The organism is Ruegeria sp. YTSC192, from assembly GCF_059609705.1.
In genome coordinates this window covers 57,672-172,238 of record NZ_JBXWMG010000010.1, presented here as the reverse complement: position 1 = coordinate 172,238, position 114,567 = coordinate 57,672, and the positions used below count along the sequence as shown (strand labels likewise).

The following is a 114,567-nucleotide window of genomic DNA, read 5'->3' as shown; positions in this document are numbered from 1 at the left end:
GGCAAAATTTTGTTTCGGCAACAAAGCGCCCAAAATTTGAATTTTATTTCCCCAATTGGATAAATAAGGATCATTTTGACTGACTTAATAGCCGGCAATCATGAAGAAATCATAACTGAACCTGAGTGTTTTCAATTACTAAAGACATTTCTCGCATTTAGTCAGGGAGCCAAGATACACTCTGGCCTCGGTCAGCGGAATTCAGCGGCGAAAGCCCAAAAAGCTGGCGAAAGTGTGCCGGATAGATCACAAAAAAGCCATACACAACAGGATTCGTGCTTTCCGCATCCAAAGTACACAGGGATTCTCATTTGTTGGAAGGGCATCGCCAACTTGTTCGCGTGTTTGACGAAGGGGATGTGTCGCAAACCCTGGGGTCTTGTTGACGAACTTGCGTGATTTGAGGTTTGTGCTGGTCGGAAAATTTCGAACACGATATTAGAGCATGATCTCGTCAAAGGGCTGTCATTTCCCCAAGGATGCAGTTTTGTACGCTGTTTACATCTTTCTGCGGTACACGGTGTCCAATCGTGAGGCGTTGTTTCAGAACTCTGATCGTTCAGGATTCACATCTGGTATCCATGCGCTTGGACGGGGAAGATGAGCAAGCCCACACTTGCCCGGTCCCGATTTCCCCAATCCGCAAGAATGGTCGGCCATGGAAATAAGACTGCCCGGCTGCGCAGGTCAGAAACGAAACCCTGCGCGCGTCCGGACACTATTCGCTGAGATCGCAGGATGGATGTATCCAGTATGTCGCTGACTTTGGTCGTTCCAAATATTTGCGACATATCCGTGAACCCCGCCAATGTCTGGCGAGGTTCATTAGTGTTAGACTTCCCGTCTAGATGACGCGTTGAAACCCGTCACGCTTGTTTCAGGGATCAGTCTTCTACTTTCCCGGTCCATGCCGTGCGATCAATGTCCAGATCGGGGAAATTTTCGGGATTCAGAACGGGGCGTTCAACACCTGCTGCAAGTTGTTTGCGGAAATCTTGCAGAATGCGAAGACACGTCGGTAGCAGCATCATGATCACGATAAGGTTCACCAGAGCCAGCAGCCCCATCGCGGGATCCGAGAACGCGAACACCGATGTCGCACCTGGCGCGGTCGCTCCAAGGAAAACAATACCCATGATGGCAATGCGCAGAACGTTGATCGCCATTGGGTGTTTCGTGATCACGGTCAACGCGTTTTCGCCCAGATAGTAGTTGTAGATGATCGAGCTGAAAGCGAAGAGTAGAATGATAAACGTCAGGAAGTATTGGGCCCATTCGCCAAGGTGGCTTACCAGCGATTGCTGGGTCAGGACGACACCATCGATATCTGCGCCGGGCTGATACACGTCGCTCAGCAGGATGACCAATGCGGTACAAGTACAGATGATGATCGTGTCAATAAAGACCGAGAACGATTGGGTGATGCCCTGACTGATCGGGTGACGCACGTCCGCAGTCGCGGCCACGTTCGGCGCCGAACCCAGACCGGCTTCGTTCGAAAACAGACCGCGACGCAGGCCATTTGCGATAGCCGCGCCCATGCCGCCACCGACTGCTTCTTCCCAGCCGAACGCGTTGGCAATGATCGAGGCGAAGACACCTGGTACGTCAGCGATGTTGATCAGGATGATCACAACAGCCATCAGAAGGTAGGCCAGTGCCATGACGGGAATGACCACATCCGCGACCTTGGCGATCCGGTGAATACCACCAAAAACTACAAAGCCAGCAATCACTGTGAGCACTGCGCCAGTGACGAAACGGCTAAGACCAAGGCTTTCTTCAGCCGCGCCCGCAACCGTGTTGCCTTGGAACGCGTTGAAACCGATGGCGAAGGATGCGATCAGGCAGATTGCATATACAACGGCCAGCCATCGGTACTGTTCCCCTAATCCGTGGATGATGGAGCGCGCAGGCCCGCCACGGAAATCTCCGTTTTCTTGACGACGTTTGTAAAGCTGCGCCAACGAGCATTCGACCAGGCTGGTTGCCATGCCGACAATGGCAATGGCCCACATCCAGAACACCGCGCCCGGGCCACCAAGCGTAATGGCAACCGCGACCCCGGCGATGTTGCCACCACCTACACGACCACCGACGGAAACCAACAGCGCCTGGCGCGCCGAGATGGCATTTGGATCTGCGCTTTGGTTGCCTGAAGACAACACGCGGAACATGCGTTTGAAGAACTGAAACTGAACGAAACCGGTCAGCAAAGTGATGAAGACGCCAAAGATGACAAGAATTGGTACCAGCGACCAACCCCATGTCAGGTCATTGACCGCGCCAAACAGGCTGTCAAAAATTCCCATGTTTCTTTTTTCCCTGTTAGTGAAGACCATGTGCTGTGGATATCGGGCTGATCGCTCCACCGCATCAGGTCTGGTAGCACTGGCCTCACGTTCGACTCAATTTGGTGAGGTGTTGCAACCAGTTGCAAAAAGGTCTTGCATGAGCGCCATGTAGCGCCACATTATCGTCAGGTGTTGATCGAAATATCCGGTGTTTTTCGGATTTGTTGATCCGAAATATAAGGGGCAGGTTGAATATGGCGGAAGATTTCCAACGGAACCTGAGGTTGCTAACGAACCATTTCAAGTCTGTGGCTGAGGTCTGTCGCCAGTTGGAGATCAATCGTTCTCAGTTCAACAAATACCTCAACGGTGCATCCCGACCTTCGCAACATGCCCTTGCGAAAATCTGCGATTTCTTTGGTGTTGAAGAAGGCGAGATATTACTTCCGCATGACGATTTTGCCGAAATGGTCCGGTTGCGCCGCGATGCCAATGTCGGCCCACTGGCCTATTCTGCCTATCTGGAACAGCTGGCGAAACGCTCTCGCAATGATTTGTCCCGATATGATGGTTTCTACCATGAGTATTCTTACACCATGACATACCCGGGACTGATCCTGCGAACGCTTGTCAGGCTGTCGACAGAAGGAGGTGTCACGCGCTATTCGCGCATCGAAAACATGGCGATCAAGGGCCGCGGTACCGCCCGGATGCATGGTCGCTACAACGGGCTGGCGTTTTACCTGAACGACCGTATTTTTCAGGTCGATTTCGATGCAATCACGGGCGAAGAAATCAGCCAGACGATCCTTTATCCCAACTTCAAGAATCGCCACAACAGGTTACCCGGACTGAAGCTTGGTGTATCGACCAGCAGTTCCAGAGAGCCCCTTTGTGCGCGCGTTCTTTATTGTTTTCTGGGACGAGAAATCAACATCAAAGAAGCGCTAAAGGCGTGTGCTGTTTTTGAACCCGACGACCCGGACATTGATCAATCAATCGAGCTGATGGTGAGAAACACAATGAGCATTGAAGATTCACACTTTCGAGTAATGAGTGACCTGTAAGATCCTTCTCATATCGGGGAACGGCTACTTGGCGCAGCACCGTTTGGAAAATAGGGCGTGCAGGCCTTTGTCGCGGGGATGAGGCGTGACGCCCTGATCGCACTGTGGTCATCAATGGCGCGATGAACGGGGCAGCTTTTGACACTTAAATCGAGACGCAACTGGCCCTGTTGCTTGATCCCGGAACCGTCGTCATCCTCGACAATCTGTCCACACACAAAAGCCAGCGTTACGAAATTCAAGAAATCCGCAGGCAGTATGGTTTGATGAAAAATGGGTAAAGGGACGTCAGCAGGCCCTGATACTGTCCATTTCCATGCGCACTGGACGCGCGGGAAATGAAAACGGATAAAGCGTAGCAAGTGTATCCGGGAATTGTGCTTTGGGTCTTTTCCGGTTCACCTGTGCGACAGCGGCAGTGAAGGAAGCCAACTATGCCCAGTAACGTAGAACCGAGCATCCGCCAGCTCAAAGCGCTTGAGGCGGTTGCTCGTACCGGCAGTTTCACGGCCGCGGCAGAAGAGTTGGGCGTTTCTCAACCTACAGTTTCCAACCTGATCGTCGCCCTGGAACGCCAAACCGAATGTCGCTTCTTGCGGCGGGGCAATAAGGGCATTGAAACCACTAAAATGTTCGAAGAGCTGCGCCCGCAGATCAAGGCGCTGCTGGCGTTGAAATCCGAGGTCGATCTGGCAATTGGCGAGCGGAAGGACCTCAAGTCGGGCAGCTTCTGGGTCGGATATTCAACCCATCAGATTGCCATGCCTCCGATTGCCAGATTCATCCAGACCCACCCCGGTGTCACACTGAATGCGCGTGCCATGGCCAGCCTCGACCTGCTGCCTTTGTTGCGCACCGGTGATCTGGATGTTGCCTTTGTCACCGCGCGCGAACCGTTGGAGGCGATGCATTGCCAAAAGGTCGCCTCGTTCCGGATCGGCATCGTCGCCCAAAGCAAAGGCGCGTTGCGGGACGTCGATACCCTTACTTGGGCAGAGGTCGCAAAGCTGCGATTGATACAGCGTGAGCCGAATGCGGGCACGCGCCAGCTGTTTGAACGCGCGGCCTTGGGGGCGGGGATCACGCCGGACACCATTCTGGGCCTCGGTTCCTGGGGGTCGATAACCTCACTGGTCCGGGCTGGCGTGGGCCAGGGGGTAGGTTTCGAATCAGAGTTGGTGGCCGCTGACACGGACCTGAAATTCATCCCAATTGACGATGAAAAACTGGGCGCTCATCAGTTTTTGGTTTCGATGCCTGCGATGGCAGCGTCGGCCACTGTCCGGCAATTCTATGAAATTACACAAGAAACACTGGCAAGTGTAACCGAATAGGAGGGTCATAGTTTAAAGCTATAGACCCCCACCCATTATTAAACTGTTACAATAGCGCCTTAAGCGGATCGTCGAACTTACCTGGAGGTTATCATGACGATCCGTCATATCCTGATGTCCACTGCCGCGACGATGATTGCGGTTCCCGCGCTGGCAAGTTGCCCGGTCGCCACCGTAGCTGACCCAATGGGGTTGGAGCCCGCGTTCCCACAGCAGCTGGAACTGGCCGAGCTGCAATCGGCCGCATCCTGCACTCTGGAATTCTCGGAAAACCCCGCGATTGCCGAACTGAACGGCAAGATCCTTGGCAACGCAGACCTGGCCGCAGTTGCAGACCGTCTGCCAGCCGAGCCTCTGGTCGTGATGCCCTATGAGGGCATCGGCCAGTATGGCGGTGCAATCACCGGAATCTCGAAAGCGACCGAGTCGGGCACGTCGGACCTGCTGTCCGTGCGCCACGTGAACTTTGTGCGCTATGCGGATGACCTGCAGACGGTTGTTCCCAATGTCGCCAAGGCATGGGATTGGAACGAAGACAAAACCGTTCTGACGATTACGCTGCGTGAAGGGCACAAATGGTCTGACGGTGAACCCTTCACCGCCGAAGACGTTGCCTTCTGGTACAATGACCTGTTGCTGAACACAGATATTCTGGAAAAAACCCCGGATCGCTGGCTGTTCGCAGGCGAGCCGATCAAGGTTGAGGCGGTTGACGACGTGACCGTTCGCATGACCTTCCCGGTGCCGACGCCGGGCATTCTGAACCGTTTTGCCGTTGACTATGGCCAGCCGTTCCAGCCCAAGCATTTCCTGGGCCAGTTCATGCCCAAATACAACGAAAACGCCGATGCGCTGGCGCAGGAATACGGTTTCGCCAACGGTGCCGAAGCGGTTGATTTCTACTACGGCGGCTCAGATTGGAAAGACGTTCCATCGCCGCTGCTGAAAGACGCCGACAAAGCCGCTGCCATCGGCCGTGCGGTCGTGCCGACCCTGGAAAGCCACATCGTTGTGGAAGAGACCTCGGAAGGTCGCAAACTGGTCGCGAACCCCTATTTCCACCAGGTCGACACCGCGGGTAACCAGCTGCCCTATATCAACGAAATCGTTGAGAGCTATGTCAGCGACAAGGAGGTTCAGAACCTCAAGGTCATGAACGGAGAGGTCGTCTGGAAACAGCAGGCAGTCTTCCTGGAAGACTTCCCTCTGCTGAAAGAGAACGAAGCCAAGGGCGGCTACACGATCCAGTTCGCGCCGACCCTGGGTGAAAACGTGTTCTTCTCGTTCAACCGCACCCATAACGACGAGGTGCTGCGCGAAATCTTCAACGATGTGCGCTTTAACCGTGCCATGTCGCTGGCGATGAACCGCGATGAAATCAACGAGATCGTCTATCTGGGTCAGGGCACACCGATGCAGGGTGTTCCGGCCGAGCCCAAGACCGTGTCGTTCATTTCGGATGACGTGCTGAACAAGGACATCGCCTATGATGTCGAAGGCGCCAAGGCCCTTCTGGCCGAAATGGGCCTGAGCGACAGCGACGGCGACGGCACGTTGGAGCGCCCGGACGGCAAGCCTCTGGTCATTCGCTTGGTCTATTCCTCGCAGGGTGTGCCGGTGAAAATGATGGAGCTGGTGCGGGATTACTGGACCGCCGTGGGCGTGCGCGTTGACCTGAAAGAGGTCACCTCGGACGAATACCGCGCCTCGGGCAACAACAACGATCTGGACCTGACGACCTGGAAGTATGACGGCAACGCCGGCCCAACCATCTCGCAGGACACCACTGTTTTCGTGCCGCCCTTTGGTGACTTCTTCAACCCGGGCACCGGTGCCAAATGGGCCACATGGAAACAAACCGACGGTGCTGAAGGCGTTGAGCCTCCGGCCGATATCCAGAAACTGTGGGAGCTGAGCGAACAGTTCATCCAGGTTGAGTTCGGCTCGGACGCCAGCAACGAAATCGGTGCTGAAATCGTCAAAATCCACACTGACAACATGCTGAAGATCGGCACCGTCGGTGACATCGTTGCCCCCTTCCTGTGGCGCAGCGATCTGCAGAACGTCAAACCCATCAAGTCGAAAACCTACGACTTCTACTGGACCTACCCCTACCGCCCCTCGCAGTGGTGGCTGGAACAGTAACCCCCATACGGGTTTGACACTTTCCTCCGGGGCGTTTGCAGCAGACGCCCCGGAGTTTGCAGTCCAAGCTGTAGTTTCAGGACAGACGCATGCTCAGATTCACCGCCGAACGACTAGTCGGAATGGCCATCACGATGCTTCTGGTGTCGATGATGGTTTTCCTGATCATGGAAATTCCGCCCGGAGACTACGCCGACCGTTACGCGTTCCGGAAATACTCGGGCACCGGGGTCAATGTAACCGAGGCCGATGTGCAAGCCATCCGTCAGGAGCTGGGTTTGGACAAGCCCATGTTGCTTAGGTATTTTGACTGGATCGGCGGTATCGTTCTGCGCTGGGATTTCGGGCAGGCATTTGCCTTTGAAACCTCGGTCACCAAGGTGATCGGTGACAAGGTCTGGCTGACCGCAGGCATCCTGTTCGCGACGCTCATCCTGACCTATCTGATCTCGATCCCGGTTGGGATCTACGCGGCCGTGCGGCGCGGTTCGGCCATTGACTACGGTCTGGCGATTTTCTCGTATCTGGGCCTCGCGCTGCCGAACTTTCTGCTGGCGCTGGTCATGCTGTATTTCGCCAACCGCTGGTTCGGGGCGGATATCGGCGGCTTGTTCTCGGCCCAGTATCAGGACGCCCCGTGGAGCGCGGCCAAAGTCTGGGACATGATCAAACACCTGTGGTTGCCTGCGGTGGTTCTGGCCTGGTCGGCGGTGGCCTACCAAATCCAAACCGTGCGCGCGACCATGTCGGATGAGCTGAACAAGCTGTCCGTCACAGCAGCCCGCGCGCGCGGCGTGCCCGAGCGGAAGCTGCTGATCAAATACCCGGCCCGGCTGGCGATCAACCCGGTCGTTTCGACCATAGGATTTGACGTGAACCGGATCTTTTCCGAGCTGCCGATCGTGGCCGTGGTTCTGGGCCTGACCGAACTGGGTGAGCTGCTGCTGAAAGCGTATCTCGATCTCGACATGAACGTGGCAGGCGCGATCCTGTTGATGCTGACCTTTGCCATCGTCTTCATGAATTTCCTTTCCGATCTGCTGTTGGCGTGGCTGGACCCGCGCATCAAGCTGGGGGCGTGACATGACAGATATGACCGATCCTGAAATGACCCCGGCCCAGCAACGGGCTGCGGAAAAAGAACGGCAGCGGCTTCTGAAATACTATTCGGCCTCGCAATGGACCCTGATCTGGTGGCGCTTCAAAAAGCACCGCGCGGCGATGTATGCCTCGATCGTGCTGGGACTGATGGCACTGGCCGGTTTGTTCGCCGAGATCGTGGCCCCCTATGGCCCGGTCACGCGCGATACTTCTTATATCGAGGGCCCGCCGCAGATGCCCCGCTTCTGTGACGGTAATGGCTGCTCTGTCGTGCCCTTTATCAACGGCACCAAGACCGAGCGTGATCCGGTGACCCTGCGGGCCATCTCGGTGCCTGATCCCGAGGTGCGCAATTACCTGGGGTTGTTCGTCAAAGGCGATGCGGTCAAGGTTCTGGGCTTTATCCCGACCGAACGCCACCTGATCGGCTTGCAGAACCCAGAGGCAAAGATCCATTTCTGGGGCACGGATGATCTGGGGCGGGATGTGTTCTCACGCACCATTTATGCAACGCGGACCTCGCTGTCGATCGGTGTGATCGGGGTGCTGATCTCCTTTGTGTTGGCGCTGATCATCGGCGGGATTGCTGGGTATTTCAGCGGCCTCATCGACAATGTCATCCAACGCGTCACCGAGGTGATCCGCGTTGTGCCCATCATCCCGCTCTACATGGGTCTGGCCGCCGCCATGCCCAAGGAGTGGTCGACCACGCAGGTCTATTTCGCGATGACACTGATCCTTGGCCTCTTTGGCTGGCCGACATTGGCGCGGCGCATCCGGTCGCAGCTTTTGTCGATCCGGAATGAGGACTACGTGGTCGCGGCCCGACTGGCCGGCGCGCGCCCCAAGCGCATTATCGGTCAACACATGCTGCCTAGCTTCACCAGCTTTATCATCGTCGATCTGGTGATCTCGTTCCCTTACATGATCCTGTCGGAAACTGCGCTGTCTTTCGTTGGTCTGGGCTTGCGCCCGCCGTCGGTCTCGTGGGGTGTTCTGCTGCAACAGGCGCAATCGGTGCGCGCGATCGAGCAAACCCCATGGCTGTTCATTCCCGCCGTGTTCGTGGTGGTGGCTGTTCTGGCCTTCACAGTGATCGGTGACGGGCTGCGTGACGCGGCTGACCCCTACGCGGAGGCGAAGTGATGGCAAACATCCTGGACGTCAAAAACCTGACCCTGTCTTTCCGCACCGACGAAGGGCTGATCCAGCCGGTTCGCGATGTCTCGTTCTCGCTTGAGAAGGGCAAGACGCTGGGCATCGTGGGCGAAAGTGGCTCGGGCAAATCCGTGTCGACCAAGGCGGTCATGCAACTGCTGCCCGGCATTGCCAGCATCGATCAGGGGTCCGAGATCAACTACGTCATGAAAGACGGCAAATCCGTCGATCTGGCCAAGGTTCGCCCCCATGACCCGCGGATGGGCGTGATCCGCGGCGGCGAGATCGGGATGATCTTTCAGGAACCGATGGCCAGCTTTTCGCCGATCTACAGCATCGGCAACCAGATCATGGAGGCGATTCAGCTGCATCGCGGGCTGAACAAGCGGCAGGCGCGCGAGCTGGCGATAGAGATGCTGGACAAGGTGGGCATCACCAACCCCTCCGCCCGTGTGGATCAGTTCCCGCATGAGATGTCGGGTGGCATGCGCCAGCGCGCCATGATCGCGCTGGCCCTCTCGGCGGGTCCGCAGCTTCTGATCGCGGATGAGCCGACGACCGCTCTGGACGTGACGATTCAGGCGCAGGTTCTGCAACTGATGCGTGACCTGCAGTCCGAACTGGGCATGAGCATGATTTTCATCACCCACGACTTGGGCGTGGTGGCCCAAGTCGCGGATGACATTGCGGTGATGTACAAAGGTGAGATTGTCGAGCGCGGCACCGTGCGCGAGGTCATCAACAACCCGCAGCAGGCCTATACCCAGCGCTTGCTGGATGCGGTTCCGCGTTTGGACAAGGTCGTTCCGCCCGCGCCGCTGAAAAAGAGCAAAAAGCTGATCGACGTCAACAATCTGGGCGTCGAATTCGAAGTCCGGAAAAAGAAGCTTTTCCGGACCGAGGTCGAAAAAGTGCGCGCGGTTAGTGACATCACTTTCGACATCCTCAAGGGTGAGACGGTTGGTCTGGTCGGCGAAAGCGGGTCAGGCAAAACCACGGTTGGTCGCGCGATGCTACGCGCTATTGATCCCAGCGAAGGCGAGGTGATCTTTCACCGCAAGAAAAAGGGAGATATCGACCTTGCCCACGCGTCCGAGGCTGAGTTGCGCGCCGTACGCAGCAAGATGAACATGGCGTTTCATGAAGGCCCGGTACAGTTGCACAACCTTGGTGGCAACCTGCTGCGCACCTTCCGCCCGGAAATGAGCCTTGTTTTTCAGGACCCGTATTCCTCGCTGAACCCGCGCATGACGGTGCGGGATATCATCGCCGAACCGCTGGTGGCTTCGGGCCTGATGACGGACCGGGACCAGATCGACAAGCGGGTGCGCGAGATCGCGGCGCGATGCAAGATCGACCTGGAGCATCTGCGCCGCTTCCCGCATGCGTTCTCCGGCGGCCAGCGGCAGCGGATTTGTATCGCGCGCGCGCTGGTGTCCAAACCCAAGTTTGTTGTCTGCGATGAATGTGTTTCGGCGCTGGATGTGTCGATTCAGGCTGAAATCGTCGCGCTTTTGAAGGACGTGCAGGCCGAGCTTGGTGTCAGTTTCCTGTTCATCGCGCATGATCTGGCTGTGGTCGCGCAGATATCGCATCGGGTGGCGGTGATGTACCGGGGGCGGTTCATGGAATATGGCCCGACCGACAAGATCTTTTTTAACCCGCAACACCCATACACCAAGGCGTTGCTAACCGCGGTACCGCATCCCGACCCTGATGCTGAATTCAAGCCGATCCGTTTTGACGGGAACATGATCCATCCCGTTGCCTCCTCTGGTCCGGATGGGGTGTCGCTGCATGTTCCGGATCGGCCCTCGGATGAGCCAATCCAACTGGTCGAAGTGGATGAAGGGCATTTCGTTGCCTGTCATCTGGAACAGCACCCGGCCACGGAAAGGACCAAGTCGCTGGAATCCGCTTAACCAGCAAAAAACACCCTTGCAGGGGGCAATGGAAAACTGTCGCCGGACCATGGCTCGAAACGGTGTTGTCTCGTTAACCCACGATCCACATAGAGATCCTGGTTTTCGGATTTCAAGCGGCCTGTGTGGCAGCATTCCAAGCGTCAAATGCCTCGAGACGGTGATATCGGATTGATTGGGCGGATCGGCGGCAAGCGGGGACGCTGAAGCAATTGGGGATGGTTGAATGGAACGCCACGAACTGCTGCAATCCACCCGGACGACCCTGACCCTGCCGCAGGTTTCGCGCGACGAGTGGCCCGAACTTGATGACCCAACGCCGGACGGTTTCATAAGACACATCGATCCCGCGCTGCAGCAGCGCCTCTTCTACTTCGCGCAGGCTCAGATTGAAGCGTACGTACAGCCACACCGCGTGCGCGATAATCTGAGGAGGAAACCGGTGGCGCTTGTAGCAGATCGATGATGACTTCATCGATGTCACCTACGTCCAATCAAGGCTATGAACAACCGAACGACGGTTAATGTGACAACACCCCGAGCGCCGGAACAAAGCCACTGCGACGAGGTTTTTTGCCCACGCGCTTGAGGTGAAGGGTCTACCGCGCAAGATCGTCATCGACAAACGCGGCGCAAACAACGCTGGCATCAAGGCCATTGACAAAATGCCAAAGGGTTTTGGCTGCTTGATCCTGATCGAGACAGCTAGGCGCAAATACCTCAATAACATCATGGAACAAGATCACAGGTTCATCAAAAGGCGAACCCGTCCGATGCTTGGCTTCAAGTCTTTTATCTCGGCTGCAGCAACTCTCGCGGGGATCGAAGTCGCGCACATGATCCGCAAGGGGCAACTCACACCCGGACTCTGTCCGTTCCAACAATTCGCTAGGCTAGCTTGTAAACGCTGGTGCGATCACTGAAGTGGTTCGCCTGATTGAAATCTTTGCAGCGGAACCCGTTTTCTATCACCGTTATCACATCGTCTGGTCGATAAAGTATCGTTACAAAGTGCTGACCGGTGCGTTGCGGTTTCGGGTGTGTGACATCTGCCGTCACGTCTGTCGCGAGAACAAGGTCGGCATCTTGCGCGGGGTGCTGGTTCTGGGGCAGGGGGTACTTCTAAACCACCAACGGTGCGATCACTGAAGACATCGTACTTCAGAACCCGGAAGATCATATCGCTGATCCTACCGGCGCCAGCCGGTAGTCGTTCAGTACATCTATCAAACCCCTTTGGAGAAAAGTCAACGGCCTGAAGCCACGATGGGCGCGCCTTCAGGCCGTTGAAAGGAAACTCGCGGTTCGAGGAGGTTACCGCGAGTTTGGGGAGTGTTACTTCACGCGGCCGCGAACATGTCCTTGTATTGGTCGCGCAAAATATTCTTTTGAACCTTGCCCATTGTGTTGCGGGGCAGTTCATCCAACAGGATCAGCTTGCGCGGATGTTTGAATCGAGCAAGGCTGCCGCGTACGGCTTCCATCATGGCATCCATGTCAGGCGATTGACCCGGTTCGGCGATGATCACGCCCAACACAGTTTCACCAAAATCGGGATGAGGTACGCCGATGACAGCGCTTTCGACCACGCCGGGCTGATCGTCCAGAACCAGTTCAATCTCTTTGGGATAGATGTTGTAACCGCCCGAGATGATCAGGTCCTTGTTGCGGCCAACGATATGAACATAGCCATCTTCGTCGATACGACCCAGATCGCCGGTGATGAAGAACCCGTTTTCGCGCAACTCAGCTGCGGTCTTTTCGGGCATCTGCCAGTAACCCTTGAACACGTTGGGCCCGCGCACTTCGATCTCGCCAATTTCGCCTTGGGGCAGGGCGTTGCCGTCTGAATCGCAGATCTGCAATTCGACCCCGGGTAAAGGAAAGCCCACGGTCCCCGCCCGGCGGTCGCCGTCATAGGGGTTCGAGGTGTTCATGTTGGTTTCGGTCATGCCATAACGTTCGAGGATCCGGTGGCCGGTCCGCTCTTCGAACTGCACATGGGTTTCCGCCAGCAGCGGGGCCGAGCCCGAGACGAACAGGCGCATATGGGCGGCCAGATCCTTGGTGAACCGGTCATCGTCCAGCAGGCGGGTATAGAATGTCGGAACACCCATCATGGTCGTGGCGTTCGGCATCCGGCCAATGATCTCGTCAAGATCGAATTTGGGCATGAAGACGATGCTGCTGCCCGCCGCCAACGAGACGTTGGTCGCAACAAACAGACCATGCGTGTGGAAAATCGGCAGCGCGTGCAACAGCACGTCATCGGACGTAAAACACCATTCCTTGACCAGCGCCTGTGCGTTCGACAGCAGGTTGTTCTGGGTCAGCATCGCGCCTTTCGACCGGCCCGTGGTGCCCGAAGTATAAAGGAAGGCCGCCAGGTCATCGCCGTCACGGTCGACTGTGTCAAAGCCGGCAGGCATGGTCGCGGCCTGATCCATCAGGCTGCCGCTGCCATCAGCGTTCAACGTTTCCACCCTGGCGCCCAATTGCGCACCAACCGGAGCCAGCTTGTCTTCGCTTCTGCTGTCGCAGACGATCAGTGAGGCACCGCTGTTTTCGATGAAGTAGGTCAGCTCATCCACCGTATAGGCGGTATTGAGCGGCAGGAACACCAGACCAGCTTGCGCGCAAGCGGCGTACAGCGCCAGTGCTTCGGGCGATTTCTCGATCTGGGCCGCCACGCGATCACCGGGTTTCAGACCCAGCTGGGCGGTCACATGGGCGATCTGCGCAGCGGTGCTCAGGAAATCCTGATGGGTAATCGTTGTACCGTTCAGCAGGTGCAAAAAAGGTGTATCTTTACCGGCATGAGCGCCGAACAAGCCGTCATAGAGAGGGTTAGCCATGAGGTTTACCTTTCTTGTGTCGTGGTGAGAGAGGCAGATGCAGCGAGAGACTTGGCCTCGGGCGATGCGATCACCTCGCGGGTATTGGCGAATTGCTCGTGGTTTTGCGAGACGCGAGACAGGTCATACAGGTAGTTGACCATGGTGCCGCCGGACTGGGCGCGGCCCTTGTCTGACGTATCGGCATCCGCGTGAACCGCGTGAACCAACGCACCGTTGCCCAGATGGAATCGGGCGACCGGATCAAACGGCATCTTGCCCCGGCTCTTGGCGTTCAGCAGGTAATGCGCCGCCAGCGCCTTCATCTGGTCTGGTTGTTCGACATCCCATTCGAGGCCCTCTTGGGCGAGCCATTTGGTCAGGCCCGGGATGGGCGAAAGGGTGACGAAGGTCTTCAGCCCGGTCAATTCGGCTGCCAGGTCCGAAGCCACCTGTTTGATCAGCGAGTTGCCGAACGAGATGCTGGCCAGGCCCGCCTGACAGTTGGAGATAGAGTAGAATACCGCTGTGTCGGCCTGATCTTCCGGCATCGGATCGCGGTCTTCTGCGAGCAGCGCCTGAACCGAACCCGGAATGCCACTGTTCAGTGCGACTTCGACAAAGATCAGCGGTTCATCCGGCATCGAGGGGTGAAAGAATGCGAAACAGCGTCGGTCTGTGGGTTCCAGCCTGCGGCGAAGATCGTCCCAACTGTCGATGGCATGCACCGCCTCATAGGCGATGATCTTTTCCAGAATATGCGCCGGGCTTTCCCAGTTGATCGGACGCAGGACCAGAAAGCCCCGGTTGAACCAACTTGCGAACAGGTGCCGGAAATCCAGATCCAGCGCCTGCAGCTCGGGCTCTTTACCGCCTAACCGCAGCAGGTCGGCGCGCATTTGTACCAACGCGCCAGTGGCGCCAGGCACCCGGTTCAACCGGCGGATCATCTCCTGCCGGGCCGGTTCCACCGCAGCCGCAAAGCTGCGATAGGTCGCTTTCGAGGGGTCGCGCTCGTATTCGTCAAGCGACGACCGAACCGCCTCGGGGTCGATATTCATCGCTGTGGCGAGATAGCGGAAGAACTCCAGCTTTTCGTCGTCGTCCAGAGTGACGAACCGGGTCAGGATTTCCTCGGCCAGAGCCAGCCCCGAAGTCTCGCCCGCGGATCCAACCAGCGCGTCGGCCAGTTCGGTCAGCGGGCGGCCATCCAGGGCCGCCGCGCCCGGGCGGCGGTAACGCCGCTCGAACACGGTGGACAGAAGATCCGCGAGCAGGGTCATACCGCCGCTCCCATCACCAGGTCAGGCAACCAGGTGGCCAGACCGGGGAACAGGCACAGCAGGACAATCGCGATCACCATGCAGGCCACGAAGGGCAGCGAACCGGTCAGGATGGTCTTCAGCGAAATGTCAGGCGCGATGCCGTTGATCACATAGAGGTTCAGACCAACCGGAGGTGAGATCAGGCCAATCTCCATGTTGATGGTCAGCACAACCGCAAACCAGATCGGGTCAAAACCAGCAGTGGTGATGATCGGCAGCAGGATTGGTGCAGCCATCAGGATCACCGCAACGGGCGGCAGGAAGAACCCGGCGATCAGCAGGAACACGTTGACCGCACCCATCAGAACCCAGCGGTTCACATCCAGCGTACCGATCCATTCGGCAATCGCCTGGGTGATGAATAGCGAGCTGAGCATGTACGAGAACACACCGGCGGCGGCGATGATGAACAGGATCATCACGCTTTCCTTGGTGCTGTCGCGCAGCACGACCCAGATGTCCTTGGGGTTCCACAGCTTGTAGATGATCATCGCGATTAGCAGACACAGCAACGCACCAACAGCGGCCGTTTCCGACGGCGTGGCGATGCCGCCATACATGGCATAGAGAACGCCCAGAATGATACCGAGGAAGGGCAGCACGCGCGGCAGGATCTCGAACCGTTCGGCCCAGGTGTAGCTGCCGGAACCCAGACGGGTCGCGTCACCGGATTTCCAAGTGGAATACAGCGACCAGGCCATGAACAGACCCACCAGCATCAGGCCCGGGATCACACCGGCCAAGAACAGGCGGCCAATCGAGGTCTCGGTGGCGATACCATAGACGATCATGGTGACCGATGGTGGGATCAGGATGCCCAGCGTACCACCGGCAGCGATCGAACCTGCGGCAACACCGTCGGGATAGCCGCGCTTGCGCATCTCGGGGATGCCCATCTTGCCGATGGCGGCACAGGTTGCGGGCGACGAACCGGACATGGCGGCAAACAGCGCACATGCACCAAGGTTCGAGACAACCAGACCGCCCGGAACGCGGGTCAGCCAGCGTTCAAGTGCTTCGTATAGGTCGGCCCCCGCCCTGGTCGAGGCGATGGAGGACCCCATGATGATAAACATCGGGATCGAGAGAAGGGCAAAGTTATCGAGTTTTCCGAACAGAATCTCGGGCATCAGTTCAAGTGAACGCGGGCCGTCAAAGATGATCAGGAACCCGGCGGAAACGATCAGCAGACCGATGGCCACGGACACGCCCGAGAACAGAACGAGGATGGTGGCGATGGCGACAATGGCGCCGAGCAGAAGGGGATCCATCAGCTTTACTCCAGACCAAAAGGTTTATCGATGCCCAGAAGGACAGCGACGAGGTCGGCAATCAGCTGAAGCAGCAGCAGTCCAAAGCCGACCGGAATTGACAGGTAGGGTATCCAAAGACGCACGCCCCAAACGGTGTCGGATTTCCAGCCGCGTTCCCACGCGAAGTGCCAGTATTCGTAACCGTAAAACAGCATGACCGAGACGATGACGATGGACAGAACCGCAGTCACGATCGCCATGAAGAACCGGGGTCGCGGTGCTAGTGAAAGCGGGATCAGGTCGACATTCACATGGCCGCGCAGGCGCTGCACGTAAGGCAAACCAACCAGCGTGGCGGCGATGACAAGATAGATGACCGCTTCGGTTTGCCAGATGGTCGATTGGTTCAGAACGAAGCGCACGACGATCATCTGGCAGGTGATGGCGACAGCGGCGACGATCATTCCTGCGGAACACCAGCCCGCCAGAGTTGAAAGCGCAGCGACAAAGCGAAGAAAGGGGTTGTTGCCTGTGTGGGAAGCAACGGCAGAGCTATGACCGGCCATTTGCGCCTCCTTTGGTTGAGATGCAATTAAGTCTGAAGATCAGAGAGTATCAGAACGGAGATCAGATGCCGGGCGGCGGCAAGGCCGCCCAGCAAGAGAGGGTCACTCGACCGCCAGAGCCTTGTCCAGCAGGTCCTGACCATCAGGAACCTCTTCCACGAAGGCCTTGTAGGATGTTTCCATCGCCAGCGCGCGCCAGGCTTCGAAGTCTTCCGCGCTCATCTCAGCAATCTCGACGCCGGCCTCTTCAAACACTTTGGCCGAGTTGGCGTCCTGTTTCTTGGCCTCTTCCAGGTAGAAGGCCTGGGCCTTTTCCGATGCAGCCAACAGGGCGGCCTGCTGATCTTCGTTCAGACCATCAAAGGTGGATTTGTTCATCAGCAGCGGCTGATACATGAACCACAGCGCTACGTCGCCTGCAGGGGTATAGCAGGAAACCTGCTCGTAAATGCGGTAGCTGACGAAGGACGAAGACGACGTGTTCGCCGCTTGCAGAACACCTGTCTGCATCGCGTTGTAGATTTCCGACGATGCCATGGATGCGATCGACGCATCAGCACCGGCCAGCATCTGTTCAAACGACTTGCCCGCCGCACGGGTTTGCAGACCTGTTACGTCTTCAGGGCTGGTGATGCACTTGTCCTTACCGGCAAAGCCACCGGCCAGATAGCCGTGAACCAGTACCATCACATCGTCATCGGCCATTTTGGCTTCAAGCGCTTCCATGAAAGGCGAGTCGGCCAGACGCGCGGCGTGATCGTGGTTTTTCACCAGACCGGGCATCAGCGTCAGGTTATAAGCAGGTTGCTGACCACCAGCATAGCTGAGCGGCAGAACCGTCATGTCCAGCTGACCACGGCTAAGCGGCTTGTACTGCTCGCGCGGTTTGAACAGAGATTTCGAACCGAAGATCTTGATGTCCAGATCAACATCAGCGGCGGCGACTTCATCGGCGACCATCTGGGCAACCTGGTGACGGATGTCCTTGTTCGACCACTGATGCGACAGGCGCAGTTCCTCTGCGCTTGCCAGTGTACCTGCGGATGCAAGCGCTACGGCAGCGACTGCTGTCTTGAGAATAGCTTTCATTTCTTCCTCCCGTTTTAAAACCCGGATGAGCCGGGGCTGACGGAAGCATAGGGCAGCAATGTTTTTCTAGTCAAGATTTTTGTATACAAGATCAGAAATCTTGAGCTTCCAAATTTTTCTGTGTAGAACAATACCCCATGGACCAACGCCTCGCTGACACTATTGCTCAAGACCTGGAAGAGCTGATTTTTGACGGCACGTTTTCTGACGGTGACCGTTTGGATGAAATCAAGCTGGCCGAACAATTTGGCGTCTCACGGACGCCGCTTCGGGAAGCATTTCAGAGGCTTGCCTTATCTGGTTTGGTCGATCTAATTCCGCGCCGCGGTGCTTTTGTCAGACAGCCAGGCCCGGTTGAACTGATGGAGATGTTCGAAGTCATGGCCGAGATCGAAGCCGTCTGCGGCAGGCTTGCTGCCTTACGTATTTCTGATCAGGCGCTGAAAGATCTCATCGACGCAAATACCAAGTGCCAAATGGCCGTCGATGCCGGTAACCCGGACAAATACTATCTTGAAAACGAGCGCTTTCACCGAATCATCTATAGGCAGTCTGGCAACTCATTCCTGGAGCAAGAAGCATCCAGACTTCACCGAAGACTGAAGCCATTCCGCAGGCAACAATTGCGGTTTCGTGGGCGCATGTCACAGTCAATGTCTGAGCATGAAGATATCCTTCGAGCTCTCGATAAGGGCGATCCGGAAGAAACGGCGAACGCGCTTCGAGCACATGTTGCAGTACAGGGTGAGAAATTTCACAACCTGATGGCGACGCTCAAAGAATATAGCTGAAAAGCCCACAAACATCGCAACGCGGGACCAGTAGAAGTTTGTTTTTTGCGGTCCTGTCTCGTTTCGAATACCTTTGCTTCGCTTACATCCGCGATCAAATAGCCGCTATTTGCGAAAACCCCATCCTCAGAACCTGATCGTTGACTCATCCTCATGGGGGGGATAGGGATTGCGATCATGGAACACACTCACGCAACTCATCCGGCTATTGTGGCCCGCCTCAAGAGGGCCGAAGGGCATCTGAGCAAAGTTATCTCTATGCTGGAACACCAAAAGCCTTGCACTGAAATCGCTCAGCAACTGCATGCGGTTGAAAAGGCTATCACAAATGCCAAACGTGTTCTTATCCATGAGCACATCGATCATTGTCTGACGGGCGAAGGATCACCTGATGAGGCGATCGAAGATCTGAAAGCAATAAGCAAGTACTTGTGATCCGATGCTTTCTGTTCTGTCAAACCGTACATATCGTCATCTGTTCTTTGCTCAGGTCGTTGCCTTGTCAGGCACCGGGTTGGCAACCGTCGCACTTGGTCTGCTTGCCTATGACCTTGCCGGGGGTTCGGCCGCTCTGGTGCTGGGAACGGCCCTGACCATCAAGATGGTGGCCTATGTTACTGTAGCGCCGATTGCGGCAGCCTTCACAGACCGGATTGATCGGCGCAAGATGCTGGTGGCCTTGGACCTTGTGCGCGCAGCCGTCGCGGTGGCCTTGCCCTTTGTCTCGGAAATCTGGCAGGTCTATGTTTTGATTTTTGTGCTGCAATCTGCGTCCGCAGGATTCACTCCGACATTTCAGGCGACAATTCCCGATGTACTGACGGATGAAGAGGACTATACCAAGGCTTTATCGTTGTCGCGGCTGGCTTTTGACTTGGAAAGCCTGCTAAGCCCGATGCTGGCCGCGGTATTACTGACTTTCATGAGCTTCAACAATCTGTTTTGGGGCACAGGCATGGGGTTCGTCGCCTCTGCCATTTTGGTCGTCTCGGTATTTCTGCCTTCGCCTAAGCCATCCAGGCCGCGAGGCATCTATGATCGCACTACACGTGGTGTGCGGCTGTATCTAAAAACGCCCAGATTGCGTGGGTTACTGGCCATAAACTGGGTTGTGTCCGCGACCGCCGCGATGGTCATCGTCAACACTATTGTTATTGTTCGCAGCGACCTCGGGCTTTCGGAAAGTGCAGTTGCGCTGGTGCTTGCCGCATTTGGGGCCGGGTCAATGCTGACAGCGATTGCAATGCCACGGTTGCTGAAAAGATACAGCGACCACAAGGTTATGCTGTCTGGCGCTGGACTCAACATTGCGGCTTTGGCGCTTTTGGCTTTGAGCATGTTTGCCGTGCCATTGAGCATGACGACGCTCATGATCGGCTGGTTCGTGGTCGGGTCCGGTTATTCCGCGATGCTGACCCCTTCGGGGCGTCTGCTCACTCGGTCTGCGCATCCCGAGGATCGACCCGCAGTCTTTGCCGCACAGTTTACCGTGTCCCATGCCTGCTGGCTGATCTTTTATCCTCTTGCGGGCTGGTTGATGACAACTTTCGGAACCGAAGTGACTTTGATCGGATTGATGGCCTTGGCCTGCGCGGGATTGCTGGCGGCATTCCGCCTCTGGCCGATTGATGATGGTAAGCCCATCGCCCATGATCATCCTGACCTACCCGCCGACCATCCGCACTTGAAAGGTGATGCGCCACATCAGCACGCGATTATCATCGATGATCTGCATCCGACGATGCCGAATGCAAATGCAACGGAAAGGTGTTCGTAGTTTGCAATTTCAACGGGTTCTCAAAAAAGAATAGACATAATGGCTTTTTGCGTAATGATGAAAGGCGTGTGTTGAGTGAAAGCTTGATCTTCGACTGGTTTGTCCCGAATGTGACAAGCATACTTATACTCAGCGATCCGGAATGGAAGCAAAATTGGGTGCAAGACAAAGAAAGCAAAGGTCCAGATATCGCAACGCGCTGCGAACGTTTTTTGTCATGTCGCGCGCGGTCTTGGTCGTTTTGTTTCTTGGCGGCCTGACAGTCTCGTTCGCTGGTAGCGCGCATATCCACACTGTACCGATTGCCGATGCTGGAAAGGACAGTACTGCCAATCCACCCAAGCCCAGTGGGCTAGGTGCGCAATTTGCATCCCGTCATATGCCACATATTTCTAAAGCAGGTACACCGGATGACATGAGCGACCAGCCTGCCAAATTGCCGTTGACGCATAGCATCACGCACATCCATGAGGTGCCGGTCATGGCAGCGTCCGTCGCGATCGCCTTTGTGGATGCGCCGCAGACAGTTGCGGTCTTTGCGCAGCAACGGTCTCAGGTTTTCGATCTGACCACGGATATATTCCACCCTCCCAAACTGGGGTGATAAGGGACCGGTCCGCCTTCTGACTGGACAGATATGTACAGTGCTGCCTGGACTCGGCAGTTCTGCCTCAATCCCTAATCACATCTCAAAAGCGCGGCACTGTAACGCCGGGCTTCCCGACCCGACAGTTTGGAGACTTGATATGACAACCCTTACCCGCCGCGCCGCTTTGCTAAGCGCTGCCGCCCTGACCCTTTTGCCCAGCGTGACCTTTGCAGATGGCCATCAGGTTCTGAAAATCGCCATCGTTCAGGAAGCAGGCGATCTGGATCTGCTGACCAATGTCTCGGCGCTCAGCACCTACAGCCTCGTGTTTGATGCGCTGGTCCACTATGGCCCCAACGGCGAATTGCAGCCCGGCCTTGCCACGGAATGGAGCGAATCCGACGATGGCAAGACCCTGACCTTCAAGCTGCGCGAAGGCGTCAAGTTCAGCGACGGCACCGATTTCGATGCCGAGGTCGCGAAATGGAATCTGGAACGCTGGATGGGCAAGGACGACTTCAGCTGGATCGGCGTGTCCGACGCAATGGAATCGATTGAAACTGATGGCTCGCACGGCCTGATCATCCGCCTGAAGCGCCCCGTGCCGGTGGCGCTGCTGGAACTGACCATCGTGCGCCCTGTGCGCTTCCTATCGCCCAATGCGGCGGATGCAGATGGTAATCAGACCGCGCCCGTAGGCACTGGTCCGTGGATGGTGGTCGAAAACGATAACGCAGGCACAAAGCTGGTCCCGAACCCGCACTACTGGGGCGATGCGCCGGGCTTTGAGGCGGTCGAGCTGAAGGTGGTCCCGGATGAGCTGTCGCGCTCGAACGGGTTGCGCGCAGGCGATCTGGACGTGATCGGTGGTGACTGGGTATCGCCCCTGTCGCCGCGCCGCGCGCGTGCAATGGAAAAGGCGGGCGACGCCACGGTCGTAGCCGAACAGGGCACCACCGGCGTGTCACTGACCTTCTCACCGAAATCCTCCAAGCTACAGGACGCGCGGGTGCGCAAGGCGATCTCGGATTCGATCGACCGCAATGCCATCGTGGCGGTGCTGTACGAAGGCTTCGCCGACCCGATCAACAACGTCTTCCCCGGCGTGATTCCAGAAAGCGGCACACTCAATGAGGTGCCAACCCGCAACATCGATGGCGCCAAGGCCCTGCTGACCGAGGCTGGATGGGAACAATCCGGCGGAGGGTGGACCAAGGATGGCGAGGCCCTGGAACTGGAACTGATGGTATCGGAAGAAGCGCTGCCCGGATCCCGTCGTCTGGCTGAAATGGTGCAAGGCATGATCTCGGAAAGCGGCATCAAGGTCACGGTGTCTTCGGTCGACAACGCCACCATCCACGACCGTCGCCCGACCTTTGACTATGACCTGACCTTCATGGCCACCTTCGGCGCGCCTTATGACCCGCACGGCACTTTAGGCAACCTCTTCTTGTCCAGCGTAGATAGCGGCCCGGACGGTAAATTCTACGCCCACCCCGATCTGGACCCGCTGGTTCTGGCAGGTTTGGAAACCAGTGGCGACGAGCGCGCGGTAGCGATGCAGGCGATCCACAACTGGCTCTATGAAAACACCGCCGTCGCGCCGCTGGTCGCGCCGCAACGGCTGTGGGCGCATTCGGCACGGGTTCAGGACTTTGCCCTGCCTGCCACCGACTACGACATTCCCGGCCAGGGCCTGTCGCTGAACTGATCCGGGTCAGGAGACGCATGAGATGCTAAAGCTGTTCACACGGCGTACGGCGCTGGCCATCGGGATGATCCTGGCCGCGTCAGCGCTGACATTCGCCATCATTGCCGCCGCACCCGGCAATGTCGCCGCCCTGATGGCGGAACGCGTCGCCGGCCCCTCGGCGTCGGCGGAACTGGTGGCGCAGATCGAGGATGAGCTGGGTCTGAACGACCCGCTGCCCGTCCGCTATGTCCGGTGGCTGGGCGATGCCCTGACCGGCGATCTGGGCATCTCGTTGCGGTCCGGAAAACCAATCGGGCAGGAGTTCGCTGAACGCCTGCCAGTGACCGCCACCCTGCTGATCTGGGGTGGCGTGATCGCCTTTTTCCTGTCGCTTCTGGTCGGGCTTGCGGGCGCGATCAGCAATGGCGGCTGGGTCGACAGGCTGCTCAGGGCGTTTTCGCTGCTGGCGGCCTCGACCCCGAATTTCTTCGTCGCGGCGCTGCTGGTGATCCTGTTCTCGGTCACGCTGGGCTGGCTACCGGCCTTTGGCGGTGCGGGTGTGCTGGGCTGGATCATGCCCTGCCTGACCATTGCGCTGTTTCCAGGCGCAGTGCTCAGCCGGGTGGTGCGTGTAGGCCTGCAAGAGGTGATGGCCCGCCCCTTCGCCACCACCGGTTTCGCCAAGGGCTATGGCCGTTCAGGTGTGCTGCTGCGCGAGGCGCTGCCCAATATCGCGGTGCCGTATCTGACCACTTTCGGGGCGCAGTTCACGTTGATGATCATCGGCTCCATCGTGGTCGAAACGGTCTTTGCCCTCAAAGGCGTCGGCGCGTTCTTCATCGAGGCGATCCGGTTCCGCGATTTCGTCTCGATGCAGGCGATCCTGCTGACCTTCATCGTGTTCTTCGTGTTCGTGAACCTATTCGTCGATCTGCTGTGCATGCTGATCGACCCCCGCATTCGGAGGCAGAAGAATGCGTAACCTGAAAAAATGGCCCTGGCTGGTGGTCACACCGGTCGTCCTGTTCATCCTGATTGCCATCTTCGCCCCGTGGATCAGCCCCTATGATCCCACCGCGCAGAACTATGGCGCGATCCTGCAAGGCCCCAGTGCTGCCCATTGGCTGGGCACCGACTATCTGGGCCGCGATATGCTCAGCCGTCTGATCAATGGCGCGCGGGTGTCGCTGTTTGCCATGTCGATGGTGCTGGCCTCGGCGCTGCTGATCGGCGTGGTGATCGGGTCTTTCGCGGGATACGTCGGCGGGAAGGTCGAGCTGGTGCTGATCAGTGCCATCGACATCGTGTTGTCGCTGCCCAGCCTGATCGTGGCACTGGCCTTTATTGGCATCTTCGGTGCCGGTTACTGGTCGATGATTGCGGCACTGACCATGGCGTGGTGGGCCAACTATGCCCGTATGAGCCGCGCCGTTGTCGCCTCGGAACTACATCAACCGTATATCGAAGCCGCCCGGATCATGGGCGCGGGCCATGTGCGCATCTTCTCGCGCCATATCCTGCCGCATGTTTTGGCGCTGGTGGTGGTCTATGCCTCGGCCGATGCGGGTGCTTTGGTGCTGGCGATTGCCACGCTGTCCTTTCTGGGGCTTGGGGTCGAACCGCCGACGCCGGAATGGGGTCAGATGCTGGTTGATGGCATGAGCTATCTTGAGGAATACCCCCGCCTTGTGATTGCGCCGGGTCTGGCACTGACCATGGTTGTGGTCAGTTTCAATCTGTTGGGTGAGCATTTCGCGCTGCAAAAGGTGCCGCGCGCGCTGAACCCGCGCCGCTTGCGTAAACTGCAGCGAAAGCGCCACACGGAAGAGGCGGACATTCAAACGCAGGAGGCCAAGGTATGACGCAACCTGTCTTTGAAATCGAAGATCTGGTGATCGACCTTTATACCGAACAGGTTTCAGTCCGTGCCGTCGATACCGTCTCACTCTCGGTCATGCCGGGTGAGATTCTGGCTATTGTCGGCGAAAGTGGCTCGGGCAAGACGGTGATGACGCTGGGGCCGCTGGGTTTGTTGCCCGAAGGTGTGTCGGTCGATGTTCGCGGCAAGGCCATCTGCAGTGGACAATCCCTGCTGGGCCAGTCCGACCGGGCGCTGGCCGATCTGCGAGGTCGCAATTTCGGCGTTGTATTTCAGGACCCGATTTCGGCCCTGAACCCAATGCAGAAGATCGGCCCCCAGTTGATGCGGCAAGCGATGCGGCTGCAGGGCGTGGACAAGGCCAAGGGGCGTGAGATCGCGCTGGGCCTGCTGCACCGTACCGGCATACCCGATCCCGAGGATCGCTATCACCGCTATCCGCACGAGATGTCGGGCGGCATGTTGCAACGCGCGATGATCGCGCTGGCACTGGCAGGCAATCCCAAGGTCCTGATCGCGGATGAGCCGACAACAGCGCTGGACGCCACGGTTCAGGCGCAGATATTGGAACTGATCAAGGACATCCAGCGACAGGAGGATATCGCCGTTGTGCTGATTACCCATGACATCGGCGTTGTCGCCTCGGTCGCGGACCGGGTTGCGGTGCTATATGCGGGTCGCGTGGTCGAAAGCGGCACTGTCGCTCAGGTGCTGACCGCGCCGGTACATCCTTACACCCAGGGCTTGCTGGCCTCGGTCCCCGACCTGCGCACGGACAGCAAAGAAGTGTCCGAGGGCATCCCCGGATCGCCACCTGATCAGTCACGACTGCGCACCGGCTGCCCGTTCGATATGCGCTGTACGCGCACGCTGCCGGTTTGTGCCACCCGCCGTCCGGCACTGATCCCGGTGCCCGGGGATGACTCCCATAACACGGCCTGCCACGCGGCGCAGGCGGAACTGGAAAGGGCCTGAGATGGAAACGCAAAACGCAATCGAGGTCCGTGACCTGAAAGTGCATTTTCCCGGCAGCGGCCCGGACCGAATGGTCCGCGCGGTCGACGGCGTTGACCTGACCGTCGAACGTGGTGCCTTTCACGCCATCGTCGGTGAATCCGGCTGTGGCAAGACTACGCTGGCGCGGGCAATGGTCGGCTTGCAACCGGCCACGTCCGGTTCGGTGCGTATTCTTGGACAGGATCTGGCCGATGGCCTGCGCGATCGCAAGGCGCTGGCGAAACGGATGCAATTCGTGTTCCAGAACCCTCTGGGCGCACTTAGCCGTCGGCAAACCATCTATCAGTCGCTTGAGGAGCCCCTGTCGATCCACGGCGTTGGCCGCACGGACCGGCAGCAGCGCATCGCAAGGCTGATGGATCTGGTGGGTCTGCCTGCCTCAGCCGGCGAGCGTCTGCCTCGTTCGCTTTCGGGCGGGCAACGGCAGCGCGTGGCAATTGCCCGCGCGCTGATGCTGGAGCCCGAGATCCTGATCTGTGATGAGCCGCTCTCGGCGCTGGACGTGTCGATTCAGGCGCAGATCGGCAAGCTGTTCGTGACCCTGCAGCAGGAACTGGGACTGACCGTGGTGATGATCTCGCATGATCTGGCGGTGGTGCGCGAGATGTGCAGCGACGTCACGGTTATGTATCTGGGCCGCGTAATGGAGATGGGTGCGACCGAAACCCTGTTCGGCGACGCGCAGCATCCCTATACGCAGGCGCTGCTGTCTTCAGTTCCGTCACCTGATCCGCGGATCGAGGCAACGCGGCAACGCATCGTGTTGCAGGGCGATCCGCCCAGCCCGATGGACCCGCCACCCGGATGCCGGTTCCAGACCCGTTGTCACCGGGCGCAGGATCGCTGTCGGAAGGACAGCCCAGTTCTCGAGGAGCGGGGCGAGAACCAAGCGGTGGCATGCCATTTTCCGGGGCCGGTTGGGACGCTTGAAACGACTTGATGGAAATTTGGGGCCTGCAAACCTTGCTCGTCGAGTGACGACGGATTGCAGGCCCGGTATTTGGTTCGAAGATCAGGCCGCGAACAGGTTCTGTTTTAGGTGCTGGTCCAGCTCTGAATCGCTTTCGATCAGCGCACGGATGGCTGGGCGAGCCAAAACGCGTTGGCGGTAGGCTTCGAGGCTGGGATAGGCGGTGTGATCCACCTGCGCGTAACCCGACAGCACGAAGAACCATGTCAGATAGGCATCTGCCGCTGAAAACCTGTCGCCCAGCAGATAATCCTGCCCGGTCAACTGGTCCTCCAGAACCTTGAAGCGTAGCGGGGCCAGTCCGCGCACGCGGTCTTTCACCTCGGCAGTAGCTTCCTGATAAAACACGATGCGGAACAGGCCTTTGTGCAATTCGGTGGCACAGAAGGCCAGCCAGCGCAGCATCTGGAAATAGACCGGGTTGTTGGGATCAATGCGAAAGCCGTCATCTTGCGATTGCGCCTGAATCCAGGCGATCACAGTCGATGTTTCGGTCAGCTTGCTGCCATCGGGCAAGGTCAGGACCGATACCTGCCCCAGCGGGTTGACGTCATACAGGGAACCACCGGCAGCGATGTCCTTGGTGGCGAGGTTCAGGGGTTCGATCTCAAGATCCACTCCGCCTTCGGCTGCGGCGAAACGTGCAGCCAAGGAACAGGTGAGGGGGGCGTGGTAGAGTTTTGCCATTGTGGTCTTGTCCTTTCGAAATCAGGCCGCAGTCAGATATTCGCTGGTCGTGGTCACCTTGGCATACGCGAAGGACAAGGCCGACATATACGCCTTGTGCACCTGTTCCGCCGCGACCACCTCGCCGTTGAACTCCAGATCGCGAGATGAGCACGCGTCTTCGACCACCGTAACGTTCAGACCGATATCCGCGGCGTTTCTGGCGGCGGCGTCGATGCACATATGGCTCATGTCGCCCGCGATTGTCACATCCGTCACATCGTGCTTTTCCAGCAGTGACTGCAAATCGGTATCGCGAAACGCGTTCACGTAGTGCTTGAGCACCTTGTGCTCACCCTCTTGCGGAGCGACTGATGGGTGGATTTCTGCGCCCGGCGTGTCGGGTGCAAAGAAGGGCGGGTTTTCACTCTGAAACTCGTGATGCACATGTACGATCATCTGGTTGGCAGCGCGGGCCTGTTCCAACAGATGCGCGGCGTTTTCGGCGCTTTGCTCGATCTGGTGCAGTTCCCATTTGCCGCCGGGAAAGTAATCGTTCTGGACATCGATCAGGATCAGCGCAGATTTGGACATTTTGGTCTCCGGGATTTGGGTGTGTTCGATGCTTATCTAGCGTGGACCCCACAGCAGTTTGATTGGCGCATCAGACATAAAATATGTTAGATCGGACAAATGGAAACATCCGACAGAACTCTTCGGATTGGTATTGCAGCCTATCCAAACGCACAAAGCGCGGCCATATACGGTTTGCAGGACTTGTTCAGCGTGGCCAACCGGTTGCAGCAGCAACAGGCAGATCACCCCAACCCGGTCGAGACCGAGATTGTACGCAGCTTTGGCGGCCCTGGAGAGAGGTTGCAGGCGTTAATCCTGCCTCCTGCCCTTGTCGAGAGACCCCAAGGCAAAGCCGAGCAGCAGTTGGTCAACTGGGTGCGGCATCACCACGGGCAAGGCACGCTGATCTGTTCGATCTGCGCCGGGGCTTTTCCGCTGGCGGCGTCGGGTCTGCTAGACGGTCGTCAGGCCACGACCCATTGGGCACTGGCCACGGAATTCGAAAACCGGTTCCCGGATGTGATCCTGCAGGCGGATCGGTTGGTGATTGACGATGGCGATGTGATCACCGCAGGCGGGGTAATGGCCTGGACCGATCTGGGGTTGCGCTTGATCGCGCGGTTTATGGGGCCGTCGCTGATGCTTGAAGTCGCCCGTTTTTTCCTGATCGACCCTGGCGAGCGCGCGCAGAGTTTTTACAGCTCGTTCTCTCCTGACCTGTCGCATGGGGATGGCGCGATCCTGCGGGCCCAGCATTGGCTGCAGGCCAACTATGTCTCGTCTGTTTCTGTGCCTGAAATGGCCCGTGCGGCAGGGCTGGAGCCGCGCACTTTCGGGCGGCGTTTTCAAGCCGCCACTGGTTTCAGCCCATCAGAATATCTGCAGCACCTTCGTATCGCCAAGGCGCGTGAACGATTGGAACTGTCACAAAGCAGCGTCGAATCTATTGCTCGCAATGTTGGCTATCTGGATATCTCGGCCTTTCGCCGGATATTCATCAAAGTTGTCGGGCTGTCACCAGGTGAATATCGTAAACGTTTCGCTCCGGCTGTACCCTGATACCGGAGCGCGCAAACAACCCCTTTGCATTTTGCACCGTTTTTCCAACCCGCAACAAAATTCAATGTCAGCGGGAACCGGCGGAGTCTTGCGCCGGGGGGTTGCGCTGTGACGCTTAATGGCGCTAGTTGGTGAGACCAGAGCAAAGAAACACAGGCGGGATACCGCCTTCTATAGGGGCAGTTATGTATATCCCGACGGGCAGACAACTGGCTGAATGGATCAGGCACGTGTTTTTCGCGATGCTTGTCCTTTGCCTGCTGGTCTGGTCTTTGGCCCCATCCTACAAACATTCCGCAAGCTATCTTCAGGGCGTTTCTGAGCGCAATCAGATGCTCAGCGATCACGGTCATTCCCACGGCGATGAACTGGATGATTACTGGATTTGGCATGGCCACAGTCACGATGTGGCTGATCACGATCACAGTTCCGCCATCCTGGTTCTGACATCTAACGCGCAGCCGATCACAGGTTTCCGGCTGCCGGAAGCGCTTGAGCCTTTTTCGACCCCCCCGAACCCGATTTACAGACTAGACCGACCTCCGCGCGTGTGATCGTACCCGCTGTTGCGGGACCTAACGATCAAATCACAATTTAGCGGAGAAACTCTCATGCAATCCCTTCAGAGGGCCCGGTTCAGGATGGCCATGCGCCAGTCTCTGACGCTGTGCGCTCTTGTCTTTGCGGCGCTTGCCTACAGCGCATCTTATGCCGCAGCCCATAACGTCACCGCCGGCGACGCCGGTTACATTCAGCAGATCTGGGGCGTCAAACTGATCCCCTTTGCCTATCTGGGCGCCAAACACATGGTGACAGGATATGACCATATCCTGTTTCTGTTCGGTGTCGTGTTCTTCCTGTACCGGGCAAAACACGTCGCGACCTATGTCAGCATCTTTGCCGTTGGACACTCCACGACAATGCTGCTGGGTGTGTATTTCGGTTGGAACGTCAACGCCTATATCGTGGACGCAATCATCGGTCTGTCCGTTGTCTACAAGGCGCTGGACAATCTTGGCGCCTATCAGCGCTGGTTCGGTTTCCAACCGAATACCAAACTGGCCACGCTGATCTTCGGCTTCTTCCATGGCCTTGGCTTGGCGACCAAGATTCTGGACTACGATATCCCGCAAGACGGGCTGTTGCCCAACCTTCTGGCCTTCAATGTCGGAGTCGAAATCGGCCAGTTCATGGCCCTTGCCCTGATCCTGATCTTCATGGGGTTCTGGCGCAAATCCAAATTCTTCTGGAAACACGCCTATGGCGTCAACGTCGCGATGATGGCGGCAGGTTTCGTGCTGATCGGATATCAGCTGACCGGCCTCATTGTCTCAACCTGATTATACGGAGATTACCATGTACAATTCTGAGAAACCAAAGCCCGAAGAACTGCCAAGCTCGGCTCAACTGATCAAGTCGACCATCATCGCGGCTATTGCCGCTGTGGTCATTTTGGTCACCATTGTTTTGCCCGCTGAATATGGCATCGACCCTACCCGGGTCGGTGGTGTTCTGGGCCTGACCGAGATGGGTGAGATCAAGACCGAACTGGCCGAAGAAGCCGAACGTGACGCGCAGGCTGCAGAAGAAGAGCAATCCAGCTTGCTGCAAGAAATCCTTGGGACGTTTGTCGGCGCAGCCTATGCTCAGGAAAGCTCTGGGTCCTGGACCGATGAGTTTTCGTTCACTCTGACGCCGGGCGAAGGCATCGAATGGAAGTTGGTCATGAACGAAGGCGCCGTGGCAGAGTTTGACTGGGTTGCCGAAGGTGGCCGGGTGAATTTCGACCTGCATGGCGACAATGCCAACAAATCGATCAGCTATGAAAAAGGTCGTGGCAAAACCGATGCTCAGGGCACTCTGGTTGCAGCCTTCACCGGCAATCACGGTTGGTTTTGGCGCAACCGAGACAAGCAGGATATTACGGTTACCGTAAAACTGCGTGGCGACTATAGCGAAATCAAACAGACCTACTAAACGAATTGCGCCCCGGCCAGTCTCTGGCTCGGGGCGCAAGAGATCACATTTTCAGGTGATATTGGCATGCACCGCGAGCAAACTGGCTCAGGCAATTGCAATTGTGTGAAGTTCTTTAGACTGAATGCTCACCATCTAAAGTCAAGATGGGTCGCGTGGTGAATTTCGGGCAGTTTTCTCAATGCCGCAGGCGCGCGGCAGGCGAAGGCTCCACCACCTTTAAACCACAGTTGGACGCAAAACTGACCTGCTCGTTGCTCCAAGCGTAAACAACAGCCACGGTTTTGCCTGCGCGCGTGTCCTGCACTTCAATTATCGGTTCGCCTTTTCTTGCGCGATCGGTTTGTTGCTGTTTCGACATCTGCATTCCTCGGTGTTTGTCAAACCCGACCGCCACAAGCGGGTGTTGCGGGGGCGCGCTATCCACCGTTCCACTTTTCCGCTCCGCTCAATGATCTAAACGACATTAACCTAAGATATGAGAGCCGCAAGCAAAGACATTCTTTGAGGTCCTTCAATTGTCTAACTTCTGTATATCAAAGAATGCGATTTTTTGACGAAATGTGTGCGCCCGATTGGCTTTGTCGTAGCTAAGACTTGGAGGTGCCGTAGAAATGAGGGCTGAAATATGGATGGCAATCGCACCCAGGAAACAAAGTTCGAAGTTGGTTTGAACTATACAGACAATGGGCGCCCGGTTTTCCATGGCACCCCTTTTGTTGAAGCCACCGCGCCAATGAACAGAAATGCGCTATGGATGCGTTGGGGCGACTATGTCGTTGTCGATGCGTATTCGAATATGGTGGACGAAGTGCGGGCGATCCGCGAGCGAGTGGCAATGGGGGATATGTCTCCGCTGGCCAAATATCGCATTTCGGGCAAGGATGCCGAAGCGTATCTTGATGGTCTCATACCGCGCTCGATCGCTAAGCTCCAGAATGATCAGATCTACTATGCGCCCTGGTGCACGGAAGAAGGTTTTGTGATCGGCGACGGATTGATTATCCGCGAAGATGATAACACGTTTCTGATTTCTGCTGATCCCGGCCTAAATTGGTGGACTAGCAATATCAAAGGTCGTGCGGTTGAAATCAGTGACGAAACCGACAGTTTTGGCATTCTGACACTTCAAGGTCCAAAGTCGCGTGAAACCGTGCAGGCTGCCGCTGACGAAGAGTTTTCAGAGCTGCCATTCTCGCGCCTTGGATGGGTGACGATTGCAGGGCACAACGTCCGGATCATTCGCCAGGGATTTACTGGCGAGCATGGTTACGAAATCTGGGTTCCGCGTGCCTGCGGTCTTGACGTATGGAATGCCATCGCTGAGGCGGGTGCTCAGTTCGATATTCTGCCTGCCGGTGCCTGGGCTTTGGACTTGGCACGGATTGAGGCCGGGCTTTTGATCGTAGGTTATGACTACACCAGCGCCGGTCCGGATGGGGGCGCGGCTGGGGTTTTCGCGGCACAGAGCATGCGCGCGACGCCGTTTGACTTGGGCTTGGGTCGATTGGTCGACTTCAATTCGGGTGAGTTCGTTGGCAAAGAAGCGTTGCAGGAGATTGCGGATCGCGGAGATCACATGCATCTTGTCGGCTTGGAAATTGATTGGAAGGCACTGGAGTCGACCGAACCTGGTCATCTTCGTCGCGTACGCTGGTATCCGGCCAACCTGACGATGGATGGGGCGGAGGCGGGCTATGCAACCAGTGTTACATGGTCGCCCACGGCGGGTAAAATGATCGGCTTCGGGCACATGAAGAAAAACTATACGGAACCGGGAACACAGCTGTCTATCGCCCTTGGCGGCTCCGGCGAAGGCACACAGGTTACCGCAACTGTAATCGACCTGCCATTTCACAAACTGAAACGTTCTTCCTGACCCACCCCAGAGCGCCGCGACACCGATCTCGTTAGATCGTGTCGCGGTGCTTGTCAGTCTGTGATTGATGCCTCAAAGTATGGCATGCGTATACCTCCGGTTAATCTAGGTGACGACAACACGTTCGGCCGCATTCTCTATGAAGAAGGCGGTAGTTATGGTCCGGTGTTCGGGCCGTATTTGGCGTTTCTTTATGTTCAGAAGGGGCAGGGCCAGATCCTTGTAGACGGCAATACGATTGACCTTAAAGAGGGTGAGTGCGCACTTACATTGTCTTCTCATTCGTATTCTTATTCCGCAACTCCCACCCAGCGTTCATTGATATTTTGGTCTGACTGCAGAATTCCAGATAACAGTCACTTATGGAATGACTTGCGCTCGGGGCCGACCAAGCTGAGGGCTTCGGTTACGATCCGAGCGCTTCTGGAGACTGGTGCAGACCTTCATTCGACAGAAGATGCCGACGCTATGCATTTGTCCGAGGCAATAACCCGGGCATTATTGCAGGCATATTTTTTTGAGGCTGGTACTCGAACAGCTGATGTCAGGATACCCGCCGTCATTCAGGCCGCACAACGAAGGCTATCGGAAAGTCTGGCCGAGCAGGTGACAATCACGGATATCGCCAGTGAACTTGGCATTACACCACAATACCTGGTTGCTGCGTTCAAAAAATCTTATGGTAAGACACCTGCTGAATACCTTTGGAAACTACGCTTAAATCATGGTTCGCTATTGTTGAGACGAACCAATCTGAGTGTTGCTGAAATCGCTTATCAGTCAGGTTTCAAGAATCCTTTCCATTTTTCACGCAAATTCAAAGAGTGGAAGGGTGTCAGCCCAACGGAAGCTCGCAAATCTCATCTGCGCAGGAAAATAGAAGCGAGTTGAAACCTGTTGTCAGGCGCTAGAGATAGTTAATTGTGGATATGCATGCTGAAATTTCAGGCATGGTGCGTTCAAGGGCAGCCCGGAATAATGATCATGGATGCCTGACGGATTGACGCGCATAGATAGCAGAAACGCGCGACGATCTTGGCAGCCACGGACGTGCCGGAAATCCGTTTCAGTATTCGGTGGCACTTAGGGAGGAAGCTAGAATGACAATGGTGAATTGGTTAAAAACAACCTGTGTCGCGGGCCTGACAGTTCTTGGGACCGTGCAAATTACTTCCGCTCAATCACCGGATGAGGTCAGAATCGCGGTGATCGTTGACAGCACTCCGGACGTCGGCTGGGTTAAGACCATGCAGGATGCAATGACTGCGTTGAGCGAAGAGAATGACCTTGGGACCAAGATTACTTGGGATATGACCGACCCGATTTGGGGGGACGATGCTGAACAAGCCATCCGGTTTTACGCCGAAGGCGGCGAGCATGATATCATCTGGGCCCACAGCGTTTATTCGGATCAGATCAAGAACGTTATCGGAGATTTTCCGGACTTGATGTTCGTATCAACCGGATCGGGTAACTATAAGACAGCCGACAACCACTATCAGATCTACAAGCGCCTGCATGAACCGGCCTATCTGCTTGGCGTATTGGGTGGGCACACCACCGATTCCGGGGTTATGGGGATCGTCGGAACATTCACCGCCGAAGACGTCAACGATCAGGTGAATGCATTCTTTGCAGGTGCCAAAACCGTTCGCGATGACATTCAACCGCGCGCATCCTTCATCAATTCCTGGTTTGATAATGCCTTGGCGGCGGAACATGCTGAGGTTCATATCTCGGCCGGTGCGGATGTGATGTATATGCTGACCGACAATTACCGCCCGTGCGAGCAGAACAATCTGATGTGTTTCTCAAATATTCACGATGTGAACGCCATGTCGCCGTCGAGCATCGCATCCAGTTCCCTGGCGAACTGGGAGCCTGACGTTGAATGGGCAGTCGGTGAATGGATTCGTGTGCAAGATGGCGGAACCTATGAGGCGAGTGACGAGCCGCTCTGGTTTGGCCTGGCCGACGGTGGAGCAGACATTGCACCGTATCACGAGTTCGAGTCCAAGATTCCTGATGATGTGAAGGCTGCTGTCGCTGCCGTGCGCGACTCGATCATTTCGGGTGAAACTGTTGTCGAAATCGACTCGTCCGAGTTGCAGTAGGTCCGGCACGTTACAGTCTGGATAGATCAGGAATACCGCCGATGACCGAGCTGCTCAGAGTCGAGGGTCTGACCAAACGATTTGGCCCCGTAACAGCAAATGACAGCGTGAACCTGGTGGTTGAAGCTGGTGAAATCCACTGTTTGTTCGGTGAAAATGGTGCAGGCAAGTCGACTCTTTCGGCTTGCCTGTATGGCATGCTTCAAGCCGATAGCGGCAATATCCGTTTCAAGGGCAAGGACGTTGCGTTGACCTCGCCTTCGGATGCCTTGGAGCTTGGGATTGGAATGGTCCATCAGCATTTCGTGCTGGTTGATACCTTTACAATTCTTGAGAACATACTTGTTGGTGCGCCGGGCGTAAGTACGGCGGCGGATCAGAACAACGCCAGAACACGAATACTGGAACTGTGCGGTGAATGCGGGATTCAGCTGGACCTAAACAAGCAGATTCGCGATCTTTCGGTTGGCGAAAAGCAGTGGGTCGAAATCCTGAAGGCCCTGTTTCTTGGCGCCGAACTGCTGATCCTTGACGAACCGACAGCGGTTCTGACCCCGCAACAATCGGATGTTCTGTTCGAGGTCATGCACCGTATGCGCGCGCGCGGTCTGTCGATCATCCTGATCAGCCACAAGATGCGCGAAGTTATGCAATCCGACATGGTCACGGTTCTGCGGCGTGGCAAGGTTGTCCGCAGCTTGCCAACCGCTGAAACCAGTGCCGATGAACTGGTTGCGTTGATGGTTGGCCACAAGGTGTTACAGATCGCAGCAGCCGATGACAGAGAAATCGGTGAACCGGTTCTGGAACTGTCAGAGATATCGGCAGTTGATGAATGGGGAGACCCCGCGCTGCGGAACATTTCGCTGACCGTATCGGAAGGCGAAATCCTTGGAATCGCCGGTGTTGCGGGCAATGGCCAAAAGCAATTGTTCGAATTGTTGCTGGGTGTATTGCCCCGAACCGCAGGTCGGTATCGGCTGAACGGTGAAGAGATAACCGACCCATCGCCGCGCGAGATGCTGGATCACGGCGTTGGCTTTATCCCCGACGATCGGTTCCGCGAAGGATTGGTTCCGACCTTCGGGCTGGGGGAAAATATGATCCTGGGGTGGCAGCGCTCGCCGCTCTATCTCAACGGGCCGTTTATTGACAAGCGTCGCATGGGCGAACTGGCCCAGGAAGCGATAGACGATTATGCCATCGCGACAGCATCAGGACAGCAGCCGGTTGGGCAGTTGTCAGGCGGAAATGCACAACGGGTCATACTCGCGCGCGAGTTTCTGCATTCCCGCAAACTGGTTCTGGCAAATCAGCCGACGCGCGGATTGGACGTGGCTGCTGCAGAATTTGTCTACAGTCGGATTCTGGACAAGCAGAAAGAAGGCAGCGCGGTTGTTCTGGCCTCGGAAGAGCTGGACGACCTGATCCGCCTTTGCGACCGGATCACGGTTTTCTATCGGGGCAGGATCGTCGGTACCGTGGATGCGCGCAAAACCAACCTTGTTGAACTGGGATTGCTTATGGCGGGCCAGGAACCAACGGCGGCAGGAGTCCCGAATTGAAAGCCTTGCAAAAACGAACACAGCCGGATTTGCGGTGGACCATCTTCTGCTATGGCGCGGCGCTTGCGCTGTCGCTGATCGTATCAGCACTTATCCTGCTGGGTTCTGGCGGAAATCCGGCCGAGGCTTTTTCTGCCTTGTTCGTAGGTGCCTTCGGTAGCGCGCGCGCGCTTTATGGCACTCTGGCAGAGGCGACGCCGATCTTTCTGATTGGTGTCGGATCTGCAATCGCGTTCCGTGCTGAAATTTGGAACATCGGGCAAGAAGGACAGGTGGTTGCAGGGGCGTTGCTGGCGTACTGGATCAGCCTGAGCCTGGGTGATGCGCCACTTTGGCTGACTGTCCCCATTTTGGCCGTTGCAGGTGTTGTGGCGGGCGGATCTCTGGCTGCGATTTCCGCGTGGCTTCGGTTGCGATTTGATATCAATGAAATCGTCTCGACCGTGATGATCACCTACATCATCTACAACCTCATGAACTATCTGCTGGACGGTGGTCCGTGGATGGAGCGTGACACAACAGTCGCCTACCGCCGCACCGGGCCGTTGCCGGAATCACTGGAATGGCCAGTCTTGCTGAGTTCGGGATCGAACCACGTGCATATCGGGCTGATTATCGCGATTGCAGTGGCTGTTTGGGTATCGGTCCTTATGCGGCGTACGCCGCTGGGGTTCGAAATCCGGGCGACTGCAGAAAACCGGACTGCTGCAATCTTTCGTGGCATCAATGTCAACCGCGTGACGGTCGTCGTATTGGCCCTGTCTGGCGCGTGCATCGGGTTGGCCGGTGTCGGTGAGTTGTTCGGAACCGCCCATCGCCTGACGACAGATACGTTCTTTGGTCTTGGCAGCACAGGTATTGTTGTTGCCATGGTCGGCGGTCTGCGTCCGGGCGGGATATTCCTGGCCTCGCTTTTCTTCGGCGGCATGAAGAACGGTGCGCTGTTCATGCGGTTCAAAACCGGTACGCCTTCGGGCATGGCCTCGGTCATTGAGGGGTTAGTGCTGCTCATGTTCCTGATAGCAGCGGTTGCCGTGCACTATCAAATCAAACGGGGGCGCACCGATGGCTGAACTTTTTAGCGTTGCGCTTTTCGTCAGCATGTTGTCAGCGATGTTCCGCATCGCAACGCCCCTCATATTGTCGGCAATGGGAGAATTGATCACGCAGCGCAGCGGGATCTGGAACCTGTCGGTCGAGGGTATGATGCTGCTTGGCGCATTCATGGGGTTCGTCGGTGCCAGCGCGACCGGCAGTGCCTGGCTGGGGGTTCTGATTGCGATGATCGTCTGCGCCATCGTCGGACAGATCACCACGTTGCTGACGGTGATCCTGAAGACGGAACAATTCATGGCTGGTATCGCGCTGAACATCGTGATCGCCGGTTTGGTGTTCTTTTGGTTCCAAAGCTATACACCCAAGGCAGGTGCGGCGAATTTTGTCGGCTTTGAACCGCTTGATCTCGGTTTTCTGTCGGATATCCCCGTATTGGGTGAAATCCTGTTTTCCCATCGTCTTCTCAGCTATCTGGCTTTTGTTCTGCCCTTTGTTGCGTGGTATTTCCTGTATCGTACACGCACCGGTCTTGAATTTCGCTGCGTTGGAGAAAACCCCAAGGCGTTGGACGTCAAAGGGTTGAACGTCAGTATTCGTCAGGCGCTGGCCGTCATGATAGGCAGCGTGATGACAGGGCTGGGCGGCGCTTTCCTGATGCTTGGGTATTCCGAGAAATTCGTGCCTGAGCTTATCGCCGGACGTGGCTGGCTGGTGGTCGTGGTGATCATCGCGGGCAACTGGATGCCGTTCCGAACTGTAGGGGCCATCCTGGTATTTGCCTTTCTGGAGGCATTGGCAATCCACGCTCAGGTTGTTGATATATCCGTACCCAGCCAATTGTTCCTGGCCTTGCCGTATTTTGCGTCGCTGGTCATGCTGGCGGTGTTCAGATCAAAGTCGCATGAACCCGCATCACTGGGTAGGCCGTATCATCGCGAGTGAGGCAACAGCAGGATAGGTCCCGTTGCACAGAACACTGGCACGTCTTGTGGAGTAGACGCCCGAAGTTGTGGCAACCTGTTGAACAGTGGTCACAAGAGCCAAACCCGGCAGCGACAGCCAAACGAATGAGGTCGCAGCATGTATCGCGTTAGATTATTTGCAGTCCGCCATTCACGCGGTTTCGAGCGGGTTTATCGCTGGGTTGAGGCCTGCCTCGTGGCGCTCGATCCGCTATTCCAACGGATAGGGTACAAGCGCGTAGAGCGACCCGTTGCCATAATCGAAATGCTCAGCAAGTCTTTCCTGTTCGATTGCAAGATGTGCGGGCAGTGCGCGTTGTCATCGACAGGGATGTCCTGCCCGATGAACTGCCCCAAAACTCTGCGCAACGGTCCTTGCGGAGGCGTTCGTCCCGGTGGGTACTGCGAGGTCAAACCTGAAATGAAATGCGTCTGGGTCTGCGCGTGGGATGGGGCCTCACGTATGAAACATGGTGACCAGATCGAGATCGTACTTCCGCCCGTTGATCATTCGTTGAAAGGGTCGTCTTCGTGGCTGCGGGTGTCGCGAGAAAAGGCCGCCAACCTGCGCGAGGCGGGCGAGGCGCGGCGGTCGATCATCGCCAAGGCCTTTGGTTCGGCACGCAGCAAGGAACCGGCCACCGCACCTTTGGCACCAGAACCCGGCACCGACGGGAAGCCCAAGTCATGACCCTCGGTGAGAAAACGCCATTTGCCGCTTACCCCGATCTGCCGGACGGGCTGGTTTCAGGCAGTCGGCTGGAACGGGCGCTCAAAGCGGGCAAATTTGCCATCACGGCCGAGCTTAACCCGCCCGACAGCGCCGACCCCGAAGATGTCTATCGCGCGGCCCAGCCGCTGAGCGAGGTATCGGACGCGATTAACGCCACCGACGCTTCAGGGGCGAATTGCCATATGTCGTCCATCGGGATTTCCGCGCTGCTTACTCAGGCTGGCTATGAGGCGGTCTATCAGATCTCCTGCCGTGACAGAAACCGCATCGCGATTCAGGGTGATGTGCTTGGGGCCGCCGCTTTGGGCGTCAGGAATGTCCTGTGCCTGACAGGTGACGATGTCAGCGCCGGGGATCAGCCCGGTGCGAAGCCCGTGTTTGATCTGGATTCGATTTCACTGCTGCGCACATTGCGGACAATGCGCGAGGATGGCGTATTTCTTTCGGGTCGGAAAATCTCAAAACCGCCCCGGCTGTTCATCGGTGCAGCCGAAAACCCCTGTCTGGAGCCGCTGGAGTGGCGTCCCGATCGGCTGGCCAAGAAAGTCGCTGCTGGTGCCGATTTCATCCAGACCAACTACATTTTCGACATCCCCCGGTTCAGGGCGTTTATGGGCCGGGTCAGAGATATGGGGCTGGATCAGAAGATCTTTATCCTGGCGGGTGTCGGGCCGCTGGCTTCGGCGCGGGCGGCACGCTGGATGCGGACCAATGTGCCGGGCATTCATATTCCGGACGCTGTGATCGATCGTATCGAAGCTGCAGCGGATCAGTCGCTTGAAGGGCTAAGGACATGTATCGAACTGATCGAGGAAATTCGCGACATCCCCGGCATATCCGGCATCCACATCATGGCTTACCGCCGCGAGCATCTGGTGTCACAGATCATCAGGGAAAGTGGCCTGCTGGAGCGGCGGTCGCGCGACCGCCTTTCACGTAAAAAGCCAAAGCAAAAGACTTAGGCGATATCGTCATACTCAAATCAAAAAGGGTAACCCATGCAATCCGCGAAAAATCCTCTGAACCAAATAGACCACGAACCGATGATGTTGCGCGCAATAGAACTGGCGGCAAGCGCACGCGCCAAGGGCAACAAACCATTTGGGGCGCTCTTAGCAGATATGGATGGTAACATTTTGCTGGAGGCCGAAAACACCGAATTCACCGAGAATGATTTTTCCTGTCATGCGGAAACCAATTTGCTCAGCATGGCCAGTCGCAAATACAGCGTCGAAGAACTGAGCGACAAGATTATGTATGCAAGCTGCGAGCCTTGTGCGATGTGTGCGGGCGCTGCGTTTTTTGTCGGGATCAGCAATGTGGTCTTTGGCCTGTCTGCCGATGGGCTGGCCGAATTGTGGGAGAACGAAAATTCCAATCCGCGTGTTCTGGACATGTCCTGCCGTCAGGTTTTTGACACCGCGTTGAATCACCCGATCAATGTCGTGGGGCCGATCATGGAAGACGCCGCCGCGGCCCCTCATGTCGGCTACAAAATTCCGTGGAAATAACGGCGTCAGGGTCGCTTGGTGTGCCAATCCGTTCTGGATTGATACAAGTGGCCCAACGCCAGAACCTCACTATCACGACCAAATTTGCCGACAATCTGATGACCAATCGGCAAACCATCGGATGAAAATCCGCTGGGCAGGCTCAGCGCCGGATGGCCGGTCAGATTGAAGCCGCAGGTGTAGGGGATCAGACTGCCCAGTTCCTCAGCCGGATCGAAACTTGCCAGCTCCATTGCGACGCGGGGTGTTGTTGGTGTCAGCAGGAATTCTGCGCCGCAATCGGTCAGCGCCGCGTCAACCGCCTTTCGCAGATTACCGCGCAGGTTCACAGCGGCTGCAAGTGCGTTCTGATCGGGTATCAGGTTCGCTTCGAGCATATCGGCGATGGCCGGGAAGTATTGCGCGCGGTATTTGGCCAGACAGTCCCGGTGAGCCGCCGCCAGTTCGGTCGCGAAAAAAGTCACAACTGCGCCGATGGCCTCACAAATCAAAGGGATTTCCACGGCAACCACACGGGCACCGGCGCTACGATATTCGGCGCATACGGCGTTAAAAGCAGCAGCAATATCTGGCTCCAGCGCGTAGACTTCATTCAGGCCGGCAACGGTTTCAGGCCCCAGAACCGCCAATGTGACGCCATCGACATCCGGCAGCATCAACGGTTTCAGCTCTGGAAACGCTGCCCAAAGTGTGCGCGGATCATCTGCGTCAGGTCCCGAAATCACGTCAAATACGGCGCTCAGGTCTTGCACGTCGCGCGCGACGATACCGACATTGTCAATCGAAGGTGCGGTGGCTTTGCGGAACACACCCGCTGTGCTGATCCGTCCGGCTGATGGTTTGAAACCCGTTGTCCCGGTCATTGCTGCCGGAATGCGCACTGAACCGGCGGCGTCGGTTCCCAACGCAAATCGTGCGGATCCGACGGCAACTGAAACTCCGGCACCTGCGCTGGAGCCGCCGGGGTAGCGAGCGAAATCCCATGGGTTGCGCGTGGGCGGCTCATCCGCGCCGCAAGTCAGTTCATGGGATATTTGTGTGCCCACCAGTACGGCACCTGCCTCGCGTAGACGGCGCAGAACGGCGGCATCTTCATCCGGTACTCTGCCGGCAAAGACGGGCGATCCGCCTGAGGTCGCTACACCCGCTACGTCGAAAACTTCCTTAATCCCGAATGGCCAACCATGAATGGGGGACCTGGGGGCTTCTTTGCCCAACCGGTTTGCGTCGGCGCGCGCGTCTTGGACCAACAGTTGCTTGTAGGCGTGGACATTGACCTCTGACCGGTCAATGGCTGCAAAGACCTGCATGATCTGGTCGCTGGCGCTGTCAGGCACGGGTTCCTCCGCGCATTGTGGCCGAGGCACCGCCATCCACCCGCAGCATGACACCGGCGCAACGTTCGGCCTTGTCAGACAGCAACAGCATCACCGCATCGGCGATATCCGCATTATTGTTGTGCCGACCTGAAGGAGCAGGACCCCAACGGCTGTCGTTCTCGCGGTGGTGTTCATACCCTTTGATGGTGGATTGCACGCCCGGATGGGTCGCGCCGGGGCAAATAGCGTTTACGCGCACGCCATGCATAACGGCTTCGGCGGCCAGGGCTTCGGACATGCTCAGAAGTCCCGCTTTCGAAATCGAGTAGGCCGGAAGGTGATGGATACCCACCAGCGCACTGTCCGAGACGACGTGAAAAATATTACCGTGGCCGCGTTCTTTCATGCCTTCATAATATGCGCGGGAATACCGGAAGACAGATGTCAGATTAACCTCCATCACCTCACGCAGGGCTGCATCTGGTGTTCGGGCCAGAGGTTCTTCAAAAACAATTGCGGCGCAAGAGACAAAAAGATCGGGTGCTCCGCCAAACTGGTCCAGAGTGCGGGCAATGGCGAAGTCTTGGGCTTTGCGGTCCTTGGCGTCGGCCTGAATGAACCGCGCACCGGTTGCCTCGGCCACTTCGGCGCCTCGCGTGGTATCGCGGCCGGTGAATATCACTTGCCATCCGTCGTCGGCCAATGCTGTTACAACTGCCCGGCCCGAGCCTGAGGTGCCGCCAGTCACGAATGCGGTTTTTTGGGTGGTATCACTCATCCCTGATGCACCTTGTTCGCCCTGAGCGCTGCGCGCAACCCGCCATCGACCGTCAACGCCGCACCCGTCAAGGACGGGCCTCCATCCAGCAGGAATTCCACACAATTTGCGATGTCATCGGCTTCGGTCAATTGGCCCGAAGGTGGTACAAACGGATCGCCAAGCTCGCGCATTTGAGGGGTGACTGCGATATTTTGCATACCATCTGCCAAATCGCCGGGGCAGATCGTGTTTGCGGTGACACCGCGCGGGCCGCCTTCGACCGCAAGCATGTTGGTCATCCAGTGCACACCGCGCTTGGCAACCGAATATGCGCCCAGCTCAAACTCGGGCCGCAGGGCCGTTCCCGAGGCGATAGTGACGATTGCACCACCATCGTCTTTGGACAATTCCCACATTGCCGCCCGTGCAATACGGATTGGCGAGATCAGGTTGTTTTCCAGAACCGCATCCCAGGCTTCGTCCGTGGTTTCCGAGATCCGAGCCACATGCAGCAAACCGCCTGCCAGAACAAGCCCGTCGAGACCATTCAGGATTGACACCGATTGCCCGACAATGTGTTCCGCCGCGCCGGGTGTCAGGTAGTCGCAACCATAGAAAACTGCACCGGTTTCCTTCGCAATTGCGTCACCGGTTTCTGAATTTCGCCCGTTGAAAACCACGACGTCGCCTCGACCGGTCAGGCGCTTGACAACCGCCTGACCGATACGAGAAGTGCCACCGATAACAAGAATCCGCTTTGACATGGGAGAGAGCGTCAGGCGGGCTTTGCCATGGATGGCAAAACCCGGATCGACCCATCGCCGGCCAGTTCCGGGTTTTTCTTGCGCCAGTCTTCGCGCGGGTTCTCGGCCCGCCAGAGATCGACATATTCGGACTGCTTCATGAAGGTGACGTTTTCCATTTCGCTCGCCTTCTGCAACAGGCGTTCCAGCACGCGGATACGCGCGCCACGCGCGATGGATTGCGGATGGACAGTCAAATTGAATACGCCGCCCGGACAGTTTTCCGCTGCATAATCCAGTTCGCCATACCACATCTCTTCTGCATGCGCCGGCGATTTAAGGCCCGGAATCTCGCCCCAGGCGAATTCAAACATGGGCACGTCATCCATGATCCACGCAACCGGAATGCCTACAATGTCGGTCAGTTCACCAAACTGGAATGGCTGGTCCTTCGTCCATGTGTCGCCCTTTCGGACATAAACCGGCAAGTGGTCGGTTGCCATGCGGCTGCCGTCAAATTCGAACCCGAACTCGTCGATCAGATCGACCGTGTCAGTGCTCATGTTCCAGGCAGGCGACACATGCCCGCGTGGGCGTACGCCAACAACATGATCCAGCGCCTCAAGCCCACGCTCGATGATCAGACGCTGTTCGTGCTTTGTGAAATCCCGGACATCCTCGTGCATCCAGCCATGCCATGCGAATTCGTGGCCGCGATCCCGGATTTCCTTGATCAGATTGGGATACGCCAGCGCAGTATGGCCCGGCACCAGAAATGTTGATTTGATGTTGAAACGGTCGAGGATGTCCAGAACGCGGCGGCAGCCCGTCACATCCATTTCGCCGCGTGACAGCATCGAAGGGTTGTTGGTGTGAAACGACGAGATCCAGAGCGACATCGCGTCCAGACCGATGGTCATGCAATAGGTGAGTTGCGGTAGCTTGCTCATGATTGCGTCCTGCTGAATTTCGAACGATCAAATCCTTTGGGTTCATGCACTTCGCACAGGTGGGTCACGTTGCCTTCGGGGTCATAGAAAGAACGGAACCGATACCACATGCCGGGGAAGTCCCTTTCGGGTGCTTTTTCCAGAAACGCGCCCGCGCCATAGTGCATCATCTTGTCAGCCCATTGCACATTGTGCTTGTCCAACTCGGCGATGGCTTCGTCGATGTTCTCGACATGGATCGCGAAGCTGTGCACGCCCGCCGGATCGTTCACATAGTTGCCGGTGCGCTGGTGCGGGTCGCGTGGTGCGTCCGGGACACTCAGCAGTACCAGATCCGTGTCACCGCACATGAACATGGCCCAACCTTTTTCGGGCTCGTACCCATGCGGATGCAACGGCAAGCCCAGCACATTTTTGTAGAAATCCACCATCGCCGGAAAGTCTTTCACGACGATGTCCATATTATCGAGCCGCAACGGTTTCAGCATTTGGTTCAGTCCCTCAGTGGAATGGCAACGGAAGGCATAGGTGCGCCGGTGGCCCCAAAGATTTTCATCGGGAAGCCCATGAACGCGAATTCGTACATTTTCTCGGCTGCGATTTCTTCCATGTTGACCACTTCGATGATCTGGGCACCTGCTGTGGCGAACATGTAGCAATGCACTGGCGCGTACTGGCCGTGGTAAGGCTGCGGTTCGAGGCCGATATTGTCTCCGGCCAGACACATGGATCCGCATTCCTCTAGCAGGTATTTCGCTGCTGGAACGCCGATCCCGGGTGAGCCTGCCAGGTAGTCGATATTTGGCCACATCCGCATTCTGCCGGTTCGGATCAGAACCACATCACCTTTGCGGAACCGAACGCCTTGTTTCAAAGCCGTGTCGCGAATATCTTTAGGCGTTATCTCATAGTGGTCCGGAAGAATATCCACGCCCATCGCACCGGCGACATCCAGCAGCACGCCCCGCGCGATGATCGGCGGATAGCGGTCAGATCCGCCCTTGGTCCAGACCATCGACCCCAGATGTTCATCCTGGGTCCAGCCGTTCCACTGCTTGCCCCAATAGCCCATGTGATTGAGCGTATCGATATGCGTGCCGCAATGGGTATACATCGAGATCGCGTCGCCGGAGTAGCTGTATTCCTTGTGAATCTCGCCACTGTACCCGGAACGGCCATGGGCGATTTCCCCCTTAGGCGTATGGGTCATCCAAATCGAAAACGGTGGATCTCCGGCCTCGGTCCAGGACGGCATCGAAGATTCGTAGACCACATTCAGGTCAAACACTTTGCGGCCATCCATACGGGCGATGATATTGGCGACGGATTCCGGTGTGATCCAGTTCAGCCGCCCGATCTCGTCCGCGGGTCCCCAGGGGCTTTTCGAAACCTTGTGCCCGCCTTTATCCAACAGGGGTTCCGGCTGAAGCTCATGTTTGATTTTTTCCAGTTCTTCTTTCGATAAACCGCACATTTTGAATGTGCCGTCTTCGTCAAAGTGATCGTGATCGTGATGACCAGGTTGACCGTCAGTAGGCTGATGGTTGTTACACATGTGCGCTTCTCCCGGCTGAAAACATGTTTTGCCGCAAGACTGAGAGCTTAAGAAGTATATGTCAAAGACGCGAATACTATGTATCTCAAAAGGAATTACTTATGGCAGAATCCGTGCAACGAGATTGGTTGACGCTGGGACGCCGGAGAGTTTGGGCGGTTGTTTTCGAAAAGGTCTAACGTTGCCTCTGGAGTGGTGTTTCGTGAATAAATCACTCCCATACCTATAACAGTTAACTTATGCATAGTAAGTAATTCTGGTATTTGACAAATACCAATTCGCTCTGAGTATTCTCGGGCGTACGTGTAGAAATTCGGCAAAAGTACTGGATAGGTTCTAGGGTGGAGAGCACAGTCGCAAATACTACGAAAGCCCTGGCATCACCCATCGCCGCTCGACGTTCTTTCTCTTGGTTTGCCGGAGTTTGCCTGAACCTCGCTGATCGAACACCTTACCGGGCCTTCGGGCCGATTTGATATTCGGAGACGTTAACAGACATGACGGTTTTCCTACCCGATACGCTTGATGACGCGTTGTCTGTACTACAGAAACATCCTTCAGCAGATGTTTTGGCCGGTGGCACGGATTTGATGACCGAACTGAACTATCGTCATCGAAAGATGACGTCAGTGCTTAGTTTGCGCAATCTGGGCGAACTGCGTGAATGGTCGTGTGACGATCAAACCCTGACAATAGGGGCCAACGTCAAATATTCCGAGATTATGACATCGGGTATTGCAGAATTGGCCCCGGCTCTGGCGCAGGCTGCGCGCACCGTCGGGTCACCCCAGATCCGCAATACCGGCACGCTTGGGGGCAACCTTGCGACAGCCTCGCCTGCGGGCGATACGTTGCCGGTGCTATACGCTTTGGAGGCGAGCGTAACGGTAAAAAGCGTGTCGGGCGAACGGACCCTACCGGTGTCTGACTTTATCACGGGCGTCAAACGCAACGCGCTGCAGCTGGGTGAAATGATCGTGTCCGTCACGCTTCCGGTTGCGAAAGGGCGGCAGGAATTCCTCAAGATCGGCAAGCGCAATGCCATGGTTATTGCCGTTTGTAATCTGGCACTGATCGTGGACGAAGACGCCCGCAAAATGGCCTGCGCCCTTGGCGCCGTCGGTCCAAAGATCATCCGGTGCACCGAAGCTGAAACCTACATCAATGATCAGATCGACTGGTCGAGCGGTACGCTGGTTGATCGCAGCGCCGTTGCAAGATTTGCCGAGCTTTGCAGTGCGGCAGCCCGACCGATCGATGATCATCGTTCGACGGCGGATTACCGCAAACACGCTATTCAGGTGCTGGCAAAACGTGCGCTGGATCGGGTGATCTGAGGATGGGAACAATGGAAATCAAAGACACATATGTACTGAACGTCAACGGCGTCAGTCATGAGGTGCAGACCGATTGGCTGGGCGAAAGCCTTCTTTACGTGTTACGAGAGAAACTTGATCTGTGGGGCACCAAAAACGCCTGTGAGCAGGGTGAATGCGGGTCTTGTTCGGTCATGATTGATGGCAAGCTAACCTGTTCTTGCCTGGAGTTGGCAGCGGCGGCTACAGGGACCCGAATTGAAACGGTCGAGGGCGTTGCAGATGGCGATGCCTTGTCGGACGTACAGCAGGCAATGGTGGATGCTGGCGCGGTGCAATGCGGGTTTTGTACGCCCGGGTTGGTTGTTGCGATCACGGATCTGCTGGACCGGAACGCCGCACCCAGTCGATTGGAAATCCACGAAGCCCTGTCAGGTAATTTGTGCCGCTGCACCGGGTATGGACGGATCGAGGATGCAGTTGTGAAAGTGGCTGAAAACCGGGCGGTGCAGGCATGAACAGCAAGCTGGGACACAGTGAGCTTGGCGTCGGCGCATCGCTGATCCGCCCCGATGCCGTCGACAAGGTTACGGGTGATTTCGAATATTCCTCGGACCTTAATCATCCCGATATGCTGTGGGGGGCTACGTTACGGTCGCCGCATCCTTCGGCGAGGATCGTCAGCATTGACACAAGTGCCGCCCGGCAATTGGACGGTGTGGTTGCCGTACTGACATCGGACGATCTGCCGGGGCAGCAGAACTATGGCCTCATGGCACCGGATCAGCCGCTACTGTGCAGCGATGTTGTGCGATTCCAAGGGGATCCGGTCGCAGTCATTGCAGGCGTGGATACCGAAACCTGCCGCAGGGCGCTGGATCTGATCCGTGTCGAATACGACGTTCTTGAACCGCTCACTGACCCGGAGTTGGCCGAAAACGCACCTCCGATCCATCCTGACGGAAATGTCGTCCGTCGGGTGCCGATCCTGTACGGGAACCCTGACATAAGCGGCGACGTAGTGGTCGAAGGTGTTTATGAAATGGGCTCGCAGGACCAGGCATTCCTTGGTCCCGAGAGCGGTTTGGCAGTGCCTGCCGAAGACGGTGGAATTGACTTGTATGTGGCCACTCAGGGCCTGCATCAGGATCATATCCAGCTGCCGCCTTGCCTGAACCTGCCACCGGAAAAGGTGCGTGTGCATCTGGCGGGTGTCGGCGGCGCATTCGGCGGACGCGAAGACTGGTCCGTCCATGGCCATGCCTGCATATTGGCCCTGCATACGGGCCGGCCCGTCAAGATGAGCTATCTGCGCGACGAAAGCTTTGTCGGGCACTTGCATCGGCACCCGGCCAAGATGTGGTACCGCCACCACGCCGATCGCAACGGCAAGTTGGTCAAGGTCGAAGCGCGCCTCCTGTTGGACGGCGGGCCTTATGCGTCCAGCTCATTCTCGGTAGCAGGCAATGCCGCCCGCTTTGCCTGTGGTCCATATGTGGTTCCCAATGCCAAGCTTGAGTCGATTGTCGTCCGTACCAACAATCATCCGAACGGTGCGATGCGGGGGTTTGGCGCAGTGCAGGCCTGTTTTGCGCATGAAAGCCAGATGGACAAACTGGCCCGGGCACTGAACATGGACCCGGTTGAAATTCGCCGGATCAATGTGTTGAGCAAGGGTGACAAATTGCCGACCGGTCAGGTGGTTGATGTCCCTGCTCCGGTTCGTGAATGCCTGGACGCTGCCGCTGCGTTTCCGCTTCCACCAGAAGGTTCGGACAATCTTGACAGCTATGGCTTGCCCGGTGGGGCAGGGCGCACGGCGGAACGGTCCCGCATTCGCCGGGGGATTGGGTTTGCAGTTGGGTACAAGAATATCGCCTATGCGGAAGGGTACGACGACGACACCCGTGCTCGCGTTGAACTAGAGGGTGACCGGCTGACTGTCATCTGCGCGGCGGCTGAACTTGGGCAGGGGTTTGTAACCATCGTGCGTCAGATCGCGTTTGAGGTTCTGGGCCTGCACAACGTGGTCTTGAAGCCCGCCAATACAGGTGACATCGGCTCGGCAGGCTCGTCGGCAGCCAGCCGACAGACCTATATGTCGGGCCAGGTTATCCGCATGGTTTGCGAAGATCTGGGCGAAAAGCTTAAAGAAATCTGTGCTGAGCAGCATGGCGTTGCCCCGGACACCCTGTCGATCCGCAGTGGCCGAGTGATCTCGGATGATGGAGCAATCGACATTGCGGTGACCGACATCAGCAAGGACTTCATTGAGCTGGAACGGCAATACAGCCACCGGCAAACCACAAGTGTAGACCCGGAAACCGGGCAGGGCGATCCTGATGTTTCGTGGTTGTTTGCAGCCCACAGGGCTGTGGTCGATGTAGATCTGGATTTGGGGCTGGTGCGCGTGGTGCAACTGACTTGCGGACAGGATGTCGGCAAGGCGATCAACCCGCTCTCGGTGATCGGTCAGATCGAAGGTGGCTCGTCGCAGGGTCTTGGCCTTGCGGTGATGGAGGAGGTTCTGCTGAAGGATGGTAAGGTCCAGAACGGATCATTCACCGATTATCTGATCCCGACCTTTGCAGACATGCCCCCCGTTGAAATCAAGATGATCGAGGAGCCCGAAGATGGGGCCCCCTACGGCGCAAAAGGGGTGGGTGAAACACCAAGCCTGTGCTCGACACCGGCTGTTGCCGCCGCAATCCGAGCGGCCACAGGTCTTGACCTGCCACGCGTGCCGATCAAGGCGCAGGACATCGCGCTGGCGATGCAAAATGATTGATTTGAAAGAACGAAGGAGTTCGGAAGACGCAAATGACAGCTTCAGGAGGCACCGCATGTGCTGGTTCGGCCTGTCTCTTACGTGGGCTGGCAAAGCGGCTGACCGAATTCCCTGAAGTGGAGGAATGAGAACACTATAAGATCGGCGCCGCGTTTTGGGGTGGGTGAATACATCGCAGGTGGTGCCAAAAAACACCTGACATCAGAGGAGGAAGTTCCAATGAGAATAATGGACCCAGGACGGATTGTGCGGGCCGGTATTGCCGGCGTGCTGACAGCGGCAACAGCTTTCATGGGAGGCGCTACCGGGGCGCAGGCGGCGGACGACGTCAACATTGCCCTGATGTATTCGGTTGGCCCGGAAGGAAGCTGGGACAAGACGGTTCAGGAATCTCTGGATCGGATCGCCGAGGCAAAGCCGGGCGGGCTGAACGTCACCTATGACGCCAAAGACGCCGTCTATGGCGACAAGGCGGAGAGCGTGATCAATCTGCTGGCCAAATCCGGCAAGTATGACATCATTCTCAGTGCCTCGGCCCATAGCGATCAGATCAAGAACCTTCAGGGCAAATATCCAGATATCATGTTCGTATCTCTGGGGTCGGGCAACTACAACACTGGCGAAAACCACTACCTTGCTCTGGGACGTGTGCATGAGGCCGCGTATTTGCTGGGCGTCCTGGCGGCTGGCATGTCGGAGACCGGCGTTGTTGGTGCTGTTGCCAGCTTTCCAGCCGAGGATGTGAATGACCAACTGAATGCTTACAGGGCCGGGGCGCAGTCGGTTAATCCGGATGCCAAGCTGAAGCTGACCTTTATCGAAAGCTGGTACGACCCACCGAAAGCGACCGAAGCCACCTATGCTTTGAACGCAGCAGGGGCCGACATTGTGTATCTGATGGCCGGTGAGGTCTATGAGGCTTGCCGGGACAAGGGAATTCTTTGCCTTGGAAAATACAGAGACACCTCAAGCATGGCGCCTGATGTGGTGCTGAGCGGGACGAACCTCAACTGGGACCCCGTGCTGACTTGGATGCTGGAGGAGTGGAGCGCGGCGAAATCCGATGGCGGCTCGTTCAACGGCAATACCGAGGCCGTGTGGTTCGGGCTGGCCGAAGGTGGTGGCGATATATCTCCCTATCACGATCTGGATGACAAAGTGCCAGCCGAACTGAAGGCGAAAGTCGATCAGACAAGGGCTGGCATCATTTCAGGTGAGATCGAGGTCCCTCTTATCCTGGAAGCGCCGGTTTCGGATTGACCGGAAGTTTCGATCTGTGAGCTCCGGGCCAAACGCCCGGAGCCGCACGCTTACGTCATCGGGAATACCAAGATGAATGCAAATCCCAGCCCACCGCATTTGCGCGTGGAAGGTTTGACCAAAACGTTTGGGTCTGTCGTCGCAAACAGCGATGTGTCCTTTCAGGTCGAGCGCGGCGAGATCCTGTGCCTTCTGGGCGAAAACGGCGCTGGGAAGTCCACATTGTCTTCCTGTCTCTACGGCTTCTATCAGGCGGACAAGGGGCGGATTTTCTATGACGGTGAAGAGATAGAGTTTCACTCGCCACGCGATGCGATTGCACGTGGGGTTGGTATGGTCCACCAGCATTTCGTGCTGGTCGACCCGATGACCGTGATCGAGAACATCGTTCTTGGCACACATGACGCAGGTTGGGCCCTGGGTCTTGAAGAAGCCGAGATTCGCATTCGGGATCTCTGCGAACGTTACGACATTGGAATCGATCTGCATGCAAAGATCTGGCAGCTTTCGGTGGGCGAGCAGCAATGGGTCGAGATCGTAAAAGCGCTGTATCTTGGGGCCGAGCTGTTGATCCTGGACGAACCCACCGCGGTTCTGACGCCGCAGGAATCCGACAAGCTGTTCAAGATTATCCGCAAGATGACCGACGATGGACTGTCGATCATCATGATCTCGCACAAGTTGAATGAGGTCATGCAATCGGATCACGTCGCGGTTTTGCGCAAGGGCAAACTGGTCGATACGGTAAGAACCGCCGAGGTGACCAAGGAAGACCTGACCTCGATGATGGTCGGTCGTCCGGTCATGTTGCAAAGCAACCGGGAAGATCTTGAACCGGGCGAGACAATTCTGGAAGTCGCTGGTCTGCGCGTGCGCAACGACAAGGAGCAGCATGCCGTCAAAGGCATGAGCTTCAAGGTTCGGGCGCATGAGATACTGGGTATCGCAGGTGTTTCGGGCAACGGTCAGAACGAATTGTTCGAAGCCCTGATGGGCGTGCGCAACACCGACTCCGGTCAGATCTGGCTGCACGGAGCAGAAGTCACCCATCAAAAGCCGGGGCAAATGATCGAACACGGTATCGGCTACATTCCCGATGACCGATTCCGCGCAGGGTTGGTTGGGACATTCAGTGTGGCCGAAAACGCAATCCTTGGCCTGCAGGCGAACCCTCAGTTTTCGGACGGCCCTTTCCTGAATTTCCGGCGTATTCAGGAATTTGCCCAAGCAGCTATCGAAAAGTTCTCGATCGTTACCCCGGGCGCGAACACAGTGACCGAAAACCTGTCGGGCGGCAATGCGCAGAAAATCATTCTTGCGCGCGAATTCTGGTCGGCCTCATGCTGTATATTGGCCAATCAACCCACCCGAGGGCTGGACGTGGGCGTGATTGAATATGTCCACAAGATGCTTCTGGAAAAGCGGCGCGAGGGTTTTGCCATCGTCCTCGCCTCGGAGGAGCTTGAGGACATCCTGGCGTTGTCCGACCGAATTGCCGTGGTTTTCAAGGGCGAAATCATGGGGATATTCAGGTCCGACGAAGTTGATATCCAAAAAATCGGTTTGCTGATGGCAGGTCAGCGCGACGCGGGACAGCAGGCGGAAGGGCGAGCCAATGCCTAAATCGTTCAGACTTGAAAAGCGCCCGGAAGTGGGGGTTTTGGGAATAGCCCTGCAGGCGGTAGTAGCTGTCGGTTTGGCTTTCGCCGCCTCTGCCATATTGCTTGAGGTACTGGGTTTTGATGCAATCGAAGCCTTTTCGGCACTAAAGATCGGCGCGATCGGAGACTGGGAAAGCTTCGAAGGCACGTTGATACAAGCGACGCCGCTTGTTTTTACGGGTCTTGCCACCGGCATCGCGTTCCGCGCCAAGATCTGGAACATCGGTCAGGAAGGACAGGTCTTCGCCGGTTCGATGATGGCCTATCTGATTGCCAGCACTCTGGATCTTCCACCGGTTCTTCTGGTTCCGCTGGTTATCTTGGCCGGGGCTTTGGGCGGCGCGCTTATGGGAGGGCTGGCCGGTCTGCTCAAGACCAGGTTCAACGTCGATGAGATCGTTTCGACGGTCATGCTGAATTACATCATCGTCTATTTGTTGTCCTACCTGCTGACGAGCCGGTTATGGATGGCTCCGGGTGAATATTACCTTCAGACCGCGCAGGTGCCCGAGGCATCGCGGTTTCCGAACCTGCCAGTGGGGGACAACCTGCACCTTGGGGTTGGTTTGGCTCTAATAGCGATCATTGTGGTTCATTTTACCTTGTCGCGGACCACGTTCGGCTATGCATTGCGCGCCTTTGGAGAAAACAAGACGGCCGCCAAATACAAGGGTACTGACCCCAAACGTATGACCCTGATTGTGCTGATGCTTTCAGGGGCTCTGGCCGGGTTGGGTGGTGCCGGGCAGACGTTTGGAGTAGATTTGCGCATTACTCAGAACTTTCTGGTCGGGCTGGGTTCGGCCGGGATCATCATCGCAGTGATCGCAGGGTTGCGGCCCATCATGATCGGGTTCGTGGCGCTTCTATTTGGTGGCCTGGCAAATGGCGGGCTGTTCATGCAGGTCATCGCAGATGTGTCTTCGGCGATCATTTCGGCCATGCAGGCCATCATCCTGATCATATTCCTCGGGTCTTCGGTGTTGTTTCGGTACCGTCTAAAAAGGGTGACCGCAGATGAGTGACCTTCTTCAACAGACCATCCTGGTGTCCATGTTCGCGGCGATGCTGCGCATCTCGGCACCGCTTTTGCTGGCCTCAATCGGTGAGCTTGTGGTGCAGCGGGCCGGGATCTGGTTCCTTGGGGTCGAAGGCAGCATGCTGATGTCCGCCTTTGCGGCCTATTCTGCCACTTTGGCAGGTGGCTCGATCTATATCGGTCTGTTGGCGGCCGTGCTGACGGGAATGGCGGTGCATCTGTCGATGGCCTTTGCGGCTGTAACGCTCAAGATCAATCAGTTCGTGACCGGATTGGGAATCAACCTGCTGGCATCTGGCCTGACCCTGTTTTTGTATCGGGAAAGCCTCAAGAGCTATGGTGATGGGTTTACGCCAACCATCGATACGTTCGAAACAGTGGCAATTCCCGGCTTGTCGCAGATTCCGGTGCTGGGGGAAATTCTGTTCGACCAGCATCTGTTCACCTATTTTGCCTTCTTCATGGTGCCGGTCGCCTGGTATTTTCTGTATCGCACCCGGTACGGGCTTGAACTCCGCTCGCTGGGGGAAAATCCCAAAGCTCTGGATACCAAGGGGCTGAGTGTAAGCCGCAGGCAATATGCTGCGCTGGCATTTGGCGGCTTCATGGCCGGGCTCGCAGGGGCGGTCCTTGTGCTCGCGCTGACCGACAGGTTCGTTCCGGGCATGACGGGTGGGCGTGGTTGGCTGGCGATCGTGATCATCATCGCTGGCAACTGGAAGCCCGTACCCATCATGATTGCGGTCTTGGTCTTTGCGTTCCTTGAGGCTTTCCAGCTTCAGGCGCAAGGCATTGGCCTTCAAATCCCGTACCAGTTGCTTTTGGCACTGCCATATATCGTCGCGATTATCGCCATGATGGGCATCAGAGTACGCTCTGAACAACCCGCGCATCTGGGTATCCCTTACGTGCGCGAATAAGCGAGGTGATCATGTTTCTTTCAACTGAACACAAACATAGCTCGGAAGTTCCCACCAATTGTTCCCTGCCGGAAAGCGACTGGCATATCCTTGCGGGGTTCTGGCACCCGGTGGCTTTTTCGAAAGACGTTGACGAAAAGCCGGAAAAGGCACGGCTTCTGGACGTCGATCTTGTGCTCTACCGCACGGTTGATGGGATAGCTTGTGCCCGTGATCTGTGTGTGCACCGGGGTGCCAAGCTGAGTCTCGGTTGGCTTGATGACGAGCGGAAGAACATTGTTTGTCCGTTTCACGGGCTGCACTATGACCAACAGGGAAAGTGCACCAAGATTCCATCCGTCGAAGATCAGTCGCGCCGCATTCCGCCCAGATTGTGCCTGATGAGTTTCAACGTGGTTGAAAAATATGGGCTGATCTGGGTGTGCCTGAAGCAGGACCCTATCCACCCGCTTCCTGAGTGGCCGCAAATGGACGTGGATGAGCCCGGTTGGCAGACGTTTGAAATGCCGCGCGCTTTCTGGAACGCCTCAGCCAGTCGGCATACGGAAAACTTCAACGATGTCGCTCATCTGTCGTGGGTTCACGTGAAGACGTTCGGCAATCGCGACAAGCCTGCAATCCCGGATTATCATTTGGAAAAAACGGACGCGGGGCTGCATCTGCGTTTACCGTACACCGAAGTTGAACGCATGTTCTTTGACAATGCCGGTGAGACGCGGGAACGCGAGGTGCAATACCTGCACTGGCTGACTTATCCTTTCGCCACCGATCTGATGCTGGAATACAGGCCGCCAGAGGGCGGTGATACCCAATACAGTCATATTTACGATGTTGCGTCTCCGGTCAGCGCCACGGAATCGGCGATTTTCCAGATCATTCAGACCAATATCCCCGGGGCAACCGCGGAAGAATATATTGAATATCAAACCGTGGTGAATGAGGAGGATGAACCGCTTGTGGCAAGCCAGAGTCCGGAAGAAATCCCTCTGAATGTGATGGCGGAAATCCACATTCCAGCCGACAAGTTTTCACTGCAATACAGACGAGATCTGGTTCAACGCTTTGGGCTGGGCGCCCCGACGATGGTTGCGTGAGGTAGATGCGTCTGCATGTCCCCCAGAATTCAAAAATCGCTCAAAGGAATAGCTGATGCCCTTCGACAGTGTTGATCTTACACAGAAACTGATCCGGTTCAGATCGCTCAACCCGCCCGGGGCAGAGGCCGAACTGGTGGCGTTTCTGGGGGCATTCCTGAAGGATGCCGGGCTTGACGTTGAATATTATGAGTTCGCGCCGAACAGACCATCGATCGTGGCCAAAACGCCCACATCCGACGGAACCTATCCGCTGGTCTTCGGTGGGCATATCGACGTGGTGCCATTAGGGGACGCGGATTGGAGCGTTGACCCATTCGCAGCGGATATTGTCGACGGCAAGCTGTTCGGTCGCGGGTCGAGTGATATGAAATCGGGTATCGCCGCTGCGGTAGCTGCAACACTGAACCAGCTGGAAAAGGCATCCGATTTCAAACGCGGGGTGATCTTGGTCATTGCCGCGGGCGAGGAAACCGGCTGCGAGGGGTCACTTCATGTCGGGCGCGAAGCCGGGCTTAGCGGCGCAGAGTTGCTGATCGTACCCGAACCCAGCTCGAACTTGCCGGTCATCGCCCATAAGGGTTCACTGCGGCTGGTCGTGACCGCAAAGGGCAAAACATGCCACTCATCCATGCCCTGGGTGGGGGATAACGCGGTCGATAAGGTTGCGCAGTGGATTACGAAACTGGACGGGCGCCGCTTCGAGGCCGAGGCGCATCCCTTGCTGGGCTGGACCACGGCTTCGGTGACTACGATTTCCGGTGGGCTCAACATCAATTCTGTCCCGGATGAGGCGCATTTCACCGTGGACATGCGCATCGTCCCCGGCACGCGGCACAGCGATATCATCGCGTCACTTCAAGAGCTATGGGGCCCCGAAGCGGAAATAGCCGTAGTTACTGAATTGGAAGGGTTTTATACCGACCCCGATGACCTGGCAATCCAACCCGTATTGGACGAGGTGGAACAGCGTCTGGGCCACAGGCCGGTTCCAGCTGCGCAGCCCTATTTTACAGATGCCTCTGCGTTGGTTCCGGCGCTCAACAATGTACCAACCGTTGTGATTGGGCCTGGCGAAGCGGAACAATGCCACCGGACGGACGAGTTCTGTTACGTGGATCACATCAAGCAATCGACAGAAATGTACGAAAACCTCATCAAGAAACTGTGCCTGTCGTGACAATGCCAACCGCAACCCGGCGCTGAACAAGAAGCGCCGTCGCGCGCCAACCTGCACCCGGTGTTCTTTTTGGAAGGATACAGAACAGTGCCGAACTACGCTTACGACCCAAACAATATCCTTGCGCGTATCGTGCGTGGGGACTTGCCTGCGGACGTGCTGTGTCAAACGGAACATAGCCTTGTGATCGCCGATATCCGGCCTCAGGCGCCGCAGCATCATCTGGTCTTGCCGAAGGGACCTTATATCTGTTTCGATCATTTCATGGCCATGGCGTCTCGGGACGAAATCGTTGATTTCTTCGACATCGCAAACACGACAATCCGCAAGCTTAGCTTATCGCCTGATACCGGTGGTGGCGGGTACCGACTGATTGCCAACACCGGTGAGGACGGGTTTCAGGAGATTGCCCATTTCCACATGCATATTCTTGGCGGCCGCTGGCTTGGGCCATTGTTGCCCGCCGAAACCAGCCGCGAGGATGCACGTAAGAAATTCGGACTGAAACTTGAAAATCAGGACATGCTGGAGGGGTGATGGACAAGGTTGCGGAAGGGGGCTGCCTTTGCGGCGCAGTACGATACGCGGTGCATAGTGATCCAGTGCGCATTACGGCCTGTCACTGCAAGTTTTGTCAGCGTGCTACGGGTGCCGCATATCACGTGGCGCCGGTGTTCGAGGAAGCGGATTTTCATCTGACAAGTGGATATCCCAAGGTTTATACTCATGTCTCGGATGGCAGCGGCAAGCGGATCCATATACGGTTTTGCGCTGATTGCGGCACCAAGCTTTTCCTGACGCTGGAGCGATTTACGGGGACCGTAGGCGTTTACGGTGGCACATTTGACGATCCGAACGATTTCGCAAAGCGCTTCCCCATCACGAAACAGATTTTCCTGTCATCCGCGCGGCACGGCACGATCGTACCCGGTGGTGTCGAGAGTTTCTGGGGTCATGCGGTTGCAACCGACGATTCCGCAATCACGCCCGAGGTGTTCCCTGAACCCGTTACCTTGAAGGCTACAGACGATTGATTGGGGCATGAAAAGCGGGCGTTCTGTGACGTATCTGCCAGTCGAATGGAAAACTGTCGCAGATCGCCACACATAGTATGACTCTTCGCGAGACGCGTCACAGAACCTCCACTATTTGCGTCATGCGCTGCGGGACGCAGCATGATCAAGGCTGTGTTTCTATTCGCTGGGAAGCGTCCTGCAGTTATCGGGCAGCGGTCTCGTATCCTGCAGCTTGAACAAGTCCAGAAAAGCCTCGGTTGGCGCTGAAAACTCTGAGCGGGAAAACGCGGCCAGTTCCCAGACTAGTGGCTGCGCCAATGGTCGGGCAAATTTCCGCATGTCTTTTGGTACGTTGAGTTCCGGAACAAGGGCTACACCCAATCCGGCCATAGCCATCTTCGCGGCGACGGCTACCTGTGATGTCCGCACCGACTCCTTTGGTCGAAAGCCTTCGGTCGAGCAAGCAGCTGCGACGTAATCCGATAGCCCGTTTGATTGACCATAAAGAACCCAATTCCGGTCTTTCAGCTTCCTTAGATCAATTGGGCCTTCACGACGGAACAACGGGTCATCTGGGGCCAGCAGCACAAGGAACTGATCCCATCCCAATGAACGCATTTCGCCCTGCCACTTTGCTGGCCGAACCCCGACGGCCATATCGCCCAGCCCATTCGCGAAAGAGTCAATCAATGCGGATTGCAGCGGAAATTCCCGAATTCGAATGGAAACCTTGGGATACTTCTTTTGCCACCTGCGGATAGGTTCGAACATGATCGTGTCCACCAATGTAGGCAGTGCCGCAATCTCCAGTATGCCGCTTTCAAGGCCAATGGCGCCGTGTGCCTTGCGGATCAGACGTTCCGATATGGCCAGCGTAGCCTCGGTCTCGGACAGCAGTGCCCGTCCTGTCGGGGTGAGTGTCACGCCCCTTGGAAGGCGTTCAATCAGTTTGGAGCCAAAGAAACTTTCCAACGCCTTGAGCTGCTGTGAAAGCGCTGGCTGAGAGACATTGAGTTTACGCGCTGCCGCAGTAACCGAGCCTTCCTCAACGACGGTCACCCAAGCCTTTAGATGCCGAAGGTTCAACGCTTCGACGTGTATTTTGCCCGACATAAGCAACTCCTTTTGCCGCCATTGATAATCGAGCATGAAGCATATGTCTAATGAGCCAAATTGATCACGCAGATCTTTAAGGGATGTGTTGCTACCCAGGCTGAAGGCGAGCAAGCTTCGTGTGAAATCCCTATATTTGCAATTATGTGAAATTCTTCAGACCGAATACCTTCCATCTACAGTCAAGAAGAGTCGCGTGATGAATTCCGGACAGTTTTCTCAAAGTCGCAGGCGCGCGACAGGCGAAAGCTCCACCACCTTTAAACCGCTGTTGGACGCAACACTGACCTGCCCGTTGTTCCACGCATAAACAACCGCCATTGTTTTGCCTGTGGGCACGTCCTGCGCTTCAATTATCGGTTCTCCAGGAGCGATCACATGACCCTTTCCTGCGGCGCGCTACATCAGCAATTGAGCCTAAGTATCGAGTCACCCAACGGTTCAGTGTCGTATGATCAACCGATACACCGCGTTCTGCCATGATTTCTTCCAGACCACGGTACGACACGCCATATCGAACATAGAAGAATACTGCGAATAGGATCACATCTTTCGGATACTGTGCACCTTTGAAGGAAATCATGAGCTGGCTTTCGACTTGATACGAACGACAGTCATTCACTCGTTAATGCACAAAGCGTCAATGGTCGAAAGTTTGCAATGAAACCAATTACATACGCCCGGTGAGTATCTTTGCCAGATCAGGTTCAACCTTTTGGGTTTGCTTAAGATCCAGACTGCTTCTTACGTGCAGCAGGTGGTGTTGAATATTGTCTTCTGCGGATTGCGGGTCACCACCCACAATTGCATCAATGATCGAAGCGTGTTCATCGTCAGGGCACGAAGAGTCCTTGTTGGTTCCAAACAGCGCCACGATCAGAGAGGATCGGGTCACCAACTCCTTAACGACTCGTGTGAGAACCGCATTGTTGTGGCCTTTGGCGAGCTCGACATGAAACTCACCAGAGAGTCTGATGATTTCAGTTCTATCATTCCTTGCCCGAGCCTCATCTTCCTGTTTGATATGAGCCCTCAACGCATTGATTCCTGCGCTGCTGATCTGCTGTGTCAGTTCGCGTACGATGCCGGTTTCGATCATCAGGCGGGCGTCAAAAACCTCTCTGGCTTCGTTTGGGCTCGGGCACGCAATAAAAGCCCCTCGGTTGGAACGAAGTTCTACGATACCCTGACTGCTCAAAAGCAATAAGGCTCGGCGGACGCGCATTCGACCAACGCCAAAAGTCTCGCATAGGGTTTGTTCGCTCAGCTTGGTTCTGGGCGCCAGCTTTTGTTCCATGACTGCTGAGTAGATACGATCAACGATCAGTTGCTCATTCGGATCGGAATGGACGGTCTCGAGGTTTTGTTGGGCGTCTGTCATCTTCATCCAATTTGCTGAAATACGCGTCGATCGTACTTAGCCGTACAACTTCTAACTGACAATATATTGAGCATTTGTTTACAATATCAACAGTCACGTTACCGTAATATGTTGACAAGGATTGTTAACAATGCAGTATCCAAGGTGCAATCCGGGATTCGACCCGGCGCATTTTTTACATCGCCAAGCGCACAGAAGAGGCGCCGAGACCTCATAGGGAGGAAAGAATGAAACGTAGAAACCTGATGAAATCCTCAGTCGCATTGGCATTGGCCGCATCCGTTCTTGGATCGGCAGCCTGGGCCGAAAATCCGGTATTAAAGATTGGCTTTGTTGGCGTGACCTCTGGCCCAGCGGCGGCTTGGGGTATCTCTAACCAGCGCTCGATGGAGGCACGGGCCGACTGGATCAACGAATCCGGCGGCTACAAGATCGGCGACACCACCTATGACATCGAAATCGTCTCATTCGACGATCAAAAAGACCCCAAGCGGGCCATCGCGGGCATGGAGAAGATGGCGCAGGAAGGCATCCACTACGTCGTTGGCCCCAACGTGGATGATGGGGCCGCTGCGGTACGTCCGGTCGCCGAAGCACAGGGGATAATGTATTTCCCATATGCCTTCCCGAAAGAGCTTTATTCGGCTCCTGCATCCAACGCCGTTTTGGGCATGGTCGCGAACTATCAATCAGGCCCGGCGATCTACAAATACCTCCGGGACGAAAAGGGCGTGAAAACAGTTGCCTTCGTTGCCGCGAATGAATCCGATCCGCTGAGCCAGCGCGATGGAGGTGTTGAAGCTGCGAATGCGCTTGGGCTTGAGGTTGTTTCGGACAACGTGACCTATCAGGTGGACACCACCGACTTTACGCCTGTGCTGACGCCGGTGATGCGTACGCAGCCTGATTTGCTGGTTTTGTCGGGTGTCTCCCCGGCCAATGCGCCGCAGTTGATCCGCTCGGCCCGTGAGCTGGGGTTCCAGGGTCTTATCTCGACCGAGACTGCACAGGACGCGACGGTTCTGCGCGAGGGTGCAGGCGATCTGGCCAATGGCTTCATTTCCGTTGGCGGTGCATCCACACCCGAGATCGCGTCGGATGACATGAAGGAATTCGTCAAGCGCTATACCGATATGTTCGGCGAATATAACGACGAGTCGAACACCAAGGTCTATGCGCTGGAATACATATTGGCGACTCTGAATGCTGATCCAGCGGGCATCGATGACGTTAGCGCGTTCCAGACAACCATGGACACGTTCGAGGCACCCAATCCCTTTATGAAGGGCGACGCCAAGATGCGCTATGTCGGCACGACATCCTTCGGACAAAAACGTCAGATTGCGGTCCCGCTGGTGGTGAATGTCTACCAGGATGGCGCGTTTGAAACACTCTTTGTCGCCGAAGTCGACTGAGGCAATACTCCCAATAAAGGCAATCGCCTACCGAGCCTCTCAACCTCCCGGGCTGATAGTCAGCCCGGGATACCCGAACCTTACGCGGGACTCTCATGGAACAGATACTAGCAAACGGCATCTATCTGGGCGCGCAATATGCGATGATCGCCCTGGGATTGACGCTGATCTTTGCCTTGATGAACGTACTGAATTTTGCTCACGGACAGATGTACGTTCTTGGTGGCTTCGTCACTTATACCTTCTACGGCCAACTTGGCTGGCCTTTCGTCCTCGCCCTGTTGGCCTCGTGCATCACCCTGGCCGTACTTGGCGCGCTGATCGAGCGGTTTCTGTTTGCACCGGTCATACGCCGATCGTCCCGAGAAGAAAGCACGATGCTTTTGGCGGCCGGTCTGGCATTTCTGTTCGATGCCATCATCCTGCTGGTCTTTGGCGAGAAACAGCGTGGCGTGCCCAAGATCGTCGATGGCGTCTTCAATTGGGATTTCAAGCTGATCATGCCCTATGACCGCATCCTGATCTGTGTGCTAGCCATTCTGTCGATCGTGACCTTCATCCTGTTCATGCAGTATTCCAAAACCGGCCGCGCCCTGCGGGCGCTGGCGCAGGACAGAACCGCAGCACAGCTCATGGGCGTAAATGTTGCACGCTATTCCATGATCGGATTTGCCCTTGGCGCGATGCTGGCCGGTCTGGTCGGCGGCCTGCTGGTGACCATAACCGGTGTCAATCTGGGCATGGGCGGACCGACTTCGATCAAAGCCTTCATGATGGTGATGATCGGTGGCGCAGGTGTGATTTCCGGCGCGATTGCGGGCGGAATCATCCTTGGCTTCATGGAAGCCATCGGTTTGGCCGTTCTTTCGCAATATGGCGATATCACCTATTTGCTGATCTTCGTCTCACTGATGATTTTCCTGGCCATCCGCCCGCAGGGCCTGATGGGCAAACCGTGGGGATAACGCAGTGCCGAAACTATCAATGATCCAATGGGCCGGCCTGGCCGCCTTCTTACTGGCGATCTTTATCGCGATCCCCGGTTTTATCGCGGCGTCAGGGCGGTCTGACCTGTACTACACGCTGACCTCGGTGGCGTTGCTATCCATTGCCAGTGCCGGTGTCTGGCTGACCTTCTATATCGGTCGGATCAATATCGGGCAGGGCGCGTTTGCGCTGATCGGAGCTTACGTCTCGGCCATTCTGGTGACCAAGGCGGGTATGTCCTTTTGGCTGTCGCTGCCGCTGGCGGGTTTGTTTGCCGCGGGCGTCGCAATTGTGATCGGGGTGCCGATCCTGCGGCTGCGCGGCGTCTATTTCGCGATGATTTCGCTGGTGCTGACGCAGGTGGTCACACTGACCGCGCTGGCCCTGCCGATCACCAACGGGGCCAAAGGCATCACCTCGATCCCGCTGCCCGGCAGCGTCTCGGTCTTTGGGCTGACGCTAGTCCCCGATTTCGCCACGTTGGAGAACCCAAGGCTGGCTTTCTATTACGCCGCCAGCGTGCTGATGGTGCTGACGTTCGCTGCCATGTACCGGCTGGTGAATTCCCGCCTTGGCCACCTGTGCCGGTCAATGCAGCAGAACGAAGAACTGGCCAGCTCAATCGGGGTGAATATCTCGTATATCCGGGTTATTGTTTTTGCCATCTCGTCCTTTCTGGGCGGTATTGGCGGTGCGATGTTCGGGTCGATTGCGCAATCGGTCTATCCGTCCAGCTTTCAGGTCGCCGACAGTGTGAATTTCATGCTGAACTGTTTCCTTGGCGGTCTGGGTTATGTGTTTGGCCCGATGCTGGGCACACTGGTCCTGTACTTTGGCTGGGACCTGCTGTTTGAACTCGGCCGCTTCCAGTTGCTCGCCTATTCCAGCCTGCTGATCATCCTGATGCTGTTCCTGCCCAACGGGCTGCTCAGCCTGCGGTTGCCGGGCAAGAAAGGAGAGGACAAATGAGTCATCTTCTGGAAGTCCGTCACGTCACCAAGAAATTCGGTGGCCTGACCGCAAACAACGACATTTCGTTCAACGTCAACGAAAACGAGATCCTGTCGGTGATCGGGCCAAACGGTGCCGGTAAAAGCACGCTGTTCAAGATGATTTCGTCCTTCCTGCCCACAACGACCGGAGAGGTGCTGTTCAACGGTGAAAGGATATCCAACCTGAAACCGCATGTGGTGGCCCGCAAGGGTGTTGTTCGGACGTTTCAGGAAACAACGATCTTCAAGTCCATGACCGTGCGCGAAAGCATCATCGTTGCTCAGCACCTGCGCGCCCGCGCCTCTCTGGCGGGGTATTTCTGGGGAACCAAGACGGCGCATGAGGATGTCGACAGTTTCGGGCAATATGCCGACGATCTGATCGAGTTCCTGGGCATGACCGAGATCGCCAATGAACAGGCGTCGAACCTGCCACAGGGCAATCTGAGGGCGCTGGGAATCGCGATTGGACTTGCGACCGATCCCAAGGTGTTGCTGCTGGATGAACCTTTTGCCGGGATGAATCACGACGAAACCATGAAAATGGTCAATCTTGTGCGCAAGGTGCGCGATGACCGGGGCGTGACGGTTCTGCTGGTGGAACATGACATGCCTGCGGTGATGAATATCTCGGACCGGATTGTCGTGCTGAACTTTGGCGAGATGATCGCCGAGGGCACGCCGGTGGAAATCCAGAACAACGAAAAGGTCATCGAAGCCTATCTGGGCAGTGCTGACGATGAGATCGGGATCTGAGCCATGACAAAGATGTTGGATTTCAAGGATGTCGAGCTCTACTACGATCACGTCTATGCACTGAAAGGCGTGTCGATCGATCTTGAACAAGGCGAAACTGTTGCCCTGATCGGGGCCAATGGTGCGGGCAAGAGCTCGATCCTGCGGGCGATTACGGGGTTGGCGCATATCAAGTCAGGCTCGGTGACGTTCGAGGGTGAACAGATCGCGGGGACGAACCCGGCCGAGATCGTCTCGAAAGGTATCGCGATGGTGCCCGAGGGGCGGCGCGTATTCCCCTATATGTCGGTGAAAGACAACCTGCTGATGGGGGCATTCACCCGCTCGGACAAGGCGGATGTTCAACGCACGCTAGATTCGGTGCTGGAACGGTTTCCGCGCCTGAAAGAACGCTATTCCCAGTCTGCAGGAACATTGTCTGGCGGCGAACAGCAGATGATGGTGATCGGGCGTGCCCTGATGGCCAAACCCCGTCTGCTGCTGCTGGATGAACCGTCGTTGGGGATTGCGCCCAAGCTGGTGCAGGACATAGCCCGCTCCATCGTGGCGATCAACCGGGACGAAGGGGTGTCGGTGCTGCTGGTCGAGCAGAACTCGCGCATGGCGCTGTCGATCTCGCACCGGGCCTATGCGCTGACCACAGGAAATGTCGTGATCTCGGGCAAGTCCAAAGAGCTTTTGACCGATCCCCGGATCAAAGCCGCCTACCTTGGCGGGGAAGTGTGAGGATGTTGTGAAACTGCTTGTAGTCAATCCCAACACAACCAGTTCAATGACGCGAAAGATAGAAGTTGCCGCACGCGCTGTTGTGAACCCGGATACCGAGATCATTGCCACCAATTCGCAGGATGGCCCGCCCAGCATTCAGGGATATCTTGATGTCTCGACATGTGTTCCGGGTCTATTGGATGCAGTAAGGCAATATCCAGATGTGGATGGCATTGTGGTAGCCTGTTTCGATGATACTGGTGTTGATGCGGTGCGATGCATCACCTCTGCCCCGGTCATCGGAGTTGGTGAGGCTGCGTACCATGCGGCCTCTATGATCAGTCCAAAATTCAGCGTCATCACCACCTTGTCCCGATCTTTGGCAGGGCTTGAGGCAAACCTGTTGCGATACGGCTTGGATCGCAGATGCGTCAGGGTTCGGGCTTCGGATGTGCCGGTTCTGAAGCTTGAGGAAAACGACCCGGCGACCATCGACAAGATACGGGACGAAATTCGTGCCGCGATTGAGGAGGACAGGGCTGAAGCAATTGTCTTGGGTTGCGCGGGAATGACCGACCTGATGTCGAACCTATCGGAAGAATTCAAACTTCCCGTTGTCGATGGCGTCGCCTGTGCCGTTACTTTTGCCGAAGCCTTGGTCAAATCCAAGCTCACGACTTCGAAGCTGTGTTCCTACGCCTAGCCGTTGGCCTATTGCGAAATTGACTGAAGTTCAGCGAAATACAACTGACCTGCAGTGTTAAACCGCTAACTCACTAAATAGTATCGCTAAGGATGTTGTCACGTTAACTGTCGTTTGACCAAGCAATGCGGATGATCTGATTTCATGCAGCTTGGCCTCGTGCAGTTTGACTGTGTTGCAGGGATCGGTCGCTCAAAGTAACCTCAGCGCTTTTTGTGACATGAGTGACGGTCGATGCCCCGCAAATTCAATGATGCTCGTCGCGAAAAGTTTCCCAAGGCCAAATACCGGGCCACGAACTGCTCGGAATATAATGAAGGTCTCCGGCGTCGAGGCGATGTGGCGATCTGGGTTTCTGATGATGTGGTGCAGAACTGGACAATGCCACGCCGCAAAGCCCGCAAGACATGGCGCAAGCTCCACATCACCGTTGATCGGGAAAAGGGCGAAATCGCTGCAGCAGAGCTGACCACTGAACATGTGGGTGATGAATCAGCGCTGCCAGCGTTGCTCTCTGACATTGATGATGATGTGGTCGGTTTCTAGCGGATGGTGCGTATGACGGTCAGGGTGTCGCAGACTGCCTAAAGGGCAAATTCGGGCCCGGGATAGAGATCACTATCCCTCCGCCGAAGAACGCGGATCGCGGCGAGAATGCACAAAGTATTCGATTCCCCTTCGGTGTGAACAATCTGCGGCATATCCGTTCCTCGCGATCGCTTCGTAAAAGATGCGGACCCTGAAAGGTCCGCCAGTAGGAGAGGAATTTTGAAGCCCCGCCCGCTAATAACGGGAAGGGCAGGAATGTCAGTCGGGCCAGGGCAGCGAATAGGTTTTGACGTTGGTAAAGAACTTCATCGCTTCGATGACGCCTTCTTTGACGCCGTTACCGCTGTCCTTGATGCCGCCAAAGGGCGACATTTCGATCCGGTAACCCGGTTGTTCCCAAATGTTGCAGGTGCCTACATCCAACCCGTTGATAAAGGATATCGCACGGTTCAGATCGTTGGTGCAGACACCCGAAGACAGGCCAAACTCGGTCGAGTTTGAAATGGCCATCACCTCTTCGTCATTGTCAGGCACACGCACGATGGGAATGATCGGGCCAAAGGTTTCCTCCATGACCAATTCACTGTCATGAGGTACCTTGTCGACCACTATGGGTGGTAGCAGTGCGCCTTGACGACCAGGGTGATAGAGGATTTCGGCGCCCTCTTTCTCTGCCTGATAAACGCGGTTTTCAAAGACCTCAGCCGCCTTGTCATGGATCACGCAACCCAGTTCAGTTTCAGGGTCCTGCGGATCGCCAAACTTGATCTTCTTGGCTTTCTCCAGAACCAGCGGCACAAACTTGTCCGCGACACTTTCCTGAACCAGTATCCGCTTGACCGCCGTACAGCGCTGGCCGGAGTTGCCGGTGGCACCCGCAACTGCAATTGTTGCCGCCTTTTCCAAATCCGCGTCGCTGAGATCATTGAGAATAATTAGCGGGTCATTGCCGCCGAGTTCCAGCGCCTGGCGTTTGTAAACTCCCTTTTCGGCAATCATCTTGCCGACTGGTACACCGCCGGTGAAGGTGATGATGTCAATGTGGTCATTGGTAATCATTTCATCACCGATGTCACCGGGCCAGCCCGTGACAACCTGGAACATCTCCGGCGGCAGCCCCGCTTCATAGAGAATGTCCGCTAAGGTCAGCGCTGTCAGCGGGGTCAGTTCCGTCGGTTTGCAGACCATACAGTTATTGGTCGCAATAGACGGAGCAATTTTATGGCTGACCATGTTGAGGGGATGATTGAACGGGGTAATCGCGCTGATTGCGTTCACCGGCTCGCGCTTGGTGAAAATCTTGCGGGCTTTGCCGTTGTGGGTCAGATCGCACGAAAAAATCTCGCCGTCGTCTTTCAGCGCTTCGGCGGCGGCGAATTGGTACACATCCTGCGCGCGCTTGGTTTCATAGATTGCGTGCTGATGGCAGATGCCAAGTTCCAGCGTCAGCCATTTGGCCAGATACTCACGCTTTTCTCCGATCAGTTCTCCTGCGCGTTGCAGGATCTGGCTGCGTTCATAGCGGGTGAGTTTCGGTTTGTAGTTCGCCGCGATCTCGAAAGCCTTGCGCGCATGTTCAGCGGTTCCCGCCGGGACATGACCCACCACCTCGTTGGTATAAGGATAACGTACTGGAACGGTTTCGTCGGTAAAGACGATCTCGCCACCGATCCGCATCCCTTCGTTTCGTATTTCGATGTTCGACATGGTTTGATCTTTCATGACTTACTGTGCCGCCGCTGTGGTTGCGTAGAAAAAGGCGTCGAAGTTGCGCAAAACCGGCTGGTTCGGCAGATCGATGACACGGTTCACGATGAACGGAACTTCTTGCTCGGTCAAACCGCCATGGCTGCGCAGCGGTTCCTTCAAGGCCGCCAGATCATGGCGGTGTTCGGATGTGCCAATGCAGATGTTCTCACCGGAAACCATAACGATGTCACCAATCCGGTCGCCCGGCAGCTCGAATTGCTCAATGGCTTCAGCCTTTGTCAGCACATGGGTAATACCCTCGGTTGCCTTGAGTTTGGCAATGATGTCGTTCTGATCTGCGCCTTCGGGCAGATAGGCCGTTGCGAACGAGCCCAACGCACCGTGATGCACCACATACGGGTCGGTAATCGGCAGGATGACCCGCGCCGCGTCCTTACCAAGCCATTCGTCCATCAGATCCTGAGCATAGACAACGGCGGGGGAACCATCAGCCAGGTGTTTTGGCTTCATGCCATGATCGGCGGTCACAACGATGGCGGCGCCCAGCTCGTCAAGCTCGCCCAGATAACGGTCAAACATGGCATAGAAATCAAGCGCACCTTGCTGTTCGGGGGCGAACTTGTGCTGGATATAGTCCGTGGTTGAAAGATACATCACGTCGGGTTTGAACTCTTTCAGCAGCTTGACCCCGGCGGCGAATACAAACTCGGACAGTTCGGCTGAATAGACCTCAGGGACGTCCATGCCCAGCCATTTGCTTGCATTGTCGATCCCATGTTCGGCTGAAGTCGTCTCGCCCGAGCGTTCCGAAGAAAAGGCAACGGCCCGACCTTCGTCAAATTTCAAACCGGCACCGAGCAAGGCGCGCAGCTTGTCCTTGGCGGTAACCATGGCGACGCGAAAACCAGCATCGTAGAATTGCGAGAAAATGGTTGGCGCGCGCAGGAAACGCACGTCGTTCATCATGACCTCTTCACCGCTGTCAGGGTCGATCAAATAGTTGCCGCAGATCCCATGCACGATAGGTGGCCGGCCGGTGGCGATCGACAGGTTATTGGGGTTGGTGAAGGACGGGATCACGGAATGAGCCAGCCTGTCGGTGCCGGTCTCACGCATCCGCTTAAGGTTGGGCATCAAACCCTCGGCTATTGCAACTTCCAGGTATTCCGGCTCGCATCCATCAAGGCAGATGGCGATTGCCGGCACTTTCGGCGTCGGGTAGACGCGTTCGTTTGCTTCAACGGGTGTTTGGATGGTCATCTTATTGTGTTCCTTGATGGTTAAGCTGCCAGTTTGGCGCGTTCTTTCAATGCCCGGAGAGGGGGAGCAGCGCTTGTGACACCCATTTCCTCCAATGATTCCTTCGCGGCTTCCACAACCTTGCGCATGACGTGTTCGTCCATCTGGCCGATACATCCGACGCGAAAACTGTCGACCACTGTCAGCTTGCCCGGGTAGACGATGAAGCCCTTGGATTTCATAAGGGTGTAGAAATGATCGAATACGAAATTCTCGTCCGCCGGGCAGAAAAAGGTGACGATTATCGGGCTGAGCCAGCGATTGTCCAACAGTGTTTCAAAACCAAGTTCGCGCATGCCGGCGACCATGACATCGCGATTGCGGGTATAACGCTTGCCCCGGCCCGATACGCCCCCTTCGGCTGAGTGCGCCCTGAGTGCCTCGATGAACGCCGCCACCACATGGGTCGGCGGAGTAAACCTCCACTGGCCGGTTTTGTTCATATGCGCCCATTGCGCGTACACATCCAGCGACAAGGAATGGCTGTTGCCCTCAGCGGCCTCAAGCTCGGATTTTCGGGCAACTATAAAACCAAAACCGGGCACGCCTTCGATACACTTGTTGGCCGAGGACACCATGGCTTCGTAGCGGATCTCGCTCGGTTTCAACTCGACTGCGCCAAAGGCAGACATCGAATCAACCAGAAGCTTGCGCCCGGCGGCATAGGTTGCCTCGGATATCTCTTCTATGGGATTCAAGATGCCTGAACTGGTTTCGCAGTGAATGGCAACCACGTGTGTGATATCGGGGTCCTCGGCGAGAATACGGGCCACTTCGTCTCCGCGTGGCGGCAGATAATCGCCTTTGTCCAGAACCACATGCGCGCGGTTCAGATATTCCAGGGTTTTTGCGGAGCGTTGCCCATAGGCACCATTGGCCAATACCAGCGCTTTCCCATCGCGCGGAATGAATGACGCAAGCATCGCTTCGACCGAGAATGAGCCGCTGCCCTGCATGGGAACACAGTCAAAGTCACCGGCACCTTCGCCAAGGAGTGCCAGCAGGCTGGTCCGCACTTCGCGTGTCATGGCGCGAAAGTCGTCATCCCAGCTGCCCCAATCCTTTAGCATGGCTTCTTTCACTGCATGGGATGTCGTCAATGGACCCGGCGTCAGAAGATAGGGTTCACCAAGGCGCGGTTGCTCGATCTTTGGTTTGGGAGGCGTCATAACCAGGCTCCAGAAAGGTCTTTTCAGGAACACAATTGCAGCAAATTTTGCTATATGTGAAATTGCAATTATCAATCTTGTTATAAGCACAGCCTATGCACTGATTTTGGAGATCTACCGTGCGACACAGCCAGCTCAAAGCCTTTCATTTTGTAGCCAAGCATGGGGGGTTTTCACGCGCCGCAGAGGCGCTTTTTCTGACGCAGCCAGCAATTTCCGAGCAGGTGCGGAAACTGGAACAGGATCACGATCTATTGTTGTTCCAGCGCGAGAGAAAACGTGTGACCTTGACCGCCGACGGTGAGCAGCTCTATCGATATACCGAACAATATTTCGAGATCGAAAGTCAGATCGAGGACTATCTCTCTGAGACCAAGGCTGTGGTCGATGGAGAGTTGCGCATCATTGCCGACTCCGTACACCACATGACGGCCTTTCTGGGCCCTTTTCAGAAAAAAAACCCGAATGTCATGATCACCGTGCGCACGGGGAATAGCGAGGAGATTCTGGAAGAGCTCAGGGCTTACAACGCCGAAATTGGTGTAGTGGGCAGCCTGTCACCGGGCAAGGATATGGATGTCCTAAGTCTCGGTTCCACCGAAATCGTGGCCTTTGCCGCGCAGGGTGTTTTCTTGGCTTCAAAACCCACCCTTTCGCTTGAAGAACTGTCAAATCTGCCGCTTGTTTTCCGAGAAACGGGATCGAAAACGCGCCAGAAACTGGAAGACGAAGCCAAAAAACACGGGATCACGCTGAAACCGGCGATTGTAGCGGAAGGGCGCGAGGCGATACGGGAACTGGTGGCCTCCGGTGCCGGTATCGGTTTTGTCTCGCAAGCTGAATATGGTCATGATGACCGTCTCCGGCAGATCAAGTTGAAAGGCATAGACCTGCAAATGGGCGAGAGCATCATATCGCTGTCGCAAAGGCGCGAAGTGAAGATCATCCGTGCCTTCACAGAGTTTGCTCAGCGGACCTTGGAAGAAAACCCCGCCAATGATTGATGGGCGGGGCTTGGTATCAGCAGGAGTGGCGGTTAGCGACTGCGCCAAGCCTGATTTTAGGGGGCTGGGTCAGACACTATAACGAGGACAGACCTCACAGCGCGATCGGATACAACGTCCCAATCGCCATGCATTATCCCGATGGCGTCACCAGCCCGTCATCGTGAGACAGCCGGGAAATTCCAGCTTTCGGCGGTCCAAGGTTGGGGAGCAGAGCAAGAGCCGGAAAATTCCACTATCCGGTGGTCCAATGTTGGGGAGCAGCGCACACGCACCTTTTACAGTCGACCACTCTAAATTTCCCCAAACAAATCCGTTGGGGGAATGTGTTCAAATGGATCAATTTTCACCAGAAATCAACAGAGCCGCTGTCTTAGACATCAGCGCGCCAGTCTCATCCTTACGGCCTGTGTTGTTAGACTTGGCAAAATCAGTATACAGCGCAGATATCGGAGAACCAATCTTCGAGGGTTGCCAAGCATTCTCCAAAGCCATTCAAGTGCTAGGTTGCGAATCCAGAGTGGTGCGCGAGCCTGTTCTCCGGCAATAAAATCCAAACCGGCACCAATCGAAGCAAAACCACATCCAGGAACTGCTTTGCCACCCCGTACGGCCAGCATCTCCTGCTTTGGTGCACCCAAAGCGAGAAAACACAGTTTGGCACCCGATTCCCGCACTGCATCCAAGCAAGCATCGGCCTCCGGACCGAATGGATCAAACCCGTATGTCGGAGCAATTTGTACTACAATCCGAAGATCAGGGTATTCCTTTTTCAATCGCGCCGCTGCCATGCTCAAAGTATCAGTGGTTCCCCCAACCATAGCAACCTTAGCGCCACTTCCTGCCGCTAGGGCACAGAGAGGACCGATAAGTTCCGACCCGGGCATCAGATCAATCGGCCTTTTTGCCAAACGTGACAGCCAAACAATAGGGTTCCCATCCGCGACAACATGGCTATGTGCCTTGTAGCACTTATAAAAATCTGGATTGTTGCGCATTTTTACAACGTGATCGAGATTTAACGTAGCAAGCGTAAATCCCTTCCCTTGCTGCCAACAGGTGCCAATGCTCGCCAAAAGTTCGGTGCGTTTGGCATAGTTTACAAGAGAAAGATAACCGGAACTCGGCGCATCTAAATTTTTTTTTCCCACCACAGTATTTTACCCATACCACTCTGCATACGAACCCTGGCAGGCAAGGCCTTTGAACTCTTTGAGATTCCCAAAACCGCCGCCAAAGTTCCAAAAATAGTCACTTGAGCCACACCAACACCCATCCAAAGTGCTACTCGAACAACACCTTTGATACCGCCTGCCTTGAACTCTACCCTACACCTTAGCTGACCGTCCTTGAATTTTCGGGCGGCTATAAAGTCCTTGCTCACTCTTTCTCTTGGAACGATCTCATAAACCAGTGCCTCCTGACACCAATGCAAACTAACTTTTTTCTCATCAACAAGCTTTCTGAGCAGCGCCACGTCCTCACCGCCACCATTGAATTCCAATTCAAACGGCTCGAGAGTGTTCAGGCAACGGTTTTTGCGGAACATTGAGTTTCCAGAACCCAAGTATGCTCGCCAAGTTGAAATGTCGTCACCAGAGGTCGCCGGAATCGACCGGCCAAAAATACCTCGCAGAATGGGTTCAAGTTCCTCTGGCACATCTGAAACAAACATAGGATCAATCGGACCGAAGCAGGCATCTACTTTTCCCGATTGTGCTTGCGCGTGATATGCAGAAAGCCAAGCGTCCGATGGCCTTTCGTCGTCATCTATGAAAACAATGTACTCTCCTGTTGCGGATTGTACGCCCGTGTTTCGGGCAAAGGCGACACCATTGCGGTTTTCATGGATGTATTTGACATGCGAAGCTAATCCAAGGCAAAGTTCCTTCGCGTCCTGGTTGGGGGCGTTGTCGACTACAATAAGTTCGATTTGTTTTTGTGCCGAGAGCTCTTCTATCTGGCGGATTAGATCAACCAACAATTGCTGCAACAACGAATTGCGCTTAAATGTCGGAATAACAATAGAAATGAGCGGGGGCATTCAAGAGCACTTTCATCAATATATCTGGAAGCCAGAGGCGCTCGTGATATTGTTGCCTCCAATGAATGTCTACTCAAATGCAGATTCTTCAAATCATTATACTAGGTCTCGGGGGTAGCAGATGGGACACATATTGTTGACAGGTGGCGCGGGCTTCATTGGATCTCACACCTACATAGCGCTTGTAAATTCAGGCCATCAAGTCACAATTCTGGACAACTTTGAAAACTCTAGCCGTGAGATCCCGGATCGACTTGAACAAATTACTGGAAAACCTGTTTCTGTTCTGGATTGCGATATTCGTGATGAAGAAGCATTGCGCCAATGCTTCCGAAAACACGACTTCGATGCGGTTGTGCACTTTGCGGCCCGAAAAAGTGTACCCGATGGTGAGGCTGACCCGCTGGGATACTATCGTTCCAACTGCTCCGGCCTGCTCAACGTCGTAGACGCGATGCTACTCCACGGGATCAACAAAATTGTTTTCTCGTCAAGTGCAGCGATCTATGGAACGCCAAGCATTGTTCCAACACCCGAGGATAGTATACCCGAGCCCGCGAACACCTATGCGCGTACCAAACTATTTGGCGAACAAGCGTTGAACGCGATACAAGGTGCAAACGAGAAGTTCCTCGTTGGTGTATTGCGATACTTCAATCCGGTTGGAGCGCACGCTTCCTCACTTATTGGTGAAAATCCGCGGCAGGCGCCAACCAATTTGGTGCCTGTTCTAGCAAGGGTGGCTATGGGGAAACAGGACTTGGTGAAAATTTTCGGATCAGACTATCCCACACAAGACGGGACCGCCGTTAGGGACTACATTCATGTAGAAGATCTCGCGCAGGGCCATGTACTTTCGTTAAGTGCACTTATGAATGATGGAAAAGGGCACTGTGTGAATTTGGGTACGGGTAAGGGCTATAGCGTACTAGAAGTGCTTAGGGCTTACGAAGCAGCTTCAGGGCAGGAAATTTCCTATCGAATTACCGATCGGCGTGCCGGCGACGCTGCAGTGTCATGTGCCGCCACAAAGAAAGCAGAAGAAGAATTGGGGTTTCAGGCGAAATTCGGCTTGGCCGAAATGTGCAGTAGCAATTGGCTGGCGACGCAGAAGCTCTCGCAGAATTTGGAGTAAAGTGGTTCTCGTGCCTAAAGCATCAGGGATGGTCATTATTGGTCGAAACGAAGGTGAACGCCTTCTGAGTTGCCTAAAATCGATACCCGAAGAAGTTGGCGCCGTAGTCTATGTGGATTCGGGTTCGGTTGACGGAAGTATAGAAGCGGCAGCTCAGGCCGGTGCCGCTGTCGTCAAGTTAGATATTTCTATACCGTTTACAGCAGCAAGAGCACGAAATGAGGGTTTCGAAAGACTCAACGCACTCGGGGAATTTGAGTTTGTTCATTTCATAGATGGAGATTGTGAGCTTGACCCGAATTGGTTTGACATAGCGGAAACCTTTTTGTTGAAACACCCACATGCAGCGGTGGTGTGTGGTCGCCGACGAGAGAAGTTCCCTGAGAGGTCAATTTATAACCGGCTATGCGACAGAGAGTGGGACACACCTGTAGGTAGAACAAAATCCTGTGGAGGCGATGCATTGATGCGAGTAAAAGCATTCAATGAAGCCGGGGGTTTTCGGGACAGTATGATCGCAGGAGAGGAGCCGGAACTTTGTGTTCGGATTCGAAAAAAAGGCTGGGAAGTCTGGCGTTTAGATGCGGAAATGACATGCCATGACGCGAATATGACAAGTTTCGTTCAGTGGTGGAAGCGAGCAAAACGAAGTGGTCATGCTTTTGCAGAAGGATACGATTTACATGGACAGAAACCTGAACGGCACAGCGCTGATGCGGTCCAAAGGATCCTGATGTGGGGGCTTGCTCTACCACTCCTGATTTTACTTTTTGGGTTTATCTTCAATCCGATTGTATTCCTACTGTACCTTTTGTACCCGCTTCAAATCATACGTTTGGCGCTCCGCGACGCCGACACTGATGCATCCTATTGGGAACGTGCTGTTTTTCTTGTACTAGGCAATTTTCCTGAAACACTGGGTATTTTGGAATACTTCTTCGGGCGATTAACTGGCAGAAGGGTCAAAATAATTGAATATAAGTGAACTCGCTCTCTTCATACAGAGAGGAGGTTTCGATTGTCTCAGGCAATCGAGGCCTAAGTAGCTTAAAGTCCTTACTAGTCACTTGAACTGAAGTTGTTTGAAACATGCGTGTTGCATACCTGACAAATCAATATCCAAAGGTTAGTCACACCTTTATCCGTCGCGAGATTCTTGAAATGGAACGGCAAGGTGTCGAAGTAGAGCGCTTTGCTTTTCGCGGTTGGGATGCCGAAGTCGTTGACGCCGATGACGTAACAGAACAAACCAGAACTAACTATACATTGCGCAACGGTGTTGCGAAGCTGATTTGGGAAGCGGCTAAATACGCTTTTGCGAACCTTGGTCCATTCTGGGCAGCGCTGAAAATGGCGATTATCTTATCCAAGAAATCCTATAAGCCGCTTCCTTATCACTTGATTTATCTTGCTCATGCATGTCGAATTTCAAAAGCGCTGGAAGACAGCCCGGTAGAGCATTTGCACGCGCATTTTGGTACAAATTCTGCGGAAGTTGCGCTTTTGGTACATGTCCTGAGCTCCATACCCTACAGCTTTACGGTTCATGGGATGGATGAGGCGGACAATGCAAAAAAACTGGGTTTCGAGCAGAAAATCCAGAACGCTCACTTTGTAGTAGCAGTCAGCGCATATACACGAAGTCAAATCATGCGGCACGTTGACCCTGACTTATGGCCGAAACTTAAGGTTGTTCATTGTGGGTTAGGGGTACACGCCTTTGATAGATCTCTGAGCGAGGATTCGACTTCCAACCCAACATTCCTGACCATCGGACGTTTCAGTCCCGAAAAGGGACACTTAGTGCTTCTGCCAGCATTCAAAGCAGTACACTCAAAACGCAATGACGCTAGATTGGTTTTGATCGGAGACGGCGATATGCGCGGGCAAATTGAAGAGAAAGTTAGAGCGCTGGAATTGGAGGAAGCTGTACGCTTCACCGGCTGGGTCGGATCCGATGATGTTCTTAAGGAACTGCAAACCAGCGACGTTTTGGTTCAGCCAAGTTTCATTGAGGGGTTACCAGTCGTCATCATGGAAGCTATGGCACAGGCGCGACCAGTTATCTCAACTTATGTCGCGGGCATCCCAGAGTTAGTTCAGGACGGTATAACTGGCAAACTTGTTCCGGCCGGTGATGTTGCTGCATTGGCGGCATGTATGAATGGCATTCTTCAGCTGAGTCCGGAAGAACGCAGCAACATGGGCAACAAAGGCTACCAGCGCGCCAAACAAAGACATAGCATCGGTACGGAAGTTGAAAAACTACGTGGCTTGATGTTTGAGGGCTCTGAATGAATAGGATAGCTCGAAATACGGCGCTCGCGGTCCTGAGTTCTCCTCCTGTTTTCCGTTTTCTGCATCGCCGCGCCCATCGAAGCGATCCACTGACTGTCCTATGTTATCATACCTTGGGCAGTGATGATGAGAAAATGGACGCATGGACCGTAGTACGGTCAAAAGATTTCAGAGAACACCTAAGAATACTCCGCAAATACTATGATATTGTTACTTTTGAGCAGGCAGTAAACTTTCCTCGAAATGGTGCGCGTCCGCAAGTTGTGCTGACTTTTGACGATGGGGATGTTGGTCTCTATTCTCATCTACTGCCGATATTGCGCGAGGAGGACTTGCCCGTTCTAATCTTCATTGCAACGTCGCAGATCGAAAGCGGTAAGCCCTATTGGTTTGACAAGGTTATGAATGCTCTCCAAGATCCTGAGGGCTGCGAAATTGATCTCGGAGAACATGGAGGTAAATCATGGTTGCTCCCTCCATCTGGCAAGCAAATCTTAGACCCTTCAAGATGGCAGATAATTTCAGAAATTCTTGAGTACCTGAAGACTGTTACACCTTCGGAGCGTGAATTTCTAAGCGATAAAATCGTCAACCAAAGTAAGAGCGCATCTGTACCAGACACTCCTCTTTCTCCGCTTTCGCTCGAACAGCTGAAGGAGCTTGCAGCTCAACCCGGCGTCACGATAGGTGCCCATAGTGATTGCCATAATCTCTTGGATAAGATCCCTATCTCGGAAGCCACTTCTAGTATTGTTAGGTCTCGAGATTTGCTCCGAAAATGGACAGGGCAGGATGTTCAATACTTTGCCTATCCAAACGGAAACCACGACGAAAAAGTACAACAGGCAGTAAAAAGTGCAGGATTCTCAAATTCATTTGTACTTGATAACAATCTAACCAACATCAACACTAATCCCTACACTTTGTCGCGCGTCGCCGTAGGTCGTTATGACGACGGCCAGAGGTTCAAGTTACGACTCGTTGGCTTGTAGTTATTTCACAAGCTTAGTGGGTATAAGCCTGATAGATGGGGCACTAACACCAGTCTTGTGTAGCTTCTCATTGATAGAGATATGAATATGCAAAAAAAACCTCGCGTTCTTGTCATCGCGGAAGCAGCCAACCCGGAATGGGCGAGTGTGCCGCTGATTGGATGGTCGCTATCGTATGCGCTTCGTGCAATCGCTGATGTTCATTTGGTTACACAAGTACGTAATCGAGAAGCAGTGCTGAATGCAGGTTTGGTTGAAGGTAGAGATTTCACGTCAATTGATTCAGAAGCATTGATGCAGCCTTTGTGGAAGCTGGGCGAAGCTTTGCGTATGGGCGAAGGAAAAGGATGGACGACTCTTTCGGCAATTTCTTCAATAGCTTACCCTTACTTTGAATACCTTGTGTGGAAAGAGTTCAAAACACGAATTGAGTCAGGAGAGTTTGATATTGTTCATCGGGTAACACCCCTGTCACCAACATCACCTAGCTTACTGGCAAAAAAATGTAGCAAAATTGGTGTTCCTTTTGTTCTTGGCCCTCTAAATGGTGGGGTCCCTTGGCCAAAGGAATTTGCGAGAGAACGTCGCGCAGAGAGAGAATGGCTGTCTTACGTTCGCAATATGTACAAGTTATTACCCGGTCGCAATTCGACCTTGAACCATGCGAGCGCTATTCTCGTCGCCTCGCGGCATACTCAGAGCGAGATCCCTGCGGCAAACAGCTCTAAAACTATTTATTTGCCGGAGAATGCGGTTGACCCCGAACGTTTTTCGAAAATGGGGAATCGCCTTTCCACCGAGAAACTGCGGGTTTGCTTCATTGGCCGAATGGTACCCTACAAAGGTCCAGATATACTGCTTGAGGCCGCAAAACCTCTGCTACTTTCGGGGCGCCTCAAACTAGATATGGTCGGTAGCGGACCACTGCTCCCGAAGCTTCGGGAGTATTGTGAAAGAGAAAAGCTTGTTGATGCGGTAACTTTTCACGGCTGGTTACCTCATGATCAGGTCCAAGATGTCGCTTCACAATGTTCTCTGCTAGGCTTCCCGTCGATCCGTGAATTTGGGGGCGGAGTTGTTCTTGAAGCCTTAATGCTAGGGCTAGCACCCCTGGTTGTAGACTATGCGGGACCGTCCGAGCTGGTTCGCCTCACAGACGGTTTTTTGGTGCCCATAGGTTCGCGTCAAGAAGTCGTCGAAGGGTTCCGGGAGAAACTGGATGACCTTACCAGAAACCCCGAGCTGATCGTGCGCACGGGCATATCAGGCAAGCAAAAGGTAGATGCAATGTTCACGTGGCCACAAAAAGCTCGGCAAGTGGCCGAAGTTTATGATTGGGTACTCGGCAATCGTCTTGACCGCCCAGAACTCTTCAGCACTTCCCGCAACGCCTCAAGGCAGGATTCTACAAATGTTGAAAGCTGACAATTTTGTCGAAGTTAAACCAAACAGCAGTAGCGGCCAATAAATACCCTACGCACATACACACCAAGTCATGTTTCCAGTCCCAAGCCCCATGCTTTCGCGCCAATAAAACGATCGCAGGATATACAGCAAGATAATACGCACCTATCCCGACCAAAGCACCAATCACACCGGCGTTTACAACGCCGAACCAAAGAAAACCCACGTAAACTATCGCTCTGTACAACTGCACGATGAAGAAGTTGTGGGAATTCCCTTCAGCAAGGGCAGCTTGTTCGTATGTGATGGAAACAACATTCGGAACCTGTATAGAAGCCAGAATTACAACGACCACGCCAGCGCTCACAAATCGTTCATCATATAGAAACCCGACTATCCATGTACCTAAAAACATAAAGGGAAGCAGCATCGCAAAATTTGCAGCGGTCAACGCAAACCGCATTTTTTGAATGGCGCGAAAGTTTTCGACTGACTTGCCCGGCGGCTGTTGTTTGTAGAGCGGTAGTAGAATTTTTCCAACAATGGCCATAGACAGACCTATTGGAAACGTGGCCAAGAAGTATCCGATATTATAAACTCCAAGATCGCTGGCGGTCAGGAACTTTCCCAAAATCGCCTTGTCACCTTGTAGAAGTGCAAACCCACACAATGTACTAAGAAAAATCCAACGACCAAAAGTAATCAGTTCGCCAAGTGCCGTCCTATCCCATGCAAAACGGTTTTTTGGCCCGGGCAAGAACCAAGTCATTAGAACAAGATAAATCACAGATGTTAGAACACCACTCCAGACCAAGGCCCAAGGTGACTGAAGTATCCATGTAAGGCCAACCGCGATTGGAATACTTAGCAGCTGGCTGATAAGTGCAAGTGCAGAAAACCGCCCAATGTTCAGGTGCCTAGCCGCAGTATGAATGCGCGTTGGGTCAAATCCCCCTAGCGCCAATGATATCCCCGCAACTGGGAGCGCCATGGCAAGAAATGGTTCGGCATAGAAATTCGAGACGGGAACCGCAATAACACAACACCCGAGCCAAAGGCAAAACCCGCGAATAATTTGCAGCGTCCAAGCTGTATCGAGGAAAGCTGGATCGTCGCCATTCTCGCTCCGCTGAATTGAAGGACCAATTCCAACGTCCGAAATCATCTCGAGCCCGACAATAAAGACCATGGTCAAAGCCATCAGTCCGAAAGCCTCGGGGTACAACAACCTTGTTAAGACGAGATTTGAGCCCAATCTGATCGCTTGGGATAGAATGTACGTGGCTGAAACCCAGATCGAACTTCGCAAGAAGCGCGCTTTTAGATTCATCCCCAAAAAACTCTGAAAGATCGTCATGTCCACCAAACCAAATCACTAGTCACCATCAATAACACCAACTGCTATGCGATATCCTACCAGGAACCAGAATTTTTGGTTCCAAGCTGGCAATTGGGTGACAATACCGAAAACGACAGACAGTTCAAATAACAGGTTCTGAACAGGAATATGTCAGAGCGTTTTGAGCTCCCCCCCGCACTTCGGACACTGACGTAAGCTGCGATTTGTTGTCTGTTGATCTTCAATACGAAGGAGATCGGCGATGTCCAAACGGAAGCAATATCACGTGTGCTGATCATCATAATGGCGCGCGACTGGTAGGGCACCCGCGTTTACGTTCCCGGAATTCTACGACCGCATGAAGGTGCGTGGAATCGTCCTGTATCCCGGCAAACTGACGGCGGCTGAGAGCTTCCGCATCGGCCACATCGGGCAGGTTGATGCGCATGTGATGCAAGCGGTTGTTGACACCGCAGCCGAAGTGCTGCGCGACATGGGGGTTGACAGTGACAGCCCTTCTGACGACACCCTCAAACAGAAAAAAGCCGAGCCTGCCTGACGAAAGGAAAGGGCAATGAGTAAGTTCAAAGCGGCCGTGTTTGATTGGGCGGGTACAATGGTTGATTTCGGATCTTTCGCGCCGATGGGTGCACCCAAATGGGATCATATCCGCACCATGATGGACATGCCCGAAATTGCCGCCCAGTGGACGGCAAAATACGGCAATGCGCCCACCGACCAGGATGTCGAAAAGGTCTATGAGATCTTTGTGCCGATGAACGAAAAAGTCGCCGCCGACTATGCGGATTTGGTTCCGGGCGGCAAAGCCGCGATTGATGATCTGCGGTCCATGGGCCTCAAGGTCGGATCGACCACGGGCTATACCCGCTCGATCATGGAAAACGTCTTGCCGGTTGCCGCCGCTCAGGGCAATGTGCCGGACAATCTGGTCTGTTCCGACGACCTGCCCGCGTTGATCCGTGAACTAGACAGCGCACAGGCTCGAATCCATGCTTAGTGGGGCTCCGCGCAACTTTCTGTTTATCGTCATCGATCAGTTTCGCGCAGACCTTCTGTCCGGCGCCTTGGGTGAGAGTGTGCCACTGCCCAACATTCGCGCTCTGGCCGCGCGATCGGTGAATTTTCGCAACCATCATACGGTTGTGGTACCCTGCGGTCCGTCCCGTGCAAGCCTGCTGACAGGCCAATATGCCATGAACCACGGATCGGTTCAGAACGGCGTTCCGCTGCGGCGCGATACCCCCAACCTTGCAACAGCGCTGCGCACTATAGGGCGAGAGCTGTTGTTGTTCGGCTATACGGACACGCAACCCGATCCCAGGGACCTACACCCGAATGACCCGGCTAATCTGTCCTACACAGCGCCGATCCCGGGGATTACCGAGGTCACCGAGATGCGTGAGGAAGCGTGGGAGTGGCTCGCCCATCTCAGATCACGCGGCTACGACGTGCCAGATGCGGGCGATCTGACTGCGCTTTACAGACCTCAAAACGACATGCTCGGAGGGCCAGCGCTCTATGACGCGCAGGACAGTGATACCGCCTATCTGACCGACCGGGTACTGGCGCATCTTGATGTCCGCAAATCACAGCCGTGGTCTGCCATGGTCACCTATATCAGGCCGCATCCTCCGTTCGTTGCCCCTGCGCCGTACAACGATTTGATCAACCCAAGGGACATCCCACCGCCAGCCGAGGCTGATTTTGAGCATCCGTTTTTTGAGGCCTATCATTCCCGGCCAAGCGGCACGGATATGTTCTGGGGTTTTGACGGACAGCAGGATACTCTGACGCCCGAACAGACCGCGCTGTGCCGGGCCACCTATCTGGGGCTTGCAGCTGAGGTTGATCACCATATCGGCCGGCTTCTTGAATGGTTGGAAAAAGCGGGCCAACTGGACGACACTCTGATCGTTTTGACCGCCGATCACGGAGAGATGCTGGGCGATCTCGGCCTTTGGGGAAAACAGACACCGTTTCGCGCCGCGTCCCACATTCCCCTGATGATCGCGCATCCGGACCTCGATCCCGAAGAGATAGACGCATCGACCCAATCCATAGACGTGGCGCCCACGGTTCTGTCGGCGCTTGGGGCTGATTTGCCGCCCCAGATGCAAGGCTGCAACCTGTTGGCGCCTGAGCCTCCTTTGGGGCAAGAGGTCATGGTAGAGCTTGAGCTTGGATCAACAGACGGCCAGGGGCGGTTTGAAGCCGTGTGGCAATGCCCGCCCGATCATTGCCGCACAATTGCGTTTGAGAAAGACGGGTACCGGCTTGCACATTTCGCGACGGATATCGAGCCGTTGTTGTTTGATGTCGAAAACGACCCCGATTGCACCCGGAATCTGGCCAAGGAAGACCTGTCCAGACTGCACCAGCTGCGGGCAGAGGCGCTGTCACACAGGCTGAGAAAAGGCTGTATTTCCAATGTGTGAAACCAGAACGGTCTGCTTGATGCGGGCAGAAAAGTCCGGCACAGGACACAGCCGAAGCTTCACTGGCGTAGCTTGAACAAACTGCGGAGCGCAGGCTTAAGGGGCCGTAAATCATGGGGGTGCCCTGATCTACGCCGATATCAATGACAGACTCGGGCTGAAATCCGAAGCCTCGCAACACCGCAGCTATTGGTTTGGTCTGTTCGATCTCAAAACCCCGGCGTGACAATGCACGACATAGTTCGCGGGGTCTGATTTTGGCGCCAGATCTACTCCCAGCTCACGCAAGTGACACAGAAATAGGCGAGATTTCGAACGTGTCAGGACGTGGGCCGGTCAGGTTGATGCTCAAGAAGGAGGTTCATCATTTTGGGGCTTATCACCTCGGGCGAGAGCGTTTGCGCATGACGCAGACAGGCCTGTCGCAGCTTCTGATAGTCGGAGGTTTCCATCTGCAGTGACCGGATCATGGAGCGTATCAACCCCCGCGGCAAACTTGGATCATAGAGCGTTGTTTCATGTAGTTCCGGTGGCGTGATTTCTTTCATTTCGCGCAGGGCAGGGCCGATGATCGGCAATCCGAAACTCAGAGCGAGCGAAACCGTGCCCGAGCTGAACAGCTCGGAATAAGGGGCCAGAAAGAAATGCGCGTTCGAGAAGATGTCGGGGATTTCCCCATCCGGGATGCGATCGGTTCTGAGTGATATGTTCTGGTTCCAGCCAAGACGCCGCAGCAACCGCCTTTGGCTGCCGAAAGCTTTGCCATACATGTTCAGGTTATAGTCATATTCCCGTTTGGTCAGCTTGGAGGCTACGTCCCGGATGCGCTCGGCCCCTTTTTCACCCCGAAACATACCAAAGAACAAAAACGTCGTTGGGCTGCGATCCGGAATGGGGCGTGTCAGTGTGACGTCCTGCGGCTCATAAGACCCCAGATAGCTTGGATGGGAAATCACATGAATGCGGCTTGGGTCGGCCCCGTATTCTGCGATCATGTGATCGCGGGCGTGAGGGGCGTGAACATGGATCGCATCGGCCCGTTTGACCAGCGATTGGCGGGCCTGTCGAAACCCGTCAAGGCTGATCACCTTGTGCGGGCGGGCGTTGTGGATTGTCCAGACCAGCCGACCGCCCTGCGCGCGGTAGCTGTCAATCGACTGTTCCGCCCGGTTCAGAAGGTCTGCGTTTTTCTGCGCATCGGCATCACGACCAAAGATCCGGTCATCCCAATGCAGATGGGTTACCGGGTGTTTGCCCGCATCCAACCTTAGAATAGCGCCCTTGTCACCGCCTACAAAGGCGACCCGATCTGCCGCGCAACGATACATCAGATCGCGCTGATAGGGATTTCCGTTGGCGGTCGGAATATTGAGGACCTGCACCGGATTTCCGCCTTTCACACGAACCTGCCGATTTCGTCGCGGCCGGGTGCGGCGTGTTTCATATTGTGGTTCGACGAAACTGTCACTTGGCTCATATCTGCCCGAAAAAAGGGTCTGTTATCGGCGGCATCCGGCAAAAGCTGGCTGCCCGTTGTCCGAAGGCTTGCTTGATGATGGGGGCGATATCAACCCCTTTCTGTTGGTAGCCTTATGCCAGCTCCAAACCTAAAGAGAGAATACCAACCGGTCATGGCCACTGCGTCGAAAAGTCGATGGCGATGGGCTAAGTCGCAACCGAAAGCGCGGCACCGGGAACCAAGCTTCAGGTCGAAATCCTAGGCGCGTTCTACGATGCCGAAATGTGACTCTATCCCGCGCTGGCCGGATTTCTGTGGTGCAGAATACGCCCAATTGTATTCATGAGGATCTGCGCGGCCAGAATGGCGGTGCTGCCCGTGTGATCATAGTCGGGGGCCACTTCGACCAGATCCATCCCCACCACATCACCGCGCTGGGTTAGACCGTCGAGCAATTCCAGCACTTCATAATACAGGAAACCACCGTGGCTGGGTGTGCCGGTGCCGGGCGCGATGGAGGGGTCGAACCCGTCAATGTCGATGGTGACATAATATCTGGCACCTTCTGGTATCCGCTCCAGCACGGCCTCGGTCCCCAGTTTGCGCAATTGCCGGACCGACAGGATGTCTGACCCCATACGATGGGCGTCCTCATAGCCCTCTTTTGCGGTCGACGAGACGTTGCGGATGCCAATTTGTGTCAGGCCCGAGACATAGGGTTTCTCCGCCGCACGCCGCATTGGGTTTCCATGCCCGAACCGAACCCCGTGCCGTTCATCCACGAAATCCAGATGCGCGTCGATCTGAACCAGATGGATAGGGCCGTTCTTTTCGCAATCGGCAGCAAAGGCATCAACGCAGGGGATGTTGACCGAATGGTCGCCGCCCAGAACCACGGGCAGGGCCCCGGCTTCAAGGCATTTTCCGACACCGAACTTTATGTTCTGATGGCTTCTTTCGGTACTGGTATGCACGATATCCGCGTCGCCCAGATCTACGATACGGGTGGTTTCCGCAGGCAGGTAAGTGATGTCATCCTCGTGGTCGTATGCGCCTCCATGCCCGAAGGAAAACAGGGTCGAGGCCTCGCGGATGGCGCGCGGTCCAAACCGCGCGCCGGGCCGGAACTGAGTGCCAAAATCGAACGGAGCGCCAAGGATCGCGACATCAGCGTCGATCGCATCCCAGTCGCTGACATAGGGATATTTGCCAAAGGTCGAGATCCCGACAAAGGGCAAGTTTAACCGACCGCCTTCATATCCATGTGCGCTCATTCTTCAGTCTCCAACCGCTATTCTTGCGACATAGTGTGGGATAATTTTACGAAGGGCCATAGGGTTGTGGAGAAGAGGGCGAAATCTATCGCCCCCGCTCAGCGCATCACAAACGGGTTCGACATGGGTTGATCAGAGGTGTTCAGCCACACGGTCTTGGTACGTGTGTAGTCCTGAATGGCCTCGATCCCGGCTTCGCGGCCATAGCCGGATTGGTTGTAGCCGCCAAACGGCGCGATGGGGGACACCGCCCGATAGGTGTTGATCCAGCAAATTCCGGCCTTCAACCGGGATGACACCCGGTGCGCGCGTGCGACATTTTCGGTGAACACGCCCGATCCCAACCCGAACGGGGTATCGTTGGCCAGAGCGATTGCTTCTTCCTCGGTGTCGAAGGGCAACAGGGACATGACGGGCCCGAACATCTCGACTTTCAGGGTCTCGGTCTCGGGTGATGCACACTCGACCAGAGTGGGTGCCATGAAGTTGCCGGGCCGGTCGAGGGGCGCGCCGCCGAACCGAATGCGCGCGCCCTGATCGGAGGATTTTGCCAGTACCGTCTTGATATTGGCGATCTGCGCATTGGTGCAAAGCGGCCCAATATGGGTTGCGGCGTTCAACGGATCGCCCACGATGACGTCTTTCATCTTCTCTTCGATTCTGGCCGCCAAGGCCTCCAGAATTGGGCGATGTATCAAACCGCGTGATCCGGCGACGCAGCTTTGTCCGGAGGCTCCGAAATTGCCTGCGATCAGCCCATTGGCGGCCCCGTCCAGATTGGCATTGTCAAATACCAAAATTGGGGATTTTCCCCCAAGCTCCAGCGTGGTTACGGCGAAGTTCTCGGCCGAGTTGCGCACCACATGGCGCGCGGTTTCCGGGCCGCCGGTAAAGGCGATGCGATCCACATCGGGGTGTCGGGTCAGGGGAATGGCGCAGTTTTCTGCATCGCCCGTAATGACCGAGACGACGCCGGGCGGAAAGCCGGCCTCGTCTACCAGACGCGCGAATTCCAGCATCGGCGCCGGCGCAATCTCAGAGGCCTTCAGCACCACTGAACACCCTGCGGCAAGGGCTGGCCCCAGCTTGGTTGCCGTCAGGAACATCTGCGCGTTCCAGGGCACGATAGCGACGACGACGCCGATCGGTTCGCGGCGGGTAAAGACATGCAGGTTGGGCTTGTCGATCGGAAGCACCGCACCTTCGATCTTGTCGGCCAAACCAGCATAGTAACGATAGTAGTCGCCGACATAGGCCGTCTGACTTGCCGTTTCGGCCAGAAGCTTTCCGCTGTCTTTCGTCTCGATCTCGCCAATGCGCACGGCATTCTGTTCGATCAGTTCTGCAAGCCTGAACAACAATTTGCCGCGTGCGGTCTGTGTCAGATCCCGCCAAGCCGGGTCATTCAGAGACCGACGCGCGGCGGCGATGGCACGATCCACATCCTCGGGTGCGGCGCAGGCAAAAGTCGCCCACCCCTCACCTGTGGCAGGGTTTTGTGAGGTCATGACCTGTCCGCCTTCACCCTCGGTCCAGGTGCCGTCGATGAAAAGCTGATAGTGTGGGTTCTGTTGCATCACGGGTCCTCACTGAAACTTTGGCATCACGTCGTCGATGAACCGGGCCAGCGAGGCACGCTTGCGCTCAAAGCTCATGCCGCTGTCGATCCAGAACGAGTATTCATCATAACCTAGGTCTTCATAGTGTTTCAGGCGATCCGTGACCTGCGCAGCCGTGCCAACTGTCAGGTCACGCGCCATGTTCTCGGGGGCCATCATGGTGTTGGCGGCCATTTCCTCATCCGTCAGAGCTTGGATCAGCCCCTGATTTACGGGTCGCTTGTTCTGGAACCACGCGCCGAAATAATTGTAAAAGCGCGAAAGTTCTTGCGTGGCCTGATCCACATCAGCGGCGTTCTGCCCGACATAGGTATGGTGAAGCAGCATGATCTTGGGGCGTGGCCCGTCATAGTTGGCGCAGGCATCATTGAAGCGGCCCATCAAACTCTCAATCTCTGCGTTACCCTGCCAGAGAGGCGTGACCTGAATGTTGAAGCCATTCTGGACGCCGAATTCGTGGCTGTTCGGGTCGCGGGCCGCGATCCAGATCGGCGGCCCTCCGTCCTGTACCGGTTTCGGGGCAGAGGTGGTGGCGGGGAATTGGAAATACTCTCCGTCATGGGCGCAATCGCCTTCCCACAATTTGGGCAGAAGGGGGGCTATTTCCCGCATGCGCTGGCCCGCGTCCCAGGCATCCATGCCAGGGATCAGCCGTTCATATTCATAGGAATAGGCCCCGCGTGCGATGCCCAGTTCGATGCGTCCCCCGGTCATCAGGTCGGCTGCGGCCGTTTCACCTGCCAGTTTGATCGGATGCCAGAAGGGTGCGATAACCGTGCCGGTGCCAAGGCGAATGTTTTTGGTGTGATGCGCGATATCGACCAGGGACATCAATGGATTGGGCGCGATGGTGAAGTCCATCCCGTGATGCTCGCCCGTCCAAACCGCGCGCATACCGGCGTCATCCGCCATTTTGCAAAGCTCGATGAATTCTTCATATAGTTTCTCATGAGACTGTTCGGGGTTGAGCCGCTCCATATGAGCAAAGAGGGAAAACTCCATCATTCAGTCCTTTCCGAGAGAGTATGCACATCGCCCCGCTGTGCGTCGCCGAGGTAAAGGGAAAAGTCGCGGGTCAGGCTTTCGAACGCAAAGCGGGACATCATGGTTGCGATGGCCGGGGTTGCGAATGTCAGCTTTTCAAGCTGTTCGATGGCAACCGCTTCAAGGTTGCCGTTAGGCGGCAGAGCTGGTGCCGACGCGAGCGTGTATACATGGTGCGTCGTGGCATCGTCGTAGACGGAATAGACCGCACCCAACTGCGCCTTGATCCTGCGCGTCACCAGGTCTTGCTGCAAACTTTCGCGCAGGGTCTGATGATCCGACAAGCTGACCTGCGGAGGGCGGTATCCGGCTTCGGTTTTCTCCAACAGCACCTGTCCGTTGCATTCGATGATCGCGCCGCAAACAACGGACCGGTCCGTGGCCTCGAAAGCGTCGCGTTCCAGACCAAGGCTGAAATATTGCCCGTTTGCGTATCCGAGGCCTCGGGTTTCTGTGTAGGAATAGGCCTCAACCTCTCCGATGAGAATACAGTGATCTCCGGCCTTGATGGCCTGATGCGCCCGGCATGAAAACGTCGCAACTGCGCCATCCAAAAGAGGGACACCATGGGCGTTCAGCGTATGCGGGGTTTTGGCGAACCGATCCCCTTTGAACCCGGCGAATGTGTTCGAGATATCCTCTTGCCCCTCAGCCAGAATGTTCACCGCGAAATGTTCACAGGTCGCGAATGCATCGTAGGACGTCAGGTTCTTGCCTGGACAAACCAGCAAGAGGGGCGGGTCCAGAGACACCGACGAGAAGGAATTGGCAGTAAACCCCAGGGGTGTGCCCGAGGCATCGCGTGTCGTCACAACAGTAACGCCGGTCATGAAGCTGCCAAAGGCGCGCCGCAGGTCGCGAGGATCGAGACTGGTCATTGTTGCACCTCGTTCAGAAAAGTTGAAAGGGCGGCGTTAACCTCTGCGGCATGGGTCATCGGCATCATATGAGCGGCGCCTTTGATGATCTGCGCCCGCCCGTTTGGAACAAGTTCCGCCATGGCGCGCGACATGGCGGGGGTGGAGTTCGGCTCTAGTTCACCGGTCATGAACAGCGCTGGGCAGGGGATCTTTTCCAGCTCATCGCGGCGCGGGTTTTTGCTGTTGGCAAAGACGGTATAGGCCTGTTTGTAACCAGCCGGGTTCGTTGCCGTCAGCCAGTTTTGACAGGCCGCACGCTCGGGTGAGCCCGTGTCGCCAAACCAGCGGCGAAGTGTCCCCGTTGGATCGGTCGGTGTTTCACCATCAAGCGCGGCAGCGCGGGTTTGTATGGCCCGCGTGGCCTCGGGTTCGCGTTCGAAAATGGCGTTCAAAGCAAGGACGCCAGCGATCCTCAGCGGTGCCTTGGTCGCAAGATCAAGCGCGATCATTGCGCCCATGGAATGACCCACGACAAGTGTTGGCCCGTCCAGCCTATCCAGAACTTGCATCGTGGCCTTGGTATATTCCGAAATATTTACACGTGCATGGCCCAGTGGGCTTTCGCCATGGCCGGGCATGTCTGGTGCGGTCAGGCGCGCCCCAGATGCCAGCGCGTCCAATTGGGCGCCCCATGCCTCTGCGCGCAATCCGACACCATGCAGCAACAGGACATTCGGTCCCGCTCCGGTCTGGATTGCTGCGAGGCCGCCGATCTCAGACCGCGGCCGGGTTGTCCACGTCATGGCCCAAATCCTTGAGGTCCTGATAGCGGTCGCCAATACGGTGATGTGGCCGACCCGAAGTCGCCGCGCCAAGCACCACAACGATCTCGTCGTCCCGTGGTGCGTCGGGGATCGCAAACTGGATAGTCAGATAGTGCGAGCGTCGCCCGGCGTCGTTCTTGTCCATCAGCGGCACCATGATCGGCGCGTTCGCGGGCCCCCGAGTATTGGTAAAGGCGAGATATGACTTCGCGTCGACGGCCTGCCGATAATGGTTGCCAAAGCGCAGAGTGTGAATGAGGCCCGAGGCATGCTCGACTTCGCCATTCAGGCCAACCACAGCGGCCTTGCCATAGGCCTCGATTGCTTCGCCGCTGCCCGCTAGCGCAATCATGCGCTTGGTCATCATTTCACCCAGAACGGGTCCGTAGGCCTGAATCTCGGGCTTCAGGTCTTCGACAAATCGGCCTGCCCATGGGTTGGTGACCACAGCGGCCACTGCAAACATGCGCCATGGGGTCTTTGCGGGGCGAAACCCCTCGACCAGAACCTCTTCGTCATAAGTTACGATTTTGCGTATTTCTGGCTGCAAAATACTTCTCCTGTTGCGCAGGCCGACGCTAGAAGCGGGGCTGGATTTTGACAAATGATAGAATTATGTGCTTTGGCATTAACAAGACTAATGACTGGCTTGGCCTATGGCGAAATCACTTCCCCCCCTGACCTGGTTTCGATCCTTCGAGGCCGCGGCCCGCACGCTAAATTTTACCGCGGCGGCCGAGGAAATCGGGCTGACGCAATCGGCCGTCAGCCAGCAGGTGAAATCACTTGAATTGCGATTGGGGGCGTCCTTGTTTGTTCGCCATCCGCGCAGTCTGGCGCTGACGGACGCGGGCCGAAAGCTGCTACCCGAGGTCGGCAAAGCGCTTGAGGCGCTGGCCGCTGCCGCCGGGCAGGTCGACACCAACGCGTCCGGCGACGTTCTGACAGTCGCGACCTCGGTCAGTATCGCGCAATGGGTTATCGCCCCGCATCTGCCCGCGTTTGCCAAGCGGCACCCGAAGATACGCGTGCGGCTGCTCAGCGCGATTTGGCCGGACGATTTCAATGCATCACAGGCGGATGTGCAGGTGCGGTTCGGATCGAAGAAGCAGGTGGGGCAGGGCGCTGTTCGCCTGATGCCGGATCACCTTGTTCCCTTTAAATCTCCGGCCCTGTCTGGAGACATATCAGAACTGCCTCTGATCGAGGCGGTGGGGACGTCAGGCGGCTGGGCTCGATGGCTGGAAAGCCAGAGGATACAAAGCCAGCCCAACGTTTTTGTCGACACTTTTGGAATGGCGTTGCAATTGGCAGCGCATGGGGGCGGCGTGGCGTTGGTGAGCGGGCTTCTGGCGAAACACGCGCTGGACACAGGATTGGTTGAACGTGCCCATGGCGGGTCGATCGACAGCAATGAAGGGTATTTTCTATCCGCCAACACCGCGAACCCGGCGGCAGAGTTGTTTCAGGATTGGTTGTTGGAGCAGGTCGGTTAACGATCACGAGTGTTGACAGATCAGGGGCGATCGGATCACGTCAGACAAAATGGCGGAGAGAGACATGAAGATCGTTACGAATACACACCGGGCAGGTCCCAAACTTGCGCCCTCGGCCCCTTATCCGTCGACAGATGCGGCCCGCGTTGCGGCGTTGTTGTCCATGTGCCCAGCGTCCAAAGAGACTCCGTTGGTGGATGCCTCAGGCCTCGCCCCGGTTGCGCAGCTTTGGGTCAAGGATGAGCGCGCGCGTATGAATCTGGGCTCGTTCAAAGCCCTCGGCGCGGCTTATGTGATTGCACGCCACGCCGCCGAAGCCTCGGACGCGCCCGGCGCGGATACATTGGCAGGGTCAACCTACGTGACGGCCAGTGCCGGGAACCATGGGATGAGTGTTGCAGCGGGTGCACGGATGTTTGGCGCAAAGGCGGTTGTCTATATCGCCGAGACGGTGCCCGAGAGCTTTGCCGCCCGATTAAAAGAACAAGGTGCCGAGGTTGTGCGGAGTGGCGCTGACTATGCGGCCAGCATGCAAGCGGCAAGCGCGGCGGCTGAGGAAAACGGGTGGATACTGCTCTCGGACAGTTCATGGGACGGGTATTTTGAGCTGCCGCGGACCCTGATGGAGGGGTATCTGCAAATGGCGGCCGAGGCGGTCGATCAATGCCCCGAACCTCCGACTCATATTATGTTGCAAGCAGGTGTTGGTGGTCTGGCCGGGGCTGTCGCGGCTTATGCGCGCGAAGCCTGGGGTGATGTGCCGAAAATAGTCGTGGTCGAACCTGATGCCGCACCCGCCGTACAGGCCAGTATCGAGGCCGGGTCATGTGTGTTCGCGGATGGTCCAGACAGCATCATGGGGCGCCTGGACTGCAAGGAACCTTCGCTGATCGCGCTGAACGGATTGGCCCGTGACGCCGATCTTTTCCTGACACTCTCGGATGAGGACGTGTCCGGGAAACTGCCCGCCATGGCCGCAGCGGGGTTGGAGACGACGGCCTCGGGCGGCGCTGGGCTTGCAGTCGTGCTGGACGACCGGGCGCGGGGTGAACTGGGAATGACCGAGGCCTCGCGCGTGTTGTGCATCCTCTCCGAGACTGCCGAATGAGGGGGTTCGAACGATCCGAGTTTGAAGCCCGCACCAAGCACGCGCAGCAGTTGATGGATGCGGCGGGCCTGTCGGCGCTTTTGCTGACGACCGAGACGGACGTGCGCTATTTCACCGGTTTTCTGACCCGGTTCTGGGAAAGCCCGACCCGCCCGTGGTTCCTCATTCTGCCAGCGACCGGCAAGCCGATCGCGGTGATCCCGTCCATCGGGGCAGCCCTCATGGCGCAGACATGGATCGACGACATCCGCACCTGGAGCGCGCCTGATCTGGAGGATGACGGTGTCTCTCTGCTATGTGATACGCTGATCGAGGTGACACCCACGGAGGGGCGAATTGGATTGCCGGACGGGCATGAAACGCATCTCCGTATGCCTTTGGCAGACCTTGAACGCTTGCGCGGCCAGCTTGGAGCGCGGGCGCTGTCAGGCGACAGCGGCATCCTGCGCCAGTTGCGTATGGTCAAATCCGAGGCCGAGATCGCCAAGATCGAAACCGCCTGTAGCATTGCCGGGCGGGCCTTTGCCCGCGTCCCCGAGATCGCACGGGAGGGGGTGCCATTGGATGAGGTGTTCCGCCGCTTTCAGATGTTGTGTCTGGACGAGGGCGCTGATTGGGTGCCCTATCTGGCAGGTGGGGCAGAACAGGGTGGCTATGCGGATGTGATTTCACCAGCCTCTGACGTACCGCTGGCGCTGGGCGATGTGTTGATGTTGGACACCGGTTTGGTTTGGGACGGCTATTTCAGCGACTTCGACCGAAACTGGTCGATTGGCCCGCCTCGGCCTGATGTGGCAAGCGCCCATGCCCGGTTGATCGAAGCCTCGGATGCCGCGTTCGAAATCGCCCGTCCGGGCGCAACCGCAGCGGATTTGTTTCATGCCATGAACACCGTTCTTGCGGCAGACGCAGAAGGTACGGATGCGGGTCGGCTGGGTCATGGTTTGGGGATGTCCCTGACCGAATGGCCGTCCCTGATCCCGACGGACAACACCGTTCTGGAACCCGGAATGGTTCTGACGCTGGAACCGGGCATTGCTGCCGGTGACAAAATCTTGGTGCATGAGGAAAACATCGTCATTACTGAAGGTACCCCACGGTTTATCAGCCCAAGGATCGGGCCGGAGATGACGCAGCTATGACCCATGTCCCTTACACTCTGGACGAAGACGATCCAAACACCCCGCCGCTTGGACTGATCGTTTTGCAGGTCGACGAGACGCTTGAGCCTGAATTCGGTGCATATTTCGCCGACCGTAAATACCCTCTGCACGTCACGCGCATTCCCAGCGGGATCGAGGTGACGACCGAAAGCCTTGCCGAGATGGAGAAGGCGCTGCCTGCAGCAGCGCGTTTGCTTCCCAATGCGCGACCCTACAATGTTGTGGGCTATGGCTGTACCTCGGCCAGTTCGGTGATCGGGTCGGACCGCGTTGCAGAGTTGGTCAAACAGACATGCAACACCCGCGAAGTCACGAACCCCTTACGCGCGGCGACCGCCTGTGCTGCCGATCTTGGTGTTTCGAAATTTGCCCTGCTGTCACCTTACATTGAAGAGGTCAACATACCGCTGCGTACCGCGTTTCAGGCCAATGGTATAAGTATGGATGTGTTCGCAACGTTCGGACAGGCGGAAGAGGCCAAAGTGGCGCGGATATCGACGGAATCTGTGGTCGAGGCTGCCTCCGAACTTGGGGCAGATTCAGCGGTCGAAGCGGTGTTCCTGAGTTGTACCAACCTGCGAACTCTCGACGCGATACCGAAAATTCAGGAGCGGATCGGAAAACCTGTTTTGTCGAGTAATCAATGCCTTGCGTGGCATATGCGGCGCCTAAATTCTGTGCGGTAGCAGGTAAGTGTAAACTCAAATTTGGAAAAAGCACCATAACTTGTTGCCAAGAGCGTATCGCTTGGTCTTAACTGTGGACCACAGATCAATGAAATCCGAAAACCACGGATAATCAATTGACGCAACAGGGGGTCTTGTGACCGGTACAACGAACGACGCTGCGTTTGTCGAATTTCAACGCGTTCAGAAATCTTATGATGGCGAGAATCTCGTCGTTAAAGATCTCAATCTTGCAATGCCGAAGGGCGAGTTTCTGACAATGCTCGGTCCCTCAGGTTCAGGCAAGACAACTTGTCTGATGATGCTTGCCGGATTTGAAACCGCCACGCATGGTGAAATCCTGCTAGACGGGAAGCCCATCAACAATATCCCGCCGCACAAACGCGGGATTGGTATGGTGTTTCAGAACTACGCTCTGTTTCCGCACATGACGGTGGCCGAAAACCTTGCCTTTCCTCTGGAAGTTCGCAAGCTGGGCAAGTCCGAGCGTGACGAAAAGGTCAAGCGCGCTTTGGACATGGTTCAGATGGGGGCTTTTGGCGGGCGTCGTCCGGCGCAGCTTTCCGGCGGTCAGCAACAGCGGATCGCATTGGCCCGGGCCTTGGTGTTCGAGCCGGAATTGGTGCTGATGGATGAGCCGCTGGGCGCGCTGGACAAACAGCTGCGCGAGCACATGCAGTTCGAAATCACCCGACTTGCGCATGAGCTGGGCATTACCACCGTTTACGTGACTCACGACCAGACCGAAGCGCTTACGATGTCAGACCGCGTCGCTGTGTTTGATGATGGCCGCATTCAGCAGCTGGCCCCGCCGGATCAACTGTATGAAGAGCCTGACAACAGTTTTGTCGCGCAGTTCATCGGCGAGAACAACACGCTGGAAGGTGTGGTCAAATCCATCGACGGCGACAGCTGTGTGGTGCAGCTGGATGACGGATCAGAAATTGATGCGGTGCCGATCAACGTTCACAACCCGGGCGAACGGACCAAGGTTTCGATCCGGCCGGAACGTGTGGAATTCAACAAGGATCGCCTGCATGCCGACGCGCATACGCTGAAGGCGACGGTCAAGGAATTCATCTATATGGGCGACGTGTTCCGCTTTCGCATGTCTGTGGCGGGCAATGACGAGTTCATCGTCAAGACACGGAACGCCCCCGATGCCGTCCGCCTGCAACCCGGTCAAGAGATCGATATCGGCTGGCTGGCAAAGGATTGTCGTGCGCTTGACGCATAGACCAAGCCGCGCGGCACAAGCGCGGTTACACTGAGGGACCGGCTGGCGAAAACCCGTGCGTCGGCTGACCATACAACAAACGGGAAATACTGGGAGTTTTTCATGAAACCAACAAAGACACTGCTGACTGCAGCGGCTCTGGCAACAGCGGCTGGTGGCGTTTCCGCCGAAGAGATGACCATCGTCTCATGGGGCGGCGCCTATTCCAAATCGCAGCTCAAGGCCTATCACGAGCCCTATTCGGAAAAAACTGGCGTCACCATCCTGAACGATGACAGCTCGGCCGAAGCGGTTGCCAAGCTGCGCGCGATGAACGAAGCCGGAAACATCACCTGGGATGTGGTTGACGTTGTTGCGGCGGATGCGATCCGTCTGTGCGACGAAGGCCTGGCGATGGAAATCGACCCCGACACCATGCTGGCGCCCGCGCCTGATGGCACCTCGGCGACGGATGACTTTGGCGACCTGCTGGTCAGCGACTGCTTTATCCCTCAGATCGTCTATTCGACCACATTCGGCTATCGCACCGATCTGGTTGGCGACACTCCGCCCAGCGAAGTATGCGCGGTATTTGATCTGGAAGCGTATCCTGGCAAGCGTGCGCTGGAAAAGCGCGCGATCAACAACATGGAATGGGCTCTGATCTGTGATGGCGTCGCGAAAGATGACGTCTATGACGTTCTGGCAACCTCGGAAGGTCAGGATCAGGCGCTGGCCAAGCTTGCCACCATCAAGGACAACGTTGTCTGGTGGTCTGCCGGTGCAGACACGCCACAGCTGCTGGCTGATGGCGAAGTCGTCATGGGATCGACATACAACGGTCGTCTGTTCAGCGTGATCGAAGAGCAGAAGCAGCCCGTCGCCATGCTGTGGGACGCGCAGATCTTTGACCTGGACGGCTGGATTATCCCCGCCGGTCTAAGCGAAGAGCGTCAGCAGCGCGCGCTGGACTACATCATGTTCGCAACCGACACCCAGCGTCTGGCGGATCAGGCCAAGTACATCTCGTACGGTCCGGCCCGTGCCTCGTCGGCTCCGCTGGTGGGTCAGCATGCCGATCTGGGTATCGACATGGCACCGCACATGCCGACCGATCCGGACAATGCCAAGAACACGTTCCTCTATAACTATGAGTTCTGGGCGGACTACCGCGACGATATCGAAGCCAAGTTCCAGGCGTGGCTGGCGCAATAAGCGTTTGATTTCATGACATAGTCCGGGGGCGGTGAACCGCCCCCGGATCCAAGTAGAACCAAGGGGCACAGATGACTGACGCAAGCCAAGACGCGGGGCCGATGCTGGCAGCGGACGGGACGCCGCTCAAGCAATCACTGGCACGTTCACTGCGGCGACAGAAACTGCGGGCGCTGATGCTTGTTGCTCCGCTTCTGCTGTTCGTGATGTTCTCGTTCATCGTACCGATCGCCTCGATGCTATTCCGGTCAGTGGAAAACAGCATGGTGCAGGAAACGCTGCCCTTGACGGTCGAGGCGTTGCAAAGCTGGGATGAGACAAGCGGCGAACTGCCCGACGAGGCCGTCTATGACGCCTTTGTTCGCGACATGGTTGTGGCTGTCGACAACAAAACCCATACGCGTCTCGGCTCACGTCTGAACTACGAAGAAACCGGCATGTCTTCGTTGTTCCGCCGCTCGGGTCGTAAGCTTGGTAAACTGGACCCCGAAACCGACGGCCCTTTCAAGGACCAGTTGATTGAGATTCACGACGGCTGGGGTGAACCCACCACATGGGCGGTGATCAAGACCCACTCACCCGCTGTCACCAACGGGTATTTCCTGAATGCGGTCGATATGCGCCGCACACCCGAGGGTGCGCAGGCGCAGCCCGAGGACAAGCGGATCCTGATCAAGCTTTTCGGACGCACCTTGTTCATGTCGCTGGTGATCACCGCGTCCTGTATCCTGCTGGCGTATCCGGTCAGTTACCTGCTGGCGACGCTGCCCATGCGGGTATCGAACCTGCTGATGATATTAGTACTCTTACCGTTCTGGACTTCGCTACTGGTGCGAACTTCAGCGTGGAAGGTGATGCTGCAACAACAAGGTGTGATCAATGAAACGCTGGTTTGGCTTGGATTGGTGGCTGATGACGCCCGACTTGTGATCATCAACAACCAGATCGGTACGATCATCGCGATGACTCATATCCTGCTGCCCTTCATGATCCTGCCGATGTATTCCGTGATGCAAACCATACCAGTGTCCTACACCCGTGCGGCGAAATCCATGGGCGCGACGAACTGGACGACCTTCTGGCGCATCTATTTCCCGCAATCCATTCCAGGCATCGGCGCGGGGTCGATCCTCGTGTTCATTCTGGCCATCGGCTACTACATCACGCCCGAGATCGTGGGCGGCACCAAGGGTGTCTTCATCTCGAACAGGATCGCGTACCACATCTCGTCCTCGTTGAACTGGGGTCTGGCTGCGGCATTGGGGACGATCCTTCTGGGCGTCGTGCTGTTGCTCTACTGGTGTTACGACAAGATTGTCGGCATTGATAACGTGAAGCTGGGATAATCGACATGGCAGCACTTACTCCGATTTCCCGCAAACCTCTGTCCATGGTGTTGCCCAGCGTTGCCCTTGCCGGTGCCTTCGCCGGTGTCTTCGTTGGGGCAGGCAATGGCGCGGCCTCTCTTGGCATCATAGGCGGGGCGGCTCTGATCGCCGCGCTGGCCTGGATTTACATCGTTGGTCTCAAGAACGAGAAACTTGCCCGCTGGATCACCATCCTTGGCTTCGGTATCGCAGGCTTTCTGATGTCCGGTCCGATGGGCGGCATTCTGGGCCTGCTGGGTGGCTGGTTTTTCGGCTGGTTCATCTACTGGCTGTATGAGGGCCGCTATCGCCGGAAACTTCTGCCCTATCTGACTGCGAAACAGGTGTTCTACCACTACCTGTTCCGGGTGATCTGCGGCGCGATTTTCGTGTTTCTAATCACCCCGATCCTTGTGGTTCTGCCACTGTCGTTCAACGCGCAGGATTTCTTTACCTTTACGCCGGAAATGCTGCGGCTGGACCCCGAGGGGTATTCGCTCAAGCATTACCGAGATTTCTTCACCAACAATGAATGGCAGCGCAGCTTCAAGAACTCGCTGATCATCGCGCCGATTGCGACGATTATCTCAGTCTCGCTGGGTACGCTTGCGGCCATCGGCCTGAGCCAGAGCCACGTTCCGGGTCGCCGCGCCATCATGGGTATCCTGATCTCGCCCATGATCGTGCCGCTGATCATCTCGGCCACCGGTATGTTCTTTTTCTACAGCGATATCGGTCGCTTCATGGAAGGCACGCTGGGCATGAACAAGAACTTCGTGGGCTATGTGAAGGTTATCCTTGCCCACGCCGTTCTGGGTATCCCTTTCGTCATCATCACCGTGACCGCAACGCTGGTGGGCTTTGACCGCTCGCTGACGCGGGCAGCGGCGAATATGGGCGCAGGACCGGTGCGGACCTTCTTCAAGATCCAGATGCCGCTGATCCTGCCGGGCGTGATCTCGGGCGGGCTATTTGCCTTCATCACCTCGTTTGACGAGGTGGTCGTGGTGCTGTTCGTCGGATCGACCAGCCAGAAAACCCTGCCATGGCAGATGTTCACTGGCCTACGCGAACAGATCAGCCCGACCATTCTGGCCGTGGCGACAATCCTTGTGGTGATTTCGATCGCGTTGCTGACTACGGTCGAATTGCTGCGCCGCCGGTCCGAGCGTCTGCGGGGGCTTTCGCCCGCTTGACGCAAGCCTGCGCCTGATTTAACGATCTACACGTTCACCCCAGTCGCGATGGCGTCGCGGCATCATCGGGGGTGATCGGCTCTCGGACCCCGAGACCGCCTGTCCTGAACGCCGGGACAAGTGGCCGGGTATTGCCACCCGGCATAGATGAGAGACCTGATATGACAGACACAAAACGCCCCGAATTCTTCACCTGCCACAATGGCGACAAAGCGCCCCTGCCTTTCAGCAAGGGCGAATACGACCGCCGTTTGGGGAAACTGCGCGCCATCATGGCGGCGCGGGACATCCCCGTGGTTCTGCTGACCTCGATGCAAAACATCGCCTATTACTCGGGCTTTCTGTATTGCGCCTTTGGCCGCCCCTATGGCTGCGTCGTCACGCAGGATGCCTGCACCACCGTTTCGGCCAATATCGACGCGGGCCAGCCGTGGCGCCGCTCGGTCGAGGATAACGTCATCTACACCGACTGGAAGCGCGACAATTACTGGCGCGCCGTGGCCAGTCTGATCGGCAATGCCAAGCGGATCGGTGTTGAAAGCGATCACATGACACTGGCCGCGCGCGACACCGCGCTGGCCATGCTGGGCCAGCCTGAACTGGTCGACATCGCGCCCGACACCATGGCCGCGCGCATGGTGAAATCGGCGGAAGAGATCGAGTTGATCAAAGGTGGTGCGCACACCGCTGACGTCGGTGGTGCCGCCATCCACGCCGCCATCCGCGAAGGGGCAACCGAGATCGAGATCGCCATGGCCGGTCGCGACGCGATGGAAGAGGAAATCGCGCGCGCCTATCCAGAGGCCGAATACCGCGACACTTGGGTCTGGTTCCAATCTGCGTTGAACACCGACGGCGCACACAACCCGGTCACCAAACGCGCGCTGCAAAAAGGCGATATCCTGTCGTTGAACACCTTCCCTATGATCTCGGGTTACTACACGGCTCTGGAACGCACTCTGTTTCTAGGCGAACCCGACGCAGACAGCCTGCGCATCTGGAAGGCCAACGTGGCCGCACACGAACTGGGTCTGAGCCTGATCAAATCCGGCGCGACCTGTTCCGGCATCACTGCCGAGATCAACCGCTTCTTCGCGGATGAGGGCCTGTTGCAATACCGCTCGTTCGGATACGGTCACTCTTTCGGCATTCTCAGCCATTACTACGGGCGCGAAGCCGGTCTGGAACTACGTGAAGACATCGATACGGTTCTGGAGCCCGGCATGGTGGTGTCGATCGAGCCGATGCTTTGGATTCCCGAAGGCCAGCCCGGTGCAGGTGGGTATCGTGAGCATGATATTCTGGTGGTCGAAGAAGACGGTGCCGAGAACATCACCGGCTTCCCCTATGGGCCGGCTCACAATATCATCGACGCGTGATGAAAAGAGGGTGGGGCGCATGCCTCACCCTTTTTCAAGGACCCGCAGCGCGTGGTCTACGCCTGATAAAACGGGTCCAGCTTGGCCTTTGCTTTTTCGTTCACGATCGGGATGTAATTCACGCGGTCACCGGCAGATTGTGGAATGGCCTGCTTGAGAGCCTCAAGGTCTCGCACGGCTAAAACGACAGCATCGCCGGTTTCTCCGCCAAAACCCGCGATTTCTTCTGCGGTGAAACCGATCAGTTGAACGACGTCCTTGGCCATGAAAATCTTGACCTCAACTGATTGCGACAACTTGAGGATTTCGTCTTTCAGCCGCTGGGCTGTCTGGGCAGGCATGGTAACGACGGCCATATTCGGTCCTGGTTTATTGGGTTCCGCTGTAGGTGATCACACTACAGGAACAAATTCTTGGGCTTGTCAATTTTAGGACGCATTAATACCCATAAGATAGGGTGTCGTTATTTTACGCCGTTTAAATGGTTTGGGAGGTGCAGAAATGCCGTTCTTGTTTGATTGGTCAACGATTGGCAGTGCAAACGATTCGACCGTGCTGACGGACGGCTCGAACACGTCGATGTTGACCGTGACCTCTGATCCGGAGGTGTTCTTCAATGGGTTTCTTGGCGGAAACCTGTTTGTTTCGGGCATCCCTGGCCCCGCGACGTCAGAGGTGACGTTCTCAACCGCTGTCAAAGACGTGACATTCGAAATTCTGGATCTGGACAGCAACGAGATCACATTCGACGATAGAGTGACGGTTCTGGCGTTTGATGTGAATAACAATCCGGTCCCGGTTGTTTTTTCCAACCTCAGCCCGTTTCACGTCCAGACCGGCAACACGGTCGAAGCCAACGGGAATGTGTCCACGGGTGTCGAAGGACCGGGCGCGCCAGATTCGCTGACCGTATCCATCGCAGGCCCTGTGTCCCGAATTGAGGTCATCTTCGAAGGTGGTCTGTCTTCGGGTGCCAATACCGGTGTGATCGGTTTCGGCGATATCTCAGGCGATATTCTGTGTTTGTGCGCGGGAACCATGATCGAAACGCCGAACGGCCCAACCGCGGTTGAGAATCTGTCGGTGGACGATATCGTTCTGACCAAGGGAAATGGCCCGCAGCGTTTGCGGTGGGTCGGTTCCAGGACGGTGGACTTTTCGGCTCAAGGGGCCGCTGCGGAAAAACTACGACCTGTTCGTATCTCAGCCGGTGCGCTTGGGCAGGGCCTTCCTGCAAAAGACCTGCTGGTGTCCAGACAACACCGCATGTTGGTGTCCTCCAAAGTGTCCGAGCGTATGTTTGGTAGTCCCGATGTCCTTGTGTCGGCGATAAAGCTGGCCGCTCTTCCGGGCATTTATGTGGATGAAGACGTAACCGAGGTCGTCTATTTCCACCTTCTCTTCGATCAGCACGAGGTTATTTTTGCCGATGGCGCCCCCTCCGAGAGCTTGTTCACAGGCCCCGAAGCTATCAAGACAATATCGGTGGAGGCCCGAGAAGAAATCTTTACCCTCTTCCCGGATGTAAAACGTCAGGGCTATGCCCCGGAAACGGCATATCCCGTGCCTGCCGGTCGTTTGCAGAAAAAGTTCGTCGAGCGGCATCTGAAGAACGGAAAGCTGGTTCTTGAGGGCACCCACGACCCCTCCGCTAACCCAGCGCACCGCGTGCATTGAACGCTCAAAACCCGGTCCGACGCTCTAGCTGGCAATTGCCTTGGAAAATGCGATCAGGTGATCGCTCAAGTCGCTCTGCCCATCAGCTCCGATGATCATGTAGCCATAGCCGCCTTCCGCCCAAGTGGCCGTTGACAGCCCACTGAGAACGGCAAGGTTCACATCCTTGTCCGGCGCCGCCGGACCCTGACGGATCACGCAAAAGGCAAAGGGTCGCCCCTGATCATCCGCGAACACGACTTGAACCAATGGCTTGCCCTTGAAGGACAGAACTTGAGCTCGCTTCAGCTCGGCCCCCGGCAAGGCGCTCAGGGCTTCGCGATTCAGGGGTCTGCCCAGCGTGGCCTCGGCCTTTGCAAACTGGGCCTCAAGAACCTCTGGTGCGGTGTCCAGTGTGGCAATTGTATCAGGCACGTAGAGCGATTGGTAGATCGCCGCCTGTTGCGCCCAGCCCAACGGCGCGGGTCGCGTCGCCCACAACGTCGCCGACACCGCCACAACCGCGACCGAGGCCGCAACGGCCAGCAACCGAAACGGGTGAGACGATGGCTGAGACGTCGTGCGATCCGGCAATTCGACCTGCGGCGCGTCCTGCGGTACGTCCTTGAAGACCAAATGCACAACAGGTGCAAACGGATCCAGCGCCATCAGGCGCTGTTCCAGTTCTGAATCTGTTTCAACCGCGGTCTCGATTTTCTGAGCTTCGGTCTCGTCCAGATTTCCATTCAGATACGCCAGCAGCGTTTCATCGGAAAACGTCATTTGCCACCCCGTCGAACGGCGTCCGCAGTCTCGTGCTGCATCACGGTTTTCAGTTTCTGCCGAGCCGTGGAAAGACGGCTCATGATTGTTCCAATCGGCACCTCAAGCAAGGCTGCTGCCTCGCGATAGCTATACCCTTCAACGAAGACAAGTATCACGGTCTCGCGCTGTGCTTCTGGCAGGTGCATCACTTGAGTAAACACTTCAGCCGCGAAAATATTCGTTTCTGAGTCAGCGCCTGTTGCAATTAATTCGGTTTCGGGGGTCACAGACAAGGCCTGCGCCTTACGAACCGAACGCGCGCGCACCTCATTCAGCCAGATCGAGCGGCAGATCGTCATCAGCCAGCTGTCCAGCCTGTCATGGGATGTTACCTGATGATGGCGCTCAAGCGCGCGCAGGCAGGTGGATTGCAGAAGGTCATCGGCCACATCCGAGGCGCCCGACAGGGCAAGCCCAAACCGCCACACGCGTTTCGAATGCGTCTGGATCGCGCCGCGCACGGCCTGTTCCGAGCTGATTTCACCACTCATCGAATAAATCGCGACCTGTGTGTGTTTGTCTTTCACGGACCGGGCCCGCGGGGTCAGAAATTACATAGCCTGAGGAGAAATGAAATGAAACTTCTGTTGAAAGCAGTCACGATTGCGTCTGCAATTGTTGCAACCCCGGCCCTGTCGGAAAGTTGGACCCTGTCCCCGGATGCTTCTCATCTGGCTTATGGTACGATCAAGAAAGACACCGTGGGTGAGGTCAACTCCTTCTCAGGGCTGAGCGGTCATGTCAGCCCCGACGGCAAGGCCGAGATCGAGATTGATCTGTCATCGGTAGAGACCAACATCGACATTCGAAACGAACGGATGATCGAATATGTGTTCCGCAAGGCGGGTACCGCAGCCCTGACAGCCGAATTCGACATGGATGAAGTCTCGGGCCTTGCCGTGGGCGCCTCGTCGATCATCGATGTCGAAGCCGCATTGTCTTTGGCCGGGACCGAGGTTGAGTTCGACGCCGAGATGTTTGTGGTCCGCCTGACCGAGACATCTGTGATGGTATCCACCAATGATATGGTCTTTCTCAGCACCGAGGATGCCGGCGTAGATGCCGGCGTTGACAAATTGATGGAGTTGGCCAAGTTGCCCGGCATTACCCGGACCGTGCCGATCACCGCACGGCTTGTGTTTACCATGGACGAAAACAAGGCCGAAACCGAAGCTTCTGCCCCGGTTGCCATCGCCGCTGTGGATGGCGATCTCAAGGCTGGCAAGAAGGTCTTTCGCAAATGCAAAGCCTGCCATCAGTTGAAAGAAGGCCGCAATGGGGTTGGGCCATCGCTGTTCAACGTTGTTGGTGCATCCGCGGGGCAGGTGGACGGTTTCAAATATTCCGGCCCGCTTGGCAGCGCCGATCTTGTCTGGACGCCGGAAAATCTGGCAGCTTTCCTGGCCGACCCCAAGGGGTTTCTTCCCGGTAACAAGATGCAGTTCCCGGGCTTGAAGAAAGAGGCCGACATCACCAATGTCATTGCCTACATGCAGGATGAAACGCGGGGCTGAAAGCGACAAGTTCGGTGTGGCCGACACTGCCACACCGCGTCTCGTAACAGAACGAGCAGGTCAGCCTATTGCACGTTTTGCTCTGCGACGACCTCTCCGAATTTTTCGAAAAACTTGCCCGATAGCTTTTTCGCGGTACCGGCAATCAGGCGGCTTCCCAATTGCGCGATCTTGCCGCCGATTGTGACATTGGCAGTGTAGGACAGAACCGTCTCATCACCATCCGCGGTCAACGACACATCCGCGCCGCCTTTGGCAAAGCCCGCTGCGCCGCCCTTGCCTTCGCCGGATAGCGAAAAGGCACCAGGCGCCTTGGAATTGTCCAGCGTCACCTCGCCGTTGAAGCGCGCTTTGACCGGGCCGATTTTCAAAACGACCTTGGCTTCGAGATGTTCGGGTGAATGCTGGATCAACTCTTCGCAGCCCGGAATGCATTCGCGCAACACATCGGGATCGTTGAGCGCGCGATAAACCGCATCTTGTGGGGCCGCGATGCGGATTTCGTCAGTCAGTTCCATTGGGTGGGTCCTTTTTCAACAACATTTAGGAAAGACGCGAAGGGCCTTTTCTGTCGCCTCTTCCGAGGTCAACTCGGGCTGCGCTGCTTTGGCGGCATGCAGCCAGTTAAGCCATTTTCTCATCATGGGACGTCTCCTTGGATTTATCTGAATTGCGCCACATGATAATTTCAACCAAAATCGAAAGCGCGATTTCATGCGGGTCGATGGCATGGATATCCAACCCGGCGGGTGACTTAAGGCGCTTGGTCTGATCTGCGCTCACTCCCTGTTTTTCCAGCTTTGCACAAAGCACCTCGGCCTTGCGGTGGCTTGCGACCATTGAAACGCGGCGCGCAGGTGTTTGAAGTGCTGCTTTCAATGCCGCTCCGTCGCCTTTGCCTTGTGATGCCACCACAACAAAATCACGCGCTTCAACGCCCAAGGCGTTCAGATTGTCAGGATCAAAGGGGGTGTATTTCACGGTGTTTTCAGTACCTTCTGGCAAACACACACGCAACCCCGCCAGCGCGGCATGCGTCGCCAATGCCTGCGCGATCGGTGAGTCTCCGAAAATGATCAGGCGCGGCGCGTGTTGATAGGGTTCGATCAGCATATCCACTGTCCCTCCGGATGGGCACCCGCTTTTGTAGGTCTGAACACCGTCCGGATCAGCCATTGACACAACCTTGTCCGAAGGTTTGACGCGGATCATTTTCGGCTCACCCGACACCAACGCCTCTTGCGCGGCAGCGCGAACGGCGCGTTGTACGCAGGCACCCCCCAGATGGCCCAGAACCGTGCCGTCGCGGGTGATGGCGGCCTTGCCTCCGGCCTTGGCCGAGGTCGCATCGGCGGTGCGCAGAACTGTCGCCACACAAAAGGCATCGCCGGTGCGGCGCAGCTCTTCAATCGTGTCGAAAATGTCGAAACCCGCCATCGGTGTGTCCTTTCACAGTTTTCTGAATTCAGGTTCCAACGCAGCCAGCGCCTCAAGCGTATTGGCGGGCAGATGGGCGTCCAGATGGGGTTCTGCGGCCTGCATGGCAGCGGCAATGGGTTGGTAATTTTGCCAGCCTTTCAGCGGGTTCAGCCAGACGACCCGGCGCGCTTTGCGTTGAATCCGTTCCAGAACCTGCCCCAAGGCCTGCGGAGTCGTGCTGCAATACCCATCCGACAAGATCAGCACGATCGTCCGTCCGTTCAGCGCCCGCGCACCGTATCCGTCCAGAAAACTCTCGAGACTGCCAGAGATGTCGGTCCCACCACCAAACCCCTCGGCCATCAGTGAAAGCCGCCCGGCGGCGCGGATCGTATCGTGATCGCGCAGCGCGTCCGTGACGCGCATCAGTCGGGTGTGGAACAGATAGGCATCGGCTTCGGTTCCACTTCCGATCAGGCCCTTCAGAAAGGCAAGAAACACGCGGGAATAGACGGTCATCGACCCACTGACATCGCATAGAGCAACGATCCGCATTGGCCGCGGCGGTTGCGCTCGGCGATAAAGGTCCATCGGGTCTCCACCCCGCGCCAGACTGGCCCGTTGTATCCGCCGCATGTCCAGCGCCCGACCACGATGCGCCTGTTTATGTCGGCGAGATCGGCGGTCGCGGATCGCTCGGGCAAGCTGGGTCGCGGCGCGCTCGGCCTGTCTCAGCGACTCGTCATCCATCAATTCGCGCAAATCCCGGCGCGACAGGTTGGCCGTTTGGGTTGCAATCAGCTTCCCATCCATCCCTTCGGCCTCGCCGTCGCCCGGATCAGGAGTGGCGGCTGCCTGATCTGTATCCGTTTGCCGATCCTGTTCTTCCTGTGTTTGCTGCTGCCAGATCTTCGGTTTCGCGGATTGTACCCGCACATTTGTGGTTTGCGCCGCTCCACTGCGCTGCTTGCCGACATTGAACCAGTAGGCATCGAACAGCTCATCAAAGCGCCGCCAATCCTCGGCGCTGCCTGTCAACAACACGCACAAGGCCTGCCTGGCCTGTGTTGCGTCGGTTGCCTCGACCGCCGCCAAGGCGGCCAGCGCGTCCCCGGTTTCGGCGGGACCCACGCGCAATCCGTTCATTCGCAGATGCGCCATGAAACCGCTCACGCGGTCTGCCAAGCCTGCTGCGCGTGAGGGGAACCGGGTGACCTGCATCAAGCCACCTTCCCGACCAAACGATCCAGAACCTCAGGCGGGGCGGCATCATAGTCGGCAGCAGTTTTCAACAGGCAGACCAATGTCGCCTGTACCTCTTCACGGGAACGGGCCATGTCGTTCACGCCAAGCCCCGACAGGGCGGCGGCCCAGTCCAGCATTTCGGCAATGCCCGGCGTTTTCTCAAGGTCTTCCTTGCGCAAGGCCTGAACAACCCCGACGATCTGACGTGCCAACAATCCTTCAATTGCGGGCATACGCGCCTTTAAAATGGCCATCTCCGTCTCGCGCGAGGGATAACCGAGATAGCTGTACAAACACCGCCGCCGCAAAGCATCGGACAGGTCCCGCGTGCCGTTGGCCGTCAGGATCACAATCGGGCGAGAGCGCGCCTTGATCGTCCCAAGCTCCGGAATCGTGATCTGAAAATCGGACAATATCTCAAGCAGATAGGCCTCGAATTCCTCATCTGCACGGTCAATCTCGTCAATCAAAAGAACCGGAGAGTCGTCTTCACTGATGGCCTCCAGAAGGGGCCGCTTCAGTAGGTATTCGTCCGAGAACAACTGGGCTTCACTTGTGCCACCTTGCGCTTCGCTCGCGCGGATGGCCAGCAATTGGCGCTGATAGTTCCATTCATAAATGGCGTGGCTGGCGTCCAACCCCTCATAGCACTGCAGGCGGATCAACCGCGCGTCGTGTTGGGCAGCCAGAGCCTTCGCGACTTCGGTCTTGCCAACGCCAGCCGGGCCTTCCAGCAACAAGGGCCGCCCCAAAGCCTGCGCCAGATGCAACGCCATCGCCAATCGCTCATCAGCAACATAGCCCTGCGCGGCCAACCCGTTTTGTACATCGCTCAAAGTCAAAACCAGGATCCATTCTTCATCTGGCTAAAAATACCTCGGGGGAGGTTCGGAGGGGGCTGGCCCCCTCCGTTCGGTCGGACCGGCACCAGCCGGTTCGAACCCAATCACCCATGCATCCCCAACCCATTGGCGATCTTCCAGATCCGCCAATGGTCATGCGGCATATGGCTTTGCACCAAGCCGAAAGGCCGGAACGCATCATGCACCGCGTTCGAAAATGCAGGCACTCCGCCGACATTCGGGCTTTCGCCCACACCCTTGGCGCCAATCGGATGGTGCGGGGAAGGGGTCACCGTGTGGTCGGTGATATAGTTCGGCGTCTCCCACGCGGTCGGAAGGAAAAAGTCCATCAGCGTGCCGGTTTTTACATTGCCCATCTCATCATAGGCAATCTCCTGACCCATCGCGATGGCCAGCGCCTCGGTCACGCCGCCATGGACCTGACCTTCGATGATCATCGGGTTGATCCGCGTGCCACAATCGTCTAGCGCATAGAACTTCCGAACATCCCATTCGCCGGTGTCCACGTCGATCTCCATAACGCAGATATAGGCTCCGAACGGATAGGTCATGTTCGGTGGGTCATAGTAGCTGACCGCCTCCAGACCGGGTTCCAACCCCGGGATTGCCTGATTGTAGGCGGCAAAGGCGATTTCCTTCATGGTCTTGAACCGCTCGGGCGCGCCTTTGACGGAGAACCGATCCACGTCCCATTCGACATCGTCGTCGTGTACCTCCAGCAGATAAGCCGCAATCATCTGCGCCTTGGCGCGGATTTTGCGAGACGCCATTGCCGTTGCCGCCCCCGCCACAGGCGTTGACCGCGATCCATAGGTCCCGAGGCCATAGGGTGCGGTGTCGGTGTCACCCTCTTCCAGCGTGATATCATCGGCGGGCAAACCAATCTCACTGGCGATGATCTGGGCAAAGGTCGTGGCATGGCCCTGACCCTGGCTTATCGTCCCCAGCCGCGCGATGGCCGAACCGGTCGGATGGATGCGGATTTCGCAGCTATCGAACATACCCATCCCAAGGATGTCACAGTTCTTCACCGGTCCCGCTCCCACAATCTCGGTGAAATGCGTCAGCCCGATGCCCAGCAGCTTGCGGGTTTTGCCAGCCTTGAAATCCTCGATCCGCTGCGCCTGTTCCGCGCGCAGGCCATCATAGTCCACGGCCTTCAGCGCCTTGTCCCAAGCGGTGTGATAATCGCCCGAGTCATACTCCCAGCCCAGTGCGGACTGATAGGGGAACTGATCCGCCTTGATGAAGTTGATCCGGCGCAGCTCGGCTGCGTCCATGTTCAGCTTGATGGCCAGAACCTCGATCATCCGTTCGATGAAATAGGCCGCCTCGGTCACACGGAAGGAACAGCGATAGGCCACCCCGCCCGGGGCCTTGTTGGTATAGACACCATCCACGGCCAGATAAGCGGTAGGGATGTCATAAGACCCGGTGCAGATATTCATGAACCCCGCCGGGAACTTGGACGGATCGGCGCAGGCGTCAAAGCCGCCGTGATCTGCCGTGGTGTGACACCACAAACCGGTGATCTTGCCATCCTTGGTGGCCGCGATCTTGCCCTGCATCCAGTAGTCGCGGGCAAAGGCGGTGGACATCAGGTTCTCCATCCGGTCCTCGACCCATTTCACCGGCTTGCCGGTGACAATCGACGCCACGACCGAGCAGACATAGCCCGCATAGGCGCCAACCTTGTTGCCGAAACCGCCGCCGATATCAGGGCTGATCACGCGGATATTATGCTCGGCAATGCCCGAGATCAGCGACACAACCGTCCGGATCGCGTGCGGGGCTTGGAACGTCCCGTAAAGCGTCAGCTTGCCGGTGACCTTGTCCATGCTGGCGACACAGCCGCAGGTTTCCAACGGACAGGGATGGGTGCGGTGATAGTAGACCATCTCTTCGGCGACTACATCAGCCTCGGCCAGAATGGCCTCGGTCGCGTCCTTGTCGCCTTGCTCCCACGTGAAGATGTGGTTGTGATGCTTACGCGGCCCGTGTGCGCCCTCGGTTTGACCTTCAAGGTCTTCACGCAGGACAACATCGGATTTCAGCGCCTCGAACGGATCGGTAAGGACGGGCAGTTCTTCATAGTCGACATCGACCAGTTCGACGGCATCGGCGGCGATATACCGGTCTTCGGCGACGACAAAGGCCACTTCCTGGCCCTGGAACAGCACTTTGCCATCGGCCAGAACCATCTGCTTGTCACCGGCCAGTGTCGGCATCCAATGCAGACCCAACGGGGCCAGATCCTCGGCTGTCAGAACCGCGATCACGCCGGGCAGGGCCAGGGCGGCCTCTTTGTTCACACTGACGACGCGGGCATGTGCATAGGGAGACCGAACAAAGTCGCCGAACAACATCCCGTCCATCTTGATGTCATCGACATAGTTGCCCTTGCCTTGGGTAAAGCGCACGTCCTCGACGCGCTTGCGGGCGCAGCCCATCCCTTTAAGATTGGCGGCGCGTTCTTCGGGGGTCAGGGTCTGGTCGTTCATTCCGCAGCCTCCTTCTGTGCATTGAGCATGTCAGCCGAAGCCGAGATCGCCTTGACGATGTTCTGGTACCCGGTGCAACGGCAGAGGTTTCCCGCCATACCAAAGCGGATATCCTCCTCAGAAGGGTTCGGGTTTTCCTGCAGCAAGCGGTGCGCGCGGGTGATCATGCCCGGCGTGCAGAAACCGCATTGCAGCCCGTGGTGTTCGCGGAACATCTCCTGCAACACACCAAGGCTACCATCGTCATTGGTCAGTCCTTCGACAGTGGTGATATCGGCGCCATTCACCTGTGCCACAAAGGTGGTGCAGGATTTGACGGACTTGCCGTCGATATCCACGGTGCAGGCACCGCAATGGCTGGTTTCGCACCCGATATGAGGGCCGGTGATTTTCAGATCTTCCCGCAGGAAGTGGATCAACAGCGTGCGCGGCTCGGCCAGACCTTCGACCTCTTTACCGTTCACGGTGAGTTTGACGTGCATTTTCGACATTTTATCCTCCCCTCAACCCGCGCGGCTTTGCGCGCGGTCGATGGCGCGGCGCAGCATCACGCTCGCCACATGTTTCTTGAATTCGACGGGGCCACGGTTGTCAGCCACCGGGTCAATCGCGTCGAGCATCGCGGTGACACAGCCATCAACATCCCCACCAGCCAGCGCAGTGCTGGCGGCTTCGGACCAGATGGGCGTGTCGGCCAAATTAGTCATTGCGACCGAGGCCGAGCCGGTGCCGACCATCACTGCGGCGGCTGCGGTCGCGTAGTCGCCGATCTTGCGCTTTTGCTTCTCATACGCCTGACCGACGCCTGCACCCGGAACCGGGATCGAGATGCGGGTCAGGATTTCTTCATCCTCGCGCGCGGTGAAATAGGCGGCCTCATAAAACTCACGCGCGGCGACGCTGCGTGATCCATCGGGGCCGGACAATTCAAAGGATGCGTTCAGGCATTGCATCAGACCCGGCATGTCATTTCCTGGATCACCGTTGGCCACGTTGCCACCAACAGTCCCCACATAACGCACCTGCGGATCTGCGATCTGCAACGCTGCCTCTTGGATCAAAGGAATGGCTGAAGCCAGACCTTCATGGGTGATCAATTCGTGCTGCGTAACCATTGCGCCCAAGGTGACGGTTTCAGAACCGACCTCAATGCCCTTGAGTTCGTCGATGGCCTGCAGATCGACCAGATGACCCATCTCGGCCATGCGCAGTTTCATCATCGGGATCAGGCTGTGTCCGCCTGCGATCACGCGCGCTTCGTCTCCGTGTTCTTGCAAAATGCCAATGGCCGAAGCGATGTCGCCTGGCCGGTGATACTCAAAACCGGCTGGTATCATGTTTTTCCTCCCTGGGTCCGAGCGGTATGCCTTGGGGGCCCGGCGGCCAGAAAAGAGGGGTGGGATCAGCGGTTCCAGCCGCAGGGAACGGGGCGCGTTCTTTGTTTCACGAAATGCGAATGGGCTGCACGAGTTGCGACTACAGTCCCAAAGCGTTGCGGATGTCCGGCAGGCGGGATCGGCTGACAGGGACTTTGCTGAGCGCCCCGACAGAGTCGAAATAGCATGTCCCGTTGTCCTTATGCCTTTCGAAGCGTGAGACATGTTTGGGATTCACCAGATAACTTCGATGGGCGCGCAGGAAGCCATCGGGGTGCAGCCGTGTCTCGGCCTCGGTGATGGACCAGGGGCAGAAGAGTTTCTCGGAATCGATATAAAGGATGGTGTAGTGCCCCTCGGCCCGAATGGCGGCAATCTGGGTGGGCTCAGTAAAGAAGGTCTGGCCTTCGCGTTCAAACGGTACCCCGGCGCGCAATCCAGGGGTCGGATCAGGTTGAGGCGCAGGTTCGGGCGCCGCAGGGGGCGTGGGATCGATGAAGGAGATCCCGGTCAGCAGGAACGCCCCACAGATCAGGAAGACTGCAACCGTGACGCCCATCGCCAGAATCTGGTTGTCCAGCGCAGGCCCGGCGGCCTCGGCGGCCCCGGCGGTATCGGTGGCCACGAAATCCGTAAGGCCGGTTGCGATGAAATGCATGGAAAACACCGCCACGCCGAAACAGGCCGTACCCAACAGGATGTTCCGATGGGTTCGGCTGTCATAGGCCACCCAGATCGCCAACACCGACAGCACAATCGAAGCGACGGTCGACAAAACGATGTCAAACAGGCTGTAGACGGGTCGGCACAGTTGCATCCCGGCCATGCCGACATAGTGCATGACAACGATCCCAAGCCCCACGATCACGCCCGCGCCTACGATTGTCAGCGGGGTTCTGGGGCGAAAATGCAGAAGCAGCAGCGCCAGACCCACCATAAGGATGGCAACCAGCGCCGAGATCATCGTCACCAGTGCGTCATAGTAAAACAGGATCGGCAGTTGCAGACCCAGCATGGCAACGAAATGCATCGACCAGATGCCGCCGCCCAGTATTACGGCGGCGAGGGCGACGATGAACTTGCGCCTTTGATTGTCCAGTTTCGATGCGCCATGCGTCAGGTACAGACCGGTAAAACCGGCCATCCACGCCACGGCCAACGACGCCGCCACGAGCCACACATTGTGCGAATAGTCCAACATTGAGATGCCGCGTCCTCCCCAGCACGTTCACGACGTTAGCAAACTGCATTTCCCCGCACAATCGTTGTTGGACTCAGCAGAAGGCGCATGTTTTGGCAGAGGCG

At 56.4% G+C, this 114,567-nt stretch carries 108 protein-coding genes and 4 pseudogenes; 69 read left to right on the top strand and 43 right to left on the bottom strand.

What is annotated here, in order from left to right; genetic code table 11:
* Positions 1–884 precede the first annotated feature (884 nt).
* On the bottom strand, positions 885–2,312 hold the full coding sequence (locus tag AC2FD8_RS15175) for an alanine/glycine:cation symporter family protein (protein WP_496857144.1): 1,428 nt from the start codon (positions 2,310–2,312) through the stop codon (positions 885–887).
* 236 nt (positions 2,313–2,548) lie between these two features.
* Here AC2FD8_RS15175 and AC2FD8_RS15170 point away from each other — a divergent pair, with 236 nt between their 5' ends.
* The 6 genes from AC2FD8_RS15170 (at position 2,549) to AC2FD8_RS15145 (ending at position 11,021) form a co-directional block, all read left to right on the top strand.
* On the top strand, positions 2,549–3,361 hold the full coding sequence (locus AC2FD8_RS15170; RefSeq protein ID WP_496857146.1) for a helix-turn-helix domain-containing protein: 813 nt from the start codon (positions 2,549–2,551) through the stop codon (positions 3,359–3,361).
* A 434-nt stretch (positions 3,362–3,795) separates the two neighbouring features.
* A complete protein-coding gene (locus AC2FD8_RS15165; protein WP_496857148.1) occupies positions 3,796–4,695 on the top strand; it encodes a LysR substrate-binding domain-containing protein in 900 nt (299 codons plus the stop codon).
* 93 nt (positions 4,696–4,788) lie between these two features.
* Entirely contained in the window at positions 4,789–6,840 is a 2,052-nt protein-coding gene (locus tag AC2FD8_RS15160; RefSeq protein ID WP_496857150.1) for an ABC transporter substrate-binding protein, read from the top strand.
* An 89-nt stretch (positions 6,841–6,929) separates the two neighbouring features.
* On the top strand, positions 6,930–7,922 hold the full coding sequence (locus tag AC2FD8_RS15155) for an ABC transporter permease (RefSeq protein WP_496857152.1): 993 nt from the start codon (positions 6,930–6,932) through the stop codon (positions 7,920–7,922).
* 1 nt (position 7,923) lies between these two features.
* Entirely contained in the window at positions 7,924–9,087 is a 1,164-nt protein-coding gene (locus tag AC2FD8_RS15150; protein ID WP_496857154.1) for an ABC transporter permease, read from the top strand.
* Positions 9,087–11,021 (top strand): ABC transporter ATP-binding protein, encoded by a 1,935-nt coding sequence (locus tag AC2FD8_RS15145; RefSeq protein WP_496857156.1) that lies wholly within the window; start codon positions 9,087–9,089, stop codon positions 11,019–11,021. Before AC2FD8_RS15150 ends, AC2FD8_RS15145 begins: the two co-directional genes overlap by 1 nt.
* A gap of 256 nt (positions 11,022–11,277) precedes the next feature.
* Here the strand turns inward: AC2FD8_RS15145 and AC2FD8_RS15140 are convergent.
* Positions 11,278–11,496: pseudogene (locus AC2FD8_RS15140) on the bottom strand (IS6 family transposase); the annotation flags it as partial.
* A gap of 64 nt (positions 11,497–11,560) precedes the next feature.
* On the opposite strand from AC2FD8_RS15140, the pseudogene AC2FD8_RS15135 reads away from it, so the two are divergent.
* Both AC2FD8_RS15135 and AC2FD8_RS15130 read left to right on the top strand, forming a co-directional pair.
* Positions 11,561–11,944 (top strand): annotated as a pseudogene (locus tag AC2FD8_RS15135) (DDE-type integrase/transposase/recombinase); the annotation flags it as partial.
* Between the two features lie 10 nt (positions 11,945–11,954).
* A pseudogene (locus tag AC2FD8_RS15130) lies at positions 11,955–12,231 on the top strand (transposase).
* 130 nt (positions 12,232–12,361) lie between these two features.
* On the opposite strand, the gene AC2FD8_RS15125 reads toward AC2FD8_RS15130, so the two are convergent.
* The 5 genes from AC2FD8_RS15125 to dctP form a co-directional block, all read right to left on the bottom strand.
* Positions 12,362–13,876 (bottom strand): malonate--CoA ligase, encoded by a 1,515-nt coding sequence (locus AC2FD8_RS15125; RefSeq protein WP_496857158.1) that lies wholly within the window; start codon positions 13,874–13,876, stop codon positions 12,362–12,364.
* Positions 13,877–13,881: 5 nt separating this feature from the next.
* Complete coding sequence (locus tag AC2FD8_RS15120; protein ID WP_496857160.1) at positions 13,882–15,138, bottom strand: malonyl-CoA decarboxylase; 1,257 nt, start codon at positions 15,136–15,138, stop codon at positions 13,882–13,884.
* Positions 15,135–16,451, bottom strand: coding sequence for a TRAP transporter large permease (locus tag AC2FD8_RS15115; protein WP_480823503.1), 1,317 nt, complete (start codon positions 16,449–16,451; stop codon positions 15,135–15,137). The genes AC2FD8_RS15120 and AC2FD8_RS15115 overlap by 4 nt, the downstream gene beginning before the upstream one ends.
* A 5-nt stretch (positions 16,452–16,456) precedes the next feature.
* Positions 16,457–16,999, bottom strand: coding sequence for a TRAP transporter small permease (locus AC2FD8_RS15110; RefSeq protein ID WP_496857163.1), 543 nt, complete (start codon positions 16,997–16,999; stop codon positions 16,457–16,459).
* Between the two features lie 102 nt (positions 17,000–17,101).
* Positions 17,102–18,088 (bottom strand): TRAP transporter substrate-binding protein DctP, encoded by a 987-nt coding sequence (gene dctP / locus AC2FD8_RS15105; RefSeq protein WP_496857165.1) that lies wholly within the window; start codon positions 18,086–18,088, stop codon positions 17,102–17,104.
* A 137-nt stretch (positions 18,089–18,225) separates the two neighbouring features.
* On the opposite strand from dctP, the gene AC2FD8_RS15100 reads away from it, so the two are divergent.
* The 9 genes from AC2FD8_RS15100 (at position 18,226) to AC2FD8_RS15060 (ending at position 26,774) form a co-directional block, all read left to right on the top strand.
* Entirely contained in the window at positions 18,226–18,879 is a 654-nt protein-coding gene (locus AC2FD8_RS15100; protein ID WP_496857167.1) for a GntR family transcriptional regulator, read from the top strand.
* Positions 18,880–19,056: 177 nt separating this feature from the next.
* Positions 19,057–19,314: a metal-sensing transcriptional repressor gene (locus AC2FD8_RS15095; protein ID WP_496857169.1), complete on the top strand. Its 258-nt coding sequence runs from the start codon at positions 19,057–19,059 to the stop codon at positions 19,312–19,314.
* Positions 19,315–19,318: 4 nt separating this feature from the next.
* Positions 19,319–20,656 (top strand): MFS transporter, encoded by a 1,338-nt coding sequence (locus AC2FD8_RS15090; RefSeq protein ID WP_496857171.1) that lies wholly within the window; start codon positions 19,319–19,321, stop codon positions 20,654–20,656.
* Between the two features lie 379 nt (positions 20,657–21,035).
* Positions 21,036–21,260: a hypothetical protein gene (locus tag AC2FD8_RS15085; RefSeq protein ID WP_496874316.1), complete on the top strand. Its 225-nt coding sequence runs from the start codon at positions 21,036–21,038 to the stop codon at positions 21,258–21,260.
* A gap of 142 nt (positions 21,261–21,402) precedes the next feature.
* Positions 21,403–22,956: an ABC transporter substrate-binding protein gene (locus tag AC2FD8_RS15080; RefSeq protein ID WP_496857175.1), complete on the top strand. Its 1,554-nt coding sequence runs from the start codon at positions 21,403–21,405 to the stop codon at positions 22,954–22,956.
* Between the two features lie 22 nt (positions 22,957–22,978).
* Positions 22,979–23,920, top strand: a complete 942-nt coding sequence (locus AC2FD8_RS15075) for an ABC transporter permease (protein ID WP_496857177.1) — start codon at positions 22,979–22,981, stop codon at positions 23,918–23,920.
* Positions 23,913–24,800 carry an ABC transporter permease gene (locus AC2FD8_RS15070; protein ID WP_496857179.1) on the top strand — a complete coding sequence of 296 codons (888 nt, stop codon included), beginning with the start codon at positions 23,913–23,915 and terminating at the stop codon, positions 24,798–24,800. Before AC2FD8_RS15075 ends, AC2FD8_RS15070 begins: the two co-directional genes overlap by 8 nt.
* Positions 24,797–25,792 carry an ABC transporter ATP-binding protein gene (locus tag AC2FD8_RS15065; protein WP_496857181.1) on the top strand — a complete coding sequence of 332 codons (996 nt, stop codon included), beginning with the start codon at positions 24,797–24,799 and terminating at the stop codon, positions 25,790–25,792. Before AC2FD8_RS15070 ends, AC2FD8_RS15065 begins: the two co-directional genes overlap by 4 nt.
* A 1-nt stretch (position 25,793) precedes the next feature.
* The gene (locus tag AC2FD8_RS15060) at positions 25,794–26,774 is read left to right on the top strand and encodes an ABC transporter ATP-binding protein (protein WP_496857183.1); all 981 of its coding nucleotides are present in this window, start codon (positions 25,794–25,796) and stop codon (positions 26,772–26,774) included.
* Positions 26,775–26,846: 72 nt separating this feature from the next.
* Here the strand turns inward: AC2FD8_RS15060 and AC2FD8_RS15055 are convergent, their stop codons facing one another.
* Positions 26,847–27,455 carry a glutathione binding-like protein gene (locus AC2FD8_RS15055; protein WP_496857184.1) on the bottom strand — a complete coding sequence of 203 codons (609 nt, stop codon included), beginning with the start codon at positions 27,453–27,455 and terminating at the stop codon, positions 26,847–26,849.
* 57 nt (positions 27,456–27,512) lie between these two features.
* On the bottom strand, positions 27,513–28,064 hold the full coding sequence (locus AC2FD8_RS15050; protein WP_496857186.1) for a cysteine hydrolase family protein: 552 nt from the start codon (positions 28,062–28,064) through the stop codon (positions 27,513–27,515).
* Between the two features lie 99 nt (positions 28,065–28,163).
* Here AC2FD8_RS15050 and AC2FD8_RS15045 point away from each other — a divergent pair, with 99 nt between their 5' ends.
* The 4 genes from AC2FD8_RS15045 (at position 28,164) to AC2FD8_RS15030 (ending at position 31,082) form a co-directional block, all read left to right on the top strand.
* Positions 28,164–29,105, top strand: coding sequence for a GlxA family transcriptional regulator (locus AC2FD8_RS15045; RefSeq protein ID WP_496857188.1), 942 nt, complete (start codon positions 28,164–28,166; stop codon positions 29,103–29,105).
* Between the two features lie 185 nt (positions 29,106–29,290).
* Positions 29,291–29,659, top strand: a complete 369-nt coding sequence (locus AC2FD8_RS15040) for a hypothetical protein (RefSeq protein ID WP_496857190.1) — start codon at positions 29,291–29,293, stop codon at positions 29,657–29,659.
* Positions 29,660–29,752: 93 nt separating this feature from the next.
* Positions 29,753–30,445, top strand: a complete 693-nt coding sequence (locus tag AC2FD8_RS15035; RefSeq protein WP_496857191.1) for a HupE/UreJ family protein — start codon at positions 29,753–29,755, stop codon at positions 30,443–30,445.
* A gap of 16 nt (positions 30,446–30,461) precedes the next feature.
* Positions 30,462–31,082: a transmembrane anchor protein gene (locus AC2FD8_RS15030; protein ID WP_496857193.1), complete on the top strand. Its 621-nt coding sequence runs from the start codon at positions 30,462–30,464 to the stop codon at positions 31,080–31,082.
* A 178-nt stretch (positions 31,083–31,260) separates the two neighbouring features.
* Here the strand turns inward: AC2FD8_RS15030 and AC2FD8_RS15025 are convergent, their stop codons facing one another.
* Positions 31,261–31,449 (bottom strand): hypothetical protein, encoded by a 189-nt coding sequence (locus tag AC2FD8_RS15025; protein ID WP_496874315.1) that lies wholly within the window; start codon positions 31,447–31,449, stop codon positions 31,261–31,263.
* Between the two features lie 369 nt (positions 31,450–31,818).
* Between AC2FD8_RS15025 and AC2FD8_RS15020 the strand changes: the two genes are divergently transcribed.
* From AC2FD8_RS15020 to AC2FD8_RS14980, 9 genes are all read left to right on the top strand, one after another.
* Complete coding sequence (locus tag AC2FD8_RS15020; protein ID WP_496857197.1) at positions 31,819–32,961, top strand: aminomethyl transferase family protein; 1,143 nt, start codon at positions 31,819–31,821, stop codon at positions 32,959–32,961.
* An 84-nt stretch (positions 32,962–33,045) separates the two neighbouring features.
* Complete coding sequence (locus tag AC2FD8_RS15015; RefSeq protein ID WP_496874314.1) at positions 33,046–33,852, top strand: AraC family transcriptional regulator; 807 nt, start codon at positions 33,046–33,048, stop codon at positions 33,850–33,852.
* A 209-nt stretch (positions 33,853–34,061) separates the two neighbouring features.
* On the top strand, positions 34,062–35,075 hold the full coding sequence (locus tag AC2FD8_RS15010; protein ID WP_496857200.1) for a BMP family lipoprotein: 1,014 nt from the start codon (positions 34,062–34,064) through the stop codon (positions 35,073–35,075).
* A gap of 41 nt (positions 35,076–35,116) precedes the next feature.
* Positions 35,117–36,640 (top strand): ABC transporter ATP-binding protein, encoded by a 1,524-nt coding sequence (locus tag AC2FD8_RS15005; RefSeq protein ID WP_496857202.1) that lies wholly within the window; start codon positions 35,117–35,119, stop codon positions 36,638–36,640.
* The gene (locus AC2FD8_RS15000; RefSeq protein ID WP_496857204.1) at positions 36,637–37,713 is read left to right on the top strand and encodes an ABC transporter permease; all 1,077 of its coding nucleotides are present in this window, start codon (positions 36,637–36,639) and stop codon (positions 37,711–37,713) included. The genes AC2FD8_RS15005 and AC2FD8_RS15000 overlap by 4 nt, the downstream gene beginning before the upstream one ends.
* A complete protein-coding gene (locus AC2FD8_RS14995) occupies positions 37,706–38,638 on the top strand; it encodes an ABC transporter permease (protein ID WP_496857206.1) in 933 nt (310 codons plus the stop codon). The genes AC2FD8_RS15000 and AC2FD8_RS14995 overlap by 8 nt, the downstream gene beginning before the upstream one ends.
* Before the next feature lie 138 nt (positions 38,639–38,776).
* Positions 38,777–39,349 (top strand): methylenetetrahydrofolate reductase C-terminal domain-containing protein, encoded by a 573-nt coding sequence (locus AC2FD8_RS14990; protein ID WP_496857208.1) that lies wholly within the window; start codon positions 38,777–38,779, stop codon positions 39,347–39,349.
* A complete protein-coding gene (locus AC2FD8_RS14985; RefSeq protein ID WP_496857210.1) occupies positions 39,346–40,353 on the top strand; it encodes a methylenetetrahydrofolate reductase in 1,008 nt (335 codons plus the stop codon). The genes AC2FD8_RS14990 and AC2FD8_RS14985 overlap by 4 nt, the downstream gene beginning before the upstream one ends.
* 36 nt (positions 40,354–40,389) lie before the next feature.
* The gene (locus AC2FD8_RS14980; RefSeq protein ID WP_496857212.1) at positions 40,390–40,902 is read left to right on the top strand and encodes a nucleoside deaminase; all 513 of its coding nucleotides are present in this window, start codon (positions 40,390–40,392) and stop codon (positions 40,900–40,902) included.
* Between the two features lie 5 nt (positions 40,903–40,907).
* Here AC2FD8_RS14980 and AC2FD8_RS14975 read toward each other — a convergent pair whose 3' ends face one another.
* The 6 genes from AC2FD8_RS14975 to AC2FD8_RS14950 are packed head-to-tail and all read right to left on the bottom strand — an operon-like array spanning position 40,908 to position 46,229.
* Entirely contained in the window at positions 40,908–42,239 is a 1,332-nt protein-coding gene (locus AC2FD8_RS14975; RefSeq protein WP_496857213.1) for an amidase, read from the bottom strand.
* Positions 42,232–42,999: an SDR family NAD(P)-dependent oxidoreductase gene (locus AC2FD8_RS14970; protein WP_496857214.1), complete on the bottom strand. Its 768-nt coding sequence runs from the start codon at positions 42,997–42,999 to the stop codon at positions 42,232–42,234. The genes AC2FD8_RS14975 and AC2FD8_RS14970 overlap by 8 nt, the downstream gene beginning before the upstream one ends.
* Positions 42,996–43,745, bottom strand: coding sequence for an SDR family NAD(P)-dependent oxidoreductase (locus tag AC2FD8_RS14965; RefSeq protein ID WP_496857216.1), 750 nt, complete (start codon positions 43,743–43,745; stop codon positions 42,996–42,998). Before AC2FD8_RS14965 ends, AC2FD8_RS14970 begins: the two co-directional genes overlap by 4 nt.
* A gap of 11 nt (positions 43,746–43,756) precedes the next feature.
* Positions 43,757–44,674 (bottom strand): polysaccharide deacetylase family protein, encoded by a 918-nt coding sequence (locus AC2FD8_RS14960; protein ID WP_496857218.1) that lies wholly within the window; start codon positions 44,672–44,674, stop codon positions 43,757–43,759.
* The gene (locus AC2FD8_RS14955) at positions 44,671–45,162 is read right to left on the bottom strand and encodes a VOC family protein (protein WP_496857220.1); all 492 of its coding nucleotides are present in this window, start codon (positions 45,160–45,162) and stop codon (positions 44,671–44,673) included. The genes AC2FD8_RS14960 and AC2FD8_RS14955 overlap by 4 nt, the downstream gene beginning before the upstream one ends.
* Before the next feature lie 5 nt (positions 45,163–45,167).
* The gene (locus AC2FD8_RS14950) at positions 45,168–46,229 is read right to left on the bottom strand and encodes a cyclase family protein (protein ID WP_496857222.1); all 1,062 of its coding nucleotides are present in this window, start codon (positions 46,227–46,229) and stop codon (positions 45,168–45,170) included.
* Between the two features lie 497 nt (positions 46,230–46,726).
* Between AC2FD8_RS14950 and AC2FD8_RS14945 the strand changes: the two genes are divergently transcribed.
* From AC2FD8_RS14945 to AC2FD8_RS14895, 11 genes are all read left to right on the top strand, one after another.
* On the top strand, positions 46,727–47,566 hold the full coding sequence (locus tag AC2FD8_RS14945; RefSeq protein ID WP_496857224.1) for an FAD binding domain-containing protein: 840 nt from the start codon (positions 46,727–46,729) through the stop codon (positions 47,564–47,566).
* Positions 47,567–47,577: 11 nt separating this feature from the next.
* Positions 47,578–48,063, top strand: a complete 486-nt coding sequence (locus AC2FD8_RS14940; RefSeq protein ID WP_496857226.1) for a (2Fe-2S)-binding protein — start codon at positions 47,578–47,580, stop codon at positions 48,061–48,063.
* Positions 48,060–50,333 (top strand): xanthine dehydrogenase subunit D, encoded by a 2,274-nt coding sequence (pucD, locus tag AC2FD8_RS14935; protein ID WP_496857228.1) that lies wholly within the window; start codon positions 48,060–48,062, stop codon positions 50,331–50,333. The genes AC2FD8_RS14940 and pucD overlap by 4 nt, the downstream gene beginning before the upstream one ends.
* A gap of 219 nt (positions 50,334–50,552) precedes the next feature.
* Positions 50,553–51,593, top strand: a complete 1,041-nt coding sequence (locus tag AC2FD8_RS14930; protein ID WP_496857230.1) for a BMP family lipoprotein — start codon at positions 50,553–50,555, stop codon at positions 51,591–51,593.
* 72 nt (positions 51,594–51,665) lie between these two features.
* On the top strand, positions 51,666–53,216 hold the full coding sequence (locus AC2FD8_RS14925) for an ABC transporter ATP-binding protein (RefSeq protein WP_496857232.1): 1,551 nt from the start codon (positions 51,666–51,668) through the stop codon (positions 53,214–53,216).
* Positions 53,217–53,244: 28 nt separating this feature from the next.
* Positions 53,245–54,279 carry an ABC transporter permease gene (locus AC2FD8_RS14920; RefSeq protein ID WP_496874313.1) on the top strand — a complete coding sequence of 345 codons (1,035 nt, stop codon included), beginning with the start codon at positions 53,245–53,247 and terminating at the stop codon, positions 54,277–54,279.
* A complete protein-coding gene (locus AC2FD8_RS14915; RefSeq protein ID WP_496857236.1) occupies positions 54,272–55,213 on the top strand; it encodes an ABC transporter permease in 942 nt (313 codons plus the stop codon). The genes AC2FD8_RS14920 and AC2FD8_RS14915 overlap by 8 nt, the downstream gene beginning before the upstream one ends.
* An 11-nt stretch (positions 55,214–55,224) precedes the next feature.
* A complete protein-coding gene (locus AC2FD8_RS14910; RefSeq protein WP_496857420.1) occupies positions 55,225–56,307 on the top strand; it encodes a Rieske 2Fe-2S domain-containing protein in 1,083 nt (360 codons plus the stop codon).
* 55 nt (positions 56,308–56,362) lie between these two features.
* The gene (locus AC2FD8_RS14905) at positions 56,363–57,487 is read left to right on the top strand and encodes a M20 family metallopeptidase (protein WP_496857237.1); all 1,125 of its coding nucleotides are present in this window, start codon (positions 56,363–56,365) and stop codon (positions 57,485–57,487) included.
* 87 nt (positions 57,488–57,574) lie between these two features.
* The gene (locus AC2FD8_RS14900) at positions 57,575–58,024 is read left to right on the top strand and encodes an HIT domain-containing protein (protein WP_496857239.1); all 450 of its coding nucleotides are present in this window, start codon (positions 57,575–57,577) and stop codon (positions 58,022–58,024) included.
* Entirely contained in the window at positions 58,024–58,521 is a 498-nt protein-coding gene (locus tag AC2FD8_RS14895; RefSeq protein ID WP_496857241.1) for a GFA family protein, read from the top strand. Before AC2FD8_RS14900 ends, AC2FD8_RS14895 begins: the two co-directional genes overlap by 1 nt.
* Positions 58,522–58,680: 159 nt before the next feature.
* Here AC2FD8_RS14895 and AC2FD8_RS14890 read toward each other — a convergent pair whose 3' ends face one another.
* The 3 genes and pseudogenes from AC2FD8_RS14890 to AC2FD8_RS14880 all read right to left on the bottom strand — a co-directional run bounded on the left by AC2FD8_RS14890 (position 58,681) and on the right by AC2FD8_RS14880 (position 61,003).
* Entirely contained in the window at positions 58,681–59,730 is a 1,050-nt protein-coding gene (locus AC2FD8_RS14890; RefSeq protein WP_496857243.1) for a LysR family transcriptional regulator, read from the bottom strand.
* A gap of 241 nt (positions 59,731–59,971) precedes the next feature.
* Positions 59,972–60,199 (bottom strand): annotated as a pseudogene (locus AC2FD8_RS14885) (IS6 family transposase); the annotation flags it as partial.
* 87 nt (positions 60,200–60,286) lie between these two features.
* Complete coding sequence (locus tag AC2FD8_RS14880) at positions 60,287–61,003, bottom strand: GntR family transcriptional regulator (protein ID WP_496857245.1); 717 nt, start codon at positions 61,001–61,003, stop codon at positions 60,287–60,289.
* Between the two features lie 221 nt (positions 61,004–61,224).
* On the opposite strand from AC2FD8_RS14880, the gene AC2FD8_RS14875 reads away from it, so the two are divergent.
* The 7 genes from AC2FD8_RS14875 (at position 61,225) to AC2FD8_RS14845 (ending at position 67,104) form a co-directional block, all read left to right on the top strand.
* Positions 61,225–62,412, top strand: coding sequence for an ABC transporter substrate-binding protein (locus AC2FD8_RS14875; protein WP_496857246.1), 1,188 nt, complete (start codon positions 61,225–61,227; stop codon positions 62,410–62,412).
* Between the two features lie 95 nt (positions 62,413–62,507).
* On the top strand, positions 62,508–63,377 hold the full coding sequence (locus tag AC2FD8_RS14870) for a branched-chain amino acid ABC transporter permease (RefSeq protein ID WP_496857248.1): 870 nt from the start codon (positions 62,508–62,510) through the stop codon (positions 63,375–63,377).
* A 19-nt stretch (positions 63,378–63,396) separates the two neighbouring features.
* Positions 63,397–64,368 (top strand): branched-chain amino acid ABC transporter permease, encoded by a 972-nt coding sequence (locus tag AC2FD8_RS14865; protein WP_496857421.1) that lies wholly within the window; start codon positions 63,397–63,399, stop codon positions 64,366–64,368.
* Positions 64,365–65,147 (top strand): ABC transporter ATP-binding protein, encoded by a 783-nt coding sequence (locus AC2FD8_RS14860; protein ID WP_170418860.1) that lies wholly within the window; start codon positions 64,365–64,367, stop codon positions 65,145–65,147. Before AC2FD8_RS14865 ends, AC2FD8_RS14860 begins: the two co-directional genes overlap by 4 nt.
* Before the next feature lie 3 nt (positions 65,148–65,150).
* Positions 65,151–65,873 carry an ABC transporter ATP-binding protein gene (locus AC2FD8_RS14855; protein ID WP_496857250.1) on the top strand — a complete coding sequence of 241 codons (723 nt, stop codon included), beginning with the start codon at positions 65,151–65,153 and terminating at the stop codon, positions 65,871–65,873.
* 7 nt (positions 65,874–65,880) lie between these two features.
* Positions 65,881–66,558, top strand: coding sequence for an aspartate/glutamate racemase family protein (locus AC2FD8_RS14850; protein ID WP_496857251.1), 678 nt, complete (start codon positions 65,881–65,883; stop codon positions 66,556–66,558).
* Positions 66,559–66,792: 234 nt separating this feature from the next.
* Positions 66,793–67,104, top strand: coding sequence for a transposase (locus tag AC2FD8_RS14845; RefSeq protein WP_496857252.1), 312 nt, complete (start codon positions 66,793–66,795; stop codon positions 67,102–67,104).
* A 261-nt stretch (positions 67,105–67,365) separates the two neighbouring features.
* On the opposite strand, the gene phnY is transcribed toward AC2FD8_RS14845, so the two are convergent.
* The 3 genes from phnY to AC2FD8_RS14830 are packed head-to-tail and all read right to left on the bottom strand — an operon-like array spanning position 67,366 to position 71,285.
* The gene (gene phnY / locus AC2FD8_RS14840) at positions 67,366–68,829 is read right to left on the bottom strand and encodes a phosphonoacetaldehyde dehydrogenase (RefSeq protein WP_496857253.1); all 1,464 of its coding nucleotides are present in this window, start codon (positions 68,827–68,829) and stop codon (positions 67,366–67,368) included.
* A 3-nt stretch (positions 68,830–68,832) separates the two neighbouring features.
* Positions 68,833–70,077 (bottom strand): phosphonoacetate hydrolase, encoded by a 1,245-nt coding sequence (gene phnA / locus AC2FD8_RS14835; protein ID WP_496857254.1) that lies wholly within the window; start codon positions 70,075–70,077, stop codon positions 68,833–68,835.
* A gap of 20 nt (positions 70,078–70,097) precedes the next feature.
* Complete coding sequence (locus AC2FD8_RS14830) at positions 70,098–71,285, bottom strand: 2-aminoethylphosphonate--pyruvate transaminase (RefSeq protein WP_496857256.1); 1,188 nt, start codon at positions 71,283–71,285, stop codon at positions 70,098–70,100.
* A 119-nt stretch (positions 71,286–71,404) separates the two neighbouring features.
* On the opposite strand from AC2FD8_RS14830, the gene AC2FD8_RS14825 reads away from it, so the two are divergent.
* Together AC2FD8_RS14825 and AC2FD8_RS14820 are read left to right on the top strand one after the other, a co-directional pair.
* Positions 71,405–72,289 (top strand): LysR substrate-binding domain-containing protein, encoded by an 885-nt coding sequence (locus AC2FD8_RS14825; RefSeq protein ID WP_496857258.1) that lies wholly within the window; start codon positions 71,405–71,407, stop codon positions 72,287–72,289.
* Positions 72,289–72,456 (top strand): integrase core domain-containing protein, encoded by a 168-nt coding sequence (locus AC2FD8_RS14820; protein ID WP_496857260.1) that lies wholly within the window; start codon positions 72,289–72,291, stop codon positions 72,454–72,456. Before AC2FD8_RS14825 ends, AC2FD8_RS14820 begins: the two co-directional genes overlap by 1 nt.
* A gap of 213 nt (positions 72,457–72,669) precedes the next feature.
* Here the strand turns inward: AC2FD8_RS14820 and AC2FD8_RS14815 are convergent, their stop codons facing one another.
* The gene (locus AC2FD8_RS14815; protein WP_496857262.1) at positions 72,670–73,440 is read right to left on the bottom strand and encodes a WecB/TagA/CpsF family glycosyltransferase; all 771 of its coding nucleotides are present in this window, start codon (positions 73,438–73,440) and stop codon (positions 72,670–72,672) included.
* Positions 73,422–74,333 carry a glycosyltransferase family 2 protein gene (locus AC2FD8_RS14810; RefSeq protein ID WP_496857263.1) on the bottom strand — a complete coding sequence of 304 codons (912 nt, stop codon included), beginning with the start codon at positions 74,331–74,333 and terminating at the stop codon, positions 73,422–73,424. The genes AC2FD8_RS14815 and AC2FD8_RS14810 overlap by 19 nt, the downstream gene beginning before the upstream one ends.
* Positions 74,334–74,454: 121 nt before the next feature.
* Between AC2FD8_RS14810 and galE the strand changes: the two genes are divergently transcribed.
* The 5 genes from galE (at position 74,455) to AC2FD8_RS14785 (ending at position 80,183) form a co-directional block, all read left to right on the top strand.
* A complete protein-coding gene (gene galE, locus AC2FD8_RS14805; RefSeq protein WP_496857265.1) occupies positions 74,455–75,468 on the top strand; it encodes a UDP-glucose 4-epimerase GalE in 1,014 nt (337 codons plus the stop codon).
* Between the two features lie 10 nt (positions 75,469–75,478).
* Entirely contained in the window at positions 75,479–76,453 is a 975-nt protein-coding gene (locus AC2FD8_RS14800; protein WP_496857266.1) for a glycosyltransferase family 2 protein, read from the top strand.
* A 104-nt stretch (positions 76,454–76,557) separates the two neighbouring features.
* A complete protein-coding gene (locus AC2FD8_RS14795) occupies positions 76,558–77,766 on the top strand; it encodes a glycosyltransferase family 4 protein (RefSeq protein ID WP_496857268.1) in 1,209 nt (402 codons plus the stop codon).
* A 134-nt stretch (positions 77,767–77,900) separates the two neighbouring features.
* The gene (locus AC2FD8_RS14790) at positions 77,901–78,758 is read left to right on the top strand and encodes a polysaccharide deacetylase family protein (protein ID WP_496857270.1); all 858 of its coding nucleotides are present in this window, start codon (positions 77,901–77,903) and stop codon (positions 78,756–78,758) included.
* Positions 78,759–78,839: 81 nt separating this feature from the next.
* Positions 78,840–80,183 carry a glycosyltransferase family 4 protein gene (locus AC2FD8_RS14785; protein ID WP_496857271.1) on the top strand — a complete coding sequence of 448 codons (1,344 nt, stop codon included), beginning with the start codon at positions 78,840–78,842 and terminating at the stop codon, positions 80,181–80,183.
* Here the strand turns inward: AC2FD8_RS14785 and AC2FD8_RS14780 are convergent.
* Positions 80,164–81,492, bottom strand: a complete 1,329-nt coding sequence (locus AC2FD8_RS14780; protein WP_496874319.1) for an oligosaccharide flippase family protein — start codon at positions 81,490–81,492, stop codon at positions 80,164–80,166. The genes AC2FD8_RS14785 and AC2FD8_RS14780 overlap by 20 nt on opposite strands.
* A gap of 367 nt (positions 81,493–81,859) precedes the next feature.
* Between AC2FD8_RS14780 and AC2FD8_RS14775 the strand changes: the two genes are divergently transcribed.
* From AC2FD8_RS14775 to AC2FD8_RS14765, 3 genes are read left to right on the top strand one after another with little or no spacing between them, the layout of a single operon-like run.
* A complete protein-coding gene (locus tag AC2FD8_RS14775; RefSeq protein WP_496857274.1) occupies positions 81,860–82,060 on the top strand; it encodes a hypothetical protein in 201 nt (66 codons plus the stop codon).
* Positions 82,061–82,075: 15 nt separating this feature from the next.
* A complete protein-coding gene (locus AC2FD8_RS14770; RefSeq protein WP_496857276.1) occupies positions 82,076–82,519 on the top strand; it encodes a hypothetical protein in 444 nt (147 codons plus the stop codon).
* On the top strand, positions 82,512–83,957 hold the full coding sequence (locus AC2FD8_RS14765) for a sulfatase-like hydrolase/transferase (protein WP_496857278.1): 1,446 nt from the start codon (positions 82,512–82,514) through the stop codon (positions 83,955–83,957). The genes AC2FD8_RS14770 and AC2FD8_RS14765 overlap by 8 nt, the downstream gene beginning before the upstream one ends.
* Positions 83,958–84,277: 320 nt before the next feature.
* Here AC2FD8_RS14765 and AC2FD8_RS14760 read toward each other — a convergent pair whose 3' ends face one another.
* The 7 genes from AC2FD8_RS14760 to AC2FD8_RS14730 all read right to left on the bottom strand — a co-directional run bounded on the left by AC2FD8_RS14760 (position 84,278) and on the right by AC2FD8_RS14730 (position 91,587).
* Positions 84,278–85,339, bottom strand: a complete 1,062-nt coding sequence (locus tag AC2FD8_RS14760; RefSeq protein WP_496857280.1) for a glycosyltransferase family 4 protein — start codon at positions 85,337–85,339, stop codon at positions 84,278–84,280.
* Between the two features lie 367 nt (positions 85,340–85,706).
* Complete coding sequence (gene speB / locus AC2FD8_RS14755; RefSeq protein WP_496857282.1) at positions 85,707–86,690, bottom strand: agmatinase; 984 nt, start codon at positions 86,688–86,690, stop codon at positions 85,707–85,709.
* Positions 86,691–86,788: 98 nt separating this feature from the next.
* Positions 86,789–88,267, bottom strand: coding sequence for an aldehyde dehydrogenase (locus AC2FD8_RS14750; protein ID WP_496857284.1), 1,479 nt, complete (start codon positions 88,265–88,267; stop codon positions 86,789–86,791).
* Between the two features lie 9 nt (positions 88,268–88,276).
* Positions 88,277–89,311, bottom strand: a complete 1,035-nt coding sequence (locus AC2FD8_RS14745) for an LLM class flavin-dependent oxidoreductase (protein WP_496857423.1) — start codon at positions 89,309–89,311, stop codon at positions 88,277–88,279.
* Positions 89,311–90,231, bottom strand: coding sequence for a flavin reductase (locus AC2FD8_RS14740; RefSeq protein ID WP_496857285.1), 921 nt, complete (start codon positions 90,229–90,231; stop codon positions 89,311–89,313). The genes AC2FD8_RS14745 and AC2FD8_RS14740 overlap by 1 nt, the downstream gene beginning before the upstream one ends.
* Complete coding sequence (locus AC2FD8_RS14735; RefSeq protein WP_496857287.1) at positions 90,228–91,016, bottom strand: alpha/beta fold hydrolase; 789 nt, start codon at positions 91,014–91,016, stop codon at positions 90,228–90,230. Before AC2FD8_RS14735 ends, AC2FD8_RS14740 begins: the two co-directional genes overlap by 4 nt.
* The gene (locus AC2FD8_RS14730; protein ID WP_496857289.1) at positions 90,988–91,587 is read right to left on the bottom strand and encodes an amino acid synthesis family protein; all 600 of its coding nucleotides are present in this window, start codon (positions 91,585–91,587) and stop codon (positions 90,988–90,990) included. Before AC2FD8_RS14730 ends, AC2FD8_RS14735 begins: the two co-directional genes overlap by 29 nt.
* Positions 91,588–91,693: 106 nt before the next feature.
* On the opposite strand from AC2FD8_RS14730, the gene AC2FD8_RS14725 reads away from it, so the two are divergent.
* The 9 genes from AC2FD8_RS14725 (at position 91,694) to AC2FD8_RS14685 (ending at position 101,863) form a co-directional block, all read left to right on the top strand.
* Positions 91,694–92,533, top strand: coding sequence for a LysR family transcriptional regulator (locus AC2FD8_RS14725; RefSeq protein WP_496857291.1), 840 nt, complete (start codon positions 91,694–91,696; stop codon positions 92,531–92,533).
* A 64-nt stretch (positions 92,534–92,597) separates the two neighbouring features.
* A complete protein-coding gene (locus AC2FD8_RS14720) occupies positions 92,598–93,641 on the top strand; it encodes a pyridoxal-phosphate dependent enzyme (RefSeq protein WP_496857293.1) in 1,044 nt (347 codons plus the stop codon).
* Positions 93,638–94,783, top strand: coding sequence for a M24 family metallopeptidase (locus AC2FD8_RS14715; protein WP_496857295.1), 1,146 nt, complete (start codon positions 93,638–93,640; stop codon positions 94,781–94,783). The genes AC2FD8_RS14720 and AC2FD8_RS14715 overlap by 4 nt, the downstream gene beginning before the upstream one ends.
* Positions 94,780–95,490 (top strand): maleate cis-trans isomerase family protein, encoded by a 711-nt coding sequence (locus AC2FD8_RS14710; protein WP_496857296.1) that lies wholly within the window; start codon positions 94,780–94,782, stop codon positions 95,488–95,490. Before AC2FD8_RS14715 ends, AC2FD8_RS14710 begins: the two co-directional genes overlap by 4 nt.
* A 136-nt stretch (positions 95,491–95,626) precedes the next feature.
* On the top strand, positions 95,627–96,727 hold the full coding sequence (locus AC2FD8_RS14705; protein ID WP_496857298.1) for an ABC transporter ATP-binding protein: 1,101 nt from the start codon (positions 95,627–95,629) through the stop codon (positions 96,725–96,727).
* 102 nt (positions 96,728–96,829) lie between these two features.
* Positions 96,830–97,921 (top strand): extracellular solute-binding protein, encoded by a 1,092-nt coding sequence (locus tag AC2FD8_RS14700; RefSeq protein ID WP_496857300.1) that lies wholly within the window; start codon positions 96,830–96,832, stop codon positions 97,919–97,921.
* A 71-nt stretch (positions 97,922–97,992) separates the two neighbouring features.
* Positions 97,993–99,267: an ABC transporter permease gene (locus AC2FD8_RS14695; protein ID WP_496857302.1), complete on the top strand. Its 1,275-nt coding sequence runs from the start codon at positions 97,993–97,995 to the stop codon at positions 99,265–99,267.
* 5 nt (positions 99,268–99,272) lie between these two features.
* On the top strand, positions 99,273–100,484 hold the full coding sequence (locus tag AC2FD8_RS14690; protein WP_496857304.1) for an ABC transporter permease: 1,212 nt from the start codon (positions 99,273–99,275) through the stop codon (positions 100,482–100,484).
* Positions 100,485–100,645: 161 nt separating this feature from the next.
* Positions 100,646–101,863 (top strand): aminopeptidase P family protein, encoded by a 1,218-nt coding sequence (locus AC2FD8_RS14685; RefSeq protein WP_496857306.1) that lies wholly within the window; start codon positions 100,646–100,648, stop codon positions 101,861–101,863.
* Between the two features lie 56 nt (positions 101,864–101,919).
* Here AC2FD8_RS14685 and AC2FD8_RS14680 read toward each other — a convergent pair whose 3' ends face one another.
* Complete coding sequence (locus tag AC2FD8_RS14680) at positions 101,920–102,219, bottom strand: hypothetical protein (RefSeq protein WP_496857308.1); 300 nt, start codon at positions 102,217–102,219, stop codon at positions 101,920–101,922.
* Between the two features lie 145 nt (positions 102,220–102,364).
* On the opposite strand from AC2FD8_RS14680, the gene AC2FD8_RS14675 reads away from it, so the two are divergent.
* Positions 102,365–103,540 (top strand): Hint domain-containing protein, encoded by a 1,176-nt coding sequence (locus AC2FD8_RS14675; protein WP_496857310.1) that lies wholly within the window; start codon positions 102,365–102,367, stop codon positions 103,538–103,540.
* Positions 103,541–103,564: 24 nt separating this feature from the next.
* Here AC2FD8_RS14675 and AC2FD8_RS14670 read toward each other — a convergent pair whose 3' ends face one another.
* Together AC2FD8_RS14670 and AC2FD8_RS14665 are read right to left on the bottom strand one after the other, a co-directional pair.
* Positions 103,565–104,302: an anti-sigma factor gene (locus AC2FD8_RS14670; protein ID WP_496857312.1), complete on the bottom strand. Its 738-nt coding sequence runs from the start codon at positions 104,300–104,302 to the stop codon at positions 103,565–103,567.
* Positions 104,299–104,835, bottom strand: coding sequence for an RNA polymerase sigma factor (locus tag AC2FD8_RS14665; RefSeq protein WP_496857314.1), 537 nt, complete (start codon positions 104,833–104,835; stop codon positions 104,299–104,301). The genes AC2FD8_RS14670 and AC2FD8_RS14665 overlap by 4 nt, the downstream gene beginning before the upstream one ends.
* An 84-nt stretch (positions 104,836–104,919) precedes the next feature.
* Between AC2FD8_RS14665 and AC2FD8_RS14660 the strand changes: the two genes are divergently transcribed.
* Positions 104,920–105,858, top strand: a complete 939-nt coding sequence (locus AC2FD8_RS14660; protein ID WP_496857316.1) for a c-type cytochrome — start codon at positions 104,920–104,922, stop codon at positions 105,856–105,858.
* Between the two features lie 65 nt (positions 105,859–105,923).
* Here AC2FD8_RS14660 and AC2FD8_RS14655 read toward each other — a convergent pair whose 3' ends face one another.
* The 8 genes from AC2FD8_RS14655 to AC2FD8_RS14620 form a co-directional block, all read right to left on the bottom strand.
* A complete protein-coding gene (locus AC2FD8_RS14655) occupies positions 105,924–106,376 on the bottom strand; it encodes an SRPBCC family protein (RefSeq protein WP_496857318.1) in 453 nt (150 codons plus the stop codon).
* Positions 106,377–106,482: 106 nt separating this feature from the next.
* Positions 106,483–107,295: an XdhC family protein gene (locus AC2FD8_RS14650; RefSeq protein ID WP_496857320.1), complete on the bottom strand. Its 813-nt coding sequence runs from the start codon at positions 107,293–107,295 to the stop codon at positions 106,483–106,485.
* 12 nt (positions 107,296–107,307) lie between these two features.
* The gene (locus AC2FD8_RS14645) at positions 107,308–108,498 is read right to left on the bottom strand and encodes a vWA domain-containing protein (RefSeq protein ID WP_496857322.1); all 1,191 of its coding nucleotides are present in this window, start codon (positions 108,496–108,498) and stop codon (positions 107,308–107,310) included.
* Positions 108,498–109,364, bottom strand: a complete 867-nt coding sequence (locus AC2FD8_RS14640; protein ID WP_496857324.1) for an AAA family ATPase — start codon at positions 109,362–109,364, stop codon at positions 108,498–108,500. Before AC2FD8_RS14640 ends, AC2FD8_RS14645 begins: the two co-directional genes overlap by 1 nt.
* A gap of 104 nt (positions 109,365–109,468) precedes the next feature.
* Positions 109,469–111,886, bottom strand: coding sequence for an aerobic carbon-monoxide dehydrogenase large subunit (locus AC2FD8_RS14635; protein ID WP_496857326.1), 2,418 nt, complete (start codon positions 111,884–111,886; stop codon positions 109,469–109,471).
* Positions 111,883–112,377, bottom strand: a complete 495-nt coding sequence (locus AC2FD8_RS14630) for a (2Fe-2S)-binding protein (protein ID WP_170380391.1) — start codon at positions 112,375–112,377, stop codon at positions 111,883–111,885. The genes AC2FD8_RS14635 and AC2FD8_RS14630 overlap by 4 nt, the downstream gene beginning before the upstream one ends.
* Positions 112,378–112,389: 12 nt before the next feature.
* A complete protein-coding gene (locus AC2FD8_RS14625) occupies positions 112,390–113,223 on the bottom strand; it encodes an FAD binding domain-containing protein (RefSeq protein ID WP_496857328.1) in 834 nt (277 codons plus the stop codon).
* Positions 113,224–113,362: 139 nt separating this feature from the next.
* The gene (locus AC2FD8_RS14620; protein ID WP_496857329.1) at positions 113,363–114,463 is read right to left on the bottom strand and encodes an MHYT domain-containing protein; all 1,101 of its coding nucleotides are present in this window, start codon (positions 114,461–114,463) and stop codon (positions 113,363–113,365) included.
* Positions 114,464–114,567: the final 104 nt, after the last annotated feature.

Excerpts from the sequence above, each read along its gene's own strand:
- AC2FD8_RS15175 (WP_496857144.1), bottom strand. The coding sequence starts at position 2,312 with ATGGGAATTTTTGACAGCCTGTTTGGCGCGGTCAATGACCTGACATGG.
- AC2FD8_RS15170 (WP_496857146.1), top strand. The coding sequence starts at position 2,549 with ATGGCGGAAGATTTCCAACGGAACCTGAGGTTGCTAACGAACCATTTC.
- AC2FD8_RS15165 (WP_496857148.1), top strand. The coding sequence starts at position 3,796 with ATGCCCAGTAACGTAGAACCGAGCATCCGCCAGCTCAAAGCGCTTGAG.
- AC2FD8_RS15160 (WP_496857150.1), top strand. The coding sequence starts at position 4,789 with ATGACGATCCGTCATATCCTGATGTCCACTGCCGCGACGATGATTGCG.
- AC2FD8_RS15155 (WP_496857152.1), top strand. The coding sequence starts at position 6,930 with ATGCTCAGATTCACCGCCGAACGACTAGTCGGAATGGCCATCACGATG.
- AC2FD8_RS15150 (WP_496857154.1), top strand. The coding sequence starts at position 7,924 with ATGACAGATATGACCGATCCTGAAATGACCCCGGCCCAGCAACGGGCT.
- AC2FD8_RS15145 (WP_496857156.1), top strand. The coding sequence starts at position 9,087 with ATGGCAAACATCCTGGACGTCAAAAACCTGACCCTGTCTTTCCGCACC.
- AC2FD8_RS15125 (WP_496857158.1), bottom strand. The coding sequence starts at position 13,876 with ATGGCTAACCCTCTCTATGACGGCTTGTTCGGCGCTCATGCCGGTAAA.
- AC2FD8_RS15120 (WP_496857160.1), bottom strand. The coding sequence starts at position 15,138 with ATGACCCTGCTCGCGGATCTTCTGTCCACCGTGTTCGAGCGGCGTTAC.
- AC2FD8_RS15115 (WP_480823503.1), bottom strand. The coding sequence starts at position 16,451 with ATGGATCCCCTTCTGCTCGGCGCCATTGTCGCCATCGCCACCATCCTC.
- AC2FD8_RS15110 (WP_496857163.1), bottom strand. The coding sequence starts at position 16,999 with ATGGCCGGTCATAGCTCTGCCGTTGCTTCCCACACAGGCAACAACCCC.
- dctP (WP_496857165.1), bottom strand. The coding sequence starts at position 18,088 with ATGAAAGCTATTCTCAAGACAGCAGTCGCTGCCGTAGCGCTTGCATCC.
- AC2FD8_RS15100 (WP_496857167.1), top strand. The coding sequence starts at position 18,226 with ATGGACCAACGCCTCGCTGACACTATTGCTCAAGACCTGGAAGAGCTG.
- AC2FD8_RS15095 (WP_496857169.1), top strand. The coding sequence starts at position 19,057 with ATGGAACACACTCACGCAACTCATCCGGCTATTGTGGCCCGCCTCAAG.
- AC2FD8_RS15090 (WP_496857171.1), top strand. The coding sequence starts at position 19,319 with ATGCTTTCTGTTCTGTCAAACCGTACATATCGTCATCTGTTCTTTGCT.
- AC2FD8_RS15085 (WP_496874316.1), top strand. The coding sequence starts at position 21,036 with ATGCCACATATTTCTAAAGCAGGTACACCGGATGACATGAGCGACCAG.
- AC2FD8_RS15080 (WP_496857175.1), top strand. The coding sequence starts at position 21,403 with ATGACAACCCTTACCCGCCGCGCCGCTTTGCTAAGCGCTGCCGCCCTG.
- AC2FD8_RS15075 (WP_496857177.1), top strand. The coding sequence starts at position 22,979 with ATGCTAAAGCTGTTCACACGGCGTACGGCGCTGGCCATCGGGATGATC.
- AC2FD8_RS15070 (WP_496857179.1), top strand. The coding sequence starts at position 23,913 with ATGCGTAACCTGAAAAAATGGCCCTGGCTGGTGGTCACACCGGTCGTC.
- AC2FD8_RS15065 (WP_496857181.1), top strand. The coding sequence starts at position 24,797 with ATGACGCAACCTGTCTTTGAAATCGAAGATCTGGTGATCGACCTTTAT.
- AC2FD8_RS15060 (WP_496857183.1), top strand. The coding sequence starts at position 25,794 with ATGGAAACGCAAAACGCAATCGAGGTCCGTGACCTGAAAGTGCATTTT.
- AC2FD8_RS15050 (WP_496857186.1), bottom strand. The coding sequence starts at position 28,064 with ATGTCCAAATCTGCGCTGATCCTGATCGATGTCCAGAACGATTACTTT.
- AC2FD8_RS15045 (WP_496857188.1), top strand. The coding sequence starts at position 28,164 with ATGGAAACATCCGACAGAACTCTTCGGATTGGTATTGCAGCCTATCCA.
- AC2FD8_RS15040 (WP_496857190.1), top strand. The coding sequence starts at position 29,291 with ATGTATATCCCGACGGGCAGACAACTGGCTGAATGGATCAGGCACGTG.
- AC2FD8_RS15035 (WP_496857191.1), top strand. The coding sequence starts at position 29,753 with ATGCGCCAGTCTCTGACGCTGTGCGCTCTTGTCTTTGCGGCGCTTGCC.
- AC2FD8_RS15030 (WP_496857193.1), top strand. The coding sequence starts at position 30,462 with ATGTACAATTCTGAGAAACCAAAGCCCGAAGAACTGCCAAGCTCGGCT.
- AC2FD8_RS15025 (WP_496874315.1), bottom strand. The coding sequence starts at position 31,449 with ATGCAGATGTCGAAACAGCAACAAACCGATCGCGCAAGAAAAGGCGAA.
- AC2FD8_RS15020 (WP_496857197.1), top strand. The coding sequence starts at position 31,819 with ATGAACAGAAATGCGCTATGGATGCGTTGGGGCGACTATGTCGTTGTC.
- AC2FD8_RS15015 (WP_496874314.1), top strand. The coding sequence starts at position 33,046 with ATGCGTATACCTCCGGTTAATCTAGGTGACGACAACACGTTCGGCCGC.
- AC2FD8_RS15010 (WP_496857200.1), top strand. The coding sequence starts at position 34,062 with ATGACAATGGTGAATTGGTTAAAAACAACCTGTGTCGCGGGCCTGACA.
- AC2FD8_RS15005 (WP_496857202.1), top strand. The coding sequence starts at position 35,117 with ATGACCGAGCTGCTCAGAGTCGAGGGTCTGACCAAACGATTTGGCCCC.
- AC2FD8_RS14995 (WP_496857206.1), top strand. The coding sequence starts at position 37,706 with ATGGCTGAACTTTTTAGCGTTGCGCTTTTCGTCAGCATGTTGTCAGCG.
- AC2FD8_RS14990 (WP_496857208.1), top strand. The coding sequence starts at position 38,777 with ATGTATCGCGTTAGATTATTTGCAGTCCGCCATTCACGCGGTTTCGAG.
- AC2FD8_RS14985 (WP_496857210.1), top strand. The coding sequence starts at position 39,346 with ATGACCCTCGGTGAGAAAACGCCATTTGCCGCTTACCCCGATCTGCCG.
- AC2FD8_RS14980 (WP_496857212.1), top strand. The coding sequence starts at position 40,390 with ATGCAATCCGCGAAAAATCCTCTGAACCAAATAGACCACGAACCGATG.
- AC2FD8_RS14970 (WP_496857214.1), bottom strand. The coding sequence starts at position 42,999 with ATGAGTGATACCACCCAAAAAACCGCATTCGTGACTGGCGGCACCTCA.
- AC2FD8_RS14965 (WP_496857216.1), bottom strand. The coding sequence starts at position 43,745 with ATGTCAAAGCGGATTCTTGTTATCGGTGGCACTTCTCGTATCGGTCAG.
- AC2FD8_RS14960 (WP_496857218.1), bottom strand. The coding sequence starts at position 44,674 with ATGAGCAAGCTACCGCAACTCACCTATTGCATGACCATCGGTCTGGAC.
- AC2FD8_RS14955 (WP_496857220.1), bottom strand. The coding sequence starts at position 45,162 with ATGCTGAAACCGTTGCGGCTCGATAATATGGACATCGTCGTGAAAGAC.
- AC2FD8_RS14950 (WP_496857222.1), bottom strand. The coding sequence starts at position 46,229 with ATGTGTAACAACCATCAGCCTACTGACGGTCAACCTGGTCATCACGAT.
- AC2FD8_RS14945 (WP_496857224.1), top strand. The coding sequence starts at position 46,727 with ATGACGGTTTTCCTACCCGATACGCTTGATGACGCGTTGTCTGTACTA.
- AC2FD8_RS14940 (WP_496857226.1), top strand. The coding sequence starts at position 47,578 with ATGGAAATCAAAGACACATATGTACTGAACGTCAACGGCGTCAGTCAT.
- pucD (WP_496857228.1), top strand. The coding sequence starts at position 48,060 with ATGAACAGCAAGCTGGGACACAGTGAGCTTGGCGTCGGCGCATCGCTG.
- AC2FD8_RS14930 (WP_496857230.1), top strand. The coding sequence starts at position 50,553 with ATGAGAATAATGGACCCAGGACGGATTGTGCGGGCCGGTATTGCCGGC.
- AC2FD8_RS14925 (WP_496857232.1), top strand. The coding sequence starts at position 51,666 with ATGAATGCAAATCCCAGCCCACCGCATTTGCGCGTGGAAGGTTTGACC.
- AC2FD8_RS14915 (WP_496857236.1), top strand. The coding sequence starts at position 54,272 with ATGAGTGACCTTCTTCAACAGACCATCCTGGTGTCCATGTTCGCGGCG.
- AC2FD8_RS14910 (WP_496857420.1), top strand. The coding sequence starts at position 55,225 with ATGTTTCTTTCAACTGAACACAAACATAGCTCGGAAGTTCCCACCAAT.
- AC2FD8_RS14905 (WP_496857237.1), top strand. The coding sequence starts at position 56,363 with ATGCCCTTCGACAGTGTTGATCTTACACAGAAACTGATCCGGTTCAGA.
- AC2FD8_RS14895 (WP_496857241.1), top strand. The coding sequence starts at position 58,024 with ATGGACAAGGTTGCGGAAGGGGGCTGCCTTTGCGGCGCAGTACGATAC.
- AC2FD8_RS14880 (WP_496857245.1), bottom strand. The coding sequence starts at position 61,003 with ATGAAGATGACAGACGCCCAACAAAACCTCGAGACCGTCCATTCCGAT.
- AC2FD8_RS14875 (WP_496857246.1), top strand. The coding sequence starts at position 61,225 with ATGAAACGTAGAAACCTGATGAAATCCTCAGTCGCATTGGCATTGGCC.
- AC2FD8_RS14870 (WP_496857248.1), top strand. The coding sequence starts at position 62,508 with ATGGAACAGATACTAGCAAACGGCATCTATCTGGGCGCGCAATATGCG.
- AC2FD8_RS14865 (WP_496857421.1), top strand. The coding sequence starts at position 63,397 with ATGATCCAATGGGCCGGCCTGGCCGCCTTCTTACTGGCGATCTTTATC.
- AC2FD8_RS14860 (WP_170418860.1), top strand. The coding sequence starts at position 64,365 with ATGAGTCATCTTCTGGAAGTCCGTCACGTCACCAAGAAATTCGGTGGC.
- AC2FD8_RS14855 (WP_496857250.1), top strand. The coding sequence starts at position 65,151 with ATGACAAAGATGTTGGATTTCAAGGATGTCGAGCTCTACTACGATCAC.
- AC2FD8_RS14845 (WP_496857252.1), top strand. The coding sequence starts at position 66,793 with ATGCCCCGCAAATTCAATGATGCTCGTCGCGAAAAGTTTCCCAAGGCC.
- phnY (WP_496857253.1), bottom strand. The coding sequence starts at position 68,829 with ATGAAAGATCAAACCATGTCGAACATCGAAATACGAAACGAAGGGATG.
- phnA (WP_496857254.1), bottom strand. The coding sequence starts at position 70,077 with ATGACCATCCAAACACCCGTTGAAGCAAACGAACGCGTCTACCCGACG.
- AC2FD8_RS14830 (WP_496857256.1), bottom strand. The coding sequence starts at position 71,285 with ATGACGCCTCCCAAACCAAAGATCGAGCAACCGCGCCTTGGTGAACCC.
- AC2FD8_RS14820 (WP_496857260.1), top strand. The coding sequence starts at position 72,289 with ATGGGCGGGGCTTGGTATCAGCAGGAGTGGCGGTTAGCGACTGCGCCA.
- AC2FD8_RS14810 (WP_496857263.1), bottom strand. The coding sequence starts at position 74,333 with ATGCCCCCGCTCATTTCTATTGTTATTCCGACATTTAAGCGCAATTCG.
- galE (WP_496857265.1), top strand. The coding sequence starts at position 74,455 with ATGGGACACATATTGTTGACAGGTGGCGCGGGCTTCATTGGATCTCAC.
- AC2FD8_RS14795 (WP_496857268.1), top strand. The coding sequence starts at position 76,558 with ATGCGTGTTGCATACCTGACAAATCAATATCCAAAGGTTAGTCACACC.
- AC2FD8_RS14790 (WP_496857270.1), top strand. The coding sequence starts at position 77,901 with ATGGACGCATGGACCGTAGTACGGTCAAAAGATTTCAGAGAACACCTA.
- AC2FD8_RS14785 (WP_496857271.1), top strand. The coding sequence starts at position 78,840 with ATGAATATGCAAAAAAAACCTCGCGTTCTTGTCATCGCGGAAGCAGCC.
- AC2FD8_RS14780 (WP_496874319.1), bottom strand. The coding sequence starts at position 81,492 with ATGAATCTAAAAGCGCGCTTCTTGCGAAGTTCGATCTGGGTTTCAGCC.
- AC2FD8_RS14775 (WP_496857274.1), top strand. The coding sequence starts at position 81,860 with ATGAAGGTGCGTGGAATCGTCCTGTATCCCGGCAAACTGACGGCGGCT.
- AC2FD8_RS14770 (WP_496857276.1), top strand. The coding sequence starts at position 82,076 with ATGAGTAAGTTCAAAGCGGCCGTGTTTGATTGGGCGGGTACAATGGTT.
- AC2FD8_RS14765 (WP_496857278.1), top strand. The coding sequence starts at position 82,512 with ATGCTTAGTGGGGCTCCGCGCAACTTTCTGTTTATCGTCATCGATCAG.
- speB (WP_496857282.1), bottom strand. The coding sequence starts at position 86,690 with ATGAGCGCACATGGATATGAAGGCGGTCGGTTAAACTTGCCCTTTGTC.
- AC2FD8_RS14750 (WP_496857284.1), bottom strand. The coding sequence starts at position 88,267 with ATGCAACAGAACCCACACTATCAGCTTTTCATCGACGGCACCTGGACC.
- AC2FD8_RS14745 (WP_496857423.1), bottom strand. The coding sequence starts at position 89,311 with ATGGAGTTTTCCCTCTTTGCTCATATGGAGCGGCTCAACCCCGAACAG.
- AC2FD8_RS14740 (WP_496857285.1), bottom strand. The coding sequence starts at position 90,231 with ATGACCAGTCTCGATCCTCGCGACCTGCGGCGCGCCTTTGGCAGCTTC.
- AC2FD8_RS14735 (WP_496857287.1), bottom strand. The coding sequence starts at position 91,016 with ATGACGTGGACAACCCGGCCGCGGTCTGAGATCGGCGGCCTCGCAGCA.
- AC2FD8_RS14725 (WP_496857291.1), top strand. The coding sequence starts at position 91,694 with ATGGCGAAATCACTTCCCCCCCTGACCTGGTTTCGATCCTTCGAGGCC.
- AC2FD8_RS14720 (WP_496857293.1), top strand. The coding sequence starts at position 92,598 with ATGAAGATCGTTACGAATACACACCGGGCAGGTCCCAAACTTGCGCCC.
- AC2FD8_RS14715 (WP_496857295.1), top strand. The coding sequence starts at position 93,638 with ATGAGGGGGTTCGAACGATCCGAGTTTGAAGCCCGCACCAAGCACGCG.
- AC2FD8_RS14710 (WP_496857296.1), top strand. The coding sequence starts at position 94,780 with ATGACCCATGTCCCTTACACTCTGGACGAAGACGATCCAAACACCCCG.
- AC2FD8_RS14700 (WP_496857300.1), top strand. The coding sequence starts at position 96,830 with ATGAAACCAACAAAGACACTGCTGACTGCAGCGGCTCTGGCAACAGCG.
- AC2FD8_RS14695 (WP_496857302.1), top strand. The coding sequence starts at position 97,993 with ATGACTGACGCAAGCCAAGACGCGGGGCCGATGCTGGCAGCGGACGGG.
- AC2FD8_RS14690 (WP_496857304.1), top strand. The coding sequence starts at position 99,273 with ATGGCAGCACTTACTCCGATTTCCCGCAAACCTCTGTCCATGGTGTTG.
- AC2FD8_RS14685 (WP_496857306.1), top strand. The coding sequence starts at position 100,646 with ATGACAGACACAAAACGCCCCGAATTCTTCACCTGCCACAATGGCGAC.
- AC2FD8_RS14680 (WP_496857308.1), bottom strand. The coding sequence starts at position 102,219 with ATGGCCGTCGTTACCATGCCTGCCCAGACAGCCCAGCGGCTGAAAGAC.
- AC2FD8_RS14675 (WP_496857310.1), top strand. The coding sequence starts at position 102,365 with ATGCCGTTCTTGTTTGATTGGTCAACGATTGGCAGTGCAAACGATTCG.
- AC2FD8_RS14670 (WP_496857312.1), bottom strand. The coding sequence starts at position 104,302 with ATGACGTTTTCCGATGAAACGCTGCTGGCGTATCTGAATGGAAATCTG.
- AC2FD8_RS14665 (WP_496857314.1), bottom strand. The coding sequence starts at position 104,835 with ATGAGTGGTGAAATCAGCTCGGAACAGGCCGTGCGCGGCGCGATCCAG.
- AC2FD8_RS14660 (WP_496857316.1), top strand. The coding sequence starts at position 104,920 with ATGAAACTTCTGTTGAAAGCAGTCACGATTGCGTCTGCAATTGTTGCA.
- AC2FD8_RS14655 (WP_496857318.1), bottom strand. The coding sequence starts at position 106,376 with ATGGAACTGACTGACGAAATCCGCATCGCGGCCCCACAAGATGCGGTT.
- AC2FD8_RS14650 (WP_496857320.1), bottom strand. The coding sequence starts at position 107,295 with ATGGCGGGTTTCGACATTTTCGACACGATTGAAGAGCTGCGCCGCACC.
- AC2FD8_RS14645 (WP_496857322.1), bottom strand. The coding sequence starts at position 108,498 with ATGCAGGTCACCCGGTTCCCCTCACGCGCAGCAGGCTTGGCAGACCGC.
- AC2FD8_RS14635 (WP_496857326.1), bottom strand. The coding sequence starts at position 111,886 with ATGAACGACCAGACCCTGACCCCCGAAGAACGCGCCGCCAATCTTAAA.
- AC2FD8_RS14630 (WP_170380391.1), bottom strand. The coding sequence starts at position 112,377 with ATGTCGAAAATGCACGTCAAACTCACCGTGAACGGTAAAGAGGTCGAA.
- AC2FD8_RS14625 (WP_496857328.1), bottom strand. The coding sequence starts at position 113,223 with ATGATACCAGCCGGTTTTGAGTATCACCGGCCAGGCGACATCGCTTCG.
- AC2FD8_RS14620 (WP_496857329.1), bottom strand. The coding sequence starts at position 114,463 with ATGTTGGACTATTCGCACAATGTGTGGCTCGTGGCGGCGTCGTTGGCC.